Origin of the sequence: Citrobacter sp. H12-3-2 (assembly GCF_009649895.1) — a bacterium.
Taxonomy (GTDB): Bacteria; Pseudomonadota; Gammaproteobacteria; order Enterobacterales; family Enterobacteriaceae; genus Citrobacter; species Citrobacter portucalensis.
This window is the reverse complement of sequence record NZ_CP045837.1, coordinates 3,857,692-3,973,034: the sequence shown is the minus strand read 5'-3', so window position 1 is coordinate 3,973,034 and position 115,343 is coordinate 3,857,692. Positions and strand designations below refer to the sequence as shown.

Here is a 115,343-nt window from a genome sequence, read left to right as displayed (position 1 = left end):
ATCCTCCAGTATTGGCAGTTCGGATGCAGGAAATGTTTGGTGAAGCAAAAACCCCAACCATTGCCCAGGGGCGCGTGCCGCTGGTGCTGGAGCTGCTGTCTCCGGCCCAAAGACCGCTACAGGTGACGAGCGATCTGAGCGCGTTCTGGCAGGGATCGTACCGCGAGGTGCAAAAAGAGATGAAAGGGCGTTATCCCAAACATGTCTGGCCGGACGATCCGGCGAATACCGCGCCAACGCGGCGCACCAAAAAGTATTCGTAATGTAACTGTAGGCCGGATAAGGCGTTATGCCGCATCCGGCGAAAGAGCGGTAATAATTGAGAGATTTCTTCTTCTGTCACAGGACGGAAGAACAGAGAATCGGGCCCTTGCGCCTGAATGTTGCGGAGAAAAAGCATGGCGGGGAATGACCGCGAGCCAATTGGACGTAAAGGAAAACCCTCGCGTCCGGTGAAACAAAAGGTGAGCCGTCGTCAACTCAGAGATGATGAGTATGACGACGATTATGATGATGATGACTATGAGGATGAAGAACCGATGCCGCGTAAGGGTAAAGGCAAAGGGCGTAAGCCTCGTGGTAAGCGCGGCTGGTTCTGGCTGCTGGTAAAACTGTCGATTGTCTTTTTGGTACTGATCGCCATTTACGGCGTTTATCTGGACCAAAAAATTCGTAGCCGTATTGATGGCAAAGTCTGGCAGCTTCCTGCGGCAGTTTATGGCCGTATGGTTAACCTTGAGCCAGAAATGCCTATCGGCAAAAACGAGATGGTGAAGCTGCTGGAGGCCACGCAGTATCGTCAGGTGACGAAGATGACGCGTCCGGGCGAATTTACCGTGCAGGCGAAGAGCATCGAGATGATTCGTCGTCCGTTTGACTTCCCGGACAGTAAAGAAGGGCAGGTGCGTGCGCGTCTGACCTTTGACGGCGATCATCTGGACACTATCGAGAATATGGATAACAACCGCCAGTTCGGTTTCTTCCGTCTCGATCCGCGTCTGATCACCATGCTCTCTTCACCTAACGGTGAGCAGCGCCTGTTTGTTCCGCGTAGCGGCTTCCCGGATCTGCTGGTGGACACGCTGCTGGCGACCGAAGACCGTCACTTCTATGAGCATGACGGTATCAGCCTTTATTCCATTGGTCGTGCGGTGCTGGCGAACCTGACGGCGGGTCGTACGGTACAGGGGGCCAGTACGCTGACTCAGCAGCTGGTGAAAAACCTGTTCCTGTCCAGCGAACGTTCCTACTGGCGTAAGGCCAACGAAGCCTATATGGCGCTGATCATGGATGCGCGTTACAGCAAAGACCGCATTCTTGAGCTGTACATGAACGAAGTCTATCTCGGCCAAAGCGGCGATAACGAGATTCGCGGCTTCCCGCTGGCGAGCCTCTATTATTTCGGTCGTCCGGTAGAAGAGCTGAGCCTCGACCAGCAGGCGCTGCTGGTGGGGATGGTTAAAGGGGCGTCGATCTACAACCCGTGGCGTAACCCGAAACTGGCGCTGGAGCGTCGTAACCTGGTTCTGCGTTTGCTGCAACAGCAGCAGATTATCGACCAGGATCTGTATGACATGCTGAGTGCGCGTCCGTTAGGCGTACAGCCGCGTGGTGGGGTGATCTCCCCGCAGCCTGCCTTTATGCAGATGGTGCGTCAGGAGCTCCAGGCGAAGCTGGGCGATAAAGTTAAAGATCTCTCCGGCGTGAAGATTTTCACCACCTTTGATTCCGTGGCGCAGGATGCCGCAGAAAAAGCGGCGGTGGAAGGCATTCCGGTACTGAAGAAACAGCGTAAGCTGAGCGATCTGGAAACCGCGATTGTGGTCGTTGACCGCTTTAGTGGTGAAGTTCGCGCCATGGTCGGCGGAGCAGAACCGCAGTTTGCGGGCTATAACCGTGCGATGCAGGCGCGTCGTTCGATTGGTTCTCTGGCCAAGCCTGCGACCTATCTGACCGCGCTCAGCCAGCCGAAGTTGTACCGCCTGAATACCTGGATTGCCGACGCGCCGATTGCACTGCGTCAGCCGAACGGCCAGGTGTGGTCACCGCAGAACGATGACCGTCGCTATAGCGAAAGCGGTAAAGTGATGCTGGTGGATGCGTTAACGCGTTCAATGAACGTGCCAACGGTAAATCTGGGGATGGCGCTGGGCCTGCCTGCTGTAACCGATACCTGGTTGAAGCTGGGTGCGCCGAAAGATCAGCTTAACCCGGTTCCGGCCATGCTGCTGGGTGCGTTAAACCTGACGCCAATCGAAGTGGCGCAGGCGTTCCAGACTATCGCCAGCGGTGGGAACCGCGCGCCGCTGTCGGCGCTGCGTTCGGTGATTGCCGAAGATGGTACCGTGCTGTACCAGAGCTTCCCACAGGCCGAGCGTGCTGTTCCGGCGCAGGCGGCGTATATGACGCTGTGGACTATGCAGCAGGTGGTTCAGCGTGGTACGGGTCGCCAGCTTGGCGCGAAGTATCCGGGTCTGCATCTGGCAGGGAAAACCGGGACCACCAACAACAACGTGGATACCTGGTTTGCCGGGATCGACGGCAGCCAGGTGACCATCACCTGGGTGGGCCGCGATAACAACCAGCCAACCAAGCTGTACGGTGCCAGCGGCGCGATGTCGATTTATCAGCGTTATCTGGCCAACCAGACGCCAACACCGCTGGTGTTGACGCCGCCGGAGGATGTGGTGGATATGGGCGTAGACTACGACGGTAACTTCGTTTGTAGCGGCGGGATGCGCACGCTTCCTGTATGGACCACCGATCCGGATTCACTGTGTCAGCAAGGTGAGATGCTGCAGCAGTCGGGTAATCCGTTCGATCAATCTTCTCAGCAGCCGCAGCAACAGCAGCCTCAACAGCAGCAACCGCCGCAGCAAGAGAAGAAGGACGGCGATGGCGTAGCCGGTTGGATTAAAGAGATGTTTGGTAGTAATTAATTCAGTAATAAATTAGACCTAAACACCCGCTATTAGCGGGTGTTTTTATTTCTGGGTAAAATGATTTTTATTTTTTCATGATGTAATTGTATTGATTTAATTTTAATTAAGAACAAATTAAGTAAAATAAATGTTTGTAAAAGATATTGGAAATTAAATAGTTAACTTCTTTTATGGTGTGTGAAAAATCGCAGGCTATAGACAGTCTCTCCGGTGGTTTGATTTAATCCGCGAGTGAACACTATACAAGATTCATTATACGCGATTCATTGTATTGATTTGACGAATGGATTTCAGAAGATCATGTTTTTTTGCATATCTTTATTCTTTTCTCTCCGTGCTCACCCTCAATATTTCTCACCAGTAATTTATTATTGGTAATGGGACTTTGTCATTCAATCGTTCTGATTAAGGGATTCTAATGAATAAAAAGCTTCTTACTGTGCTGATGGCTGGAAGCCTGATTGCCGCTGTAAATACTTCTGCATTTGCAGAAGATACGGGTAAGGTAGAGTTTTCTGGCCGTATTGTTGCCGACACTTGCGTTATTGATGTCGATGGTGCAGGAGCAAATACCGTGGTGACTTTTGCTGATGCTTACCCGGAGAATTTTGGTTCTGATGGGGCAATTGGCCCGACAAAAGATTTCCAGATTTCCTTGGCTAAATGTGACCCTGCCATAGCAAGTTTAAACCTGAGGTTCAGTGGTGACACTACTGACGGCGAGAATTTACGCCTGAAGAACGACCTTAGTGATGCGAGTGCTGCAACAAATGTAGGTATTACCGTAACCAATAATAATGGTGGTAACACTGACGTTGTGTTTGATGACTCCGTTCCGGTATCAACCACTGATGTGGCGAATACTGGCGATGAAGCAACACCTTCTATTTTCAACTATACCGCGAAAGTGATTCAGATTGGTGATGAAAAACCGACTGCAGGTAAATATCACGCCTCCGCGAATTTTACCGTGTTCTATCGTTAAGTATGACAGGCAGCCCATCAGGGCTGCCTGACCAGGGAGTATTGCGGGTGAAATTATATGCGCGAATTTGTTTTGCCATTATTGGGCTTATTGCCATAAATGCACAGGCCAGCATTGTTCTGGGGGGAACTAGAATCATTTACCCGGAGAATAAAAAAGAAGTACAGATATCTATTAAGAATAAAGAAGATGCCAATAAATATCTGATACAAAGCTGGGTAACAAAGACAGATAACACAAAAGCGCCTTTTATTATCACTCCGCCGATTTATAAAATGGACGCTAATGGCCAGGCTCTGCTGCATATCGTCTTTATTGGCGATAAAGGATCTCTACCACAAGACCGTGAATCGATGTTTGTTGCCAACTTTAAATCTGTTTCGGCTATGCCTGATGAATTAAAAGATAAAAATACGCTGCAGTTTGCGATGAAAACACAGCTGAAACTTTTTTGGCGGCCAGTGAGTCTTAAAGAATCGGCCGCTGCCGGTGCGTGGGAAAAATTACGGTTTAGCCGTCAGGGTTCTCAATTAACCGCAAAGAATCCAACGCCATTTCATATTTCGTTATTAGAACTCTCTGTTGGTGGAAAGCGGGTAAAACCTCTCGCAGACAGTTCTGTACCTGAGTCATTGTCAATGACGATTCCTCCCTTTGGGGAACAAATATTTTCAATACCTGCAGCTGCAGTAGGTGATGTGTCATGGGCTGCAGTGAATGACTATGGTGCTGCAACGGTGAAAAAGCGCCAACAACTATAAACGCAATGACGCGTATGGGTAAAAATTAAAGGGACTTTATTATATGCAGCCTTATCCTTTGCGATCTTGCCGACTCTTTTTGCTCAACAGCATTACGCTGGCATTATGCTCATTTTTGCACCCAGCGAGTGCTGAAGATGAATTCAATTTGCATATTCTGGAACTCGGTACACCGTTAGAGAATACGTCAACACTGGAAACCTTTTTGCAAAATAATGGGTTACAGCCAGGGACTTATTTGACTGAAGTGATGTGGGATTATGATCGCATTGATAAGCGAAATATTACTTACGTACTATCACAGGATAAGACGCAATTACTCCCGCAGTTCAGCAAAGGGGATCTCAGAGAGCTGGGGGTGAAGGTCGATAGCCTTCCCGGCTTGAAATCATTGGCTGATACGGCTCCAGTTGGCGACATCGCCCAGTACATATCGGGAGCAAAGTTTGATTTTCAACTCGATAGCCAAACTCTTTTCATGCGGATCCCGCAAATTTATCGCGACCAGCAAGTCGCTGGCGCTATCCCTATTAAAGACTGGGATGATGGCATTCCTGCGGCATGGAGCAGCTATTACATTAGCGGCAACCGCCAGCAAGTAAATGGCGAGAACGATAACTCAAACTGGGCAAGCCTTAATTCCGGTCTAAATCTTGGCGCCTGGCGGCTTCGTAATTCAAGTACTTACAGCAATTCGGATGGCTGGGATGCGATCAGCACCACGCTGGAGCGGGATATTAAATTTCTGCAAAGCCAGCTTGAAATTGGCCAGACATATACCAACGGCGAACTGTTTGACAGCGTACAGATGACAGGGGTGAAGCTGGAAACCGATACCAGCATGTTACCCAATAGCTTACAAGGGTTTGCGCCTGTTGTGCGCGGAATTGCCAATAGCGATGCAAAAGTAACGATTAAGCAAAATGGCTACACGATATATCAGACTTATGTCTCCAGCGGCCCCTTTGAAATCAGAGATCTCAGTCAGGTAACAGCAGGGTCAGATTTACAAGTTACCGTTAAAGAGGCTGATGGAAGCGAGCATTCGTTTATTCAGGCAAGCGCTTCGGTACCCATCTTACAGCGTGAAGGTGCGCTGAAATATAGCCTTGCTGGTGGAAAATACCGCGATAGCGATAACGGCGAGGAACCTGGGTTTGGTCAGGCGACGGTAATCTACGGCATGCCTCATGGCATTACGCTGTATGGCGGAGCGCTCGACGCATCAATTTACCGTGCCGGTCTGGTCGGGGCGGGGGCCGATCTCGGTGAGCTTGGTTCTGTGTCTGTAGATGTTACTGCGGCCAGAACTCAGTTTGACGATGGGCGTGGTAATGCCAATGGTTTATCCTGGCGTGCACAATATTCCAAAGACTTTTCTGCAACAGATACCACGGTGACGCTGGCCAGTTACCGTTATTCCACTTCAGGTTTTTATACCTTCCAGGAAGCACTCGATCAGCGTGATAGAGGCGAAGATGATGGAATTTACAATTACCGTAAAACAAACAATCGTCGTAGCCGTTTACAGTTGAGTATGTCGCAATCATTGGGCTCTGTAGGGTCTGTGTATATCAATGGTTATCAACAAGATTACTGGGATATGAGTGGGCATGAGCGCAGTGCCAGTATGGGATTCAGCTCCAGTTGGCAGGACATCACCTGGTCTGTGAACTATAGCCTGACAAAAACACCAAACAGCGATAATGACCAGCAGGTTGCATTTTCCGTCAATATTCCCTTGTCACGTTGGCTGTCAAACAGTTGGGCGACCTATAACCTAAACAGCGCTAAAAATGGCAATACCGTGCATCAGGTTGGGATTGGCGGGACTGCGCTGGAAGATAACAACTTAAGTTATAACCTGCAGCAAAGCTATACCGATCACGATACTGGATATGGTGCGAGCATGTCGGGGCGTTATCGTGGCTCATACGGTGAAATTGGGGCGAACTATAGCTATGCCAAAGATAGCAAACAGTGGAACTACAGCGCGCAAGGATCCGTCGTCGCACATCCTTATGGTATTACGCTGGGGCAATCTGTCCAGGATGCTTTTGCTATTGTCCATATTGACGAGGGAGCAGATGTTAAAGTCCAGAATATGCAAGGTATTTATACTGACTACTGGGGAAATGCGGTCGTACCATATTTAACTAATTATCGTCGTAATACCGTCACGGTGAACAGCGGGGAACGCGACGATCTGGATATCGAAAAACCGGCCAAAGATGTCGTACCTACGAAAGGGGCAGTTGTCGCAGCTAATTTCTCTGCCCGCCAGGGTATTCGCGCCTTATTAACACTTCACCATGGATCGAGTTTTGTGCCTTTCGGCGCGGTACTGTCAATTGAGGGGGGCTCCTCAATAGTCGGAGATGGTGGCGAAGTTTATCTGACCGGTTTGAAAGGTAATGTACCGTTTAAAGTACAGTGGGGTAGTGCTCCAGAACAACGCTGCGAAGGAAATGCACAGATCCCCGAAGATATCGAGTCCTCTATTTACCAGGCTGCGGTTGAGTGTCGATAGTGTAAAGGGAAAACATAAAATGGACTGTGGGAATATGAATAATTATATGATTTTTAGATTGATTCTATGTTGCGGTCTATTGTTCGCACAGCAATCAGTTCAGGCATCCTGCAAAATTGAGAATGATGCGTCGCCGTCAACCTCTACGTTCAATATGCCGTCGTTTACGGTAAATGCGGACGCCGCTCCAGGTACGATCATTGCAACCCAGGAAGTGACTGGCGATCTTATTAAAGTCGTGGACTGTACAGATAATGGCGATATCTATACAGGCTATACCGTATTCACGAGTAGCGATGCCCGCACGGATAATCCCCTTAGCCGCGTTTATCAAACAAATGTTCCGGGAATAGGTTTTCGGGTCGCCTGGGTTAAAGATAACGCTTCCGCCCTAACAGAAGGATCGGTGGTTACCCCAATGCATCTAGGGACGTCAAAAACAACCCACTTAAGTGACTATAGTATTCAATCACGTGCGAGAGCTGAATTTGTCGTCACTGGCGTTGTGCAGTCAGGAGTTATTGACGTCAACATGCTCAATGCGGACTGGATTTATGATTCGCAGGTTATTGCTCAAATTCGCTTTGCGCCAATAGCGATTAACGTTACTGCTAACACCTGCAATTTAGTTGAAAAAAATATCACAGTGCCGCTTAAGAGAATCATGACTAGCGATATTGTGGACGGTTATTCCGATGTTGTATCTGATGATAGTTTCAAGATTCAGCTGGAACAGTGTGTCGCGGGTATCAAGCTTGATTATAAATTCACCACCGCCGGTTCAACTGGCGTGAGTGGCAATAGCGACATCCTGGAGATCGCCAGTGGTAATGACGCGGCCGAAGGGGTCGGATTACAAATTCTCGACAGCAACAATACTGTGCTGAAATTTGATCAAGATTACAACGCGGTAGCGCAAACAACCGATAGGCAGTCTGTCACTATCCCTTTGAAAGCGAGATATGTACAAACAGGCACTGTAAAAGCGGGAAAGGTTGACTCTGTTGCGACATTTAACGTTTTTTACCGCTAGCCAAAAATAGCCTGTGTATTTGCAGGCTTTTCTTTTCAACATTCCAGCCTAATTTATTAACCCTTTCTTTTCATCTGGTTATTTCTTAACCCCTCAGTTTTAGTAGGGGCGTGTACCGCTTGCGATCGCAACGGTGTTTCGAATATTATGCTCTCGTTATAATAATAATTCTCGTTTACGTTATCATTCACTTTCATCAGAGAAATACCAATGGCGCGTCTTAAAACTGCTCAGCCAAGTTCATCGCTGCGTAAAATCGCAGTAGTGGTAGCCACAGCGGTTAGCGGCATGTCTGTCTATGCACAGGCGGCGGTTGACCCGAAAGAAGAAACCATCACCGTAACTGCTGCACCTGCTCCGCAGGAAAGCGCATGGGGGCCTGCGGCAACCATCGCTGCACGACAGTCTGCTACGGCGACCAAAACCGACACTCCGATTCAAAAAGTTCCTCAGTCTATTTCAGTGGTCACCGCCGAAGAGATGGCGTTGCATCAACCAAAATCGGTCAAAGAGGCGCTCAGCTACACCCCGGGCGTTGCCGTGGGTACGCGTGGCGCGTCCAATACCTATGACTACCTGATTATTCGCGGATTTGCCGCAGACGGCCAAAGTCAGAATAACTATCTGAATGGCCTGAAGATGCAGGGCAACTTCTACAATGATGCGGTTATCGACCCTTATATGCTGGAGCGCGCCGAAGTGATGCGCGGTCCGGTTTCCGTTCTGTACGGAAAGAGCAACCCGGGTGGGTTGTTGAACATGGTCAGCAAGCGCCCGACAACGGAGCCGCTGAAAGAAGTTCAGTTCAAAATGGGCACTGACAGCCTGTTCCAGACCGGTTTTGACTTCAGCGATGCGCTGGATGACGATGGTGTGTACTCATACCGCCTGACCGGCCTGGCGCGTTCCGCGAATGCGCAGCAGCAGGGCGCAGAAGAACAGCGTTATGCTATCGCGCCATCTTTCACATGGCGTCCGGATGATAAGACGAATTTCACCTTCCTCTCCTACTTCCAGAACGAGCCGGAAACCGGTTATTACGGCTGGTTGCCGAAAGAGGGGACCGTGTCTAAGCTGCCAAATGGTTCACGTCTGCCGACCGATTTCAACGAAGGTGCGGACAACAATACCTACTCTCGTAACGAGAAGATGGTGGGCTACAGCTTCGACCACGAATTTAACGACACCTTTACCGTACGTCAGAACCTACGTTATGCCCAAAACAAAGTGTCGCAGAAAAGCGTGTACGGCTATGGCATGTGCTCCGATCCGCTGTATACCAAAGATCCGGCTAACAGCCCTTGCGCCAGCATCCCTCAGTCAGATTGGGATCACACGCTGACTCGTCAGTACGTTGACGATAATGAAAAATTGCAGAATTTCTCTGTTGATACCCAGTTGCAGAGCACATTCGCCACCGGTTCCCTGGATCACACATTGCTGACCGGCGTTGACTATATGCGTAACGATATCAACTCCTGGTTCGGTTGGGCTGGTTCGGTAGCGCCGTCTGATATCTATAATCTTGACCGTAGCGATTTTGACTTTGGCTCGCACCCTGGACCTGGCGCAGCTTATCGCGTTCTGAATAAACAGGAACAAACGGGCCTGTACGCTCAGGATCAGATGCAGTGGGATAAGGTACTGGTCACTCTGGGCGGTCGTTACGACTGGGCTAAGCAGGACTCTCTGAACCGAGTTTCTGGTGTGCTGGACTCCCGTGATGACCGACAGTTCACCTGGCGTGGCGGTGTTAACTATCTGTTCGATAACGGTGTAACCCCGTATTTCAGCTACAGCGAATCGTTTGAACCAAATTCTCAGGTTGGGGAAAGCGGTAATATCTTTGCGCCATCTAAAGGTAAGCAGTACGAAGCGGGCGTGAAGTACGTACCCAGCGATCGTCCGATCGTGTTGACCGGTGCCGTTTACCAGTTGACCAAAACCAACAACCTGATGGCCGACCCGAATGGATCGATCTGGTCAGTTGAAGGCGGCGAAATTCGCTCACGTGGTGTAGAAATTGAAGCGAAAGCGGCGCTGTCAGCCAGCGTTAACGTGGTTGGTTCTTATACCTATACCGATGCGGAATACACCACTGACACCAACTACAAAGGCAATACGCCTGCCCAGGTGCCAAAACATATGGCATCACTGTGGGGGGATTACACCCTCTATGATGGTGCGCTTTCCGGGCTGACGTTGGGTACGGGTGTTCGTTATACTAGTTCCAGTTATGGCGATCCGGCAAACTCCTTCAAAGTGGGAAGCTACACGCTGGTAGATGCGTTAGTGCGTTACGATCTGGCGCGTGTAGGTATGGCTGGCTCCAACGTGGCGCTGCATGTGAACAACCTGTTTGACCGTGAATACGTCGCCAGCTGCTTCAATACTTATGGCTGCTTCTGGGGCGCAGAACGTCAGGTCGTTGCAACTGCAACCTTCCGTTTCTAATTTCTCTTTGGGCACGCTTTGCGTGCCCGTTTTACAAGTTGGCTGCTATGCAGGAAAACAGATCCCATCCCGACACCACTTTTGCGTTGCGTAATGTCTCCTTTCGTGTGCCTGGCCGCACGCTTTTGCATCCTCTCTCATTAACTTTTCCTGTAGGGAAAGTGACTGGTCTTATCGGCCACAACGGTTCCGGTAAATCGACATTATTGAAAATGTTGGGACGTCATCAGCCGCCGTCAGAAGGTGAAATCCTGCTCGACGAACAGCCGCTGGAGAGCTGGAGTAGTAAAGCGTTTGCCCGCAAGGTCGCCTATCTGCCGCAACAGCTGCCGCAGGCAGAAGGGATGACCGTACGCGAACTGGTGGCGATTGGTCGTTATCCGTGGCACGGGGCGCTGGGGCGTTTTGGCGTTGCCGACAGAGAGAAAGTAGAAGAAGCAATTTCGCTGGTAGGTTTAAAGCCGCTGGCGCACCGCCTGGTCGATAGCCTGTCCGGTGGGGAACGCCAACGCGCGTGGATTGCCATGCTGGTGGCACAGGACAGCCGCTGTCTGCTGCTTGATGAACCGACTTCCGCGCTGGATATCGCCCATCAGGTTGACGTGCTGGCGCTGGTGCACCGCTTAAGCCAGCAGCGCGGGCTGACGGTGGTTGCGGTGCTGCATGATATCAATATGGCGGCCCGTTACTGCGATTACCTCGTTGCGCTGCGCTGTGGTGAGATGATTTCTCAAGGAACGCCTGCTGAACTGATGCGCAGTGAAACTCTGGAACAAATTTACGGTATCCCGATGGGCATTTTGCCGCATCCGGCAGGTGCCGCACCCGTGAGTTTTGTCTATTAATGATCGGATTACATCATATTACCCGTCGGCGGCTGCTTACGGCGATGGCGCTGTCGCCTCTGCTGTGGCGGATGAATACGGCGCACGCCGCGGCGGTTGATCCCCAGCGCATTGTAGCGCTGGAATGGCTGCCTGTAGAGCTGCTGCTGGCGCTGGGTATTACGCCGTATGGCATCGCAGATATCCCTAACTACAAGCTGTGGGTCAGTGAGCCTCCTCTGCCGGACTCGGTAATTGACGTCGGGCTACGTACGGAACCCAATCTCGAACTGCTGACCGAAATGAAGCCCTCGTTTCTGCTCTGGTCGGCAGGTTACGGTCCTTCTCCTGAAAAGCTGGCGCGGATTGCACCAGGCCGGGGATTTAACTTTAGCGATGGCAAAAAGCCGCTGGCCGTTGCGCGACAGTCGCTGCAGGAAATGGCGCAATTGTTCAATCTGCAAGCTTCTGCTGAACGCCATTTGACTGAGTACGATCATTTTATCGCCAGCCTGAAACCGCGCTTTATGCAACGCGGCGCGCGTCCCGTGCTCCTGACATCCCTGCTTGATTCGCGGCATATGCTGGTGTTTGGTTCAAACAGCCTGTTCCAGGACGTACTGGACGAATATGGGATCCCTAACGCCTGGCAGGGAGAAACAAACTTCTGGGGCAGCACTGCCGTGAGTATTGACCGTCTGGCTGCTTATAAGGATGTCGATGTGCTGTGCTTTGATCACGGCAATGATAAAGAGATGGCTGCGCTGATGTCTACGCCATTATGGCAGGCAATGCCGTTTGTCCGTGGCGGACGTTTTCAACGTGTGCCTGCCGTTTGGTTCTATGGCGCAACGCTATCGGCCATGCATTTTGCCCGTATTCTGGATAATGCGTTGGGAGGCAAAGCGTGAGCAGGAAACTTGAAATGCCGGATGGCGGTGCGAAAAACGCCTTATCCGACTTACGGTTTGGGCGCTTTGTAGGCCGGATAAGGCGAAGCCGCCATCCGGCGTTGCTGTTGTTGGTGCTGTTTGTTGCTGCCTGCTGGCTGACATGGGTTAACTTCTCCGTTGCACTACCGTGCAGTCAGTGGCAACAGGCTATCTGGTCACCGGATATCGACATCATTGAGCAGATGGTTTTTCACTATAGCCTGCTGCCGAGGCTGGCGATTTCGCTATTGGTCGGCGCTGGGCTGGGCCTGGTCGGCGTGTTGTTTCAGCAGGTGTTGCGTAACCCGCTGGCGGAGCCAACCACGCTGGGCGTTGCGACTGGTGCGCAGTTGGGCATTACGGTTACCACGCTGTGGGCTATTCCTGGTGCGCTGACCACGCAATTTGCGGCGCTGGCGGGAGCATGTGTCGTTGGGGCGCTGGTGTTTGGCGTTGCCTGGGGCAAGCGTCTTTCTCCGGTGACGTTAATCCTTGCCGGGCTGGTGGTCAGCCTGTACTGCGGGGCGATTAACCAGTTGATGGTTATCTTCCATCACGATCAGCTGCAAAGCATGTTTTTATGGAGCAGCGGCACGTTAACGCAAACCGACTGGAGCGGCGTACAGCGTCTGTGGCCGCAGCTGTTGGGCGGTGTGATGCTGACTCTGTTGTTATTACGCCCAATGACGCTGATGGGACTGGATGACGGCGTGGCGCGTAACCTCGGTCTGGCGCTGTCGCTGGCACGTCTGGCGGCGTTATCGCTGGCCATTGTCATCAGCGCCTTACTGGTTAACGCGGTTGGGATTATCGGCTTTATTGGCCTGTTTGCACCGCTGCTGGCGAAAATGCTCGGTGCGCGTCGTTTGCTGGCACGTCTGGTGCTTGCCCCGCTGATTGGTGCGTTGATCCTCTGGCTCTCCGACCAAATCATTTTGTGGCTGACCCGCGTATGGATGGAAGTCTCCACCGGTTCAGTGACCGCGTTGATTGGCGCACCGTTGCTACTGTGGTTGTTGCCGCGCTTGAGGAGTATGAGCGCCCCGGATATGAACGCCAGTAATCGCATCGCCGCTGAGCGTCAGAATGTGCTGATGTTTGCGCTGGCAGGTGGCGTTATCTTGCTGCTAACCCTCGTGGTGGCGCTGTCGTTTGGCCGCGACGCACATGGCTGGACATGGGCCAGCGGCGCGATGCTGGATGAGCTGATGCCCTGGCGCTGGCCTCGCATTCTGGCGGCCCTGATTGCCGGGGTGATGCTGGCGGTAGCGGGCTGTATTATTCAACGTCTGACGGGCAACCCGATGGCCAGCCCGGAAGTGCTGGGCATTAGCTCCGGTGCGGCATTTGGCGTGGTGCTCATGCTGTTTTTGGTCCCCGGAAATGCTTTTGGCTGGCTGCTGCCTGCCGGAAGCCTCGGGGCCGCGGCTACTCTGCTTATCATTATGATTGCCGCCGGGCGCGGTGGTTTTTCACCGCACCGTATGCTGTTGGCCGGTATGGCGCTCAGTACGGCCTTTACTATGCTGCTGATGATGCTGCAGGCCAGCGGCGATCCGCGCATGGCGGGCGTGTTGACCTGGATTTCCGGTTCAACCTATAACGCGAGCGGAGAGCAGGTACTGCGTACCGGGATTGTGATGGTGATTCTGCTGGCGATGACGCCGCTGTGCCGCCGTTGGCTAACAATTTTACCGCTAGGCGGCGATACGGCGCGGGCTGTCGGTATGGCTATCACGCCATCACGCGTGGGGTTACTGCTGCTGGCGGCAGGGCTGACGGCGACAGCCACCATGACTATTGGACCGTTGAGCTTTGTCGGGCTGATGGCTCCGCATATTGCCCGTATGATGGGTTTTCGTCGGGCGATGCCGCATATGCTGATTTCGGCGCTGGCGGGTGGCGTGTTGCTGGTCTTTGCTGACTGGTGCGGCAGGATGGTGCTGTTTCCGTATCAGATCCCGGCGGGATTATTGTCGACGTTTATTGGTGCGCCGTACTTTATCTATCTGCTGAGAAAGCAGAGCCGCTGAGGCTGACCCCTTTCATGTAGGCCGGATAAGACGCTTTGCGTCGACATCCGGCAATAAAAAAGCCGGGTGGCGGCTTCGCCTTACCCGGCCTACATTTCTGCACGTTCTCTTTTTTACAACTTCGCAAACACCCGGCGCGCGGCGTCGATGGTGTTATTGATATCGTCTTCACTGTGCGCCACGGACATAAAGCCCGCTTCGAACGCGGACGGCGCCAGATAAATTCCTTCATCCAGCATCATGTGGAAGAAGCGCTTGAAGCGTTCGACGTCGCATGCCATCACATCCTGATAGCAGGTTACCGTTTCTGCATCGGTGAAGAAAATCCCGAACATCCCGCCCACATGGTTAACCACCAGCGGAATATTCGCTTCTTCGGCAGCTTCCAACAGACCTTCCGCCAGACGCGTCGTCAGTTCGTTCAGCGTTTCATGAATACCCGGTTGGGCCACTTCGGTCAGACAGGCATAACCTGCCGCCATCGCGATCGGGTTACCGGAAAGCGTCCCCGCCTGGTAAACCGGACCGGTCGGCGCCAGTGCGTCCATCACATCACGACGGCCACCGAATGCGCCAACGGGCATTCCGCCACCGATAATTTTACCGAGGCAGGTCAGATCCGGAACAACGCCGTAATAATCCTGTGCTCCGGCCAGCGCTACGCGGAAACCGGTCATCACTTCATCGATGATCAACAGTGCGCCAAACTCATCGCACAGCGCACGCAGGCCCGGCAGGAATTCCGGCAGCGGTGGGATGCAGTTCATGTTGCCGGCAACCGGCTCAACGATGATGCACGCAATCTCCTGCGGATACTGTTCAAATGCCGCACGTACTGAAGCGAGATCGTTGTAGGTGCAGGTCAGAGTGTGTTTCGCGAAATCTGCCGGAACACCTGGGGAGTTCGGCTGGCCCAGCGTTAATGCGCCTGAACCAGCCTTAACCAGCAGGCAGTCGGCATGGCCGTGGTAGCAGCCTTCAAATTTGATGATTTTATCGCGACCGGTGAAACCGCGCGCCAGACGGATTGCGCTCATTGTCGCTTCCGTACCGGAGTTCACCATGCGCACCATGTCCATGGTCGGCACTAATTCGGTGACCAGCGCCGCCATTTTCACTTCCATCTCGGTCGGTGCACCGAAGCTTAAACCGCGCTCCGCAGCTTCAATCACCGCATTACGGATTGCCGGGTGGTTGTGACCCAGTACCATCGGTCCCCAGGAACCGACGTAATCGACATAGGCTTTACCATCGACATCGTACAGATACGCGCCGTCCGCTTTTTCGATAAACAGCGGAGTACCACCCACGCCAGTAAAGGCGCGAACGGGGGAGTTAACGCCGCCTGGGATAAGTTCGCGTGCTGCGCTGTAGAGATTTTCAGACTTACTCATGGATGGGGTCCTGGTTCGTAGAAAAAGTAAATGCCCGCTATTCTAGTTATTCAGAGAAGGTTATGAAAGTTTTACGCATTTGAAACAATGCGATTTGCAGGGGATTTTCGCGAAATGTGCGAGTAGAATGCCGATTCCGTATTTGTATTACCAATTAATGATCATCTGATGAAGACAGACACTCCCTCTTTTGAAGCACAGCAAATTGTGCGTTTACGCCGCAGGGATCAAATTCGTCGTCTCCTGGAACGAGACAAAACGCCGTTGGCGATCCTGTTGATGGCTGCAGTAGTGGGTACTGTGACAGGGCTTGTTGGCGTGGCATTTGAGAAAGCGGTGACTTGGGTGCAGAATCAGCGCATTGGCACGCTGGCTCAGGTTGCGGACCATGACATTCTGCTGTGGCCGCTGGCGTTTATTCTCTCGGCGTTGCTGGCGATGGTCGGCTATTTCCTGGTGCGTAAATTTGCGCCGGAAGCCGGTGGTTCGGGGATCCCAGAGATTGAAGGTGCGCTGGAAGAGCTGCGACCTGTGCGTTGGTGGCGTGTCCTGCCGGTGAAATTTATCGGCGGCATGGGCACGCTGGGTGCTGGCATGGTGCTCGGGCGAGAAGGGCCGACCGTGCAGATTGGCGGCAACATTGGACGCATGGTGCTAGATATTTTCCGTATGCGCAGCGCCGAAGCGCGGCATACCCTGCTGGCTACCGGTGCCGCAGCGGGCTTGTCGGCGGCGTTTAACGCTCCGCTGGCGGGGATCCTGTTCATTATTGAAGAGATGCGTCCACAGTTTCGCTATAACCTCGTGTCGATCAAAGCCGTGTTTACCGGCGTTATTATGTCGAGCATTGTGTTTCGTGTTTTCAACGGTGAAGCCCCGATAATTGAAGTCGGGAAACTGTCTAATGCGCCGGTGAATACGCTGTGGCTGTATCTCGTGCTCGGGCTTATTTTTGGCTGTGTCGGGCCATTGTTCAACACCATGGTGTTGCGCACCCAGGATATGTTCCAGCGCTTTCACGGCGGTGAAATTAAAAAATGGGTGCTGATGGGCGGCGCGATCGGCGGTCTGTGCGGGATCCTGGGATTAATTCAACCTGAAGCGGCAGGCGGTGGCTTTAACCTGATCCCGATTGCCGCAGCAGGCAATTTTAGCGTCGGTCTACTGCTGTTTATATTTATCACCCGGGTCGTCACCACGCTGCTGTGCTTCTCATCCGGTGCGCCCGGTGGGATCTTTGCCCCGATGCTGGCGTTGGGGACGTTGCTTGGTACGGCGTTCGGTATGGCTGCGGCAGCCTCTTTTCCGCAGTATCACCTGGAGGCCGGAACCTTTGCCATTGCCGGAATGGGGGCTTTGTTGGCTGCTTCGGTGCGTGCGCCGCTAACAGGTATTGTACTGGTGCTGGAGATGACCGATAACTATCAGCTCATTTTGCCAATGATTATTACCTGTCTTGGCGCAACACTATTAGCCCAATTTATGGGCGGAAAGCCGCTATACTCGACTATCCTCGCTCGTACGCTGGCAAAACAGGAAGCGGAGCAGGCGGCAAAAAGCCAGGGTACTGCCGCTGGCGAGAATACTTGAACGAAATACCAGGGTATTAGATAATGGCCCAAAATATTGGGTTGAAATTTACCCAATTGCCGATGTCGTTTGGAGCAAAATATGAGTGATGACGTAGCGCTGCCACTGCAATTTACTGAAGCAGCAGCCAATAAAGTTAAAAGCCTGATCGCTGACGAAGATAACCCGAATCTGAAATTACGCGTGTATATCACTGGCGGTGGTTGCAGCGGTTTCCAGTACGGTTTCACCTTTGATGATCAGATCAATGAAGGTGATATGACCATCGAGAAACAAGGTGTTGGTCTGGTCGTTGATCCGATGAGTCTGCAATATCTGGTGGGCGGCGCGGTTGACTATACCGAAGGTCTGGAAGGTTCCCGCTTCGTTGTGACTAACCCGAATGCGAAAAGCACCTGCGGGTGTGGTTCTTCTTTCAGCATCTGATTGCTGTCTGTAATACTGATGGTCTGATGTTGTAGGCCCGGTAAGCGTAGCGCCACCGGGCAATGTGCCGGATAGCGGCGTAAACGCCTTATCCGGCCTACATGTTCTGTATCGTCATATCAACGCCCGTTATCATCCAGCGCAAACGTCGGCAATTTCAGATGCCAGCGAATGGCGGCAAGCCGAATCAGCAGCGTGACAATCATCCCCATCATACTGGCGTTTTCCAGTGAAACATCAAAGGTATAAAACGCTGTCGCATGCACGATCCCGCCGATAATACAGGCTGTGGCGTAGATCTCGGTGCGCAAAATCATCGGGACTTCACGAGCTAACACATCACGAATGATCCCACCACCAACGCCGGTAATCACCCCCATACAAATCGCCACCAGAGGCCCTGTTCCTGCGAGAAATGCCTTGTTGACCCCAATACCCACGAACACAGCCAGACCAACGGCATCCAGCACCGGAAGGATCCATTTCGGTATGCGTCTTGGTTGACGTACCAACAGGATCGTCAGCATGCTGGTGATCATCGCCACCACCAGATCGGTCGGATCCTTAACCCAAAAAACCGGTCCATTATCCAGCGCCATATCGCGGATCGTTCCACCACCAACGGCGGTAACCACGCCGAGTACCAGGACGCCAAACGGATCCATACGTAATTTTCCGGCCAGTAATACGCCAGAGATTGCAAATACCGCGGTGCCGACAATATCAAGCCAATAGACGAGCATTTTTAAATCCTCACAACAGACCTGGTGGGGGCAGGCGCTAATTTATCTGTGAAAGCGCATTACAGAGTTGTTTTGCGGCGAGGATAATACGCGGGCTCGCGCGTTCGAACCAGTCACTATTAAGTGTAATAATGGGTATTTTTAGCTGGTTTCCCCAGTATTGCTCAATTTTCAGAGTTTCGCCCGGACCGCCTGTGGCAACAATAGCCTGGGGGGCTCGTGCCAGGACCTGCTCACGGCTAACCTGCGGCCAGGGAACCCGACTACCGGCAAAGATGTTTTCTCCGCCGCAGACCTCAAGAACTTCGTGCTGAATAGAACCTTTTCCACTGGTAAACAGAGGATTGGCACCAAACTGGAGAAACACGCGTTTTTTCGGTTTGTTGGCATACTGAGATTTAAGTAAAGCATAGTCATCAAGCATGGTTTGCGCCGCCTGTTTAGCTTGTTCAGGCCTGGGGCTCCATGCTGCTAATTGGCGTAGCGCATCGGCAACCTGCTCAATGGTAACGGCATCCACCCAGATGACCTTAATACCCAGAGAGGTCAGTTGATTCACCTGCCGCTCAGCATTTCCCCCGCGCCAGGCGACGACCAAATCAGGTTTCAGCGCCACAATACGTTCAAGATTCATCCCTTGCCAGGTTGAGACTTCCTCAATATTTTTGGCTTCTGGCGGGTAGTTAGAATAGCTGCTGACGCCAACGGGGGTAATGCCAGCGGCAAAAGCGAGTTCAGTATTGGCAGGAGAAAGCGTCACAACACGCGGCGCGGCGTAAAGGAACGCCGGGAGAGTGAAAAGCAGGGCGACCAGCGCCCTGGAGAGTAATTTAGCCATGCGCCAGTTTCTGTACCAGCGTTTCAACCATCAGGCTTGACTGCTTCGCGGCAACCACCAGGAATTCGTCAAAGCTGAGATGGGACTGCTGATCGGCAACGTCAGAGATGGCGCGAACCACGACGAACGGTACGTTAAAGTTATGGCAAACGTGCGCAATAGCGGTGGCTTCCATCTCAACGGCAATCGCCTGTGGGAAGTTGTGCTTAATTTTAGCCAGCCCTACGGATCCATTAATGAAGGCATCGCCGCTGACGATAAGCCCACGAACGGCATGCAGATTCAGTTCGGCGATGCAGGATTCTGCTGCGGCAACCAGCGCAGGATCGGCTTTAAAACCCGCCGGGCAGCCCGGTAGCTGACCAAATTCATAGCCAAAGGCAGTGACGTCGGCGTCGTGATAGCGCGCTTCGTCAGAAACTACGATATCCCCGACTTTCAGCGTAGAGGCCAGGCCACCCGCAGAACCGGTATTAATGATGGCGTCCGGCTTGCAGCGTTCAAGCAGCAGCGTAGCGCCCAGTGCCGCAGCCACTTTACCGATACCCGATTTCAGCAGCGCAACCTCTGTACCGTTCAGTTGGCCGGTGTAAATTTCACAACCGCCGAGCGCGATGGTCTGACGGTTTTCGATTTTGTCACGCAGCAGCGTAACTTCTTCTTCCATTGCACCAATGATGCCGATTTTCATAGATTTACTCGCGATAAGCCAGATTTGAGGGCATAGTCTATCATGCGCTTAAGGGGTAGCGCATTTCTCAGGCGGGAGAGGACATGGCACAGATCGATTTCCGAAAAAAAATAAACTGGCATCGTCGTTACCGTTCGCCGCAGGGCGTGAAGACTGAGCATGAGATCCTGCGTATTTTCGAAAGCGATCGCGGACGTATTATCAATTCACCGGCCATTCGCCGACTGCAACAAAAAACGCAGGTCTTTCCGCTGGAGCGTAATGCGGCAGTACGCACGCGCTTGACGCACTCGATGGAAGTTCAGCAGGTTGGGCGCTATATCGCGAAAGAGATCCTCAGCCGACTGAAAGAACTAAAGCTGCTTGAGCTGTATGGCCTGGATGAACTGACAGGGCCATTTGAGAGTATTGTCGAAATGTCCTGCCTGATGCATGACATTGGTAATCCGCCGTTTGGCCATTTTGGGGAGGCGGCAATTAATGACTGGTTTCGCCAGCGACTGTATCCCGCAGACGCAGAAAGTCAGCCCCTAAGTGATGACCGTTGCCAGGTGACGGCATTACGATTGCGTGAAGGCGAAGAGTCGCTGAATGATATTCGCCGCAAGGTGCGCCAGGACCTGTGCCATTTTGAAGGCAATGCGCAGGGTATTCGCCTTGTGCATACGTTGATGCGTATGAACCTTACCTGGGCGCAGGTTGGCGGTATTTTAAAATATACCCGTCCGGCGTGGTGGCGCGGCAGTGCACCCGAGACACACAACTATTTAATGAAGAAGCCGGGTTATTACCTTTCTGAAGAACCGTATATTGAGCGGTTGCGTAAAGAATTATCATTAGCGCCTTACAGTCGCTTTCCATTAACCTGGATTATGGAAGCTGCCGATGATATCTCTTATTGCGTGGCGGATCTGGAAGATGCCGTTGAGAAAAGAATCTTTAGCGTCGAGCAACTTTATCACCACCTGCATGAGGCGTGGGGGCAGCATGAAAAAGGTTCCCTGTTTAGCCAGGTTGTTGAAAACGCCTGGGAGAAGTCACGTTCAAATACATTAAGCCGGAGTACCGAAGATCAGTTCTTTATGTATTTACGCGTCAATACGCTGAATAAACTGGTGCCATATGCGGCCCAGCGGTTTATTGATAATTTGCCGCAGATTTATGAAGGCAGCTTTAATCATGCGCTGCTAGAAGATGCCAGTAGCTTCAGCCAGCTACTGGGTGTTTATAAAAATGTGGCGGTAAAACATGTGTTTAGCCATCCGGATGTTGAACAACTGGAACTACAGGGCTATCGGGTGATCAGCGGGTTGCTGGAGATCTATCAGCCGTTATTAAAAATGTCTCAGTCAGATTTTTCTGAACTGGTCGACAATGAAAGAGTAAAACGTTTTCCTATCGAGTCCCGTTTATTTCAGAAGTTGTCTACCCGCCATCGTCTTGCGTATGTTGAGGCGGTTAGTAAAATATCGACGGGGTGCGCCGAGTATTCGGTTCTGGAATATTATTATCGCTGCCGGCTGATTCAGGATTATATCAGCGGAATGACAGATTTGTATGCCTGGGATGAATATCGTCGCTTGATGGCCGTAGAACAATAAATACTCATTTGTAAAGACGGACAATAAAATTTTACTTTTTCCTTAAACTTAATTCTGGAACTTAGCGCTATAAAACGACTCTGACGTATACAGCAATTTTGCGTTACCTGTTAATCGAGAACGAAACACATGAAAAAAACCACATTAGCAATGAGTGCACTGGCTCTGAGTTTAGGTTTGGCGTTGTCCCCCCTGTCTGCTACAGCGGCTGAGACGTCGTCTTCAGCAATGACCGCCCAACAGATGCCAAGCCTGGCCCCGATGCTCGAAAAAGTGATGCCATCGGTGGTAAGTATTAACGTCGAGGGGAGCACGACGGTAAATACGCCGCGCATGCCGCGTAATTTCCAGCAGTTCTTCGGTGATAATTCACCGTTCTGCCAGGACGGTTCTCCGTTCCAGAGTTCTCCGTTCTGCCAGGGCGGCGCACCGGGCGCTGACAATGGCGGCGGCCAGCAGCAGAAATTTATGGCACTCGGTTCCGGCGTAATTATTGATGCCGCGAAAGGGTATGTCGTGACCAATAACCACGTGGTAGATAACGCCACGGTGATTAAAGTTCAGTTGAGCGATGGTCGTAAATTTGACGCGAAGATCGTGGGTAAAGATCCGCGCTCCGATATCGCGCTGATCCAAATTCAGGATCCGAAAAACCTGACGGCGATTAAGCTGGCAGATTCCGATGCGCTGCGCGTGGGTGATTACACCGTGGCAATTGGTAACCCGTTTGGCCTCGGTGAAACGGTGACTTCCGGTATCGTTTCTGCACTGGGCCGTAGCGGCCTGAATGCGGAAAACTACGAGAACTTCATCCAGACGGATGCTGCGATCAACCGGGGTAACTCCGGTGGTGCGCTGGTCAACCTGAACGGTGAGCTGATCGGTATTAACACCGCGATCCTCGCGCCGGACGGCGGTAACATCGGTATCGGTTTTGCGATCCCAAGCAACATGGTGAAAAACCTGACCTCGCAGATGGTTGAGTTTGGCCAGGTTAAACGCGGTGAGCTGGGCATTATGGGTACCGAGCTGAGCTCTGAGCTGGCGAAAGCGATGAAAGTTGACGCTCAGCGTGGCGCATTCGTCAGCCAGGTGATGCCGAACTCTTCCGCAGCGAAAGCGGGGATTAAAGCCGGGGATGTGATTACCTCCCTGAACGGCAAACCTATCAGCAGCTTTGCCGCCCTGCGTGCGCAGGTCGGTACGATGCCGGTTGGCAGCAAAATCACCCTGGGTCTGCTGCGTGACGGTAAGCCGGTCACCGTGAACCTGGAATTGCAGCAGAGCAGCCAGACTCAGGTTGACTCCAGCTCTATCTTTAAAGGCATCGAAGGTGCCGATATGAGCAACAAAGGCCAGGACAAAGGTGTCGTGGTAAGCGACGTGAAACCGAATTCTCCGGCTGCACAGATTGGCCTGAAGAAAGGGGATGTGATTATCGGCGCGAACCAGCAGCCGGTGAAAAACATCGCTGAACTGCGCAAAATCCTCGACAGCAAACCGGCTGTACTGGCGCTGAACATTCAGCGCGGTGACAGCTCCATCTATCTGTTGATGCAGTAATCTCCCTCAACCCCTTCCTGCACAGGAAGGGGTTTCTTTTTGTGATACTTCCCACAACTCCATACTTCTCCCTTTCGCTTTGTGCATTTGCACAATGTCGCCGCTTATTATCTTCCCTATGCTTGAGCTCTGCTCACAGGAGGGGTTTATGGCTGGTTGGCATCTTGATACCAAAATGGCGCAGGATATCGTGGCGCGTACCATGCGCATCATTGATACCAATATCAACGTAATGGATGCCCGTGGGCGGATAATCGGCAGCGGCGATCGCGAACGTATTGGTGAATTGCACGAAGGCGCGCTGCTGGTGCTTTCGCAGGGTCGGGTGGTCGATATCGACGATGCGGTGGCACGTCACTTGCACGGTGTACGACAGGGGATAAACCTGCCTCTACGTCTGGAAGGCGAAATCGTTGGCGTTATCGGCCTTACCGGCGAGCCGGAGCATCTGCGCAAATACGGCGAGTTAGTGTGTATGACCGCCGAAATGATGCTGGAACAGTCGCGCTTGATGCATCTGTTAGCGCAGGATAGCCGTCTGCGTGAAGAGCTGGTGATGAACCTGATTCAGGCGGAAGAGAATACGCCAGCGCTGATGGAATGGGCCCAGCGTTTAGGCATTGATTTGAACCAGCCACGCGTGGTGGCGGTGTTGGAGGTCGATAGTGGCCAGCTTGGCGTTGACAGTGCGATGGCGGAGTTACAGCAATTGCAGAATGCGTTGACCACGCCCGAACGTAATAATCTGATTGCGATTGTCTCTCTGACCGAGATGGTGGTGCTGAAACCGGCGCTCAATCAGTTTGGCCGCTGGGACGCTGAAGATCATCGTAAGCGCGTTGAGCAGCTTATTGCCCGTATGAAAGAGAACGGACAGCTGCGTTTTCGCGTATCGCTGGGCAACTATTTTACCGGGCCCGGTAGCATTGCCCGTTCGTATCGTACGGCGCGCACTACCATGATGGTCGGTAAACAGCGGATGCCGGAAAGCCGTAGCTATTTCTATCAGGATTTGATGCTGCCAGTACTGCTGGACAGCCTGCGCGGCGGCTGGCAGGCCAATGAGCTGGCGCGTCCGTTGGTGAGGCTGAAAGCGATGGATAACAATGGGTTGCTGCGTCGGACATTGGCGGCATGGTTTCGTCATAACGTCCAGCCGCTGGCCACCTCAAAGGCACTGTTTATTCACCGCAATACGCTGGAATATCGCCTGAATCGTATTTCAGAACTGACCGGGCTGGATCTGGGGAATTTTGACGACCGACTGCTGCTGTATGTGGCGTTACAATTGGATGAACAGCATTGATTAATTGCCTGATGGCACTACGCTTATCAGGCAAAATGCCGGGTGGCGGCTTCGCCTTACCCGGCCTACGAATACATTCACGTGCGGTTATTTACGCGTCAGTTTTTCCAGATCGGCTTCAATTTCGCTGATCTTGTTGGTCACGACGCTTTCGAGATGGCGTAAATCATCAAGGATCTTGCGTTTAAGATCGACTTCGCTGCGATCGCGCTGGCAGATCTGATCCAGTTCATCGATCACATAGCGCAGGTTGGGACTGATCTCCTGCACTTCTTTGTAACCCTGGCCGATGCCATCAGCTACCACCGTTTTGCGCTGACGGGGATATTTGAACTTCACGCTCTTGGCAAAAAACTCGCCTTTATCCTTTTGGAAATAGATTTTCAGGATATCGTTGTTGGCTTCTTGCCGCAGGCTGTAACGATCGATTTCTTCAGGATTAGTAATGCCCAGACTTTTCAGATTGTCATACATAGCGGTACCCTTAAGCTCACTATAACCATTGAATAATTAACGAAAAGCCTTGTTTATGCCACTCGCAGATGTAAAAAAAGCGGGCTAAGCCCGCTTTTTCAAATCGCTGTTAGTCGATAGTGCGCAACAGTTCGTTGATTCCCACTTTGCCACGCGTTTTGGCATCGACTTTCTTCACAATCACCGCGCAGTACAGGCTGTATTTACCATCTTTCGACGGCAGGTTGCCGGAGACGACCACGGAGCCTGCCGGAACGCGACCGTAATGCACTTCGCCAGTTTCGCGATCGTAAATACGGGTGCTCTGACCGATGTACACGCCCATGGAGATAACAGAACCTTCTTCGACGATCACGCCTTCAACCACTTCAGAGCGTGCGCCGATGAAGCAGTTGTCTTCGATGATGGTTGGGTTAGCCTGCAACGGCTCCAGTACGCCGCCGATGCCAACGCCGCCGGACAGGTGTACGTTTTTACCGATTTGCGCACAGGAACCGACTGTCGCCCAGGTATCAACCATCGTACCTTCATCAACATAAGCGCCGATGTTTACGTAAGATGGCATCAGCACGGTGTTACGGGCGATAAACGCACCCTGACGCACGGCCGCAGGCGGAACCACGCGGAAACCTTCCTTCTGGAAGCGCGCTTCGTCGTAGTTGGCGAATTTCATCGGTACTTTATCGAAGTAACGGCTTTCCGCACCTTCGATGACCTGATTATCGTTAATACGGAAAGAGAGCAGGACCGCCTTTTTCAGCCACTGATGTGTGACCCACTGACCCTCAATCTTCTCTGCGACGCGCAGTGCACCGGAATCCAGTAAAGAAATAACCTGATTCACCGCTTCGCGGGTTACGGTATCTACATTTGCCGGAGTAATGTCGGCACGGCGCTCGAAAGCGGACTCAATAACGTTCTGTAACTGCTGCATTGTTAAACTCTTTCCATAATAAATAAAAACATCACCCTTTATCGTTTGGATTGAGGGCCTCTGTCAACCGTTGATGCACTTCCTGCTGCAGCTCATTATTAAGGGCGCGCCGGTCGGCGGTGGCGATTATGAATAAATCTTCTACTCGCTCGCCAATGGTTGTAATTCGGGCGCCATGCAGCGAAATTCCCAGATCGGCAAAAATCTGCCCGACCCGTGCCAGCAGGCCGGGCTGGTCGAGAGCGATAAGCTCCAGGAATGATTTTCGGTCGGTATGGGTCGGCAAAAAGGTAACTTCAGTATCGACGGTAAAGTGGCGTAATTTTGCCGGTTGGCGACGCGGTTGCGGTGGCTGCCAACTGCGCTGCGTGATGGCCTGTTCCAGTCCAAAACGGATCGCTTCATGTCGGTCTGAAGACAGCGGGCTGCCGTCCGGTTCCAGTACGATGAACGTATCCATCGCCATCCCATCGCGGGTAGTGAAAATCTGCGCATCGTGGACGCTAAGATTACGCCTGTCCAGTTCAGCGCAGACGGCGGCAAACAGGTAAGGGCGGTCAGGGCTCCAGATGAAAATTTCTGTCCCGCCGCGCGTGGCCTGTGGGCTGAGCAGGATCAGCGGCTTGCTGAGATCGTGTTGCAACAGATGGCGCGCATGCCAGGCCAGCTGATTTGGGCTGTGACGCACGAAGTAGTTGGCGCGACAGCGTGACCAGATGTGGTGCAACGCTTCTTCATCAATGTTGTCCATTCGCAGTAGCGCCAGCGCCTGAAGTTGATGATGGCGTACACGCTCACGCATATCCGGCGTATTTTGCATGCCACGACGGAGTTGTTTTTCCGTCGCGAAGTACAGCTCGCGCAGCAGGCTTTGCTTCCAGCTATTCCACAGCGTTTCGTTGGTGGCGCAAATATCCGCGACGGTCAGACACACCAAAAAGCGCAGACGGTGTTCCGTTTGTACCTCTTCGGCGAATTGCTTGATCACTTCGGGATCCTGAATATCGCGGCGCTGAGCGGTCACCGACATCAGCAAATGCTGGCGCACCAGCCACACGATCAGCTGCGTTTCGCGGGAATTCAGGCCGTGCAGTTCGGCGAACTTGAGCACATCCTGAGCGCCGAGTACCGAGTGATCGCCGCCGCGACCTTTGGCGATATCGTGGAACAGCGCGGCAATCAGAATCAACTCCGGCTGTCGCAGACGCGGCCATAGATCCACACACAGCGGATGGCGCTGACGGGTCTCTTCGTTAGCAAAACTTTCCAGCTTGAGCATTACGCGGATGGTGTGTTCATCCACCGTATAGGCATGAAACAGGTCAAACTGCATTTGGCCGACAATATGCGACCATTGCGGCATATAGGCCCACAACACGCTGTGGCGATGCATCGGCAGCAGACCGCGGCTCACCGCGCCCGGATGGCGTAACATACTGAGAAACAGCGATCGCGCTTCCGGGATGTAGCACAGCGGCTGCGTTAAATGACGGCGGGCATGACGCAGATGGCGCAGCGTGGTGGAGTAAATTCCGCTGATCGCGCTGTTACGCACCATGATGTAAAACATCCGCAGTATCGCTTCGGGTTTGCGGATAAACAGGTCGTCGTTGCGCAGATCGATCAACGTGCCGCGCAGTTGAAAGTCGTCATCAATCGGGCGCGGTTTTTCGTCGGCGGGCATGGCGAGGATCGCCTCGTCGAACAGTTGCAACAGCATGTGATTCAGTTCGCTGACCCGTCGGGTGACGCGGAAATAGTCTTTCATCATCCGCTCGATAGGCTCGTTGCCTTCGCCGCCGTAGTTTAGCCTTTGCGCCACGCTGAGCTGGCGGTCAAACAGCAGGCGGTTGTCGTAACGACTAACGACCAGATGCAGGGCGAAGCGAATCCGCCACAGGATATGCAAACATTCATTTAGCTCGGCGCGTTCAGCCAGCGTCAAAAAGCCGAAGCCGACCATTTCGTCCAGTGAGGTGGCGCCAAAATGGCGACGCGCCACCCATTGCAGGGTATGGATATCGCGCAGGCCGCCGGGACTGCTTTTGATGTCCGGCTCCAGGTTGTAGCTGGTGCCGTGATAGCGCTGGTGGCGCTGATTCTGCTCTTCCACTTTAGCGGCGTAAAACTTGTCGGAAGGCCAGAAACCTTCGCTAAAAATATGCTTTTGCAGCTCCAGAAACAGCGCCACATCGCCGATCAGCAAGCGTGTTTCAATTAGGTTGGTGGCGACGGTTAAATCTGACAATCCTTCCAGCAGACACTCTTCCAGCGTACGCACGCTATGCCCAACCTCCAGCCTCACGTCCCATAGCAGCGTTAACAGCTCACCGACTTTCTCGGCCTGCGCATCAGGCAGCTTTTTACGACTCAGGATCAGCAGGTCAATATCGGAAAGCGGGTGCAATTCGCCTCGTCCGTAGCCACCAACGGCAACCAGCGCCAGATCGGCTATTTGCCCGAACCCAGCTTCTATCCACAAACGCTGTAGCAGTTGGTCAATAAATTCGGTGCGGGCCTCAATGAGCTGTTCTGCGGAAATTCCACTGTCAAACGCTTCGCCTAACCAGTTCTGGAAGGTGTCGATATGCGCTTTAATGCCGGAGCAGTTAAGATCTTGCTGTGGCCATGTCCCTGGGTTTTGCGGTTGGCCAGGCAGGGTGGGGAGGGCAGTATTTGCGTGCTGTTCAGGAAGAGTATTCATTATGCGCCACCCATTAAAAAGCCGGATGATGGCGTGAACGCCTTATCCGGCCTACTAAGTAGTACAATTTGTAGGCCTGATAAGATGCGAATGCATCGCCATCAGGCAAAACATTATTCGCCGTGTGTGATGATCGCCGGGATGGTGTCATCCTTGCGTAACGTCAGAATTTCACAGCCGTTTTCCGTCACTACAATAGTATGCTCGTACTGTGCAGACAAGCTCCGGTCTTTGGTTTTCACCGTCCAGCCGTCTTTCATGGTGCGGATGCGGTAATCACCGGCATTCAGCATCGGTTCTATGGTGAACGTCATGCCCGGCTGCAGTACCACACCACCGTCGTCTGCATCGTAGTGCAGAACCTGTGGCTCTTCATGGAAGCCGCGACCGATACCGTGACCGCAGTATTCACGAACAACAGAGAAACCTTCGCCTTCCGCGTATTTCTGAATTGCAGCGCCCAGCGTGCGCAGGCGAATGCCCGGTTTTACCATCCGCAGCGCCAGGTACAGGCTTTCCTGCGTGACGCGGCACAGACGCTCGCCCAGAATAGTAGGTTTGCCGACGATAAACATCTTGGAGGTATCGCCGTGGTACTCGTCTTTAATCACGGTGACGTCGATGTTGACGATGTCGCCGTCTTTCAGAAGTTTGGCGTCGTCCGGGATCCCGTGGCACACGACTTCATTAATAGAGATACATACGGATTTCGGATAGCCGTGATAGCCCAGGCAGGCGGAAATAGCCTGCTGCTCATTCACGATGTAGTCATTACAGAGGCGATCCAGCTCGCCGGTGCTGACGCCCGGTTTAACAAACGGCGCGATCATTTCCAGTACATCAGCGGCCAGGCGGCCAGCGACGCGCATTTTTTCGATTTCTTCAGGGGTCTTGATTGAGATAGCCATAAATTCTGTCCATCAGTGCCGATGATATCGGCAATAATTGTTTAAGTGCTGCCAATGGTATCAGTCTGGGGTGTACCCTGCCAAATTGAGAATCATTCTGAACTTCGCCTTTCGTGCCACAGATGCGTTGGCTACATTTTTTCACCCCAGTCACTTACTGGTTGTAAGCTCCCGGGGATTCAAAAATTTGCCGCCTTCCTGTAACACGAAATTCATCGTTCATTCAGCACAGACCGCCAACAATTATTGGTGTCGGTGGCGTATTTGTGGTATAAAGCGCGCCGGACTTCCGATCCATTCGAAGACTACACACGATGGACGGGAGCGACAAATCTCACTTTGTGTAACAACACACACGTATCGGCACATATTCCGGGGTGCCCTTTGGGGTCGGTAATATGGGATGCGTGGAGGCTTAACCCCAACTTTTATATATAGAGGTTTTAATCATGGCAACTGTTTCCATGCGCGACATGCTCAAGGCTGGTGTTCACTTCGGTCACCAGACCCGTTACTGGAACCCGAAAATGAAGCCGTTCATCTTCGGTGCGCGTAACAAAGTTCACATCATCAACCTTGAGAAAACTGTACCGATGTTCAACGAAGCTCTGGCTGAACTGAACAAGATCTCTGCTCGTAAAGGTAAAATCCTTTTCGTTGGTACTAAACGCGCTGCAAGCGAAGCGGTGAAAGAAGCTGCTAACAGCTGCGACCAGTTCTTCGTGAACCATCGCTGGCTGGGCGGTATGCTGACTAACTGGAAAACCGTTCGTCAGTCCATCAAACGTCTGAAAGATCTGGAAACTCAGTCTCAGGACGGTACTTTCGAAAAGCTGACCAAGAAAGAAGCGCTGATGCGTACTCGTGAGCTTGAGAAACTGGAAAACAGCCTGGGCGGTATCAAAGACATGGGCGGTCTGCCGGACGCTCTGTTCGTAATCGATGCTGACCACGAGCACATTGCTATCAAAGAAGCAAACAACCTGGGTATCCCAGTATTTGCTATCGTTGATACCAACTCTGATCCGGACGGTGTTGACTTCGTTATCCCGGGTAACGACGACGCAATCCGTGCTGTGACCCTGTACCTGGGCGCTGTAGCTACTACCGTTCGTGAAGGCCGTTCTCAGGATCTGGCTTCCCAGGCGGAAGAAAGCTTCGTAGAAGCTGAATAATAAGGCACGCTCGTTAGAGCCCTTATAGACCAGGTAGTATCACGTTTGGTTAGGGGGCCTGTATATGGCCCCCTTTTTCACTTTTAAATCTGTGCGGTTTCATGCCGGGCAGATCAAATCTTCCGAGGATTTTAGAATGGCTGAAATTACCGCATCCCTGGTAAAAGAGCTGCGTGAGCGTACTGGCGCAGGCATGATGGATTGCAAAAAAGCACTGACTGAAGCTAATGGCGACATCGAGCTGGCAATCGAAAACATGCGTAAGTCCGGTGCAATCAAAGCGGCGAAAAAAGCAGGCAACGTTGCTGCTGACGGCGTAATCAAAACCAAAATCGACGGCAACATCGCTTTCATTCTGGAAGTTAACTGCCAGACTGACTTCGTTGCTAAAGATGCTGGTTTCCAGGCATTTGCTGACAAAGTACTGGACGCTGCCGTTGCTGGCAAAATCACTGACGTTGAAGTTCTGAAAGCACAGTTCGAAGAAGAACGTGTTGCTCTGGTTGCTAAAATCGGTGAGAACATCAACATCCGTCGCGTTGCTTCCCTGGAAGGCGAAGTTCTGGGTAACTACCAGCACGGTGCTCGTATCGGTGTTCTGGTTGCTGCAACTGGCGCTGACGAAGAACTGGTTAAACAGCTGGCAATGCACGTTGCTGCAAGCAAACCAGAATTCGTTAAGCCGGAAGACGTTTCCGCTGAAGTGGTAGAAAAAGAATACCAGGTTCAGCTGGACATCGCTATGCAGTCTGGCAAGCCGAAAGAAATCGCAGAGAAAATGGTTGAAGGCCGCATGAAGAAATTCACCGGCGAAGTTTCTCTGACCGGTCAGCCTTTCGTCATGGAACCGAGCAAATCTGTTGGTCAGCTGCTGAAAGAGCATAACGCTGACGTAACTGGTTTCATCCGCTTTGAAGTGGGTGAAGGCATCGAGAAAGTTGAGACTGACTTTGCAGCAGAAGTTGCTGCGATGTCCAAGCAGTCTTAATTTTTAAAGGAGCCGCCTGAGGGCGGCTTCTTTTTGTGTCTGGCTTGTAAATTCAGCGAACCGCTATAGTGGTCATGCTGAAAAGCGACATACAATGTCGCCGGAATTAACTCATCTCATTCGTTGACAGTCTCAGGAAAGAAACATGGCTACCAATGCAAAACCCGTCTACAAACGTATTCTGCTTAAGTTAAGTGGCGAAGCTCTGCAAGGTTCAGAAGGCTTCGGTATTGATGCAAGCATCCTCGACCGCATGGCTCAGGAAATCAAAGAGCTGGTTGAGCTGGGTATTCAGGTTGGCGTAGTGATTGGTGGTGGTAACCTGTTCCGTGGCGCTGGTCTGGCGAAAGCGGGGATGAACCGCGTTGTGGGCGACCACATGGGCATGTTAGCCACCGTAATGAACGGTCTGGCGATGCGCGATGCGCTTCACCGCGCCTATGTGAACGCTCGCTTGATGTCCGCAATTCCTCTGAACGGCGTGTGTGATAACTACAGCTGGGCCGAAGCTATCAGCCTGCTGCGTAACAACCGCGTTGTTATTTTGTCTGCGGGTACCGGCAATCCGTTCTTCACCACCGATTCTGCAGCCTGCCTGCGCGGTATTGAAATTGAAGCGGATGTGGTTCTGAAAGCCACCAAAGTCGATGGCGTATTTACTGCCGACCCGGCTAAAGATCCAACGGCGACTATGTACGAACAGTTGACCTACACTGAAGTACTGGATAAAGAGCTGAAAGTAATGGATCTTGCCGCGTTCACGCTGGCTCGTGACCACAAATTACCGATTCGTGTCTTTAACATGAACAAACCAGGTGCACTGCGCCGTGTTGTTATGGGTGAAAAAGAAGGCACGTTAATCACGGAATAATTCCCGTTGCGGCTAAATGCAGGTAATATTCCGCTTTAATGTCGCGGGATACGTCCCTCAAAATTAATCAAGACTATACTTGTCACATCTTGCGTGGCGGGTATGGTCTGACTGAAACAAGCTTTCAAGGATTCGTAACGTGATCAACGATATCAGAAAAGATGCTGAAGTACGCATGGACAAATGCGTCGAAGCGTTCAAAAACCAAATCAGCAAAATTCGCACGGGTCGTGCTTCTCCTAGCCTGCTGGATGGTATTGTCGTGGAATATTACGGCACGCCGACTCCGCTGCGCCAGCTGGCAAGCGTAACGGTTGAAGATTCCCGTACCCTGAAAATCAACGTATTTGACCGTTCTATGGGTCCAGCCGTTGAGAAAGCAATCATGGCTTCCGACCTCGGTCTGAATCCAAGCTCTGCGGGCTCTGACATCCGCGTTCCGCTGCCGCCGCTGACCGAAGAACGTCGTAAAGATCTGACCAAGATCGTACGTGGTGAAGCTGAAGGCGCGCGTGTTGCGGTACGTAACGTACGCCGCGATGCAAACGACAAAGTGAAAGCGTTGTTGAAAGAAAAAGAGATCAGCGAAGATGACGATCGCCGTTCTCAGGACGACGTACAGAAACTGACTGACGCAGCAATCAAGAAAGTTGATGCGGCGCTGGCAGAGAAAGAAGCAGAACTGATGCAGTTCTGATTCGCCTGTACGCTAAAAACGCCGCTTAGAAGGCCTGAGAAGGCTGGATGGCGGCGTTTTGCTTTTTTCTGTCTACATACTCTAAATAATTCAAGTTGCAGGAAGGCGGTGACGCCAAAGGCCGAGTAAAGCCAACGTACATGCAACTTGAAGTATGACGAGTAAAATTCTTCTGGATGTCCGATGAAGCAATTAACCATCCTGGGATCAACCGGTTCCATTGGTTGCAGTACGCTGGATGTAGTACGCCATAACCCGGAAAAATTTCGTGTTGCTGCGTTGGTGGCGGGTAAAAATGTTGCCCGTATGGTAGAGCAATGCCTGGAGTTTGCGCCTCGCTATGCGGTAATGGATGATGAAAAAAGCGCGGCACAGGTAAAAGCTACTCTTTTGGCACAGGGTAGCCGTACCGAGGTGATGAGCGGGCAGCAGGCGGCCTGTGATATGGCTGCGCTGGATGATGTTGATCAGGTCATGGCGGCGATTGTCGGCGCAGCGGGTTTGCTGCCGACGCTGGCGGCAATTCGTGCGAGCAAAAGCATTTTACTGGCGAATAAAGAATCGCTGGTGACCTGCGGTCGTCTGTTTATGGACGACGTGAAACGCCACAAAGCGCAGCTTTTGCCGGTAGATAGCGAGCATAACGCGATTTTTCAGAGTTTACCGCAACCTATCCAACACAATCTGGGATACGCTGACCTTGAGCAAAACGGCGTCATGTCAGTTCTGCTTACCGGGTCTGGTGGCCCATTCCGTGAAACGCCATTGCGCGATCTGGTCTCTATGACCCCCGATCAGGCATGCCGTCATCCGAATTGGTCGATGGGACGAAAAATCTCTGTCGATTCCGCCACCATGATGAACAAAGGTCTGGAATACATTGAAGCGCGTTGGTTATTTAATGCCAGTGCAAGCCAGATGGAAGTGCTGATTCACCCGCAGTCGGTTATTCATTCGATGGTCCGTTATCAGGATGGTAGTGTTCTGGCGCAGTTGGGTGAACCTGATATGCGTACACCTATTGCCCATACGATGGCATGGCCAGAACGTGTGACGTCCGGTGTTAAGCCTGTCGACTTTTGCAAACTCAGTGCGTTGACGTTTTCCGCACCTGATTACCAGCGTTATCCGTGCCTGAAACTGGCGATGGACGCGTTTGAGCAAGGTCAGGCGGCGACGACCGCACTCAATGCCGCGAATGAAATTACCGTTGCCGCATTCCTGGCGCAGCAGATCCGATTTACCGATATTGCCGATCTCAATTTATCTGTACTGGATAAGATGGATTTGCAGGAACCGCAGAGCGTTGACGACGTGTTGAAGGTCGATGCCATCGCGCGGGAAGTCGCCAGAAAAGAAGTGATGCGACTCTCAAGCTGATGATAATCCCTCTACGGAGAATCGTGCTATTTGTTAGCGTTGGGCTTCAGTGATATAGTCTGCGCCACCCGATCGCGGGTATTTGCTTTTTTTCGGTCGGGTAAGCCGTGGTTTGACACGGCTTTTTTGTGGATAGGCTTCAGTATTCCTGAGTACCGTAAATCCTTTCAGGGACTAATAACGCGTTATGTTGTCTGCAACTAAACCATTAAGCGAAAATTTGCCAGCACATGGTTGTCGCCATGTCGCAATTATCATGGATGGCAATGGCCGCTGGGCGAAAAAGCAAGGGAAGATTCGCGCCTTTGGGCATAAGGCTGGAGCAAAATCCGTCCGCCGGGCTGTCTCTTTTGCTGCAAATAACGGTATTGATGCGTTAACGCTGTATGCCTTTAGCAGTGAGAACTGGAACCGACCTGCGCAGGAAGTGAGCGCGTTAATGGAACTGTTTGTGTGGGCACTTGATAGCGAAGTGAAAAACCTGCATCGCCATAACGTACGCCTGCGTATTATCGGGGATATCAGTCGATTTAACTCACGTTTGCAAGAACGGATTCGCAAATCAGAAGCGATTACCGCCCAGAATACCGGGTTGACGCTGAATATTGCAGCGAATTACGGTGGACGGTGGGATATTGTCCAGGGAGTCAGGCAACTGGCACAACAGGTGCAGGACGGTGTGCTGCATCCTGAGCAAATCGATGAAGAGATGCTTGGGCAGCAAATTTGTATGCATGAGCTGGCTCCTGTGGATTTAGTGATAAGGACTGGGGGAGAGCACCGAATTAGTAATTTTCTGTTGTGGCAAATTGCCTATGCCGAACTTTACTTTACCGATGTTCTCTGGCCCGATTTCGATGAACAAGACTTTGAAGGTGCGCTGCATGCCTTTGCTAATCGTGAGCGTCGTTTCGGCGGCACCGAACCCGGTGATGAAAAAGCCTGATGGGGGTCGCTTTTGCTGAAGTATCGCCTGATTTCTGCTTTTGTTTTAATACCCGTTGTCATCGCGGCGCTGTTTTTGCTGCCGCCGGTGGGGTTCGCCATTGTTACGTTGGTCGTCTGTATGTTGGCCGCCTGGGAATGGGGACAGTTAAGCGGTTTTACCACGCGTACGCAGCGAGTCTGGCTGGCGGTTTTGTGCGGGCTATTGCTGGCACTGATGCTATTTTTGCTGCCAGAGTACCATCGCGATATCCATCAACCGCTGGTTGAAGTATCGCTGTGGGCGTCGCTGGGCTGGTGGGTTGTAGCGCTGTTACTGGTATTGTTTTATCCAGGGTCTGCGTCGGTCTGGCGTAATTCCAAAACATTACGCATAATTTTCGGCGTGTTAACCATTGTCCCGTTCTTTTGGGGAATGCTGGCGCTACGTGCATGGCACTATGATGAGAATCATTATAGTGGCGCGCTATGGCTGCTGTATGTCATGATCCTCGTCTGGGGAGCGGACTCTGGTGCGTATATGTTTGGTAAGCTATTTGGCAAACATAAGCTGGCGCCGAAGGTTTCTCCTGGAAAAACCTGGCAGGGTTTTTTTGGCGGACTCGCCACTGCGGCCGTAATCTCATGGGGTTATGGCATGTGGGCGAATCTTGAAGTTGCGCCTGTCACCTTGCTCATTTGCTCCATCGTTGCAGCCCTGGCCTCCGTGCTGGGTGACCTGACCGAGAGTATGTTTAAGCGTGAAGCAGGTATTAAGGACAGTGGTCACTTAATTCCAGGACACGGCGGTATTCTGGATCGTATTGATAGCCTGACGGCTGCGGTACCGGTCTTTGCCTGCCTGTTGTTACTGGTGTTCAGGACGCTCTAACGGATGGTCTTATGCTGAGTATTCTCTGGAATTTGGCTGCATTCATCATTGCACTTGGTGTGCTTATCACCGTGCATGAATTTGGTCATTTCTGGGTTGCACGGCGCTGCGGAGTCCGCGTCGAACGCTTTTCCATTGGCTTTGGAAAAGCGCTTTGGCGGCGTACCGATAAATCAGGTACGGAATACGTCATCGCCATGATTCCCCTCGGCGGTTACGTCAAAATGCTGGATGAGCGCGCTGAACCGGTCGCACCGGAATTGCGCCATTACGCCTTCAACAATAAAACGGTTGGACAACGTGCTGCCATTATCGCCGCGGGTCCGATTGCAAACTTCCTTTTTGCTATTTTTGCTTATTGGCTGGTGTTTATCATTGGTGTCCCTGGCGTTCGTCCGGTTGTTGGTGAAATAACACCCAACTCGATTGCTGCACAGGCGCAAATTCAGCCGGGTACGGAACTAAAAGCGGTTGATGGCATCGAAACCCCTGATTGGGATGCCGTGCGATTGCAACTGGTATCCAAAATTGGCGATGAGCATACGACCCTCAGCGTGGCGCAATTTGGCAGTAACCAGCGACAGGACAAAACGCTGGATTTACGCCATTGGGCATTTGAGCCAGACAAAGAGGATCCTGTCTCTAGTTTGGGCATGCGTCCGCGTGGTCCGCAGATTGAACCGGTACTGTCAGAAGTGCAGGTTAATTCCGCTGCAAGTAAGGCAGGTTTGCAAGCTGGCGACAGGATCGTTAAAGTCAATGGTCAGTCGCTGACGCAATGGATGACGTTCGTGACGCTGGTGCGCGATAATCCGGATACGCCGTTAGCGCTAGATATTGAAAGACAAGGAAGTTCCTTGTCTTTAACGTTAACCCCAGATTCAAAACAGGTTAACGGTAAGGCAGAAGGGTTTGCGGGCGTGGTGCCTAAAGTTATTCCTCTGCCTGATGAGTATAAGACTGTACGCCAGTATGGGCCATTCAGCGCCATCCTCGAAGCCTCGGATAAAACGTGGCAGTTGATGAAGCTGACGGTCAGTATGCTGGGAAAATTGATTACCGGTGATGTAAAACTGAACAACCTCAGTGGGCCGATTTCTATCGCCCAGGGGGCTGGGATGTCAGCGGAGTTCGGGATTATTTATTACCTGATGTTCCTTGCGCTTATCAGCGTGAACTTAGGGATAATCAACCTGTTTCCGTTGCCCGTTCTTGACGGGGGGCATCTGCTGTTCCTGGCGATTGAAAAGCTGAAGGGCGGTCCGGTATCCGAGCGGGTTCAAGACTTTAGTTATCGCATTGGCTCTATCTTGCTGGTGTTGTTAATGGGGCTTGCACTTTTCAATGATTTCTCTCGGTTGTAAGAGAGTGTTAGGAAGAACGCATAATAACGATGGCGATGAAAAAGTTGCTCATAGCGTCGCTGCTGTTTAGCAGCGCCACCGTATACGGTGCTGAAGGGTTCGTAGTGAAGGACATTCATTTCGAAGGCCTACAGCGAGTCGCCGTTGGTGCGGCTCTCCTCAGTATGCCGGTGCGCACAGGCGACACGGTTAATGATGAAGACATCAGTAATACCATTCGTGCTCTGTTCGCCACCGGAAACTTTGAGGATGTCCGCGTCCTGCGCGATGGTGATACCCTTCTGGTTCAGGTAAAAGAACGTCCGACGATTGCCAGCATCACTTTCTCCGGTAACAAATCGGTGAAAGATGACATGCTGAAGCAAAACCTCGAGGCGTCTGGCGTGCGTGTTGGCGAGTCTCTGGATCGCACCACGCTTGCCGATATCGAAAAGGGCCTGGAAGATTTCTACTATAGCGTCGGTAAGTACAGCGCCAGTGTGAAAGCGGTGGTGACGCCGTTGCCGCGTAACCGCGTTGACCTCAAGCTGGTCTTCCAGGAAGGTGTTTCGGCGAAGATCCAACAGATCAATATCGTCGGCAACCATGCCTTCTCGACTGACGAACTTATCTCTCACTTCCAGTTGCGTGACGAAGTGCCGTGGTGGAACGTGGTGGGCGATCGTAAATACCAGAAACAGAAGCTGGCGGGCGACCTTGAAACCCTGCGTAGCTACTATCTGGATCGCGGTTATGCTCGCTTCAATATTGATTCCACTCAGGTCAGCCTGACGCCGGATAAAAAAGGCATCTACATCACCGTTAACATCACTGAAGGCGAGCAGTACAAGCTTTCTGGGGTTCAGGTGAGCGGTAACCTGGCCGGGCACTCCGCCGAAATTGAGACCCTGACGAAGATCGAGCCAGGTGAACTCTATAACGGCACCAAAGTGACCAAAATGGAAGATGACATCAAGAAGCTTCTGGGTCGCTATGGCTATGCCTATCCGCGCGTTCAGTCGCAGCCTGAAATCAACGACGCCGACAAAACCGTTAAATTACGTGTAAACGTGGATGCGGGTAACCGTTTCTATGTGCGTAAGATCCGTTTTGAAGGTAACGACACTTCTAAAGACTCCGTTCTGCGTCGCGAAATGCGTCAGATGGAAGGCGCATGGTTGGGCAGCGATCTGGTCGACCAGGGTAAAGAGCGTCTGAACCGTCTGGGTTACTTTGAAACCGTTGATACCGATACTCAGCGTGTTCCGGGCAGCCCGGATCAGGTTGATGTGGTCTACAAGGTCAAAGAGCGTAACACCGGTAGCTTTAACTTCGGCGTCGGTTACGGTACCGAGAGCGGCGTGAGCTTCCAGGCTGGCGTTCAGCAAGATAACTGGTTAGGTACCGGTTATTCTGTCGGGATTAACGGCACCAAAAACGACTACCAGACCTATACTGAGTTGTCTGTCACTAACCCGTACTTCACCGTTGATGGTGTGAGCCTTGGTGGCCGCGTCTTCTATAACGACTTTGAAGCGGATGATGCAGACCTGTCCGACTATACCAACAAAAGTTATGGTACAGACGTGACGCTGGGCTTCCCGGTCAACGAATACAACACGTTGCGCGCGGGCCTGGGTTATGTACATAACAAACTGTCCAATATGCAGCCGCAGGTTGCGATGGATCGTTATCTTGAGTCAATGGGTGAGACCAATACCAACAGCTTTGCTGCTGATGACTTCACCTTTAACTATGGTTGGACATATAACAAGCTTGACCGCGGCTACTTCCCAACGGAAGGTACGCGCGTCAACCTGAACGGCAAAGTCACCATTCCGGGTTCTGACAACGAATACTATAAAGCGACGTTGGATACCGCGACCTATGTACCGATCGATGACGATCATAAGTGGGTAGTGTTAGGACGTACGAAGGTAGGCTATGGCGACGGTATTGGCAGTAAAGAAATGCCGTTCTACGAGAACTTCTATGCCGGTGGCTCCAGCACCGTGCGTGGCTTCCAGTCGAATACCATCGGTCCAAAAGCAGTCTATAAATCAGGGGCTTACGCCGGCGATACTGACAGCTACGAAGAGTGTACCAATAAAGACGGTTCGTACTGTAAATCAGACGATGCGGTCGGTGGTAACGCCATGGCCGTAGCCAGCCTGGAATTTATTACCCCGACGCCGTTTATCAGCGATAAGTATGCTAACTCGGTCCGTACCTCCTTCTTCTGGGATATGGGTACCGTTTGGGATACTAACTGGCAGGATAGCGATCAAACTCGCGCTATTGGGGTTCCAGATTACGGTGATCCGAGCAATATCCGTATGTCTGCAGGTATCGCGTTACAATGGATGTCCCCATTGGGGCCGTTGGTTTTCTCCTACGCCCAGCCGTTCAAGAAGTACGATGGAGACAAAGCGGAACAGTTCCAGTTTAATATTGGTAAAACCTGGTAACTGTTCTTCGCAAAGGAATGTAGTGGTAGTGTAGCGATGACTTTAGGCGATCTTGCATGGGATCGCCTGGCCACGCAAAGAACTGCACCTTCGGGTGCAAATGGGATGGTAAGGAGTTAATTGTGAAAAAGTGGTTATTAGCTGCAGGTCTCGGTTTAGCGATGGCAACGTCCGCACAGGCTGCTGACAAAATTGCAATCGTCAATATGGGTAGCCTGTTCCAACAGGTTGCACAGAAGACGGGTGTTTCTGCTACGCTGGAAAACGAGTTCAAAGGCCGTGCCAGCGAACTGCAGCGTATGGAATCCGATCTGCAATCTAAAATGCAGCGTCTGCAATCAATGAAAGCAGGTAGCGATCGTACCAAGCTGGAAAAAGACGTCATGGCTCAGCGCCAGACTTTCTCTCAGAAAGCTCAGGCTTTCGAGCAGGATCGTGCACGTCGTTCCAACGAAGAACGTGGCAAACTGGTTACTCGTATCCAGACAGCTGTGAAATCTGTTGCCAGCAGCCAGAGCATTGATCTGGTCGTTGACGCAAACACCGTTGCATACAACAGCAGCGATGTAAAAGACATCACCGCTGACGTACTGAAACAGGTTAAATAAGTAATGCCTTCAATTCGACTGGCTGATTTAGCAGAGCAGTTGGATGCAGAATTACACGGTGATGGCGATATCGTCATCACCGGCGTAGCGTCCATGCAATCTGCGCAAACTGGCAATATCACGTTCATGGTGAATCCTAAATACCGTGAACATTTAGGCGTATGCCAGGCGTCTGCCGTTGTGATGACGCAGGACGATCTTCCTTTTGCTAAGAGTGCGGCGCTGGTAGTGAAGAATCCCTACCTGACCTATGCACGTATGGCGCAAATTTTAGATACCACGCCTCAGCCTGCACAGAACATTGCACCCAGTGCAGTGATCGATGCAACGGCGAAGCTGGGTAATAATGTCTCTGTGGGCGCAAATGCGGTCATTGAGTCTGGCGTAGAACTGGGCGATAACGTGGTTATCGGTGCAGGTTGCTTCGTCGGAAAAAATACCAAAATCGGTGCAGGTTCACGCTTGTGGGCGAATGTGACGATTTACCACGACATCCAGATCGGTGAAAATTGCCTGATCCAGTCCAGCACTGTCGTTGGATCTGATGGATTTGGTTACGCGAACGATCGTGGTAACTGGGTGAAGATCCCCCAGCTTGGTCGCGTGATTATCGGCGATCGCGTCGAGATCGGCGCTTGTACCACCATTGACCGTGGTGCTCTGGACGATACTGTGATCGGTAATGGTGTTATCATTGATAACCAGTGCCAGATTGCGCATAACGTTGTGATTGGCGACAATACGGCGGTAGCCGGTGGCGTCATTATGGCGGGTAGCCTGAAGATTGGCCGTTATTGCATGATTGGCGGTGCCAGCGTGATCAATGGGCATATGGAAATATGCGACAAAGTTACGGTAACTGGCATGGGTATGGTGATGCGTCCTATCACTGAACCTGGCGTCTACTCCTCAGGCATTCCGCTACAACCCAACAAGGTATGGCGTAAAACAGCTGCACTGGTGATGAATATTGATGATATGAGCAAGCGCCTCAAAGCGATTGAGCGCAAGGTTAATCAACAAGACTAAAGCACCGTTTTTGCATGTCTGACTTTTCGGCCTGTCCCATTCATACGATTGCGACAGGCCGTGTTATTATTGCCTTTTAGTATATTTTGACAGGAAGAGTATTTTGACTACTAACACTCATACTCTGCATATTGAAGAGATTTTAGAACTTCTGCCGCACCGTTTTCCGTTTCTGCTGGTTGACCGCGTGCTGGATTTTGAAGAAGGTCGTTTTCTGCGCGCAGTGAAAAATGTATCCGTTAACGAGCCTTTCTTTCAGGGCCACTTCCCGGGTAAACCTATTTTCCCTGGCGTATTGATTCTGGAAGCGATGGCACAGGCTACCGGTATCCTCGCGTTCAAAAGCGTAGGAAAACTGGAACCAGGCGAGCTGTATTATTTCGCGGGTATTGATGAAGCACGCTTTAAGCGTCCTGTCGTGCCTGGCGATCAGATGATCATGGAAGTGACTTTCGAGAAAACGCGCCGTGGCCTGACCCGTTTTAAAGGGGTTGCGCTGGTCGACGGTAAAGTTGTGTGCGAAGCAACGATGATGTGTGCCCGTAGCCGGGAGGCCTGATACGTGATTGATAAATCCGCCTTTATTCACCCGACCGCCATTGTAGAAGAGGGCGCCAGCATTGGTGCCAATGCTCACATTGGCCCATTTTGTATTGTTGGACCCCATGTTGAAATTGGTGAGGGTACCGTACTGAAGTCTCACGTTGTCGTGAATGGCCATACAAAAATTGGTCGCGATAACGAGATCTATCAGTTTGCCTCCATCGGTGAAGTTAACCAGGATCTTAAATATGCTGGCGAACCGACCCGTGTGGAAATTGGCGATCGCAACCGCATCCGCGAAAGCGTCACCATTCATCGTGGCACAGTGCAGGGCGGTGGAGTGACGAAGGTGGGCAGCGATAACTTACTGATGATTAATGCGCACGTCGCGCATGATTGTACGGTAGGCAACCGCTGTATTCTGGCGAATAACGCCACGCTTGCCGGACATGTTTCGCTTGATGATTTTGTTATCATCGGCGGCATGACTGCGGTGCATCAGTTCTGCATCATCGGTGCGCATGTGATGGTTGGCGGCTGTTCTGGTGTAGCCCAGGACGTGCCTCCGTACGTTATCGCCCAGGGCAACCACGCGACGCCGTTTGGCGTCAATATCGAAGGTCTGAAGCGTCGTGGATTCACCCGCGAAGCGATTACCGCGATTCGTAACGCCTACAAAGCGTTGTACCGTAGCGGTAAAACGCTGGAAGAAGTGAAACCAGAAATCGCGGAACTGGCGAAACAGTACCCCGAAGTTCAGGCTTTCAGCGACTTCTTTGAGCGCTCAACGCGTGGCCTGATTCGTTAATGACTGAACAGCGTCCTTTAACGATTGCCCTCGTCGCCGGAGAAACCTCCGGCGATATTCTTGGTGCAGGGTTAATCCGTGCACTCAAGGCTCGCGTTCCCAATGCGCGTTTTGTTGGCGTGGCGGGTCCGCTGATGCAGGCCGAAGGCTGTGAAGCCTGGTACGAAATGGAAGAGCTGGCGGTCATGGGCATTGTTGAAGTGCTCGGACGCCTGCGCCGTTTACTGCATATTCGTGCCGACCTCACTCGCCGATTCACCGACTTAAAGCCGGATGTTTTCGTCGGCATTGATGCGCCTGATTTCAATATTACCCTCGAAGGGAACTTGAAAAAACAGGGCATTAAAACCATTCATTATGTCAGTCCGTCCGTCTGGGCGTGGCGACAGAAACGCGTTTTCAAAATAGGCAGATCCACCAACATGGTGCTGGCCTTTCTGCCTTTCGAAAAAGCGTTTTATGACAAATTTAACGTCCCGTGCCGCTTTATCGGTCATACCATGGCGGATGCCATGCCGTTGGACCCGGATAAAAATGCGGCGCGTGATGTTCTGGGCATTCCTCATGACGCTCACTGCCTGGCGCTATTGCCAGGAAGCCGTGGTGCTGAAGTGGAGATGCTCAGCGCAGATTTTCTGAAAACGGCGCAGCTATTACGCCAGCATTATCCGGATCTCGAAGTGGTGGTGCCGTTGGTGAATGCCAAACGTCGCGAGCAGTTTGAACGCATTAAAGCGGAAGTTGCACCGGAGCTTTCTGTACATCTGCTCAATGGGATGGGACGTGAAGCAATGGTGGCCAGCGATGCCGCACTGCTGGCTTCAGGTACCGCCGCGCTGGAATGTATGCTGGCAAAATGCCCGATGGTGGTTGGCTACCGTATGAAACCCTTCACCTTTTGGCTGGCGAAGCGCCTAGTGAAAACGGATTACGTTTCGCTACCTAACCTGCTGGCGGGAAGAGAACTGGTTAAAGAGCTGTTGCAGGAAGAGTGTGAACCGCAGGCGTTGTCGCAAGCGCTGTTGCCGTTGCTGGCAAATGGTAAAACCAGCCATGCGATGCACGACACATTCCGTGAACTGCACCAGCAGATCCGTTGCAATGCTGATGAGCAGGCGGCGGATGCGGTCCTGGAGTTAGCGCAATGATTGAATTTGTGTATCCGCATATGCATTTAGTGGCGGGTGTGGATGAAGTCGGGCGCGGCCCTTTGGTTGGCGCAGTCGTCACTGCTGCCGTCATTCTGGATCCGGCTCGCCCTATTATCGGTCTTAACGACTCAAAAAAACTGTCAGAAAAACGTCGCCTGGCGCTGTTTGATGAAATTAAAGAAAAAGCGTTAAGCTGGAGCCTGGGGCGGGCGGAACCGCATGAAATCGACGAGCTGAACATTTTGCATGCCACCATGCTTGCCATGCAGCGTGCGGTTGCGGGTTTGCATATTGCGCCCGAATACGTGCTGATTGACGGCAATCGTTGCCCTGCATTACCGGTACCGTCGATGGCGGTGGTCAAAGGTGATAGCCGCGTGGCGGAGATTAGCGCCGCATCGATTCTGGCAAAAGTGACCCGTGACGCTGAAATGGCGGCGCTGGATACGGTTTTTCCACAGTATGGTTTTGCACAGCACAAAGGCTATCCAACCGCATTTCATCTGGAAAAATTGGCACTGCATGGTGCGACTGAGCATCATCGCCGCAGCTTTGGCCCCGTCAAACGCGCACTGGGACTCTCGTCCTGATTCTTGTGTCGAAGGAATCTGAAGATGTCTGAACCACGTTTCGTCCACCTACGGGTGCACAGCGACTACTCCATGATCGATGGGCTGGCGAAAACCGGGCCGCTGGTGAAAAAGGCGGCCGCGTTAGGCATGCCTGCGCTGGCGATCACCGATTTTACCAACCTGTGTGGTCTGGTGAAGTTTTACGGAGCGGGCCACGGCGCGGGTATCAAGCCGATAGTTGGCGCAGATTTTCATGTCCGCAGTGAGCTGTTGGGCGATGAACTCACGCAGCTCACCGTGCTGGCCGCAAATAATACCGGCTATCAGAACCTGACGTTGTTGATTTCGAAAGCCTATCAGCGAGGCTATGGCGCAGAAGGACCGGTTATCGACCGGGACTGGTTGGTCGAGCTAAAAGAAGGTTTGATTTTGCTCTCCGGCGGTCGCATGGGCGATGTCGGACGCAGCCTGCTGCGCGGCAATAGCGCACTGGTTGACGAGTGCGTGGCGTTTTACGAAGAACATTTTCCCAATTGCTATTTCCTCGAACTGATTCGCACCGGCAGGCAAGATGAAGAAAATTATCTGCATGCAGCCGTAGCACTGGCCGAAACACGTGGTCTACCGGTGGTGGCGACTAACGATGTCCGCTTCCTGGAAACCGGAGATTTCGACGCGCATGAAATCCGCGTAGCAATCCACGACGGGTTCACCCTTGATGACCCGAAACGCCCGCGTAACTATTCGCCGCAGCAGTACATGCGCAGCGAAGATGAGATGTGCGAGCTGTTCTCCGATATTCCGGAAGCACTGCAAAACACCGTCGAGATAGCCAAACGCTGCAACGTGACGGTGCGTCTGGGCGAATACTTCCTGCCGCAGTTCCCGACCGGCGATATGACCACCGAGGATTTCCTCGTGGCGAAATCACGCGAAGGGCTGGAAGAACGTCTCGAATTTTTGTTCCCTGACCCTGAAGTTCGTGCGCAGAAGCGCCCGCCTTACGATGAACGTCTGGAAGTTGAACTTAAAGTTATCAACCAGATGGGATTCCCAGGCTACTTCCTGATCGTTATGGAATTTATCCAGTGGTCGAAAGATAACGGCGTACCGGTAGGCCCGGGACGTGGTTCCGGCGCTGGCTCACTTGTCGCCTATGCGCTGAAAATTACCGATCTCGATCCGCTGGAATTTGACCTGCTGTTCGAACGTTTCCTTAACCCGGAACGTGTCTCAATGCCCGACTTCGACGTTGACTTCTGTATGGAGAAACGCGACCAGGTTATCGAGCACGTGGCGGAAATGTACGGTCGTGATGCGGTTTCGCAGATTATTACCTTTGGTACGATGGCTGCAAAAGCGGTTATCCGCGACGTGGGCCGCGTGCTGGGGCATCCGTACGGTTTCGTTGACCGTATTTCGAAACTGGTGCCGCCCGACCCGGGCATGACGCTGGCAAAAGCCTTTGAAGCCGAACCCCAACTGCCGGAAATCTATGAGGCAGATGAAGAGGTTAAAGCGCTGATCGATATGGCGCGTAAGCTGGAAGGCGTCACGCGTAACGCTGGTAAGCACGCCGGTGGTGTGGTTATCGCACCGACAAAAATTACTGATTTTGCGCCTTTGTACTGCGATGAGCAGGGGCTGCACCCGGTTACTCAGTTTGATAAGAACGACGTGGAATATGCCGGTCTTGTGAAGTTCGACTTCCTCGGCCTGCGTACGCTCACCATCATCAACTGGGCGCTGGAAATGATCAACGCGCGCCGTGAAAAGAACGGTGAGCCACCGCTGGATATTGCGGCTATCCCGCTGGATGACAAGAAAAGCTTCGATATGCTGCAACGCTCGGAGACCACGGCGGTCTTCCAGCTTGAATCCCGCGGTATGAAAGACCTGATCAAACGTCTGCAGCCTGACTGCTTCGAAGACATGATCGCACTGGTGGCTCTGTTCCGCCCAGGTCCGCTACAGTCGGGGATGGTAGATAACTTTATCGACCGTAAGCATGGTCGCGAAGAGATTTCCTACCCGGACGTACAATGGCAGCATGAGTGTCTGAAACCGGTACTGGAGCCGACCTACGGCATTATCCTGTATCAGGAACAGGTTATGCAGATTGCCCAGGAGTTGTCCGGGTACACCCTTGGCGGCGCGGATATGCTGCGTCGTGCGATGGGTAAGAAAAAGCCGGAAGAGATGGCTAAGCAGCGCGGCACCTTTGAAGAAGGGGCGAAAAAGCGCGGCGTAGACGGCGAACTGGCGATGAAAATCTTTGACCTGGTGGAGAAATTCGCCGGTTACGGATTTAACAAATCGCACTCCGCAGCCTATGCGCTCGTCTCTTACCAGACACTGTGGCTGAAGGCGCATTATCCTGCTGAGTTTATGGCGGCGGTAATGACCGCCGATATGGATAACACTGAGAAAGTGGTCGGGCTGGTAGATGAATGCTGGCGTATGGGGCTCAAAATCCTGCCGCCGGATATCAACTCCGGGCTTTACCATTTTCACGTGAATGATGATGGCGAGATTGTTTATGGCATCGGCGCGATAAAAGGCGTGGGTGAAGGACCAATTGAAGCTATTATTGAGGCGCGTAACGAAGGCGGTTACTTCCGTGAGCTGTTTGATCTCTGTGCGCGCACGGATATCAAAAAACTTAACCGCCGGGTGCTGGAAAAGCTAATCATGTCCGGGGCGTTTGATCGCCTTGGCCCGCATCGCGCGGCGTTGATGAATTCGCTCAACGATGCGCTAAAAGCCGCCGATCAGCATGCAAAAGCCGAAGCCATCGGTCAGGCCGATATGTTTGGCGTGCTGGCGGAAGAACCGGAGCAAATTGAACAATCCTATGCCAGTTGCCAACCGTGGCCGGAGCAGGTGGTATTAGATGGTGAGCGTGAAACGTTGGGGCTTTACCTGACGGGACACCCCATCAACCAGTATTTAAAAGAAATTGAGCGCTATGTCGGAGGCTACAGGCTGAAAGACATGCATCCGACAGAACGTGGTAAAGTCACCACGGCTGCGGGGCTCGTCATTGCTGCGCGGGTAATGGTCACCAAGCGCGGCAATCGTATCGGCATCTGTACACTGGATGACCGTTCCGGACGTCTGGAAGTTATGTTGTTTACCGATGCTCTGGATAAATACCAGCAATTGCTGGAAAAAGACCGCATACTTATCGTCAGCGGACAGGTCAGCTTTGATGACTTCAGCGGCGGGCTTAAAATGATGGCCCGTGAAGTCATGGATATTGACGAAGCCCGGGAAAAATATGCTCGCGGGCTTGCTATCTCGCTGACGGACAGGCAAATTGATGACCAGCTTTTAAACCGACTCCGTCAGTCTCTGGAACCCCACCGCTCGGGGACAATTCCAGTACATCTCTACTATCAGAGGGCGGATGCACGTGCGCGGTTGCGTTTTGGCGCGACGTGGCGTGTCTCTCCGAGCGATCGTTTGCTAAACGATCTCCGTGGCCTTATTGGTTCGGAGCAGGTGGAACTGGAGTTTGACTAATACAGGAATACTATGAGTCTGAATTTCCTTGATTTTGAACAGCCGATTGCAGAGCTGGAAGCAAAAATCGATTCTTTGACTGCGGTTAGCCGTCAGGATGAGAAACTGGATATTAACATCGATGAAGAAGTGCATCGCCTGCGTGAAAAAAGCGTAGAACTGACGCGTAAAATCTTCGCCGATCTTGGCGCATGGCAGGTAGCCCAACTGGCGCGCCATCCACAGCGTCCGTACACCCTGGATTATGTCCGCCTGGCGTTTGATGAATTTGATGAGCTGGCGGGCGATCGTGCCTATGCGGATGATAAAGCTATTGTCGGCGGTATCGCGCGTCTGGATGGCCGTCCGGTGATGATCATTGGTCATCAGAAAGGCCGTGAGACCAAAGAAAAGATTCGCCGTAATTTCGGCATGCCAGCGCCGGAAGGCTATCGCAAAGCGCTGCGTCTGATGGAAATGGCCGAGCGTTTCAACATGCCGATCATTACCTTCATCGACACCCCAGGGGCTTACCCGGGTGTGGGCGCGGAAGAGCGTGGTCAGTCAGAAGCGATCGCGCGTAACCTGCGTGAAATGTCGCGTCTGAGCGTACCGGTAATCTGCACCGTTATCGGTGAAGGTGGTTCCGGTGGCGCGCTGGCGATCGGTGTAGGCGATAAAGTGAATATGCTGCAATACAGCACCTATTCCGTTATCTCCCCGGAAGGTTGTGCTTCAATTCTGTGGAAAAGCGCCGACAAAGCACCGCTGGCCGCAGAAGCGATGGGAATTGTTGCCCCGCGTCTGAAAGAGCTGAAGCTTATCGACTCTATCATTCCGGAACCGTTAGGCGGCGCACACCGCAATCCGGAAGTGATGGCTGCGTCCCTGAAAGCACAACTGCTGGCCGATCTCGCCGATCTAGACGTGTTAAGCAAAGACGATCTGAAAAACCGTCGTTACCAGCGTCTGATGAGCTACGGTTACGCGTAAACTGCATTAATTCCGAAAAGGGCCACAACGTTGTGGCCCTTTTTTTTACCTGTGGTTTGGCCAGGCTATGATTAACTAAGGTTTTTCCAGGAGGAACGCATGAATATCATTGCCATCATGGGACCGCATGGCGTCTTTTATAAAGATGAGCCCATCAAGGAACTTGAACGTGCGCTGCAACAGCAGGGATTTCAGATTATCTGGCCGCAGAATAGCGTTGACCTGCTGAAGTTTATCGAACACAACCCGCGAATTTGCGGCGTCATTTTTGACTGGGATGAATATAGCCTGGAGCTGTGCAGTGACATCAACCAGCTCAACGAGTATCTCCCGCTGTACGCCTTTATTAATACCCATTCGACGATGGATGTCAGTGCGCACGACCTGCGCATGGCGCTGTGGTTTTTTGAGTATGCGCTGGGTCAGTCTGAAGACATTGCCACCCGCATTCGCCAGTACACCAGCGAATACCTCGATAACATCACGCCTCCGTTCACCAAGGCGCTGTTTACCTATGTGAAGGAAGGAAAGTATACCTTCTGTACGCCCGGGCACATGGCGGGGACGGCGTACCAGAAAAGCCCGGTCGGCTGCCTGTTCTATGATTTCTTTGGCGGCAATACGCTGAAAGCCGACGTGTCCATTTCCGTAACCGAACTGGGTTCATTGCTTGATCATACCGGTCCGCACCTCGAAGCGGAGGAGTATATCGCGCGTACTTTTGGTGCCGAACAGAGCTATATGGTGACCAACGGCACCTCGACGTCGAACAAAATTGTCGGCATGTATGCTGCGCCTGCAGGCAGTACGCTACTGATTGACCGCAACTGCCATAAGTCGCTGGCGCATTTGCTGATGATGAGCGATGTGGTGCCAATCTGGTTGAAGCCTACGCGTAACGCGTTGGGGATCCTCGGCGGTATACCCCGTCGGGAATTTACCCACGCAAGTATTGAACACAAGGTAGAAGAGACGACTCAGGCGCAATGGCCGGTACACGCGGTGATCACCAACTCCACCTATGACGGGCTGCTTTATAACACCAACTGGATCAAGCAAACCCTGGATGTGCCCTCCATCCATTTTGATTCAGCCTGGGTGCCATATACCCATTTTCATCCGATCTATCAGGGGAAAAGCGGGATGAGCGGCGAACGGGTACCGGGAAAGGTGATTTTTGAAACACAGTCCACCCACAAGATGCTGGCGGCGTTGTCACAGGCTTCGCTGATCCACATTAAGGGTGACTATGATGAAGACACGTTCAACGAAGCCTTTATGATGCACACCTCCACGTCTCCGAGCTATCCGATTGTGGCGTCGATAGAAACGGCGGCGGCAATGCTGCGTGGCAATTCCGGCAAGCGGTTAATCAATCGTTCGGTGGAACGGGCGTTGCATTTCCGTAAAGAAGTGCAGCGTCTGCGCGAAGAGTCGGATGGCTGGTTCTTTGATATCTGGCAGCCTGAAAAGGTCGATGAAGCAGAATGTTGGCCGGTAGCGCCAGGTGAAGACTGGCACGGATTTGTTGATGCTGATGCCGACCACATGTTCCTCGACCCTGTGAAGGTCACGATTCTGACGCCGGGAATGGATGAACAGGGAAATATGAGCGAAGAGGGGATCCCCGCGGCGCTGGTGGCGAAATTCCTTGATGAACGCGGCGTCGTCGTCGAAAAAACGGGACCGTATAACCTGTTATTCCTGTTCAGTATTGGCATAGATAAAACCCGGGCGATGGGGCTGCTACGTGGCCTGACGGAATTTAAGCGCTCGTACGATCTGAATTTACGCGTGAAAAATATGCTGCCGGATCTGTATGCTGAAGATCCCGATTTCTATCGCAATATGCGTATTCAGGATCTGGCACAGGGGATCCATAAGCTGATCCGCCAGCACGATCTCTCCGGACTGATGCTGCGGGCATTTGATACCTTGCCGGAAATGAAAATGACACCGCACCAGGCCTGGCAGAGGCAGATCAAAGGTGAGGTGGAAACCGTGGCGCTTGATCAACTGGTAGGACGCGTGTCCGCCAATATGATCCTACCTTATCCTCCAGGCGTGCCGCTCTTGATGCCCGGGGAAATGATCACTGCCAAAAGCCGGGCTGTCCTCGATTTTCTTCTGATGCTGTGTTCAGTGGGGCAGCGCTACCCGGGATTTGAAACCGATATCCATGGCGCTAAGCTGGGCGAGGATGGCGTGTATCGCGTGAGAGTCTTAAAAATGGCATAACGACTTGCCTGACCCTAAGACATACGAGTAACGTGCTGACAGAAAAATGAAAGAGGCGATGACGCTATGCTGGGATTAAAACAGGTTCACCATATTGCCATTATTGCGACGGACTACGCGGCGAGTAAGGCATTTTACTGCGATGTGCTTGGCTTTACACTGATGAGCGAAGCCTATCGGGAAGAGAGAGACTCGTGGAAAGGCGATCTGGCATTGAACGGCCAGTATGTGATTGAGCTTTTTTCTTTCCCGTTTCCACCTTGCCGTCCGAGCCGACCGGAAGCCTGCGGTTTGCGTCATCTGGCGTTCAGCGTGGAGGATGTGGAAAAGTCGATCGCGCATCTGGAAGCACACCACGTGAAGTGTGAATCCATACGTATCGATCCATTTACCGGTAAACGCTTTACGTTTTTCAACGATCCGGACGGATTGCCCCTCGAACTGTACGAGATGTAAGGCTTGTCATTGTGGCGTTAGCCCGGTAACGTGCCGGGCAATGCCATTGTAAGTAACCATCATGACGACACTCACGCTGAACACTTCACTGCTGAATTCTCAATCGATTTTGGTCGCCTTTAGCGGCGGGCTGGACTCAACCGTACTCCTGCATCAGCTGGTGCAGTGGCGAGCGCAGCATCCTGAGGTCGCTTTACGCGCAATCCATATTCATCACGGATTAAGCCCACATGCAGACAGTTGGGTGCAGCACTGTGAGTCAGTATGTATGCAGTGGCAGGTTCCGCTGGTGGTTGAGCGGGTACACCTTGAGGATGATGGTCTGGGCATCGAAGCTCAGGCACGACGCGCGCGCTATCAGGCATTTGCGCAGACCTTACTACCGGGCGAGGTGCTAATGACTGCCCAGCATCTCGATGACCAGTGTGAAACCTTTCTGCTGGCGCTTAAGCGCGGCAGTGGCCCTGCCGGACTTTCCGCCATGGGCGAAAACTCACCGTTCGCCGGAACCCAGCTGATTCGACCGCTGCTGGCGCAAACGCGAGAGGCGCTTGAAACATGGGCGCGGCAGTATGAATTATGCTGGATTGAAGATGAAAGCAATCAGGATGATACCTACGATCGCAATTTCCTCAGATTGCGCGTTACCCCATTGCTGCAACAGCGCTGGCCGCACTTCGCGCAAGCCGTAGCCCGCAGCGCCGCGCTGTGTGCTGAGCAGGAGAGTTTACTGGATGAACTTCTGGCCAGCGATTTAGCAGATTGCATCACAGCCCACGGCACACTGTTACTGGCACCGTTAATGATGATGAGCGACGTGCGTCGTGCCGCGCTGCTTCGTCGCTGGCTGGCGGGGTTAAATGCGCCGATGCCTTCTCGTGATGGACTGGAACGTATCTGGCAGGAAGTGGCGCTGGCGCGGGAAGATGCCTCACCCTGTTTTCGCCTCGGGGAGTACGAGGTCCGTCGTTATCAGTCACAGCTGTGGTGGGTGAAGTCAGTCGATGGGCAAAGCGAAACCGTTATCCCATGGTTAGAGTGGAAAACACCGTTGGCGCTGCCTGCCGGATTGGGTTCGGTTCAGTTAATTTCTGCGGGTGAATTGCGCATGCCGCAAGCGGATGAAGCCGTCAGCATTCGTTTCAAAGCACCAGGGTTATTGCATATTGTCGGGCGTAACGGTGGACGGAAATTAAAGAAAATCTGGCAGGAGCAGGGGATCCCACCCTGGCGACGAGATACCACACCGATGCTGTTTTACGGCGAAACGTTGATTGCGGCTGCGGGTGTTTTCGTGACGCGTGAGGGAGCGGCGGAAGATGAAGAAGGCGTGAGTCTGGTTTGGCGTGGAAAGTAGGCCGGATAAGGTGCTTTGCACCGTCATCCGGCACCAAAATAATCAGGATTCGCTGACCACCACGGTACCGATCTGCGGGTGGCTGAAGCTGGCAATTTTGTCGAGGCGAAGCTCCCGGGTTTCACCTGCGACATCTGCGACCAGATACTCCACGTTTTTGCGTGAAACCAGGTCGTTCGCTTTCGCCTGCAAAACTTCGCCATCTTTTAACGCCAGCGTCAGTAACAAATGGTGCTGGCAGGCGAGTTCAAGATTGTCGTAATCATCGCAATTGATGGGTTGATACGTTTCATTCATTGACATAATCGCTCACCAGTAAGTTCGCGGCAGCATAGGCCGCTTTTTCCCTGACCGACTCTGGAAGGGCGCTGTCTGCCGCCACTTCATTAAGCACCTTCAATACGCAACCCAGCGCATCCGGGATATACCCTAAGTCTCCGCTGGCGATTTCCGCGTACCGCTTGCGTATTAACTCACAATATTTTTCCACATGCCCTCCTGTCAGCACTCTGACTTAACCGTGGATGCAAGTCTAAGCCTACGAAGATAAACTCTGTTTAGCAAGGTGACTATACCATACTCATTCAAGCAATATCAGCGCCTTGATAGATGAGCAGTTAGCAGCCTTTTGCCGCAGTTTTCGCTACAATGTGCGCCTGATTCGAAAGGAGTTCTCCCATGGCGCTTAAAGCGACAATTTATAAAGCCGTCGTCAACGTAGCGGATCTTGACCGCAACCAGTTTCTTGACGCGGCCTTGACGCTGGCGCGTCACCCCTCTGAAACCCAGGAGCGCATGATGCTGCGCCTGCTGGCCTGGATTAAATATGCCGATGAACGGCTGCAGTTCACGCGTGGCCTGAGCGCGGAAGACGAGCCTGAAGCATGGCTGCGTAACGACCATCTGGGCATCGATCTTTGGATTGAGCTGGGTCTGCCGGATGAGCGCCGTATCAAGAAAGCCTGTACCCAGTCTGGTGAGGTTGCTCTGTTTGCCTACAACAGCCGTGCGGCTCAGATCTGGTGGCAGCAAAACCAGAACAAATGTGCGCAGTTTAAAAATCTCACCGTGTGGTATCTGGATGATGAACTGCTGGCGCAACTGAGTGATTTTGCTGGTCGTACAATGGCACTGCAGGCGACTATTCAGGACGGCGCTATTTGGCTGTCCGACTCTCAGAACAATCTGGAAATTCATCTGACCGCGTGGCAGCCGCGTTCATGATTGTTCTCTCCCGAAACGTCTCTATCCCTGATAATGAGCTGGAAATCACGGCGATTCGGGCACAAGGCGCGGGTGGTCAGCACGTTAACAAGACCTCGACGGCTATCCATTTGCGCTTTGACATTCGGGCCTCGAGCCTGCCAGAGTATTACAAGGAACGCCTGCTGGCCGCCAGCCATCATCTGATTAGCGGCGATGGCATTATTATCATTAAGGCGCAGGAATACCGTAGCCAGGAGCTCAATCGGGAAGCGGCAATCTCCCGACTGGTGGCGGTGATAAAAGAATTAACCGCGGTGCAAAAAAGCCGACAGGCAACTCGCCCTACGCGCGCCTCGAAAGAGCGCAGGTTGTCATCGAAGGCGCAAAAATCCACAGTGAAAGCACTGCGCGGGAGAGTTCGTCGAACGCAAGACTGACGAGCGGGAATAAAAATTAATAAGGAATTGATAGTGAAAACAGCAATATTGTCCGTGGTCGCTGCATGCACGCTTTTTTCCTTGATCGGCTGTAATAACCGTACTGAAGTTGAAGTACTACAGCCGACGCGGGCGGCAGAATTAAAACCGATGCAGCAAAGCTGGCGTGGCATCTTACCTTGCGCGGACTGCGAAGGGATTGAAACCTCTCTGTTTCTGGAAAAAGACGGTACATGGGTGATGAACGAACGCTATCAGGGCGTGCGGGATGAACCGTCTTCATTTGCCTCTTATGGCACATGGGCGCGTACAGCCGACAAACTGGTGCTGACCGACAGCAAAGGTGAAAAATCGTACTACCGGGCTAAAGGCGAGGCGCTGGAAATGCTCGATCGTGAAGGTAACCCGATTGAGTCACAGTTTAACTACACGCTCCAGCCGGTTTCCGCCAGCTTACCGGTGACGCCAATGCCGATGCGAGGCATGTATTTCTATATGGCTGACGCGGCAATCTTTACCGACTGCGCAACGGGTAAACGGATGCCGGTGGCGAATAACGCTCAGCTTGAACGCGACTATTTAGCCGCTCGTGCGGAAAACGGACAGTCCGTACTGTTGACGCTTGAGGCGCATTTCACGCTGGAGTCAAACCCGGATACGGGTGAGAAAGTGAAAACGTTGATGGCGGATAAAGACGCGAAATTTATCCCTGGTAAAGCGTGTAATTAATCGATAGAAAAAAGGCCCTGATAATCAGGGCCTTTTTGTTGGTATTAGCCTTTAATGGCTTTGACCAGGAAGTCGACGATGTCGCCGGTTTTAATCAGCTCTTTCTCGCCGTTACGACGGTATTTGTATTCGATATCGTCGTTGTCGAGGTTACGGTCGCCCAGCACGATGGTGTGTGGGATACCGATCAGTTCCATATCGGCAAACATCACGCCCGGACGCTCTTTACGATCGTCCATCAGCACTTCGATACCCTGTGCGCGCAACTCAGCGTACAGCTTTTCAGCCAGCTCCTGCACACGGTAGGATTTGTGCATGTTCATCGGCAGAATGGCGACCTGGAACGGGGCAATGGCATCTGGCCATACGATGCCACGATCGTCAAAGTTTTGTTCAATAGCAGCAGCGACTACGCGAGTGACCCCGATACCGTAGCAGCCCATAGTCAGCGTCTGGTTACGGCCATCTTCGCCCTGAACAGCGGCTTTCATCGCTTCAGAGTACTTGGTACCCAACTGGAAGATGTGGCCGACTTCGATACCGCGTTTGATCATCAGCGTACCTTTGCCGTCCGGGCTAGGGTCGCCGGCGACTACGTTACGGATGTCAGCAACTTCCGGGGTGGCCACATCGCGATCCCAGTTGATACCGAAATAGTGTTTACCGTCGATGTTGGCACCGGCAGCGAAATCGCTCATTACTGCAACGGTACGGTCGATAACCACCGGAATTGGCATATTCACCGGACCGAGCGAGCCAGGACCTGCTTTTACCAGCGCACGAATTTCTTCTTCGGTGGCAAAGGTCAGCGGGCTGGCAACCTGCGGCAGTTTTTCCGCTTTGACTTCGTTCAGCTCGTGATCGCCACGAACCAGCAGGGCGACCAGCGGGTAGCTGCTGCCTTCAACCGCTTTCACCAGCAGGGTTTTCACGGTTTTTTCGATAGGCAGGTTGAACTGCTCAACCAGTTCGGCGATGGTTTTAGCGTTCGGCGTATCTACCAGCGTCATTTCCTGGGTTGCTGCCGCGCGCGGCTCTTTCGGCGCAACGGCTTCGGCAAATTCGATGTTCGCCGCATAGTCAGAGGAGTCGGAGAAGATCACATCGTCTTCGCCGCTCTGCGCCAGCACCTGGAATTCGTGAGAGGCGCTGCCGCCGATAGAACCGGTATCCGCTTGTACTGCACGGAAATCCAGCCCCATACGGCTGAAGATTTTGCTATACGCAGCGTACATCGCGTCGTAGGTTTCCTGCAGGGATTCCTGAGAGGTGTGGAAAGAGTATGCATCTTTCATCAGGAATTCGCGGGAGCGCATCACGCCGAAGCGCGGACGGACTTCGTCACGGAATTTGGTCTGAATCTGATAGAAGTTCAGCGGCAGCTGTTTGTAAGAGCTCAGCTCGTTACGAATCAGGTCGGTGATCACTTCTTCATGCGTTGGGCCGAGGACGAACGAACGATCGCCACGGTCAGCAATACGCAGCAGTTCCGGGCCGTATTGTTCCCAACGGCCGCTCTCTTCCCACAGTTCAGAAGGCTGAACGACCGGCATCAACACCTCGATCGCACCGGCGTTGTTCATCTCTTCACGCACGATGTTTTCGACTTTTTTCAGGACGCGCACGCCGGTCGGCAGCCAGGTATATAACCCGGAGGCCAGCTTGCGGATCATCCCGGCGCGCAGCATCAGCTGGTGGCTGATGACTTCGGCGTCGGCAGGTGTCTCCTTCAGAGTGGAGAGCAGATATTGGCTAGTACGCATGTTGTTACGGTTCCAGTTGAACGATCGAACAGGCTCAAAACGAGCCTGGCACAAAACAAAAGTGGTTTAGTTTACCAGCGAGAAAGGGATGTCAAAAGAGTACGCGACGCAAATTAGCGGGCTTCCAGAGCAAAGACCTCAAATCCTGACGGCGTGACGCGCCAGCGGACGTTAAAGTCCAGCAGCCAGACGGCGTAGGTTTTGCCTTCTTCCTCGTTTTTACGATAGGCAGGACGCGGATCCTGCGCCAGCACTTCGGCAATAAACTGACGAAGATGCGGGTAACGTTGTTCGAGCTTCGGTAGCTGCTCCGCGAGATCTTCACTGAACGTCACGTCTATGCTGGCCTTGGGGGCATCCTGAGCATAGCTGGCGCGAGCATCGGGTAACGATTCGGCAAACGGCAGATACGGTTTTATATCTACGACTGGCGTGCCATCAACAAGATCCAGCCCACCGAGTTCGAGGATCACGTGCTCTTTATGGCAGCGGATGCCCCGTAGCTCAACCAACGACATGCCAACAGGGTTAGGACGAAACGTTGAACGCGTGGCAAAGACACCCATTCTGGCGTTGCCGCCAAGGCGGGGAGGGCGCACGGTCGGACGCCATCCACCTTCCATTGTCTGGTGAAAAACAAAAATCACCCACAAATGACTGAAGGCTTCCAGGCCGCGAACGGCATCGGCCTGGTTATAAGGTGCGAGCAAATGCAGTTCACCGCTGGCGCTTTTCACCAGACCGGGCTGGCGTGGAACGGCGAACTTTTCTTTATAAGGTGAGCGGATAACGCCTATTTGCTCGAACTGAAAATGGCTCATTTCGCCGAAATGTTCAGTGCAGAACCGATGCAAACCGCCTGACGATAGCAACCCGGCGTTCCGCTGGTCACTTCGCAACTGTGCAGCAATACCGCATTAGCTTTCATTTTTGATGCGTTAATCTGCATGCGTTTGCGTGCGGTTGGAATGCTCGGAGGGGAATCCTGGTTTGAAGCCTGGCAGGATTCACCGCTAACTTCGCCAAGATCGCGGAACGGTTTGCCTACTAAATCTTCAGCGTTAGTAATGATTCTTACCGGCGTAGCGCGCGGTGCTTTCGGTTTTTCCGGCTCCGCTTTCGGCGGGGTTGCGGTGCTTTGAACGGGTTCAACAGGGGATCTGCTTAACATAGAACAGCCGCTCAGCAAGAGTGCTACTAAACAGATCGGTAAAGCACGCATAATATTTCCTCAATGAATGATCTAAACGTCAGATATTGAATCAGGTGCTTGCATAAATGACAAGACGGGCAAGCGCCCGTCCTGATGATATTACAGATTCTGTAAACAGCCTAAAATTACCAGCCCTTAACAGCACCGCCGTTGAAGACTTTGTTTGCTGCTTCGTACACTTCGTCAGACTGGTATGCTTCAACGAATTTCTTCACGTTCTCAGCATCTTTATTGTCTTCACGAGTTACAATCAGGTTTACGTACGGGGAATCTTTATCTTCAACAAAGATACCGTCTTTTGCCGGAGTCAGGCCGATCTGGCTGGCGTAGGTGGTGTTGATGACCGCCAGTGCGATTTGTGCATCGTCCAGGGAACGCGGCAGCTGCGGTGCTTCCAGTTCAACCAGCTTCAGGTTTTTCGGGTTTTCAATCACGTCCAGCGCGGTTGGCAGCAGGCCAACACCGTCTTTCAGTTTGATTAAGCCCACTTTTTGCAGCAGCAGCAAGGAACGGCCAAGGTTAGTCGGGTCGTTTGGAATCGCAACCTGGGAACCGTCCTGCAGCTCATCCAGTGATTTGATTTTTTTGGAGTAGCCCGCAATCGGGTAAACAAAAGTATTGCCTACAGCAACCAGCTTGTAACCACGATCTTTGATCTGCTGGTCCAGGTATGGTTTGTGCTGGAAGGCGTTAGCATCGATATCGCCTTTGCTCAGCGCTTCGTTAGGCAGAACGTAATCGTTAAACGTGACCAGCTCAACGTCCAGACCGTATTTTTCTTTTGCCACTTTCTGCGCGACTTCTGCAACCTGCTGCTCTGCGCCAACAATAACGCCCACTTTGATGTGATTAGGATCTTTTTCATCCTGACCGCAACCCACAAGTGCCAGAGAACCGATCAGGGCTCCAACTGCCGCAAAGGTTTTGAATTTGAACGCCATGCTTATTTCCTTTTCTTAATGAGTTTTTAGTGTTGTGTGCAACGTTATTTGTGCGTGACAGCCCGGACGATGCGATCGCCGGATAACTGAATTAAATAAACCAGAACGACGAGCAATACCAGTACTGTATTCATTACGGTAGCGTTGTAACCAATATAGCCGTACTGATAGCCAATCTGTCCAAGACCACCGGCACCGACGGCACCGCCCATCGCGGAGTAACCAACCAGCGTGATAAGGGTGATGGTGGCCGCATTGACCAGTCCTGGCAGCGCTTCTGGCAGTAATACCTTACGTACAATTTGCAGCGGCGTGGCGCCCATCGCACGAGAGGCTTCTATCAGCCCGGTCGGGATTTCGAGCAGCGCGTTTTCCACCATACGGGCGATAAACGGCGCGGCACCGACGGTCAGCGGAACGATAGCTGCCTGCAGTCCGATAGAGGTGCCTACGATCATGCGGGTGAACGGAATCATCCACACCAGTAAGATGATGAACGGGATGGAACGGAAAATGTTCACCAGCGCAGAGAGCGTACGGTAGAGCTTCGCGTTCTCAATAATTTGCCCCGGACGCGTTACGTACAGCAACACGCCGACCGGCAGACCAATCACAAAGCCAAAAAAACCGGACACAAAGGTCATTGCCAGCGTTTCCCATACGCCGCGAACCAGCAGCCACATCATCGGCTCAGACATAACCCAGTACCTCTACTTTTACATGGTGTTCCTGCAACCAGCTAATGGCTGCTTGTGTATCTTCCTGTGTGCCGTGCATTTCAGTCAGCATGATGCCGAACTTCACGCCGCCGGCGTAATCCATCTGCGCGCTAATAATGTTGTTATTCACATTAAAGCGACGGGCCGTCTCAGAAAGTAGCGGTGCATCGACCGAATGACCGGTGAATTCCATACGCAGCATCGGCACGCTGTCGGCTTCCGGCTCCGCTTTTAAACGTTCCAGATAATCTTCCGGAATATCCAGGTGCAGCGTGGACTGGATAAATTTCTGTGCCAGCGGCGTTTTCGGGTGTGAGAACACTTCACTAACGGTGTCTTGCTCAATCAGTTCACCATTACTGATGACCGCCACGCAGTCACAAATACGTTTTACAACGTCCATCTCGTGAGTAATCAGCAGAATGGTGAGTCCCAGACGACGATTAATATCTTTCAATAATTCCAGAATCGAGCGTGTCGTTGCCGGATCGAGTGCGCTGGTGGCTTCATCGCACAGCAACACTTTGGGATTACTTGCCAGCGCACGGGCGATCGCCACACGCTGTTTTTGTCCACCGGAAAGGTTGGCCGGGTAGCTATCGTGCTTGTCTCCAAGACCAACCAAATCCAACAGTTCTGTTACGCGGCGTTTGATCTCTTCTTTTGGCGTGTTATCCAGTTCCAGCGGTAGTGCGACGTTACCGAACACCGTACGGGAAGAGAGCAGGTTAAAGTGCTGAAAAATCATGCCGATTTGACGGCGAGCTTTAGTCAACTCCGACTCAGAAAGCGTGGTCAGCTCCTGACCGCCAACCTGAACGCTGCCTTCGGTAGGGCGTTCGAGTAGGTTAACGCAGCGGATGAGCGTACTTTTACCGGCGCCGGAGGCGCCAATAACGCCATAAATCTGCCCGGCAGGAACATGCAGGCTGACATTATTTAGCGCCTGAATGGTGCGAGTCCCCTGCTGGAACACTTTGGTGATATTCGAAAGTTTAATCATTGGTTATTTATTATCGTAATTAAGTTAGCCGTGGCGTTTTCGTCTGTCAGGTACGGTCGAAGCCGTCAACAAGATGGATGTTAAGGCATCCAGACGTCTAAATCAATCGGGCTTTGCACGATGAGCACTTTCTTGCCCGCTGAAACATGCGATACTAGAGTCACATGCCTTATTCAGGAGCTATAAAAGGTGGCAAAGTCTGTACCCGCAATTTTTCTCGACCGTGACGGTACCATTAATGTGGACCACGGTTATGTACATGAGATCGACGAGTTTGAGTTTATCGACGGCGTTATTGATGCCATGCGTGAACTTAAAAAGATGGGTTACGCGCTTATTATCGTGACGAACCAGTCTGGTATCGCGCGTGGTAAATTTACTGAGGCGCAGTTTGAAACGTTGACCGAATGGATGGACTGGTCGCTGGCCGATCGCGACGTTGAGCTGGATGGTATCTACTACTGCCCGCATCACCCGCAGGGTACTGTAGAAGAGTATCGTCAGGTCTGCGACTGCCGTAAACCGCATCCTGGCATGTTTATCTCCGCCCGAGACTTCTTGCACATCGATATGGCCGCTTCTTATATGGTTGGCGACAAAATTGAAGATATGCAGGCGGCGACAGCTGCGAATGTTGGCACGAAGGTATTGGTGCGCACAGGCAAACCCGTCACGCCGGAAGCAGAAAATGCGGCAGATTTGGTCATAAATAGTCTGGCAGACCTGCCAATGGCGATCAAAAAGCAGCAAAAGTAAGCGTTGTGGATAAAAGGTGAGCGGTTGAAACAAAAATGCATTTTTCCGCTTGTCTTCCTGAGTCGACTCCCTATAATGCGCCTCCATCGACACGGCGGATGTGAATCACTTCACACAAACAGCCGGTTCGGTTGAAGAGAAAAACCTGAAAATGAGGGTTGACTCTGAAAGAGGAAAGCGTAATATACGCCACCTCGCGACAGAGCGCTAAAGCGCGTCGCAACTGCTCTTTAACAATTTATCAGACAATCTGTGTGGGCACTCGAAGATACGGATTCTTAACGTCGCAAGACGAAAAATGAATACCAAGTCTCAACGAGTGAACACGTAATTCATTACGAAGTTTAATTCATTGAGCATCAAACTTTTAAATTGAAGAGTTTGATCATGGCTCAGATTGAACGCTGGCGGCAGGCCTAACACATGCAAGTCGAACGGTAGCACAGAGGAGCTTGCTCCTTGGGTGACGAGTGGCGGACGGGTGAGTAATGTCTGGGAAACTGCCCGATGGAGGGGGATAACTACTGGAAACGGTAGCTAATACCGCATAACGTCGCAAGACCAAAGAGGGGGACCTTCGGGCCTCTTGCCATCGGATGTGCCCAGATGGGATTAGCTAGTAGGTGGGGTAACGGCTCACCTAGGCGACGATCCCTAGCTGGTCTGAGAGGATGACCAGCCACACTGGAACTGAGACACGGTCCAGACTCCTACGGGAGGCAGCAGTGGGGAATATTGCACAATGGGCGCAAGCCTGATGCAGCCATGCCGCGTGTATGAAGAAGGCCTTCGGGTTGTAAAGTACTTTCAGCGAGGAGGAAGGTGTTGTGGTTAATAACCGCAGCAATTGACGTTACTCGCAGAAGAAGCACCGGCTAACTCCGTGCCAGCAGCCGCGGTAATACGGAGGGTGCAAGCGTTAATCGGAATTACTGGGCGTAAAGCGCACGCAGGCGGTCTGTCAAGTCGGATGTGAAATCCCCGGGCTCAACCTGGGAACTGCATCCGAAACTGGCAGGCTAGAGTCTTGTAGAGGGGGGTAGAATTCCAGGTGTAGCGGTGAAATGCGTAGAGATCTGGAGGAATACCGGTGGCGAAGGCGGCCCCCTGGACAAAGACTGACGCTCAGGTGCGAAAGCGTGGGGAGCAAACAGGATTAGATACCCTGGTAGTCCACGCCGTAAACGATGTCGACTTGGAGGTTGTGCCCTTGAGGCGTGGCTTCCGGAGCTAACGCGTTAAGTCGACCGCCTGGGGAGTACGGCCGCAAGGTTAAAACTCAAATGAATTGACGGGGGCCCGCACAAGCGGTGGAGCATGTGGTTTAATTCGATGCAACGCGAAGAACCTTACCTACTCTTGACATCCAGAGAACTTAGCAGAGATGCTTTGGTGCCTTCGGGAACTCTGAGACAGGTGCTGCATGGCTGTCGTCAGCTCGTGTTGTGAAATGTTGGGTTAAGTCCCGCAACGAGCGCAACCCTTATCCTTTGTTGCCAGCGGTTCGGCCGGGAACTCAAAGGAGACTGCCAGTGATAAACTGGAGGAAGGTGGGGATGACGTCAAGTCATCATGGCCCTTACGAGTAGGGCTACACACGTGCTACAATGGCATATACAAAGAGAAGCGACCTCGCGAGAGCAAGCGGACCTCATAAAGTATGTCGTAGTCCGGATTGGAGTCTGCAACTCGACTCCATGAAGTCGGAATCGCTAGTAATCGTGGATCAGAATGCCACGGTGAATACGTTCCCGGGCCTTGTACACACCGCCCGTCACACCATGGGAGTGGGTTGCAAAAGAAGTAGGTAGCTTAACCTTCGGGAGGGCGCTTACCACTTTGTGATTCATGACTGGGGTGAAGTCGTAACAAGGTAACCGTAGGGGAACCTGCGGTTGGATCACCTCCTTACCTTAAAGAAACGTTCTTTGTAGTGCTCACACAGATTGTCTGATGAAAAGTAAATAGCAAGGCGTCTTGCGATTGAGACTTCAGTGTCCCCTTCGTCTAGAGGCCCAGGACACCGCCCTTTCACGGCGGTAACAGGGGTTCGAATCCCCTAGGGGACGCCACTTGCTGGTATGTGTGAGTGAAAGTCGCCGACCGAAGTATCTCAAAACTGACTTACAAGTCACGTTTGAGATATTTGCTCTTTAAAAATCTGGATCAAGCTGAAAATTGAAACGACACACTGTTTCATTTCTCCGTAATAAGAAATGAAAAGCGGTGTGTTCGAGTCTCTCAAATTTTTGCAAGTCGATGATGAATCGAAAGAAACATCTTCGGGTTGTGAGGTTAAGCGACTAAGCGTACACGGTGGATGCCCTGGCAGTCAGAGGCGATGAAGGACGTGCTAATCTGCGATAAGCGTCGGTAAGGTGATATGAACCGTTATAACCGGCGATTTCCGAATGGGGAAACCCAGTGTGATTCGTCACACTATCATTACGTGAATACATAGCGTAATGAAGCGAACCGGGGGAACTGAAACATCTAAGTACCCCGAGGAAAAGAAATCAACCGAGATTCCCCCAGTAGCGGCGAGCGAACGGGGAGCAGCCCAGAGTCTGAATCAGCATGTGTGTTAGTGGAAGCGTCTGGAAAGTCGCACGATACAGGGTGAAAGTCCCGTACACAAAAGTGCATGTGTTGTGAACTCGAAGAGTAGGGCGGGACACGTGGTATCCTGTCTGAATATGGGGGGACCATCCTCCAAGGCTAAATACTCCTGACTGACCGATAGTGAACCAGTACCGTGAGGGAAAGGCGAAAAGAACCCCGGCGAGGGGAGTGAAAAAGAACCTGAAACCGTGTACGTACAAGCAGTGGGAGCACCCTTTGGGGTGTGACTGCGTACCTTTTGTATAATGGGTCAGCGACTTATATTCTGTAGCAAGGTTAACCGAATAGGGGAGCCGAAGGGAAACCGAGTCTTAACTGGGCGTTAAGTTGCAGGGTATAGACCCGAAACCCGGTGATCTAGCCATGGGCAGGTTGAAGGTTGGGTAACACTAACTGGAGGACCGAACCGACTAATGTTGAAAAATTAGCGGATGACTTGTGGCTGGGGGTGAAAGGCCAATCAAACCGGGAGATAGCTGGTTCTCCCCGAAAGCTATTTAGGTAGCGCCTCGTGAACTCATCTTCGGGGGTAGAGCACTGTTTCGGCTAGGGGGTCATCCCGACTTACCAACCCGATGCAAACTGCGAATACCGAAGAATGTTATCACGGGAGACACACGGCGGGTGCTAACGTCCGTCGTGAAGAGGGAAACAACCCAGACCGCCAGCTAAGGTCCCAAAGTCATGGTTAAGTGGGAAACGATGTGGGAAGGCACAGACAGCCAGGATGTTGGCTTAGAAGCAGCCATCATTTAAAGAAAGCGTAATAGCTCACTGGTCGAGTCGGCCTGCGCGGAAGATGTAACGGGGCTAAACCATGCACCGAAGCTGCGGCAGCGACACTATGTGTTGTTGGGTAGGGGAGCGTTCTGTAAGCCGTTGAAGGTGTATCGTGAGGTATGCTGGAGGTATCAGAAGTGCGAATGCTGACATAAGTAACGATAATGCGGGTGAAAAACCCGCACGCCGGAAGACCAAGGGTTCCTGTCCAACGTTAATCGGGGCAGGGTGAGTCGACCCCTAAGGCGAGGCCGAAAGGCGTAGTCGATGGGAAACAGGTTAATATTCCTGTACTTGGTGTTACTGCGAAGGGGGGACGGAGAAGGCTATGTTAGCCGGGCGACGGTTGTCCCGGTTTAAGCATGTAGGCGGAGGTTCCAGGTAAATCCGGTACCTTATTAACGCTGAGGTGTGATGACGAGGCACTACGGTGCTGAAGTAACAAATGCCCTGCTTCCAGGAAAAGCCTCTAAGCATCAGGTAACACGAAATCGTACCCCAAACCGACACAGGTGGTCAGGTAGAGAATACCAAGGCGCTTGAGAGAACTCGGGTGAAGGAACTAGGCAAAATGGTGCCGTAACTTCGGGAGAAGGCACGCTGATATGTAGGTGAAGTGGTTTACCCATGGAGCTGAAATCAGTCGAAGATACCAGCTGGCTGCAACTGTTTATTAAAAACACAGCACTGTGCAAACACGAAAGTGGACGTATACGGTGTGACGCCTGCCCGGTGCCGGAAGGTTAATTGATGGGGTTATCCGTAAGGAGAAGCTCTTGATCGAAGCCCCGGTAAACGGCGGCCGTAACTATAACGGTCCTAAGGTAGCGAAATTCCTTGTCGGGTAAGTTCCGACCTGCACGAATGGCGTAATGATGGCCAGGCTGTCTCCACCCGAGACTCAGTGAAATTGAACTCGCTGTGAAGATGCAGTGTACCCGCGGCAAGACGGAAAGACCCCGTGAACCTTTACTATAGCTTGACACTGAACACTGGTCCTTGATGTGTAGGATAGGTGGGAGGCTTTGAAGTGTGGACGCCAGTCTGCATGGAGCCATCCTTGAAATACCACCCTTTAATGGCTGGTGTTCTAACGTAGACCCGTAATCCGGGTTGCGGACAGTGTCTGGTGGGTAGTTTGACTGGGGCGGTCTCCTCCTAAAGAGTAACGGAGGAGCACGAAGGTTAGCTAATCCTGGTCGGACATCAGGAGGTTAGTGCAAAGGCATAAGCTAGCTTGACTGCGAGAGTGACGGCTCGAGCAGGTGCGAAAGCAGGTCTTAGTGATCCGGTGGTTCTGAATGGAAGGGCCATCGCTCAACGGATAAAAGGTACTCCGGGGATAACAGGCTGATACCGCCCAAGAGTTCATATCGACGGCGGTGTTTGGCACCTCGATGTCGGCTCATCACATCCTGGGGCTGAAGTAGGTCCCAAGGGTATGGCTGTTCGCCATTTAAAGTGGTACGCGAGCTGGGTTTAGAACGTCGTGAGACAGTTCGGTCCCTATCTGCCGTGGGCGCTGGAGAATTGAGGGGGGCTGCTCCTAGTACGAGAGGACCGGAGTGGACGCATCACTGGTGTTCGGGTTGTCATGCCAATGGCATTGCCCGGTAGCTAAATGCGGAAGAGATAAGTGCTGAAAGCATCTAAGCACGAAACTTGCCCCGAGATGAGTTCTCCCTGACTCCCTGAGAGTCCTGAAGGAACGTTGAAGACGACGACGTTGATAGGTCGGGTGTGTAAGTGTAGCGATACATTGAGCTAACCGATACTAATGAACCGTGAGGCTTAACCTTACAACGCCGAAGATGTTTTGGCGAAGAGACAGACACAAGATTCAGCTTGATTACAGATTAGATTGACATGCAAAAGCGTGTTGATAAACAGAATTTGCCTGGCGGCTGTAGCGCGGTGGTCCCACCTGACCCCATGCCGAACTCAGAAGTGAAACGCCGTAGCGCCGATGGTAGTGTGGGGTCTCCCCATGCGAGAGTAGGGAACTGCCAGGCATCAAATTAGAAGTATGGCACTGATTTTCGAGGCAGTTCACTACTCGATAGAGAGTAGGACAAAAGCGAAAGCTTTTGAACGTTGCGAAGCAACGGCCCGAAGGGTGAATCACAAAGTGATTCATAAACTGCCAGGCATCAAATTGCAGTAAACCGGGATGAAGAATCCGGGTGGTGACAAAGAAATTCGGTGGAGCGGTAGTTCAGTTGGTTAGAATACCTGCCTGTCACGCAGGGGGTCGCGGGTTCGAGTCCCGTCCGTTCCGCCACTTATTAAGAGCCCTGAGCTAACGCTCAGGGCTTTTTCTTTGTCTGCAATTTAATTATTGCTGAATCCGCAAATATCCTCTGCATTTTTCACTCTTTTTCTATAAAGAGCTAAAGCTCATAATCCTCTCAGTTAACGAACATAGTGATTATAAAGAGGAATTCTATGACTATCCCTGCATTCGGTTTAGGTACTTTCCGCCTGAAAGACGACGTGGTTATCGCTTCTGTTAAAACGGCGCTTGAGCTAGGCTACCGTGCTGTCGACACTGCACAAATCTATGATAATGAAGCGGCTGTTGGTCAGGCGATTGCCGAAAGTGGCGTACCGCGTAACGAGCTGTATATCACCACCAAGATCTGGATTGAAAATCTCAGCAAAGAAAAACTGATCCCAAGCCTGAAAGAAAGCCTGAAGAAGTTGCGTACAGATTATGTCGATCTGACGCTGATCCACTGGCCATCTCCAGGTGATGCGGTATCTGTTGAGGAATTCATGCAGGCGCTGCTCGAAGCAAAACAGCAGGGACTGACTCGTGAAATTGGTATCTCAAACTTCACCATTCCGCTGATGGAAAAAGCCATTGCCGCAGTAGGTGCAGAGAATATCGCGACTAACCAGATTGAGCTTTCTCCGTATCTGCAGAGCCGTAAGGTGGTTGACTGGGCGAAAGCACACGGTATCCACATCACCTCTTACATGACGCTGGCTTACGGTAAAGCGCTGAAAGATGAAGTGATTGCGCACATTGCCGCTAAACATAACGCGACCCCGGCGCAGGTTATTCTGGCATGGGCAATGGGGGAAGGTTACTCCGTAATTCCTTCTTCTACCAAACGTGAAAACCTGGCAAGCAACCTGCTGGCGCTGGAACTGCATCTGGATGCCGAAGATAAAAAAGCGATCGCGGCACTGGACTGCAACGATCGTCTGGTCAGCCCGGAAGGTCTGGCCCCTGATTGGGATTAATTGCCTGACCCTCTGTACCCATTAACCCTCTTTCACAGCTCCTTCGGGAGCTGTTCTTATATACTCACTTAAAAAGTCGATAAATGCCCGGATGCGCGTACTGACGGCACGATCGCTGTAATAAACTGCGCTAAAAGGCATCTCTACCGGCAGACGTTTATCTGCCAATAACTCCACCAGTTCACCCCGCGCGATCTCTTTATCTATCATATAATCTGAAAGACATGCGATGCCGTTGCCATTCAGGCAAAGCTGTTTTAGCGTTTCTCCACTGTTGGAAGAAATTCCGCACTCAACCTCATGCAGCTGTCCGTCGCTACAGGCAATCGGCCAGGTATTGAGTGAAACCGGTTCGGAAAACCCCAGACACAGATGCTGATTTAACTCCTCGACGCTCTCTGGCTTGCCAAAACGGGCAATGTAGTCCGGTGAGGCAATAATCTTACGATAGCTGGTAAATAGCGGACGCGCACGTAGACTCGAGTCAGTCAGTGTACCCGCTCGTATAGCAACATCCACTTTTCGTTCAATAAGATTGATGAACGTTTCTGAGGAGACGAGAGACAACGTCATCTCGGGATACCGTTCCCGGAACGGCTTGATTAGCGGCATCAGGAAATGCAACATCACCGGTGTTGCTGCGTCGATGCGCAGCAGGCCGCGCGGAGTATTACGCGACTCCATGATTTCAGTTTCTGCTGCAGCCATCTCTTGCAGTATCTGCTGCACCCGCCTGAAGTAGCGCTCTCCTTCTTCGGTCAGGCTTAGCTGTCGGGTCGTGCGATTAAGCAAACTGACGCCCAATTTCATCTCCAGCTTTTTTACTGCCCGGCTGACCGCAGAATTGGCTTGTCCAAGCTGTTCTGCCGCCCGGCTAAAGCTGCCGCTTTCCACTACCGCCACAAAAATTGCAAGTTCTTCGGAGGTTGCTTTCATTTTTGCACCTGACGCAAAATTATATTGAGATTTTGAATGTTTTTGTCATTAAAACATCCAGGCATACTGCGTGTCATCTGATTACTGATGTTACGGAGTTATTTATGCCTCTCGCTTTATTTGCACTAACAATAAGTGCCTTCGCTATAGGCACTACTGAGTTTGTGATTGTTGGTCTGGTGCCGACCATCGCTCAACAGCTGGCGATCTCGTTACCTTCAGCCGGGATGCTGGTTTCAATCTATGCGCTGGGTGTGGCAATTGGCGCGCCGGTACTGACCGCTCTGACCGGACGCCTGCCACGTAAACAGTTACTGGTTGCGCTGATGGTTCTGTTTACGGCGGGGAATTTGCTGGCATGGCAGGCACCCGGGTATATGACACTCATTATTGCTCGTCTGCTGACTGGACTGGCACACGGCGTATTCTTCTCGATTGGTTCTACCATCGCGACTAGTCTGGTGCCAAAAGAGAAAGCGGCTTCCGCCATTGCCATTATGTTTGGTGGCTTAACGGTGGCGCTGGTCACCGGCGTGCCGCTGGGAACATTTATCGGTCAACACTTTGGCTGGCGTGAGACTTTCCTCGCGGTATCAATGTTAGGCGTGATTGCACTGATCAGCAGCCAGTTACTGATCCCTGCCAACATTCCCGGTCGTGCAGCCGCCAGCATTCGCGACCAGGTGAAGGTACTGACTCATCCCCGTCTGTTGCTGATTTACGCCGTTACGGCACTGGGCTACGGCGGTGTATTCACGGCATTCACCTTCCTTGCACCGATGATGCAGGATCTGGCGGGATTCTCCCCGGCAGCAGTAAGCTGGATCTTACTGGGTTACGGTGTTTCAGTGGCTATCGGTAATATCTGGGGCGGTAAGCTGGCGGATAAACATGGTGCGGTTCCGGCGCTGAAATTCATTTTCGCCGCGCTGTTTGTTCTGCTGATGGTCTTCCAACTGACGGCCTCCACGCAATACGCCGCGCTGGCTACCATTCTGGTGATGGGGATCTTTGCCTTTGGTAACGTACCGGGATTGCAGGTCTACGTGGTACAGAAAGCTGAGCAATTTACGCCTAATGCTGTAGATGTGGCGTCAGGGTTAAACATTGCGGCGTTTAACATTGGGATTGCGCTGGGGTCAGTGATTGGCGGGCAAACGGTCGAGCATTATGGTTTAGCGCAGACGCCGTGGATTGGCGCCCTCATTGTTCTGGTAGCTTTCCTGCTGATGGGTGTCAGCGGTCGTCTTGATAAACCTGTGCGTGTTGCTCTGGGGTAAATCATTGATGTAAGCGCCCACTTACAAAACAAACTGCAATTGTTCGTTGAAAGTGAGTGCTAAAATCCCTATAACAGAAGAACCAGTCCGGCTGCGGACTGGTTGACGTTACAGAGGTTTGAAAGTCTAAAGTGCGAAAAAACACCTATGCCATGCGTTATGTTGCCGGACAACCCGCCGAGCGGATTTTACCGCCGGGGTCGTTTGCGCATATTGGCCAGGCATTATCCGCAGGCGTTCCGTTAAGCAGTGAAGACCGCATTCGCGTGCTGGTATGGAATATTTTTAAACAGCAGCGCGCAGAATGGCAGTCGGTGCTGAAGAATTTTGGCAAAGATGCGCATCTGGTATTATTACAGGAAGCGCAAACCACGCCAGAACTGGTGCAGTTTGCGACCGCTAACTACCTTGCTGCCGATCAGGTTCCTGCCTTTGTGCTGCCTCAGCATCCCTCTGGCGTCATGACGCTCTCTGCTGCTCATCCTGTTTACTGTTGTCCATTGCGCGAGCGTGAGCCTATTTTACGGCTGGCGAAATCGGCTCTGGTAACGGTGTATCCGCTGCCTGACTCTCGATTATTAATGGTGGTGAATATCCACGCGGTTAACTTTAGCCTCGGCGTCGATGTTTATAGTAAGCAGTTACTTCCCATTGGCGATCAGATTGCTCATCACAGCGGTCCGGTTATTATGGCCGGCGATTTCAATGCCTGGAGCCGTCGACGGATGAATGCGCTGTACCGCTTTGCGCGAGAAATGTCGCTGCGCCAGGTACGTTTTACTGACGATCAGCGCCGACGCGCGTTTGGTCGCCCTCTCGATTTTGTGTTCTATCGTGGTCTGAACGTGAGTGAAGCCTCTGTGCTGGTCACCCGTGCATCCGATCACAACCCGCTACTCGTTGAATTCAGTCCCGGCAAACCTGAACAATAACGGTGTGTCAGGTCTGCCGTAGGGCAGGCCTGTGATGGTTGCCCTTCCTATTTCACAACAACCGAAGGACAACACAATGACAACACGCTCTCACCATGACAACGTCGAAAAACAGTTTGGCTCTCAGGCTAATGCCTATTTAACCAGTGCGGTGCACGCCTCTGGCCGTGACTTGCTGCGTCTGGGGGAAAGGTTGTCGGCATTTCCGCAGGCCCGTGTGTTGGATATGGGATGTGGAGCGGGGCATGCCAGCTTTGTAGCCGCGCAACACGTAAAGCAGGTTGTGGCTTATGATTTATCGTCGCAGATGCTTGAGGTGGTCGCTGAGGCGGCAAAAGACAGAGGCCTGGAGAATGTCGCCACACGCCAGGGTTATGCCGAAAGTCTGCCATTTGAAGATAGCGAATTTGACGTGGTAATTAGCCGCTATTCTGCGCATCACTGGCATGATGTCGGACGCGCGCTGCGGGAAGTGAACCGCGTTCTGAAGCCCGGTGGTGTATTGATTGTGATGGATGTGATGTCGCCAGGCCACCCAGTACGTGATATCTGGTTGCAAACCGTGGAGGCGTTACGCGATACCTCGCACGTTCGTAACTATTCCAGTGGAGAGTGGCTGTCGTTAATCAACGATGCCAATTTGATTGCCGATACTTTGTTAACCGATCGCCTGCCACTGGAGTTCAGTTCGTGGGTCGCGAGGATGCGCACGCCTGTGGCGTTGAGCGACGCGATTCGTGCATACCAACAAAGTGCTTCTGCAGACGTGAAAGCCTACTTTGCGTTACAGGAAGATGGCTCGTTTACCAGCGACACGATAATGGTTGAGGCACATAAAGCGGGATAAATAAAAAAGGCACTGGGGGGAATCCAGTGCCTTCATTTCTACAATGCTATCAGGAGTCCGGCATACCGTTGTTTTTCACAAACAACGTGAGCTGATCGCCTGGCTGTAGATTGTCCGTATCGCTGTTCCAGCGCATGACATCTTTGATGTTAACCCCGTGACGTTTGGCAATGCTCGACAGCGAGTCGCCTTTACGCACACGATAGGTGATGCTATCGCTGTTATTCGCCAGACGCTGTGCGCTGGTACCCGCACCCACCGTCAGGTTTTGACCCACTTTCAGGGATGACCCGCGCAGATTATTCCACTGCTTAAGGTCATTGGTGCTCACGCCAAGGCGTGACGCGACGCCAGAAAGCGTATCGCCAGAGCGAACTTTGTAGCTACGACTGCTCAGCGGCGTGTTATCCGCGACCAGCGTTGACTGCACGGCTGCAATTTCGCCTGAAGCCAGAGACTCACGCAGCTTCTCTGCATGCTTCTTTGGCACCATCACATATTGCGGGCCGCTGGCACCCAACGTGGAGCCTTTCACGCCAGCATTGAAGGTCTTCAGCTTGCTGACGGAAATACCCGCCATATCGGCAACCTGAGCCATCTCAACCGGGCTACTCAGGCGAACACGTGCCAACGCGCGGCTTTCGTCTGTTGTTGGCAGACGTACGCCATAGCGTTTGCTGTTTTTGAGTATATCGCTCAATGCCAGCATTTTAGGCACGTATAGCTTCGTTTCCTGAGGCAATGGCAACGACCAGAAGTCAGTGGGTTTACCACGTGCTTTGTTCGTTTTGATTGCCTTCATGACACGACCTTCACCGCTATTATAAGCAGCAACGGTCAGCAGCCAGTCGCCATCAAACATCTTGTTCAGACGCTGCATCATGTCCAGCGCGGCGGTGGTGGAAGCCACAACGTCGCGACGTGCATCATAACTGCGGGTCTGTTTTAAACCATAATTGCGCCCCGTGCTCGGAATGATCTGCCAAATACCTGCGGCATTGGCGCCAGACGTTGCGTGAGGATCAAAAGCGCTCTCCACTATGGGTAGTAGTACCAGTTCCATAGGCATGTTACGTTTCTTAACCTGCCCGGCTATCCAGTACATATACGGCTCTGCCCGTAAAGTTACATCGTGGAGATAGCTCTTATTGCGTAAATACTTCTGTTTCTGTTCGCGAATCCGGCTGTTTTCCGGAATTCCCATCTTTAGCTCGTCACCAATGAAAGCCCACAAATCTTGATCAGCAGCGATAGATGTTCCGTCGTCCATCCATCGCGCCTGACTTGTAAACTTTCCTGCTTCCCCTTGACCAGCTGCAGAAAGGCTCTGTGCGTGTTGTTGGACGTTACCAGTATTCTGGCACCCAACAAGCAGGACAGAGGCGAGTAATATCGCTTTTGCCTTCATGTGTGTGTCAATAGTTGCTTAAAAGACGACCGATCATAACGGCGAAGTTTTCAAAAGGCAACCCGGAATTGTCAGAACGTATCTTTCTTTGACCTTAACCAGGCAAAACGCTCTTCAGGTTGTTGCAATATTGTTTCTTTGTTGATTTCATTAATTAAATCAATATCTTCCGTTCTCAAAAAAAGATTATTTCGCCGCTCATTTTTCAGAATTACGGGTAGTGTCATTTGTTTTTTTACGCGTAACTCATTAACTTTACGATAATATTCATTTATGAACGAATCGTGCGGGAGAATGCTTAAGGCAAACTTCATGTTTGCTAATGTGTACTCATGTGCGCAACAAATTAATGTATCGTCAGGAAGTTCGTTTATTTTTTTAAGTGATTGATACATTTGAGTTGCTGTACCTTCGAAAAGTCGACCGCAACCGCCAGAAAAGAGCGTGTCACCACAAAATAAGTAAGGATGGCTAAAGTAACAGATATGTCCTAAAGTGTGACCCGGAGTAGCAATTACCCTAAATTCATGCCCCAAAACGAGTGCAATATCGCCATCTTCGACTACGTGTGTAGTTCCCTTATCTTGCGTTTCAGCCGGTCCGTATACCACTATTTGTGGGAAATGTTGCAGGAGTTCTTTCACACCGCCCACGTGATCCTGATGATGGTGGGTTAGCAGAATGGCTTCCGGCACCCAGTTATGCTCTGCAATGGCTTTCAAAACAGGAGCCGCTTCACCCGGGTCCACAATCAGACAATGCTGGTCATTATTTGACAGGACCCAGATGTAATTGTCCTGAAATGCAGGAATACTGTTAAGATTCATATATTACCTCTCAATGCGTAACGGAAGGTTGTGATGAAACCGGCAAGGATCCCTCAAACTGTCGTAGCGCCCGTTAGCTGGGATGATTTGCCCTGGGGCGAACACTATCGTGAGGCGCTGGAGCATCAGCTTAACCCGTGGTTTGCAAAAATGTACGGTTTTCATCTGCTTAAGGTTGGTAATTTAAGCGCAGAAATCGATTCTGAAGCGTGCGCGGTTTCTCATCAGGTAAATGTTTCTTTGCAGGGATCTCCCATGCAGGTGACGGCCGATCCTTTGCATCTTCCCTTTGCCGATAAGTCCGTGGATGTCTGTTTATTGGCCCATACGTTGCCGTGGTGCTCTGATCCGCATCGCCTACTGCGTGAAGCCGATCGCGTGTTGATTGATGATGGCTGGTTGATTCTGAGCGGCTTTAACCCGGTAAGCTTGATGGGATTGCGTAAACTGGTGCCCGTATTGCGCAAGACATCGCCCTATAACAGTCGGATGTTTACCCTCATGCGTCAACTGGACTGGCTATCATTACTGAATTTTGAAGTGCTGCACTATAGTCGTTTTCATGTTCTGCCCTGGAACAAGAAGGGCGGGAAAATGTTAAGCGCCCATATTCCCGCGCTGGGCTGTTTACAGCTGGTGGTTGCGCGCAAGCGAACCATTCCGCTTACGCTCAACCCGATGAAACAAAATAAAAGCAAAACGCCTATCCGTCATGCCGTTGGCGCGACCCGGCAATACCGTAAACCGGACGCTTAAGCCTCAGTCTGATACCCAATATCATCCTGAGTCGGGCTCATGGCCGCGGTGCGTGCAAGCTCATCGCAGCGTTCGTTTTCCGGATGGCCCGCATGGCCTTTAACCCATTCCCATTTGATTTGATGCGGCCCCAGCGCGGCATCGAGACGTTTCCACAGATCGACGTTCTTCACCGGTTTTTTATCTGCTGTTTTCCAGCCGCGCTTCTTCCAGTTGTGGATCCACTGCGTAATGCCCTGGCGCACATACTGGCTGTCCGTGCTGAGTATCACTTCACACTGTTCTTTCAGGGCTTCCAGCGCAACGATTGCCGCCATCAGCTCCATGCGATTATTAGTGGTGAGGTTGTAGCCCTCGCTAAAGGTTTTTTCGCGCCCGCGATAGCGTAAAATCGCCCCATAACCACCAGGCCCTGGATTTCCCAGGCAAGAACCATCGGTGAAAATTTCTACCTGTTTAAGCATCTCTGGTAGACTTCCTGTTTTAGCAAATCGAAATCAAACGATAAGTCTGACATAAATGACCGTTATGAGCACTGGAATTACACGACAGATCGTCCTCGATACCGAAACCACCGGTATGAACCAGATTGGCGCCCACTATGAAGGCCACAAGATCATTGAGATCGGTGCGGTTGAAGTGGTGAACCGCCGCCTGACCGGCAATAACTTCCACGTTTACCTGAAGCCGGATCGGCTGGTGGACCCGGAAGCGTTCGGCGTACACGGAATCGCAGACGAATTCCTGCTCGATAAACCTACGTTTGCCGATGTAGCCGACGAGTTTCTCGACTACATTCGCGGCGCGGAGCTGGTCATTCATAACGCATCGTTCGATATCGGCTTTATGGATTACGAATTCGCGAAGCTCAAGCGTGATATTCCGAAGACGAATGAATTTTGCAAAATAACCGATAGCCTGGCGCTGGCGAGGAAAATGTTTCCTGGCAAGCGAAACAGCCTTGATGCGTTATGCTCGCGCTATGAGATAGACAACAGTAAACGAACCCTGCACGGCGCATTGCTCGATGCCCAGATTCTGGCCGACGTTTATCTGATGATGACCGGCGGGCAGACCACCATGGCGTTCTCAATGGAAGGCGACAGCCAGCAGCAGAATGACACGGGGATCCAGCGTATTGTGCGACAGTCCAGCAAACTACGCGTTGTTTTCGCCACTGATGAAGAGTTAGCGGCGCATGAGTCACGCCTTGACCTGGTGCAGAAGAAAGGCGGAAGTTGCCTCTGGCGGGCATAGTTTGTACGTTTACCGTATGAAAATGGCCATTCGGGTGATTTTTGCAGCAAACGATTAAAAACGTGAGAAAAAGCGTTGACGAGGCGCGAGGCAATCCGTAATATTCGCTTCGTTCCCAAGCGGAACACAACGCGGAGTGGTAGTTCAGTTGGTTAGAATACCTGCCTGTCACGCAGGGGGTCGCGGGTTCGAGTCCCGTCCATTCCGCCACTATTCAGAAAGCCTGAATCAGAAATGATTCAGGCTTTCGTCGTTTTAGCCCGCCAAAAATAATAATCTCATTACCATACTTTATCGACCGCGCCCGAGCTTTCGGGTGGGTAACACATCAGGTCATCCTTAACCCGACGCATATCCAGAAGGCGATTAACTCGCGAAGTGGTTCATCACGCAGGCGAAGCGGGGTGAGAAGTTATCGCCAATAAGAACCGTTTCCTCATTCAGGTGCTTTAGCATATACAGCTTGTCGGCACGTTCGTAAGCGTCGAAGAAGAGATAGTCGACAGCGTCCGTTGCGTCATCATCGGGGGATTTTTCCCGACCATCGGGAGTGAGCATAAAAACGCCTGCGGTATGGCCGAGTGGACGGGCATAGCGAAAGAACAGTTTTCGGTTAACAGCGAACTCGCCGTCGTCACTTTTGAGTTTCCCCTGGACTGACAATGAAAGGTGTCCGGAGTTGTAGCTGGTTATCAGCATTATTCCGTGGAGTTCCTTTTTTGTATTCTGGATGTCGAGTATCGACGTGAATTCCGAGGAGCAGGAAAAACTGATTTCTTGTTTTTTCGCATTCCCGGCGATAATAAAAAAAGCGATAGCCGCTAGCCCAAAAATGGCAATCACGACTGACCATAGTAAAGGAGAGTGATCGCTTTCCTGCTTCATATCATTCCTCATGATGGCGATACTGGCTGATGCAATGGTAATAGCCGAGGTTTAGCCCGCATTCAGCGGCAAACGACCACTCAACCAGATTATGGTTGCTCGCCCAGGTATTGAGATACAGATCTTTTGGGTACGAACAGTTGGGGTTAATACCCACGGACTTGAAAATATCCAGCGCTTTTTTTTCGGTTATGGTGTCGGTGAGGGCGTTTCCTAATATATGCACACGGCATTGCTCGTAGTCGATAGTCCGCAGGATCGCCGCGTCCGTCATCGCGATTTCATTGGGTATCCATGTTAACCACGCTGTCGCCAGCACGGCGATGCTGGTAATTAACGTTGTTATCGTGACAGGCCACAGGTTTCGTTTCTTTTTCCTGGGCGTCAATGCAACATTGACTATTCTGGTGGGCGCTTGCGATTCCTCCAGTTGCTGAATATTGATACTGGCGTCGCTCATCCGAAATCCTATTCGCGGAATGGTGACGATCAGTTCTGCAGGATGGCCCGTAGACGTTATTGCTTTGCGCAGAAATGAAATGTGCTGATTGAGATTAGCATCCGTCGCTCTGGCGCCATTATGCTGGAAAACATTCCGCAGAATTTCATCGCGCGAGGATATCTCTTTACCATTTTGCAACAGATAGAGCAGTAATTGTGTTGCCACATTATTCAATGTGGCCATTTCACCAGATGCCAGGTCTTTTAGGGTATTTTTATGTGGTCTGAAAACTAAGCCTTCACCAATAATTACGGATTTAATTTTGTTTATTGGTATATGAGAAATCACTGATGTCTCCTTTAAAGCAGGATATCTCGCATTCGAGTGGGGGAAGCAATAGCATAACATAATTCATTTATAAAAAATGATTGTGCCATAGATCGCTTTATTAATATTTATATAACAATCTCTTAATATATCTAATAGAATCCTCCAATCTCCTTCATCTCTTTCACTATCTTATTGTCATTACTCGCTTTTGATGCCCAATTTCATTTTTACAAAACATTCATAAATACATTTTGCCTGTTCTTCTGGCTAAATAAAAAAATAGTTGATAGATAAAAACTCTATAAAAATTATAAATAATAGATATTAACACTGGTGTTGGCGTGTTTTTTGGATATTTTTTAGGTAAACGATCGTTCTACAGACAGTGTTACAACACGATTCCCTGAGTTTGATTAATACCGGATTTTTGCATTGTGTCATTTTTTCGTCGACTTAATATAAGCCCCGAAACAGCGTAAACAACTGTGGGCGGTATTTCGGATGGAATACCAATGAAGTTCAAAATACAGGGTGGCTTGAGATGGATTGTTTGCAAGGAAATGCACTTCCGCCACCTGCAGATCAGGGTTTCCCTTGCATAAATTGTCTGTGGAAATAGATCGTCGGAATAACCAAAAAACAGATATAAGGTTAAGTAGTAATATGAAAATGAAAAACGTGGCTGTGGCTTGTGCGCTGATGGCGGGAATGACTTTTACTGCATCTTCTGCTTTCGCTGCAAAAAATGTTGAACCGACTAACGGTAAAATTCACTTCACTGGTTCTCTGGTTAATTCCGCATGCGGTCTGGCCCCAGAATCCAGCCCGGTGCAGGTTAATTTTGGTGAGATCCCAACTTCTCAGTTAAAAGACAACCAACGTGCTGGTGTTAAGCATGCCAAAATCGTTCTGCAGGGCTGCGATACAACTGTTGCGAAAACCGCCACAGTAACCTACACCCCGGCAACGATTGATACCGACAACAATGCGCTGGCTGCATTTACCTCGGGTACAGCAAAGGGCGCGGGCATCGGTATGATTGACAGTGGTAACCAGGACGTGAAATGGGGCGAAGCCGCATCTCAGGTCAACATTACCGATGGCGAAACCGACATTGATTTCGTTGCTTACCTGCAGGCCAACAACGCATCCGCAGCCGTAACCCCGGGTGACTTCGAATCTACCGTTAATTTCCAGATCGATTATCAGTAACGATCTGCTGCGGGCGCAATTATGCGCCTGCTTAACCCTTCCTGCGAATAACTGAAAGGAAATGCGGTGATGCCTGGATGGCGTATTTTACTGCTTTTTATCTTCATATCGCCTGCATGGGTTTTGGCTGACACCCATCGTCTTGTCAGTACGCCCGGCAAAATGCGCATACGGGGAAATATTATTGAGGCTGCCTGTTATGTCGATCCACGCGACCGGTCGCTGCTGGTTGAATTTGATGACCTCTCAGCCAGAGATATTTCCGGAAAACCTGAAAAAGTATCTGCGCATGATTTCAGCATTCATTTGCTGGGATGTTCATTAGGGGATTCTCAACACCCCGGGAATCTGTTCCAACGCGCCAATATTACCTTTTCCGGCGCACCGGATAGTGACAATCCTGATTATCTGAGCGTGCAATCGGAAACTGAAAATTTAGCGATAGAAATATATGACGGCAAAGGCAAGCAAATTCATTTGGGTGAGCCATCACCGGATTATGCGCTTAACCCAGGGAAAAACACGCTCAATTTTACGGCTTATTTGATCTCCCGCGACGGAAGAATGACGTCTGGTGAATTTACTGCAGTCACGCATTTTGTTGTGAATTATCTCTGAGCTGCACAGCAATTCGGGTATCTGAAGGTTTGCGAACGAAAATGATCACGCTGAAAACAGATAAAAAACGTCTGGCGCTTTTAATTGCTCTGGTCTGTGCCTCTTCATGGGCTGAAGCGGATGAGTCTATTGAATTTAATACTGACGTCCTGGATGCCAGTGACAGACAAAATGTCGATTTACAGCGTTTTTCCGAAGGCAACTTTGTGACTCCCGGAGAATATCTGCTGGATGTTCGTATTAACAGCCAGGAGATTCCTCAGCAGTCGATCCGTTATATCGTTGATCCTGCCAACTCGCATAAATCCATGGCGTGCCTGACGCCGCAACAGCTCGAATTACTGGCGCTCAAAGAAGAGGCGCTGACCTATATTCATCCGATTAGCGCGACCTGCTATGACATTTCCCGCCTGCCGGGTGTGGTGCTGAATAATAGCGCAGGCGTACTGGACATTACCGTGCCTCAGGCATGGATGAAATATACCGATCCAGACTGGACGCCGCCGGAGCGCTGGGATAACGGCGTCGCGGGACTGATTTTCGACTACAGCGTTTCGGGCCAGGCCACACATTACGAACAAGGTGGCGATCATTACCGCTCACTGTCTGGTTATGGACAGACGGGCTTTAACCTCGGCGCGTGGCGCTTTCGTGGTCAGTATCAGGCCAATTATGCTTCGGATGAAAATCGTGGGCGTATCGACTGGGATCAGATCTATGCCTATCGCCCGTTACCGATGCAGGCTGCAAAACTGACGGTCGGTGAAATATATCTGAATTCCCAGGTGTTTGATTCAGTGCGATTTACGGGGGCTAACCTTGCCAGCGACGAGCGCATGCTACCACCGAATTTGCAGGGCTACGCGCCCGAAGTGCACGGCATCGCCCGCAGTAATGCGAAGGTCACCGTCAGTCAGCAGGGGCGTGTTATCTATCAAACCACTGTTCCAGCAGGGCCATTTAATATTCAGGATCTACACGGCTCGGTACGCGGCACGCTGGATGTTCGCGTCGAAGAGCAGGATGGCAGCGTACAAACCTTTCAGGTCAATACGGCCGATATCCCTTACCTGACGCGCCCGGGCTATGTTCGTTATAACGCCGCCGTCGGTAAGCCATCGCGTTATAACCACGACGTCCAGGGACCTGCATTTTATAGCGGTGATTTTTCATGGGGGGTCAGCAATGCGTGGTCACTGTACGGTGGCGCGTTACTCACTGGCGATCGCTATAACGCCTGGTCGATGGGGATTGGGCGGGATTTGAGCTGGCTGGGCGCGCTGTCGGCTGATGCGACGCAATCCGTGAGCCGGGTGAAGCATCAGGCTGAACAAAAAGGGATGTCCTTTAAGCTCAGTTATGCCAAAACCTTTGATGAATACAACAGCGCCATCACCTTTGCCGGTTACCGTTTTTCACAGCGTAACTTCCGCACCTTCTCGCAGTTCCTCGACGAGCAGTATGAAAATAACAACAGCGCCGGCAACGAAAAAGAGATGTACACCATCACCGGTAACAAGACCTTTTTTGCTGACGACCCGCAATTAGCGACCACGCTGTACCTGACCTATACCCACCAGAATTACTGGGATCGTGGCTCTCAGGATCGTTACGGGGTGTCGATGGGGCACAGCTTTTCGTTCGCAGGCATTCAGGGGATCAGCGCCAACCTTGCCGCTTACCGCTCTGAGTACCAGGGCAAACGGGACGACAGCCTTTCGCTGTCCATTTCGGTGCCATGGAGCGATGGCCGCTCAATGGATTATGAAGTGCAAAACAGCGGTAGCCAGACCAGTCAGATGGTTTCGTATTCCGATAACCGCGACCGTAACAATCCATGGCGACTGCGCGCAGGGGTTTCCGGTGAAGGGCACACCGCGTTTGATGGTTACTACAAGCATCGCAGCATGATGGCGGAACTGGAATCTAACGTCAGCTGGCAGCAATCACGTTATTTCTCCGTTGGCGGCACGATGCGCGGCGGCTTTACCGCAACGCGTCATGGTGCGGCACTACACAACAGCCAGGCGTCGATGAATACCGCCAGGGTGATGGTTGATACCGACGGTGTGGCGAATGTACCGCTGAACGGCGAACAGGCGCACTCAAACCGCTTCGGTATTGCCGTCGTACCGGACGTCGTCAGCTATCACAGCTTTGATACCCGTATCGATGTGGACGCAATGGACGAGGACATTTCCGCGACCAAAGCCATCGTCACCAACACCCTGACGGAAGGCGCGATTGGTTATCAGCGCTTCGCTGTGGCGCAGGGGCAAAAAATGATGGCGCTGCTGCGCCTGAAAGATGGTTCGGTACCGCCGTTTGGTGCCGAAGTGTTTAACGCCAACGGTGTCAGCGTCGCCATGGTGATGGAAAACGGCATGGCCTGGATTGCGGGTGTGAATCCAGCCGAGCGTCTTTCTGTTGCCTGGGGCGGTCGCGCGCAGTGTCACTTACAGGTGCCGCAACAAATCAACCCGGAAGGTAACGTGCTGTTGCCTTGTGAATAATATCAATAACCTGAATGAATTTTGTCATGAAAAATCAAGCATTTTACTCCGTGCAGCGTTGGCTCAAACCCGTGGTCTGCGGTCTGCTTTTTATTGCAGAGATCAACGCCTCATGGGCGGGCATTGCACTTGACCGTACCCGTCTGATTATCACCGGTGATGCGCGATCTGTCAGTGCGAACTTAACCAACACCAGTCCGAGCATTCCGTTTCTGGCTCAGTCGTGGGTGGAAGACGCCAATGGAACAAAAATTACCTCGCCGTTGATGGTTTTACCGCCGCTACAACGGATTAACGGCGGGCAAAAGGGCATTGCGCGTGTGACAAAAACCAGCGGTATTAACGCTTTGCCGCAGGATCGCGAAAGTCTGTTCTACCTGAACGTGCGTGAAATTCCGCCCAAGCCGGATAAGCCGAACGTGCTGCAACTGGCGATGCAGTCGCGCATCAAACTGTTCTACCGTCCGACCGCCATCGTGCCGGAAACACCGGGCGCCGTGTGGCAAAACCAACTGGTCTTTCATAAGCAGGGGCAGCGCTGGAGTGTGGATAACCCAACGCCGTACTTCGTTACCTTAATCGGCTTAAGCCGCAAGCCTGAAGCGCAGGGCGGCGACAGGCTGACTGACTTCCCTGGGATTATGGTTTCACCAAAGTCCTCTCTCGATTTCAGCGTGGCCGACGGCAGCGTTAGCCAGTTCAGCATGATGTATGTGAACGATTTTGGCGGTCATCCCGAATTGAAATTCAGCTGCACAGGCAATGTGTGTAAAGCATTGCCGATGGAGCAACAGCCCCGGTAACAGGATTCGTAAATGAAAAAGATGCTTTGCGCTCTGCTGATGGCGGGCATGGCCTGCTCGGTTCAGGCCACAAGCGGTCGCCAGGATATGAGCAATGTGTCCGGCGAGTATGGCAACGTCCGCTTTCATGGTCGGGTGTTCGTTTCGCCGTGCGTGCTGGATATGGCCTCCCGCGATCAGACTATCGATCTTGGTGATATTTCCGCCGGCCGATTTCGCCAGGGCGGCGATCGCAGCGATCCGGTATTGGTCACGCTGTATCTGAATGGCTGTTTAAAGGGCTCCGGTCATACCTTAAGGGATTTCCCCGGGCAGACCAGTGAGATGCCTGAGCTGGCGCACAGCACGGTGGAGCGTGGTGTTTCGATGACGCTAATGGCTGAAGGCGCACCGGAAAACAGCGATTTGGGGCGCATTCGTGGTGATGTTCGCGGCGCGGGCATCCGGCTACTGACTGAACGTAATCAGTTAATCCACCTGAACCAACCGCAACGCATGTGGATCCTCAAACCGGGCGATAACGCCATTCATTTTCTTGCCGCGCTGGAATCTTTTGGGCGAGAGGTGACCGCCGGAGAATTTAACGGTCTGGTCAGACTTAAGCTGGAGTATCTATGAGCGTATTTCGTAACACGCTGTTGTGGTTGGTGCTGGCAGGTTGTCCGTTGGCCGGGCAGGCATTTACACAGGGAGAAGGTGAGCCGGAAGGTGGGTCGCCGCATCAGTACGATATTGAACTGAGCTCGCTGGATGTCAGTAAAAACCACGTGGGTGGCAGAACGGAGCCGTTCCCATGGAATCTGGGCGGCTGGTATGTGGTGAATTTCTATTGCGAACAGGCTGACATCTCCCGAGCACCAATTTACTACACCACCACAACCACGATGCCGCCTTCAAATCAGGGGGCGAACCGTTTTCGGCTAAACGAGTATCTGGATGTGGAAGTTCAGGTGTGGGTTGCCGGGGGCTATAAAAAATATGTGCAGGCGCCTTTTACCAACGTTTCAAACCGCAACAGCAACAACAGCTGTAAAAAGCGTAAGGGCTACACGCGAGCGACTAACGTTGAAAGTGGTTCAAAAGGGAAAGTGACGTTTATTGTCACTAAACCCATTATCAATGGCATCAATATCACTTCCCAGTCGCTGGTGGAGGTGGCCGGGCGCATGGGAAGCGCGGGACCTACGCCAACCACGGCGATTTCTCGCGTGGTGATTAAATCCGGGCTAATTACCGTCCCGGACAAATGCACCTTCAACCGGGGAGACAAAATCAGCATTGAGTTTGGCGATCTGCCTGGATCCGCTGCCCGGCTCAACGGCACTAACTACAGCAAGTCAGTCCCTATACATGTGGTCTGTGAAGGTGGGAGCTTCGATCAGGGCGCGCTGAACATTAATCTTGGTATACAAACGACCACGGCGTCAGGCACGGCGGGGTTTAACGGTAATCTCCTTGGCACGCTGAGCGGCGGACAAAAGCGCGACGATCTCGGCATTATGCTTAAAGACGAAAGCGGTGGCACCGTCGTGCCCAATCAATTCTACAACGTGAAGGGATTTTACCAGAATCAGGGCGACTGGAATCTCACCGCCGCGCCGGTGGCAAAGCCGGGCGTGGGAAGCGTGAAAGAAGGTGAATTTGAAGCCTCTGCCACCGTTGTCGCGCAGTTTCAGTAGGGGGATGTCATGAGATTCTCGGCGTTATTCGCGACCAGTATGTTACTGCTAGGTGGCATGGCGCAGGCCGACACCAAACTGGTCGGCGGCGATATGTATTTTCACGGCACCATCAGAGCCCTGGCCTGCAGCCTTGCACCGGGAGGCGACAAAATCGAGGTCGATTTCAAGCAAATCGCGACACAGGATCTCTATCTCTCGGGGCGCAGTAAGCCGGAAAAATTCAGCATCCAGTTACGCGACTGCAACCCGGAGGTTTTCCGTGGGATCTCGGTTACCTTCAGCGGTCGTGAGGATGCGGAGCTGACCGATCATCTGGCGCTGGATAGCAGTGAACAAGGCGGTGCGTCAGGGATCGGGATTGGGATGAGCGAAGAGGACGGCACGGCAATCCGCCTTGATGAGAGCACGTCAGTCAAAGAGATAACAGAAGGCTCGATGACGCTGAATTTCTTGGCGTGGGTCGCAGCGGAGCCATCGGCGATAAAAAATCAGTCTCTCGAATACGGTCCGTTCAGCGCCAGCGGGACCTGGACGTTGAACTACCAGTAGCATGATGAACGTACTGAATCGCATTGCGCCGCTGCCTGCGCAGAAATTATTGCTCGGTATTAGTCTGTTTTTCTGGTGTGGGGCCATGCATCTCTACTGGCCGAACAACGGCGGCAGCGGTCTGTCGTTGCCGCTTAATATTACGAGCTGGATCTACGCTGTTGTACTGGCTGCAAGCGTATTGATGCTGGTGCCTCGTCAACGCTGGCGCATCACTGTGCCCGCTGCGGGTTTTACAGTCGGGGCGTTCATCCTGACGTTGCTTTGCCTGCTAACGCCTGATGTCTGGCAGGCCGAGGCACTGCTGGTGGCGGGGGCGTTACTGGGCGGTGTGAGCGTCTATCTGGTCACATTACAAATTCCGCTCACGGCAAACACCTTAACGGCACTGCTGGCTCTGCTATGGGGAGCGTGCGTCATTGAATGTCTGGCGTTTGTCTATCAGTACTGGCATTTGCCGGGCGTTGAATACTGGGAGTTTGCCTGGCGGCGCGGTACGCGACCCTACGGGATATTTCAGCAGGTCAACCTGATAGCCAGCTTCACGGCATGCGGTGTGCTGCTGTCAGCGCCGCTCTTTTTACGTCTGCACCGCGGGTATCGAATTGCCATTGGGATAGGCCTGGTAATGATGGGATTTGTGCTGCATGAATCTCAGTCGCAAACCGGCTACCTGTCTCTGGTAGTCGGTGAAGTGCTGCTGCTGGCGGTTTTCCCGGCGCAATGGCGCACGCTACTGCTGCTTCTACTGCCGCTGGCGTTAGGCGTGGCGATAGGGGCCACGGCCCGCCATTTTTTGTCTGTGGTCACGGTCGATCATCTGACGACTTCTCAAGTGCGCTGGACGGTGTTGAAAACGTCGCTGGCATTATTTGCCGAACGCCCGTGGATGGGGTGGGGCGTGGGCAGTTTTGCTGCCGTGTTTCTCGAACGCGCGGGGCCATTGGGGCTGGGCAGCATTTCGCATCCGCACAACGAACTGGTGCTGTGGTTGGTGGAGGGTGGTCTGGTTGGGCTGGCGGGGGCACTCTGTTTTATAGCGGGTGGTTTATGGCTCTGGCTGCACGGTAATTGCTGGCGTCGCACCAGCCTGGTGGCGGCACTGCCGGTGGTTATTCATATGTTGACGGAATACCCCGTCCGGCAGTCAACGCCACACTGGCTGCTGTTGATCCTACTGCTTCGATGTGCAGACAGCGCGCGAACGGGAATACGCCTGGCGCTTACGTCAACGTCGCTGATTCGCGCGGCAGGGTTTATCTCGTTACTGACCGTCGCGCCATTGCTGCTTCTCACGCTGCACACGCAACAGCAATTGACGCTGGCGGAGAGGCAGTCAACGCAGTGGCATCTTGCCGAACAGTTCCCTGTAGGAGGCTGGCTTCTTACCAGTCGCTATCGGTTTGATGTCCAGATGGGGTATCTGCAACGGTATCAGCGTACCCGGGACGTACGTTGGCTGGAGGCAGTTCGCCACTGGGCGCCTGACTATGTGCGCGTTCACCCAGACCCTAATGTCTCCTTCACGCAAATCTTACTGGCGTTGCAACAGCGCGACCTGGTCGAGGCGCATCGTCTGGCGACGCACTTTTGCCTGATATACCCAAACGATCGCCGTATCCCGTGGCTGCAGGATGCACGACGTCCTTTTAATAAAATAATGGAATGATATGAACAGTTTCAGCGAACAGGCCCGTTATGTGCCAGAACTTCCCCGCAACGCCGAGCTGCTGCGGATCACCGGGATCCGTTTGCAGCGCATTCATTTTTTTGATGACGCATCGCTGGATGTCTGTGAGGTGTTAAGTCAGGTACGCACACCGCTCCCACTGGATTTGTTTTTCAAGCACCTTTCCATCACGGCAAAACAGCAGCTTTTTCTATGGCAAATGCAGCGGGTGCTGGCCCTCTCTGGAAGCTATTCGCTGAATTTATCCGTCAGGATGCTGACCAGTCTGTCATGGATCACACGTCTCACAAAGCAGGTGCATCAGGGGAGGATTGTTATTGAAATTCAGGATCCGGGCTCCATGATGCGCCTGGATAAGGCAGAGCAGCAGGCCGTATGCATTGCCGTAAAAACGCTGGTGCGTCACGGGTTTCGCGTGTGGCTGGATGATGTTTCGCCTGAGCTATTTTTTGTCTGGCGGCTGTCGGGCATCCGTTTCGATGCCATCAAAATTGAAAGTGGAATGTTTCATCAGTTCAGAACATCGGAGTGGCAGTTGAGGGTTCTGGTCAATCAATTTCGTGGGCTGGGTGAGCGGGTTGTCATTGAGGGAGTAGAAACGCCACAGGATTATGCCATTTGCCGTATGAGCGGCGCAGATGCTGTACAGGGCTTTCTGTTTGAGCAGGAAATTTTACCGAAAAGCCTGAATCATTGCTGACTCAGGCTCTGACAATTACTCGCTCAGCGTCTGTGCGATATCTTTTTGCACCTGCTGGCGCTGTTCTGGGGTCAGCACTTTGTTCAGGTCAAAATAGTATTTTACGCGATAATAACGCGCCTGCTGTTCGATGTTGCTGAACGCAGAAAGCTGTTTCTGAACGGCAGCTTCATCCCATTTCCCGGACTTGATGACGTCAATCAACGCGCCGTCTTTAACATCTTTCACCGAAATCTGGCTTACGTTGGTTTCAAGCTGCTGGTGCAGTTTTTTAATCTGCGCCACCTGGTCGTTGGTCAGCTTAAGATGCTGAACGACCGGGTCCTGAGCTGGAGCAGGAACATTGGATACGTTTGCTGCAAGCGTACTAAAAGAAGCGCCCGCTAAGGTAGCCGCCAGCAAAGTCATGCGTAAGAAGTTCTTCATTATTGAAATCCTGATAAGGAAATTATCGACATTGTCTGCCACTCGCTGGTTACGAGTGATTATCCTTTGCAGAATACGATGCTCACCGCATGTCGCCACGCGAATTTGTTTTGCGGTTGGTTACGGAGTGAAACAATCCCGCCACAAGAAACGTAGTGCAGCGGGAGTGAAGGCGATAGTTATAGCGTGAACGGGTCGGCGTCCTGCCAGGCGGGAAACTTCTCGCGATACTCGCGCAGCGCTGAGAGTGACAGCTCGGCGTCAATGCGTGTGGCCTGATGCGGCTCGGCGGTGGCAATAATCTCACCCTGCGGATTAATCACCCGGCTGTCACCGCGATAATGATGCCCGTTACCGTCTGTGCCCACGCGGTTACATCCTGCTACATAAGCCTGGTTCTCAATCGCCCGTGCGGCAAGCAGAAGCTGCCAGTGCAGCGAACGCGGCGCAGGCCAATTGGCAACATACAACGCCAGGTCGTAATCGTTGCGATTACGCGACCATACCGGAAAACGCAGGTCATAACAGACCAACGGCAGAATGCGCCAGCCGCGCCATTCAACAATAACGCGCGCGTCACCTGCATGGTAATGCTGATGCTCGTCCGCCATGCGGAACAGATGGCGCTTGTCGTAGAAATGCACATTACCTTCGGGCTCAACCAGAAAAAAGCGGTTTACCGGGCCGCGTTCAGACTGGATAGCAGCGCTGCCCGCGATCAGGGCGTTGGTCTGTTGCGCCTTGGCGCGCATCCAGCTTACGACTTCTTCTTGCGGCAACGATTTATTTGCCGCTTCCATGGCAAATCCGCTGGTAAACATCTCGGGCAACACGATGACATCACGTCCGGCGACGGTTTCCAGTTGTCGGTCAAAATGGCGCAGGTTGGCCGGGCCATCCATCCAGATCAAGGGTTGTTGCAGCAGAGTAATTTTCAAACCAGGCACGATCGAGGCTCCTCGTTGAACAACATTTTGACACTGTAGCATGAGCATTAATGAAAATGTGGCAATAAAAAGCCCCGCATTAAGCGGGGCTAAACGTTGTGCGTATATCGTTATGCGGCTTCGACTTTACGCACTTTCTCTGGCAGCTTTACCGGCTGAGTCGCCAGCTCCTCGGGTTCAAAGTCATCCACGTTGATACTGCGCAGGCGGCTCGCTTCGGCTTTCACCAGAATCGCGGCTTCATCTTTATCAATCAGCCCTTTCGCCAGCGCATTGTGCGCCAGTTCGTCGAGGCGGGTAAATGGCAGGTTTTTACCCAACTCTTTACAGATCCGCTGGTGGATAGGGTCGGCTGCAATGACATCCAGCAGAGCCTCTTCCAGCAAACCAACCGGGTTATGCTCGCTTGGCGTCAGATATTGACCGCGACCAATACGAGAACGAGTAGCACTCGGAACCTGCAAAATCTTCGCGACTTTATGGTCCAGCTTGTCAGACGGTGCGTCGTAGTGGCGACCGGTCGGGAAGATAACCACGTTCAGCAAGCCCGCGACCAGACGGTTCGGGAAGTTTTTCAGCAGATCGTCCATCGCCTGTTCCGCTTTGTACAGCGCATCCTGAACGCCCCAGTGAACCAACGGCAGGTCCGCTTCATTACGGCCTTCATCGTCATAACGTTTCAGTACCGCAGAGGCCAGATACAGCTGGCTTAACACATCGCCCAGACGCGCGGAGATACGTTCGCGGCGCTTCAGGCTACCGCCCAGTACGGCCATGGACACATCTGAAAGCAGGGCCAGGTTGGCGCTCAAGCGGTTCAGGTGCTGATAGTAACGTTTGGTCGCATCACCGGTTGGCGTGCTGCTGGTTAAGCCACGCGTCAGACCAAGCCAGAAGCTGCGCACTTTGTTACTGCCGACGTGACCGATGTGTTTGAACAGCAGCTTATCGAACGCATTCACATCGTTACTCTGTGCCGCAGCCATCTCTTCCAGTACATACGGATGGCAGCGAATAGCACCCTGACCGAAGATCATCATGCTACGGGTCAGGATGTTAGCGCCTTCAACGGTAATGGCGATAGGCGCGCCCTGATAAGCACGGGCGAGGAAGTTGCTTTCGCCAAGCATAATGCCTTTACCGCCAGTGATATCCATGGCATCGATGATTGACTGCTGCCCACGGTGGGTACAGTGATACTTCACGATAGCCGACAGCACCGCCGGTTTTTCACCCAGCATAATACCGTAGGTAATCAGCGACGCCGCAGCATCCATCACGTAGGCGTTACCCGCAATACGCGCCAACGGCTCTTCAATACCTTCCATCTTGCCGATAGAGATTTTGAACTGGCGACGAATGTGCGCATACGCGCCGGTTGCCATCGCGACGGATTTCACGCCGCCCGTCGAGTTAGACGGCAGGGTAATACCGCGTCCCACGGACAGACATTCCACCAGCATGCGCCAGCCCTGACCGGCCATTTTCGGACCACCGATGATGTAATCAATCGGTACGAACACATCTTTACCGAGGGTCGGACCGTTCTGGAACGGTACGTTCAGCGGGAAGTGGCGACGCCCAATTTGTACGCCCGGCGTTGAGGTTGGGATCAGCGCACAGGTAATACCGAGATCTTCTTCACCACCCAGCAGTTTTTCCGGGTCGGAAAGTTTAAATGCCAGACCCAGTACGGTAGCGATAGGGGCCAGCGTAATATAACGTTTGTTCCAGGTCAGGCGCATACCCAGCACCTGCTGGCCCTGCCAGTCGCCCATACAAACTACGCCGGTATCAGGGATCGCGCCTGCGTCGGAGCCTGCTTCCGGGCTGGTCAGAGCAAAGCATGGGATCTCCTGACCACGAGCCAGACGCGGAAGGTAATGATTCTTCTGCTCTTCGGTGCCGTAATGCTGCAGCAGTTCGCCTGGGCCTAACGAGTTAGGTACGCCAACGGTGATCGCCAGGATCCCGGATACGCCGGAGAGTTTCTGCAGAACGCGAGCCTGAGCATAGGCGGAGAATTCCAGCCCGCCGTATTCTTTCTTAATGATCATCGCGAAGAAGCGGTGTTCTTTCAGATACGCCCACAGTTCCGGGGGCAGATCCGCGAGTTCGTGAGTGATCTGGAAGTCGTTCGCCATGCGGCACGCTTCTTCCACCGGGCCGTCAATAAACGCTTGCTCTTCAGCAGTCAGATGCGGCTGAGGATAGTTATGCAGTTTTTTCCAGTCTGGCTTGCCCTGGAACAGGTCGCCTTCCCACCAGGTCGTACCGGCATCAATCGCTTCTTTCTCGGTGCGCGACATCGGCGGCATGACTTTACGGAAACCGCGGAACACCGGCGCAGAGATCATGGATTTGCGCATCGGCGTAAAGTTAAACGGTACGAGGATAATGGCCAGAGGAACCAGCAGCCAGACTGACCACAGGCCAGCCACGCCAAGCGCAGCCGTCCAGGCGAGCAAAATTAAGCTGCTGAGGAATAAGCTCACGCGGTGATAAAACAGAACGCTGAGCAGAACAACCGTAGCGATAATACTCAAAATCATCATAACGAAAAGCTCCCTTGCTTGTAGGAGGTCTGACCACTTGTGATGATATGGTTGTAGTGGATGTAAATTCTTTTAGCAATGTGTTTACAAAATAATTACAACAAAGCTCACATTGTTGCTGTTTTAACCGGCACAAAAAATCAAAAGCCGTAGCCATTCCTGTCTGGATAATTTTCTGTAGTAGGAAATATCAACATGCGTTGTTAAGGTAATGAACGTGTTAATTCTGAGAAATTGTTCCGTTCACTTTGCGTTTATCGCCACTCTGCAGCACCAATATTTGTGAACGTGTTAAGGGTGCTATCGCTGCACCCTTAACAATCCCGGCTCCTTGCGGGAAAATTGTTGCTGCGCAATACCCTCCGCTTATTCCTTCAGGCTACCGGGCCGGGCGCGAGGTAGCGTCCCTGCAAAACGCGCCCTGAGCCAGCATCCATGCTGGCTCTCCCGGCCTTACGGAAACACGTCGGCAATTTTCGGCCGGACCAGCCCACACCTGATCATCTCCGCCGTCTTTTCAAACAGCGAAACAGAAACACCTGAAATTAAGAGAGTTGAAGTGATACCCTCGGTCCGGCTGAAAATTGATGAGGCGATGACGGCTGACCGGGGTCGTCCGCAGGGATGCGGGCGGAGGGGATGGCCTGCAGGGATGCAGGCTCGGCCCCGACCCGAAAGGCAGACGGAATAAGACGAATGAATCGCATAGCGACGATTTTCCCGCCGGGAGCCCGGGTTGCAAGGGTGGTGGCGGTGAGCCACCCTTGCACGTTCACGTAAATAGCGATATCAGAGTAGCGATGAACATAAGGTGAACGTAACCCTGTTCAAAGATAAAATATTCTCCTTGCATGATTCACTTGCAGTCATTATGACCATTCCTGTGGCTTGGACTTCTCGCTGGTAGCGCTATCCGGTACACTGCGTCTTGTCATTTACATTCATGCTGAAGGATATCCTCATGTACCAGGATCTTATTCGTAACGAACTGAGCGAAGCGGCGGAAACGCTGGCTAATTTTCTTAAAGATGACGCCAATATTCACGCCATTCAGCGCGCGGCGGTCCTGTTGGCAGACAGCTTTAAAGCGGGCGGTAAGGTGCTTTCTTGCGGTAACGGCGGTTCCCATTGCGACGCGATGCACTTTGCCGAAGAGCTGACCGGACGCTATCGTGAAAACCGTCCTGGTTACCCTGCTATCGCTATCTCTGACGTTAGCCATATCTCCTGCGTCAGCAACGATTTTGGTTACGATTATGTGTTCTCTCGCTACGTAGAAGCCGTGGGTCGTGAAGGTGATGTCCTGCTAGGCATCTCGACTTCGGGTAATTCCGGTAACGTAATTAAAGCGATTGCCGCAGCGCGTGAGAAAGGGATGAAAGTGATCACCCTGACCGGTAAAGATGGCGGAAAAATGGCGGGCAGCGCGGATATCGAAATTCGCGTGCCGCACTTTGGCTACGCTGACCGTATTCAGGAAATTCATATCAAAGTGATCCATATCCTGATCCAGCTGATCGAAAAAGAGATGGTTAAACCATAAGAAGACGATTGCCGGATGGTGGCTGAAGCCTTATCCGGCCTACATGAGCGCCACGTAGGCCTGTTAAGCGCAGCGCCATCAGGCAGTTCAAGGTTTTAAGGTAGGTGATGTATGTGCGAACTGCTCGGGATGAGCGCCAATGTGCCAACCGATATCTGCTTTAGCTTCACCGGGCTGGTTCAGCGCGGCGGAGGGACCGGGCCGCACAAAGACGGCTGGGGTATTACGTTTTATGAAGGTAAGGGCTGCCGTACGTTTAAAGATCCGCAACCCAGCTTTAATTCGCCTATTGCCAAACTGGTACAAGACTACCCCATCAAATCCTGTTCCGTGATTGCCCATATTCGTCAGGCGAATCGTGGCGAAGTGGCGTTGGAAAATACCCATCCCTTTACCCGCGAATTGTGGGGACGCAACTGGACCTATGCTCATAATGGACAGCTCAGTGGCTATAAATCGCTGGAAACCGGAAATTTCCGTCCGGTCGGGGAAACCGACAGCGAAAAAGCTTTCTGCTGGCTGCTCCATAAGCTGACGGAGCGTTATCCGCGCACGCCTGGCAATATGACGGCAGTGTTTAAATACATCGCAATGCTGGCAGGAGAGCTGCGGGAGAAAGGCGTCTTCAACATGCTGTTGTCTGACGGACGCTATGTGATGGCCTTCTGTTCGACCAACCTGTTTTGGATCACGCGTCGTGCGCCGTTTGGCGTGGCGACATTGCTGGATCAGGACGTGGAAATCGATTTTAGCTCAGAGACCACACCCAATGATGTGGTCACCGTGATTGCCACTCAACCGTTAACCGGCAATGAAACCTGGCAAAAGATTATGCCAGGCGAGTGGGCATTATTTTGTCTCGGGGAGCGTGTAGTTTGATGCCAGTTGCGGCTGAACCACTTCGTGACTCAACGGCTTGCTGACGACGTAACGACCATCGACGACGGAAACGGTCGGTGGTTTACGTGTTTGTTCAAAGTAATCGTATCCCGGCTTTAACTGGGCCCAGAAATCTTTGTAATACGAGAACTTATGGCGTTGCATGTTGGCATCGGTCATGCGGAACGGGTAAATGCTAACCTGTACGCTGGACTGCCCGAACACCAGAGCACCGGTCACAAACTGGAAAATCTCATCAATGCCGTTGTCGGTCATTGCGTAGCAGCCGACGGAAACACAGGCACCGTGGATCATCAGGTACTTACCTTCATAACCGTGTGCGCGGTCATAGGCATTAGGGAAACCAATGTTAATCGCTTTATAGAAGCGACTATCTGGTTTCAGCTGTCCACGTTGTACGCTGTAAAACCCTTCCGGACTTTTGAAATCACCCTGACGCTGCTTCGGACCTAAGCCACCGGAATAATTACAGATCTTATAACTGTCGAGCAATTGATACTGTTCGCCCATCTTGACGTACAGATCTAAGGTTCGCTCTTCTTTGAAGATCTGGATATAAACGGGGGAGCCCATTAATTGCTGCTTATATTCTTTGCTGACAGGCGTAGTCGGGCTGCTGCTGCTCAGCAAACCGGCAAATGAAACGCACGGCAATAAAAGCATCGCAAGAAAAAATGCGATTTTACGCATACTGCTTATTCCTTGATAAAACGATCACACACGCCAGGACGGCAAAAAGAATCCCCAAATCGGATAAATCTGGATCTGGAGCGCTCACATTAGCACCAAGAGAGTTTTTCGCAAGTCTCTCGTGCGGCGTTTACACTTTAGTTTTTCTTTATACGGAAAATTGCGCTTAAAGGCAGTCAGACACTGGCGTATTTTGCTGGTTACTGCGCTTCATTGGATCTTAATCGTGCTGGATGGATAATGGGTCTGGAACGGCCCAGCATTAGGTACAACCAGACTTCTCACAACATAAAAATACTGTATACTTAAACAGTGATGTGGGAGACAAACGATGCGTAAAATCATACATGTCGATATGGACTGCTTTTTCGCGGCAGTGGAAATGCGCGACAACCCCGCCCTGCGCGACATTCCCATTGCTATTGGCGGCAGTCGTGAACGTCGGGGGGTCATCAGCACGGCCAATTACCCGGCGCGCAAATTTGGCGTGCGTAGCGCAATGCCAACGGGAATGGCATTAAAGCTGTGTCCGCATCTCACTTTATTACCTGGTCGTTACGAGGCCTATAAAGAGGCCTCCCGCCAGATTCAGGCTATTTTCTCTCGCTATACCTCGCTGATAGAACCCCTTTCGCTGGATGAAGCCTATCTGGATGTGACCGACAGCACCCACTGCCACGGCTCAGCTACGCTGATCGCTCAGGAAATCCGCCAGACAATTTTTAACGAGTTACAGTTAACCGCCTCTGCCGGAATTGCGCCGGTAAAATTTCTGGCAAAAATAGCTTCCGATCTCAACAAACCCAATGGGCAATATGTGATTACCCCTGCCGATGTTCCTGAATTTCTCAGAACATTACCGTTAGGCAAAATTCCCGGCGTTGGCAAAGTCTCCGCCGCTAAGCTGGAATCAATGGGATTACGTACCTGCGAAGATGTTCAAAAATACGACCTGGCAATGCTGCTCAAACGCTTCGGCAAGTTTGGTCGCGTGCTGTGGGAGCGCAGTCAGGGGATTGACGAGCGGGACGTCAACAACGACAGGCTGCGTAAATCCGTCGGCGTGGAGCGTACGCTGGCGGAAGATATTCACGAGTGGTCGGAGTGTGAGGCGATAATTGAACGGCTCTATCCTGAACTGGAACGGCGTCTGGCAAAGGTAAAGCCGGATCTGCTGATCGCTCGCCAGGGGATAAAACTCAAGTTTAATGATTTTCAGCAGACTACGCAGGAGCACGTCTGGCCGCGCTTAAATAAAGATGACTTAATTACGACAGCGCGCAAGACCTGGGACGAGCGTAGGGGAGGGCGAGGTGTCAGGCTGGTGGGATTACACGTCACGCTGCTGGATCCACAAATGGAAAGACAGCTACTGTTGGGGCTGTGATTCAGAACAATTGCCGGATGTCGGCGTAAACGCCTTATCCGGCCTACAAACCAGCGAGCATGCCTGATGGCAGCGTAAAAACTTTATCCAGCCTACAAACCAGCGTGTAGGCCGGATAAGCGCAGCGCCATCCGGCAATTAGCGCAGAATCTTACTTCGCCGGAATAGACTTCAGCAGTTCAGTCAGCAGCGTCCAGTAATGGCCGACGCTTTCGATATGAACCTGCTCATCCGGGGAGTGCGGACCGGTGATAGTTGGCCCGATGGAAACCATGTCCATATCTGGATACGGTTTCTTGAACAGACCACATTCCAGACCAGCGTGGATGATCTGGATATTCGGCGTTTTGTTGAACAGACGCTGATAGGTTTCACGAACCAGGTGCATAACCGGAGAGTTAGCATCCGGCTGCCAGCCTGGGTATCCGCCTTTTGCCTGGGTTTTCGCGCCAGCCAGTTTACCCAGTGAATCCAGCATGCTCACCACGTAGTCTTTACCGCTGTCGATCAGGGAACGGATCAGGCAGTGAATTTCAACGTTGTCGTCAGTCATGGTGACAACTCCGACGTTCAGAGAGGTCTCTACCACGCCTTTGGCGACGTCAGAGTTGCGGATTACGCCGTTCGGGGTGGCGTTCAGCAGACGCACAAAGCTGTCGCGAGACTGAGCGGTCAGCGCGGCTTTGTCTTGAGTTACGGCATCCAGCAGCAGAGCCAGGTTCTTCTCTTTGGCTTCCAGTTCGTTTTTCAGGATTTCCTGATAGGTGTTGACCAGCGCTTTTAACGCATCAACTTTATCTGCAGCCACGGCGAGGGTGGCAAAGGCTTCACGCGGAATCGCGTTACGCAGCGTACCGCCGTTGAAATCAACCAGACGCAGATCCAGCTCTTCAGCGTGGCCCGCCAGGAAGCGTACCAGCAGTTTGTTCGCGTTACCGAGACCCACGTGGATTTCGCCGCCGGAGTGACCGCCTTTCAGGCCTTTTAACGTCAGCTTAAAGCTCTGGAATCCAGCCGGGATTGCTTCACGGGACAGCGGCAGGTTAGAGGTAAAGTCGATACCGCCTGCGCAACCCATGTAGATCTCACCTTCTTCTTCTGAGTCGGTGTTGATCAGGATATCTGCCTGCAGCCAGTTAGCCTGCAGACCAAACGCGCCATCCATACCCGCTTCTTCGGTCATGGTCAGCAGCACTTCCAGCGGACCGTGTACTACGCTGTCATCAGCCAGAACGGCCAGCGCAGACGCCATACCGATGCCGTTATCCGCACCCAGCGTGGTGCCACGGGCTTTCACCCATTCGCCGTCAATATAAGGCTGGATAGGATCTTTAGTGAAGTCATGCACGGTGTCGTTGTTTTTCTGCGGGACCATATCCAGGTGCGCCTGCAGAACGACCGGCTTGCGGTTTTCCATACCTGCGGTTGCGGGTTTGCGAATCAGGATATTACCGACTTGATCGCGCTCGACGTGGAAACCTTTCTCTTGGGCCCAGCTCAGAATGTGTTCAGCGAGCTGCTCTTCATGATAGGACGGATGAGGAATAGAACAGATTTTGGCAAAAATATCCCATAGCGGTTGCGGGGATAATTGAGACAGTTCAGACACGTTGAGTCTCCTTGGCGATGTCCTACAAAACTTGCTTGCAGGCCACGGGGTTAGCAGAATTAAAAACACCACAAGCCAGGCTTGCGCGATGCGATTGAGAATACCACTTTCTCCGCTGACGGCTAGCATAAAGCATGCAAAAAGAGGCGCGGATTCCGCGAAACACTGGTTTTTAGTGCGTCAGATCTCTATAATCTCGCGCAACCTATTTCCCCCTCGAACACTTTTTAAGCCGTAGATAAACAGGCTGGGACACTTCACATGAGCGAAAAATACGTCGTCACCTGGGACATGTTGCAGATCCATGCACGTAAACTGGCAAGCCGCCTGATGCCTTCTGAACAATGGAAAGGCATTATTGCCGTTAGCCGTGGTGGTCTGGTGCCGGGCGCATTGCTGGCGCGTGAATTGGGTATTCGTCATGTCGATACCGTATGCATCTCCAGCTACGATCACGACAACCAGCGCGAACTGAAAGTGCTGAAGCGTGCCGAAGGCGACGGTGAAGGTTTCATCGTAATCGATGACCTGGTTGACACCGGTGGTACCGCCGTTGCGATCCGCGAAATGTATCCTAAAGCGCATTTCGTCACTATCTTCGCTAAGCCGGCTGGTCGCCCGCTGGTGAATGATTATGTTGTTGATATCCCTCAGGATACCTGGATTGAGCAGCCGTGGGATATGGGCGTAGTATTCGTCCCGCCGATCTCTGGTCGCTAATCTAAAAAGTTTTCAACGCCTGGCAACTGCCGGGCGTTGTTCTTTTTGTGCTGTGTCAGGTTACACTATGCCTTAGTGAGTACTCATGGAGGCTGCAATCATGTCACAGGCTAACCTCAGCGAAGTCCTGTTTAAACCCCGCTTCAAACACCCTGAAACGTCAACACTGGTTCGTCGTTTTAATCACGGCGCGCAGCCGTCCGTACAATCTGCCCTGGATGGCAAAACCATTCCGCACTGGTATCGCATGGTGAATCGCCTGATGTGGATCTGGCGCGGCGTCGACCCGCGTGAAATCCTTGAGGTGCAGGCACGTATCGTGATGAGCGAAGCCGAGCGTACAGATAAAGAACTCTACGATACGGTTATCGGCTATCGCGGTGGGAACTGGATCTATGAATGGGCGAAGCAGGCGATGGACTGGCAACAGAAAGCGTCTATGGAAGAGGATCCGCAGGTGAGCGGACGCCACTGGCTGCATGCGTCTACGTTGTACAACATAGCTGCTTACCCACACCTGAAAGGCGATGAGCTGGCAGAACAGGCACAGGCTTTGGCGAATCGCGCCTATGAAGAGGCCGCACAGCGATTGCCGGGCACGCTGCGTGAGATGGAGTTTCCCGTCGCTGGCGGTGCGCCGATCACCGGCTTCTTACATATGCCAAAAGGTGACGGTCCGTTCCCGACGGTGCTGATGTGTGGTGGCCTCGATTCCATGCAAACGGATTACTACACCCTGTATGAGCGCTATTTTGCCCCACGGGGTATAGCCATGCTGACGCTGGATATGCCGTCGGTTGGTTTCTCGTCAAAATGGAAACTGACTCAGGATTCCAGCCTGCTGCATCAGCATGTATTAAAAGCGCTGCCTAATGTTCCCTGGGTGGATCACACTCGCGTGGCGGCCTTCGGTTTCCGCTTTGGCGCTAACGTGGCGGTACGCCTGGCGTATCTGGAATCATCACGGCTGAAGGCGGTGGCCTGTCTGGGGCCAGTGGTTCATGCGCTGCTTAGCGACCCGCAGCGTCAGGCGAGCGTCCCGGAAATGTACCTTGACGTTCTGGCCAGCCGCCTGGGGATGCACGACGCCTCCGATGAAGCGCTGCGCGTTGAGCTTAATCGCTATTCATTAAAAGTGCAGGGCCTGCTGGGTCGACGCTGCCCGACGCCAATGCTCTCAGGATTCTGGAAGAACGACCCGTTTAGCCCGGAAGAAGAGTCACGTTTAATCACATCTTCATCTTCAGACGGTAAGCTACTGGAGATCCCCTTCAACCCGGTGTATCGCAATTTTGACAAAGGGCTGCAGGAAATAACCGGTTGGATCAATCAGAGATTGTGTTAAAAGTTTGCTAAATTTTAGCGATTTGGTAAAACAGGTGCTTCACCTAAGGAGATCGTAATGACGTTACCGAGTGGGCATCCGAAAAGTAGATTGATCAAGAAATTCACCGCGCTTGGCCCGTATATCCGGGAAGGGCAGTGCGAAGATAATCGATTTTTTTTCGATTGTCTGGCTGTTTGCGTCAACGTGAAACCCGCCCCTGAGAAACGCGAGTTCTGGGGCTGGTGGATGGAACTGGAGGCGCAGGAAAAACGCTTCACGTACAGCTATCAGTTTGGTTTGTTTGATAAAGACGGTAACTGGACGGCGGTGCCGGTGAAAGAGACTGAAGTGGTAGAGCGACTGGAATACACCTTACGTGAATTCCATGAAAAATTACGTGGCTTGTTAACGACGCTGAATCTGGCGCTGGAACCTGCTGACGACTTTAAGGATGAACCGGTTAAGTTAACGGCATAATGAACAGTAAAATGCCGGATGGCGGCGCAACCCCATCCGGCATTTTTTTATGCTATACCCTAAATAATTCGAGTTGCAGGAAGGCGGCGACGCAGCGAATCCCCAGGAGCGTACATAAGTACGTGACTGGGGTGAGCGAGGAAAGCCAACGCACATGCAGCTTGAAATATGACGGGTATAATTAGAACTGGTAGACCATACCGACAGCAACGATGTCATCATCGTTGATGCCCAGTTTATTATCGCTATCCAACTGGTTGATTTTATAATCAACAAACGCGGACATATTTTTGTTGAAATAATACGTTGCGCCCACGTCGATATAATTCACCAGGTCTTCATTGCCGACGCCTTCAATATCTTTCCCTTTAGAAAGCACATAACCCAGTGACGGACGCAGACCAAAGTCAAACTGGTACTGAACAACCGCTTCGAAGTTCTGTGTTTTATTGGCGAAGCCGCCGGAAATTGGCGTCATATTGCGTGTTTCAGAATAGAACGTCGCAATATAAATATCGTTAGCATCATATTTTAAGCCGGTTGCCCAGGCTTCAGCTTTATCACCCGTACCGCGAGTTTGCAGATTCTGCTGGTTGGTACGATCGGAGTTGGTATAAGCGCCGCTCACCGCGAAATCGCTGCCGCCAAAGTCATAAGTAACAGAAGTACCAAAACCATCGCCGTTCTGTTTTTTCACATCGCGATCCTGGTTTTTACCCTGGTATTGCAGGGTCAGATCCAGGCCATCCACGACGCCGAAGAAGTCGGTGTTGCGGTAAGTTGCCAGACCGCTGGCGCGTTTGGTCATAAAGTTATCGGTCTGTGCGGAGGAGTCGCCACCAAATTCCGGGAACATATCGGTCCAGGCTTCCACGTCATACAGCGCGCCCAGGTTACGACCATAATCAAACGAGCCAAAATCTTTTAATTTCACACCGGCGAAGGCCAGACGTGTTTTTTGTTGGTTAGAGTCGCTTTCAGCTTTATTGCCGGCAAACTCTGCTTCCCAACGACCATAACCGGTTAGTTGATCGTTAATTTGCGTTTCGCCTTTAAAACCTAAACGGATATAGCTTTGGTCACCATCTTTGCTGTCATAATCCGTCATGTAATGCATAGCTTTTACTTTGCCGTACAAGTCCAGCTTATTACCATTCTTGTTATACACTTCCGCTGCCTGTACGGATGCTGATGCAACAATTCCCATCACCACTAATGCCAGAGTGCTCTTTTTCATTTTCATTCCTGATTAAAAGTACGCGCTAATATTCACTGGGTGTGATCCCCGTTAAAAGACAGGAGGGTTTTTAACGTCTGGCAATGAACGTTTTATGACAAAGTAAGAATATTTTTAAAAAAGGATGTTTTTTTGTTTCTGTAATAAATGCGTCAAAATCTGCCGCTACGCTTGCTGATCCTGCGCAATAAAATTTCATGCTTTGTGCGCTGGCTGTTGGCAACCGGGGCCAGTCCTGCTAAAACGTTCGTTTGATATCATTTTCCCCAATTTTGAATGGCAGAGAATCATGAGTGACAGCCAGACGCTGGTGGTAAAACTTGGCACCAGTGTGTTAACGGGCGGATCCCGCCGCCTGAACCGCGCCCACATCGTAGAACTGGTTCGCCAGTGCGCGCAGCTCCATGCCGCAGGGCATCGTATTGTTATCGTTACCTCTGGTGCGATTGCCGCCGGACGTGAGCATCTTGGTTACCCGGAGCTCCCGGCAACGATAGCTTCGAAACAGCTGTTGGCGGCGGTCGGGCAGAGCCGACTGATTCAACTGTGGGAACAGCTGTTCTCGATTTACGGTATTCATATCGGGCAGATGCTGCTGACGCGTGCAGATATGGAAGACAGAGAGCGTTTCCTCAATGCCCGCGATACGCTCCGCGCGCTGCTGGATAACAACATTGTTCCTGTCATTAATGAGAATGACGCCGTAGCGACCGCTGAGATTAAAGTCGGCGATAACGACAACCTCTCCGCGCTGGCGGCAATTCTGGCCGGTGCCGATAAACTGCTGTTGTTGACCGATCAGCAGGGGCTGTTCACCGCCGATCCACGCACTAACCCGCAGGCTGAGCTGATTAAAGACGTGCACGGTATTGATGATGCGCTGCGCGCCATTGCCGGGGATAGTGTCTCGGGTCTGGGAACCGGCGGCATGGGAACAAAACTGCAGGCAGCCGATGTCGCGTGCCGCGCCGGGATCGACACCATTATTGCCGCAGGCAGCAAGCCGGGCGTGATTGGCGACGTGATGGAAGGCGTTTCCGTTGGGACGCGTTTTCATGCTCAAGCCTCTCCGCTGGAGAACCGTAAACGCTGGATCTTTGGCGCGCCGCCTGCCGGGGAGATTACCGTCGATGAGGGCGCGACCGCAGCAATTCTGGAACGCGGCAGCTCATTACTGCCAAAAGGGATTAAAAGCGTGACAGGTAACTTTTCTCGTGGTGAAGTGATCCGCATCTGCAATCTCGAAGGGCGCGATATTGCCCACGGCGTCACCCGCTATAACAGCGACGCGCTGCGCCGTATTGCCGGACATCACTCACAACAGATCGACACTATCCTGGGCTACGAATACGGTCCGGTTGCTGTCCATCGCGACGACATGATCACCCGTTAAGGAACAAGCATATGCTGGAACAAATGGGCATTGCTGCCAAAGCCGCGTCATACAAGCTGGCGCTGCTCTCCAGTCGCGAAAAAAATCGCGTACTGGAAACCATTGCTGATGAGCTGGAAGCGCAAACGGAAAGCATCCTCAGCGCGAACATACAAGATGTTGAGCAGGCGCGAGCCAACGGCCTGAGCGAAGCGATGCTCGACCGCCTGGCGCTGACGCCGGCGCGTCTGAAAGCGATTGCTGACGATGTGCGCCAGGTCTGTAATCTTGCCGACCCGGTAGGGCAGGTGATTGACGGCGGCCTGCTGGATAGCGGTCTGCGTCTGGAGCGTCGTCGCGTCCCGCTGGGCGTGATTGGCGTGATTTATGAAGCGCGTCCAAACGTCACCGTTGATGTTGCCTCACTGTGCCTGAAAACCGGCAATGCGGTGATTCTGCGCGGTGGGAAAGAGACCTACCGGACGAACGCCGCCACCGTGGCGGTTATCCAAAAGGCGCTGGAAGCCTGCGGTTTACCCGCGGCTGCCGTACAGTCAATTGATAACCCGGACCGCGCGCTGGTCGCCGAAATGCTGCGAATGGATAAGTACATCGATATGCTGATCCCTCGCGGTGGCGCGGGTCTGCATAAGCTGTGCCGTGAACAGTCGACCATCCCGGTCATCACCGGCGGTATTGGCGTATGCCATATTTATGTTGATGATACCGCGGAGATCGCCCCGGCCCTGAAGATTATCGTTAACGCTAAAACCCAGCGTCCAAGCACCTGTAACACTGTAGAAACTCTGCTGGTGCATCAGGATATTGCTGAGCGTTTCCTGCCTGCGTTAAGCCAAAAGATGGCGGATAGCGGTGTTACGCTGCACGGTGATGAAATCGTGATGCAGGTTCTGCATGGCCCTGCCAAACTGGTGCCACTAAAACCGGAAGAGCTGGATAACGAGTTTCTGTCTCTGGATCTGAACGTTGTGGTGGTCGAAAATATGGATGGTGCTATCGCCCATATTCGCGAACACGGTACCCAGCACTCGGACGCCATACTGACGCGCACGCTCAGCAACGCCAACCGTTTCGTGAATGAAGTGGACTCTTCTGCCGTGTATGTAAACGCCTCTACTCGTTTTACCGATGGCGGCCAGTTCGGACTGGGTGCGGAAGTGGCGGTGAGCACGCAAAAACTGCATGCACGTGGCCCAATGGGACTGGAAGCACTGACCACATATAAGTGGATTGGCTTCGGTGACGACACGGTTCGTGCGTAATTGAAACTGGGTGATGCAATAATAGCTATCTGATTTAAACAGCTATTAAGGCATCTCCCGCTTAATTCTAACCTTCACTTCGCTGCCGCATTTATTTTTCTATCCTGCGTTTTAACATCATCCGCATCAGTCTGTTTTTGACCTATGCTCTCACCAGCGCCCGAAAGGCGACGTATCACAGAATTTTCCCTGCCTGCATGAATTTTCCTGGTCTTCGTTTTACGTATTGTTCCCATGGCCCGATCTATTAGAATCAGTCTCATTTTTTATGAGGAGTTGTTGCGTGAAATCGGATATTCACAAACATCGCATTCCTGTTGTGCCGCTCGGCAACCCGTTTCCCCCCCGCCATTGTTCGCTGTGCCCAAAGGGAGCGGCGATTGACCGTGATAATCAATACAAATTAATAGACAAAAGAAGGCGGTTTAAAGCTGGGGAGATACTCGCTCGGCAGGATGAAACCGCGGATATGCTTTTTGTTATCCATGAGGGGTACTGCAAGTCCAGCGTGGAATGTGGCGATAACGTTTTTATCAGCCGCTTTTATGTTCCGGGAGATATCATGGCGCTGGATGCTGTCGAAGGGGGGAAGTACCTGACAACTATCCAGGCCGCAACGGCTGCAGAGGTTTGCCACATTGATATTGCGCGGTTGTTCAAGGTAGCAGAGAAGGAGCCTTCGGTAGCTGCCGCAGTCATCAAGTTTCTCTGCAGGGACAATGGATTCATTGTTGAAAAACTGCGGCGCTATGCGAATAAACATGCTGAGGCCAGGATCGCGGCTTTCCTGGTGGAATTTTACGAGATGCATTTACGCATCGGCAGGCCAGAAACGACGCTTCGCTTGCCATTTTCTCGCGAGGAAATTGCCAGTTATCTCGATCTTAAAATTGAAACCGTTAGCCGCTCATTAAAGTCACTTGAACAGCAGAATTTGATTACCTTACATAGGGTACGTACCGTAACTATTAATAGTTATCTTGGTTTAAAAAGTTTTATCTAATTTTCTATTTAACGATAATCATTATCTCTCCTGATAAGCCAGGAATATTCATTTTATATGGAAAATTCCTGGTTTTAATTTTGTCAAATAATTATCAATTAGAATGTAGTTTCTGTAGGTGAATGTTTTTTTTATAAGAATATTCCCTCGCAAATGGATATATCATGAGAATTTTCTTGCGGCGTTAAAAATTTAGCATAATTGCAACAAATAATAAGCATTATAGAGAAACTATGGAGGTGTTAATTATCTTTATGTTTTGTAAGGGTTTTGCTCTCGTGGTATTTGTATGATCTTTTTGATATTTATCAAAAACATAAAAAAGATGAATTGTTTGATTTGTCTTATTTATTTGGGTGATAGTTCTGGTTCATGGTGTTATTTAAGTAAATTAAACTTAGGAAACTTCTTAGATTATCGTTTTAGTGGGAAAATTCTTAGTCTTTTTGTAATTTTTGCGTTTCAGGGTTTGTTGAGATGTTACTTAATTCAAATGATAATTTTTGGGCGCGGCAATTCTGGCTCGCAATTAATGGAACCGCTGGAGTGACTTAATAATAAGACTCGGTGGTGAGTTTGTTCTTAGGAGAAGATAAAAATGAAAAAATTATTATTAGTGACCTCTCTGGCGTCTGTATTTGTTGCGGCAAATGCAATGGCAGATGTCACTGCTTCTGCAACGGCCTCGTGGGACGCGACGGCAACAAAAGATACCACCAGCATGTTGGTCGTCACTCCGCTGAACTCTTTGACTTTCCAGTATGCGGAAGGTCTGAATGGCTTCAACTCCCAGGATGGCGCGTTTGATGTGACTATTCAGGGCCAGGAAACGGCAACTGATTTTGAACTGACCGCTCAGATTATTAGCAATACTCTGACCAACGCCAGTGGCGATGCGTCTACCCTGAACGTAGGGGTGGCATGGAATGGCACCGCGTTGACTAATTCATCAGATACTGTCCTGGTAAATTCCAGCTCGACTTCTGGTCTTGAAAGCCTGATGGCTGATGGTGCTTACAACGGTGCTGACCGCGTCAGCGATCAATCCAACTTCAAATTCACCATTGCGTCTGCGACTTCTGATGGTAGCACGCCGGTAACGGATTACTCTGCACTGCCAGACGGCTATTGGACTGGGGATGTAAAAGTACAGTTCAATGCAACCTGGACGACTCCGTCCGCCTAAGAAATAAAAGTTCGGGAGGAGAATTTCTCCCGAATTTATCAGGAATGGTGTCATGAATAAATATTTACCGGCAGCAATGTTGGTAGGGTTGGTAATATCTTTTTCCAGCTGGGCAATTAACGTCGGTGATATCACGTCGATAATGACTTCTGCTGAGAGTTCATTATCGAAAGAAATTACTAATACGACAGATTCGGCTCGTTATGTCAGCGTATCGGTAAAAAAACTGTCATCACCTTTAGCGGGCGGAGTCGAAATAAAACCCGTTAATTCCGGGGAATTACTCTCTACGCCTGCCAATCTAATTCTGCCTGGTCAGGCAAAGGATGTTTTTCGCTTCTTTTATAAAGGGCCAATTGATGATATCGAGCGTTATTATCGTCTGCAATGGATAGATGAGCCGGTCACCGAGAGCGCGGAAACCAGGGCCAATAAATTGGCTGTTGCGACAGCGTCAGCAGAAATTGGCACGATTTTGGTCGTTGCGCCGCGAAAAGAGCGTTTTGAATATAACCGTAATGGTGATGTTATTAGCAATACTGGCAATGTTTCATTTCGAGTAATCGCCTATGGAGCTTGCAAAGATAATGCTCGCGATCAGGGGCGGGGCTGTCGTGAACGTTATTACATTATGCCAGGTACAAAAATAAAACTGCAGTTCACCGACATTAGTAATAGCCGCTCACGCATCGGTATCTGGCACGGTAAGCAGTTTATTACAGTGAAGTGATGGTCAATAGCAGCCATCTGTACGGGATAAATAAAAATACCGGATTGTAAGGATGCATATGACAACAACATATATTGTTGGCGGTAGCATTTGTCTTTTTCTTGCGCTGACACCAGGAACTTCACATGCAGCCCCAGTAAAAGTGGGTAATTACGTTATTCCCAGCGCTTTCGCCCGTTCACTGGAGCAGGGAATGACGGTGCCGGTATATATACGTTACAACGAGACTGATGAGAAAAGTCAGCAAAAAATTGCCGATGCGGTGATTTCGCTTGTTGATGGCAATATTACAGTTAAAGCACTGACTCTTGCTGAATTGCCCAATAATGCTGTGTTATCCGAGAAAACCCGCGCGTTAGTGGAAAAAATCCGTGATGTAAAGTTTCACGATAATACGAATATTGAACTGTCAGATGATGCTCGACTGCAACTTAATGTCTCATCATTTCACCTGGAGATGATTGTCAGCAAAGATGCGTTAACTGAAGCGATTGTCGCGCGCAGTAGCTTGCTTGGACCTTCCAGCGTTGAAACTCTGTCTAACGTCTTGAACTACAACTTTGGTACCTACTATAACGATTACCGAAATGGCAGCAGTACCCGCAGCTATCTGACGATGGACAATACAACATCGCTGCGGGAGCACCACATTAATGTTAACGGTTCGTTTTACGGCATCGGTGACAGCAATGGTACCAGTAAACTTTATCGTGCGATGTATGAGCGCGATTATGAAGGGTATCGACTGGCGCTGGGGATGCTTGATACATGGAATGTCCAGTCCATTGCCAGCCTGAATGCGCTGAATGGTGGGAAAATTTACGGTGTGAGCTACGGGAACAAAGGAAGTACGGTTGTTGAGAATACCGCGCTTTCACTCACGCCGATTACCGTATTTTTGCCAGCCGCTGGTGAGGTTCATGTCTTCCGCGATGGACGTTTGCTCAGCGTGCAGAACTTTAATATGGGCAGCTATGAAATTGATACCAGTCGCTTTCCGTATGGTGTTTACGACGTCACGGTAGATATCGTGGTCAATGGGCGGACAATTAATAGTCGTGTCAGCCGGGTTAATAAGATCTTTGCTCGCCAACAAGCTGCCGGAGTTCATCAGCTCTCATGGCAGTTTTTTGGTGGTTCGCTGGATTATGATCGGGTGAGCTATAAGCGTAACCACTATCAGGATTTGGGTAATGAGCAGACCTGGATTGCCGGGGGGGCCGCATCGGTGACGCTGGCGATATTGTCGGGACTGGGCCTGAAATCAACGATCTACGGTTTTGACAACAATGCGGTTAATGAAACGGATGTCACGCTGAATGTGAATGAATACGTCAGTATTGGCAATCAGATGTTGGTAGCGAACGATTCATCATGGCGAAACATCAGTAACATTAATCTCAATGTCCCTGAGGGATATGGTTCCCTTTGGGCATCTCGTGAAGACAGTAAAATTGGCGATCGCTTGCCTATGCAGGAGCGTGATAACTATTCCATTGGCGGAACTCTTAACCTCGGAAAGTTTATTCCTCATGGTGGTTCACTCACTGTTAGTCAGACGGAGAATCGTTACTCAGGCAATAAATACCGTAATCTGGATTACAATACGACTCTTTATTCTGGAAGGTATGCCACGATTGGGTTACGTGCAGGAATTCAGCGTTATTACTACAACAACCGAAATGACGATGGGCGACAGGAACGTTATGTCAGCCTGGACTTATCGTTGCCGTTGGCGACCTGGTTGAGCATGGGCGTCTCCCGAGATCGCTATGGCAGCACCCAGGGTAATCTCAGTGCACGAAAACAGTATGCTGAAGGGCCGATTAAATCGGTCGGATTATCGGCATCAACGCGTCTGAGTGGTGAACAGTATTACGACAATAATTATTCGGTAAACGGCAATCTAAGTTATGACACGAAATATAACGCTGGCACCGTATCGGTAACGCGTTCTGCTGACAACTCCACCAATATGAACTTCTCTTCCCAGGGTTCTCTGGCATGGGCAGGTAAAGACTTTGGTCTGAGTAAAGAGAGACAGCGTTCTGGCGTTATCGTAAAAACAGATTTGACCGGCGAGGGAAAACTGGCTGCGAAGATTAATAACCGCAATTATCGTCTCAGCGGTAAATCAAATTTCATTGCACTGCCGCCCTATGCTCAGTACAAGCTGGAAATCCTCAATGATAAAAATTCTGAGGACAGCTTCGATATTGTTTCAGGACGCAAACAGGAGCTGACGCTATATCCGGGTAACGTGGGTGTTATCAACCCTGAAGTGAAAAGCATGGTCACCGTATTCGGTCGCATTCGTTATCCCGATGGACAGTTGGCTGCAAATACCGATATTCATAACCACATCGGTAAAACACGTACGGATGCAAAAGGTGAGTTTGCTATCGATATTGATAAAAAGTATCCGGTTATTACGTTAATTTCTGCCAATGGCAGGATATGTGAAGCCGATCTGGATCTGGAAAAAGCACGCGGCGCTGCGTGGGTTGGCGATGTGAAATGTGCAACGCAAACCACGATGGCACAACGATAAGGTATTAATAATGAATAAATCTCTTTCCCTTATTCTCGGCTGTGTCTTTGCCGCGTTATCTCCATCCGCCTGGGCGCTCTCGGCTTCCACTCAGGCGGCGGTCAACAACAACTATTTGTTTATAGAAAACAATGTTGATAACGAATACTTTATTACCCCGTCCTCTCTCGATCCTCGCATTAGTGGGTCGAACACCTGGGTAAAATATGGAAACGACCAGGATAGCCTGGGATATATGGGTATCGTTGGTTGGGTAGCCAATACCTCATATTATAAAGATATGTGGATTGATAATTCGCCAATCAGTGAACCATTCCGGGGTATTCGTTGCACCACTGGTGCTAATTGCCCTGCATCTGGCTATATTGCTGCCGAGCTAACCGATCAATTTGGTTTTTATCACACCAAAGCAACCGGATCCGGAATCGCCGGTGGATACTATGGTTTTGCATCGCTGACAGACTCGGCGTATGAATACTTCCGCAATATGTCGGTCGGAAGCGCAGAGACATATAACCTTAATTTTTGTCGAACCACGATTGACTATGATTATGCGGCTGGGCAACGTTGTAAAGACCAGAGCAGCGGTAATTGGTATATCAGACCTTATACATTAAATAAAATAGGTCATTTATCTTTGGTTTCTACCAATGCATTTCAGGAGTTATGGGTTGCCAGTGATGGCACCCCGAGCATCACTAAAGACAGTGGTTATTGTGAGCTGGGTGTGGTCAGTCGTGAAGATGGCGTTATCTGTAAGATGATTTCATATAATTTAAATCAAACCAGCAATCTGACGGCTTCACTACGTATTCGTATGTACGCAGATAGCGGTTTGCTCGGTTTTACGCCTGCGGCTGCCACAATAAAATATTCTGGTGATGGTCAAACCTGGACTAACTTTAGCTCGACGTCGGTTTATTATAATGTTTTTAGTAATAGTGGTGAGTATGTCTATGTTTTTCTGTCGAAAACATTCCTGAAAAATATGGTGGATCGTGGCGTCAGTATCACCAACAGCCAACCATTTACATTTGCTTTTACAAATAGCGTGACGCCAGAGTCGGGGTATTACCAGTTTACTCCTTCGCTACAGCTCAATATTGTTCCAAAGGAATATGGGATCAGTATTATCTCATCGGATAACAGCACCTCGGCAAGCGGCAGCGGCACAATTGGCGAGACCGCTCCGATTGAGATGGATTACACCGTGACGGTCTCGGGGCCTCGTCAGGCTGATAGCATTACCGCACAAGTTATTGGGGAAAGTACGACGATAAACAATGTGCCTTATTGCCTGTTCACCTCTACGCAAGGTGGGTTATCTGTCCCCATTCCCGCCTTCCTTCAGTACAACAGTCAGTCGGGTGGCGTGGTACAGAAACGAAATAGTTGTAGTGAAGCGGCAATCAGCATGAGAGATGCGCAATGGCAACAGACGCCCTGGGACGCAAATAATACAGATGATGGAAGCTACTTTGCGACTGATTTAAAATTGCTTTTCCCAATGAATGATTCGCGTTCGATGTTGACCGTTTCCGGTGCGGATTGGGAAGGTGTTGTCAGTGCCAGCGGAGAGATAAAAGTGACGGCGAACTGGGTGGGAGTGACGCCATGAGCCACTGTCGTTTGGCGCTAAGATGGATATTGGCCTTGCTTTCCGGGCTGGCGGTGTTCTCCGCACAGGCCGTCTACCTGGAGTCGACTATTTATGAGATGCCATCGGATAAATCATTTATCAGTAAACGAATCTATAACGATAGCCAGAAACAGAACGTGTACAGTATTAGCGCAGTTAAAATAGATAAACCGGGACCGGGAGGTGAAAACAGAAGTGCTATTGCCGAAGGCGAACTTTTGTTTACTCCGCTCCGTTTTTCACTGGCACCGCAGGCAAGTGAGTTTTTTAAGATTTTCTATCGTGGCCCGCAGGATGATAAAGAACGCTATTACCGAATACTGTTTCGTGAAATGCCGATAACGCTGTTTACCGAGCGTAATCAAGGGAAAGGCGGACAGGCTCTCCCGGTGATCGCTATGGATACCATATTGGTCGTTCGTCCGAGGAAAATGAACCTGGCCTACACCATTGATGAGATAAACGGGACGTTGAAAAACACAGGGAATACTTTTTTCAAAATTATCGTACACCAGGGGTGTCACTCAACTGATGATGAAGCCACCATGCGTTATGTGTTACCGGGGGAGACCTGGCATAGTAGTGAGTTGAAAACAAAAAACCGGAAATTTATCGTAGCGTTGCAGAAATACCTACCCGTTGGTCAGGGTTGCTTAAAACTTAATCATTAGGGGGGGGGCTGAACCAATATGCCCTGATTATATATTGAACCTATACTGTCACTCGCTATAGAAAATGTAGCAATAAATTTAGAGTCGATGAAACAATATGTCGTGCAAATTGCCGGAAATGTTTATGAATACAAGAACTACGACATCCTCTCTTAGTTTGTCGGTCAGCATAAACTACGGTAATATGTTATTCTGTTGGTCATTGTAGTTATATGTTTTGTAAATTTTGTATTTATAGCTTTTTGTTTTGTAATGAAGTGAAAGTGAGTAAAGGGATTTGTACTGATTAAGAAATGGAGTTTTTTCTTTTTCAATTTTTAAATGGAATTTACGGTGTGATGAGAATACTCATATGGATAACTGTGATTATAAATTCTGAATTTACGTGATATGGCTTATGGATAAAGTTATATCACGAATCGCCTTATGATTATTGGAGGTCGAAGGTGTTGTATATTCTCTCGTGAATAGAGCGAGGGACCTGCTATGCCATAAATTTAAGTTGGTGATAACTATGAATACGAAAAAAATTTTTCTGCTCAGTTATGATACTTTCCTTTTTTCAGGAATAAAAGCATGGTTACCAAATCTGGTATTGATCGATGCACGGACATTTATTTCTGGCACGCAGTCAGTTATGTCGCAATATCCGTCCTGCTTGCTGGTGATCGATAACCGGTTGCCATTATTATTGGTCAAAAAATGGCTTCAGAGAAACAGTACACAGTTCATCAACATACACTGTATTGTTCTGCGGATGTGCGAAACCCTGCCTGTTAATCGGGGATATGAAGAATATTCCTTTATCAATGGGGGGGAATTGTCGGAGCAGTTGATCGCTCAATTAAAAGAGAGTCTATTGGCACCTAACAAAGTTGTGGAAGTCAATAAAGATTCACCGATGTTTACTTTTAACTTGACTGAATTTGAAGAAGAAATGCTGTATTCATCATTCACAAAAGAAAAACTGCATGATTTCTGTATTGCTAATTCGCTAACAATTAAGTCAGTGTATCGATATCGGGATAAAATTACTGCTCGCCTCGGCTTTTCCAATTTTAATGAAACTGTTATCTTTTTAACCCGAAATAATTTATTAAATGAAAGCTCTATAATCAATAATAATGTGAATGGGGATGCAGTTTACACTGACGCATATGATGTTTCGGATACTAGTAGACTGAGTATGGCAATAAGGAATGAGGAGATCATTCCTTATTTTCAGCCCATCGTGAATATCAGGGGCGACGTTTGTGGTGTTGAGGTATTGGCTCGTTGGCCACAGGGACATAACTATGCTATTTCTCAGCGAGAGTTTATTCCATTGGCTGAAAAAAGTGGCTTAATCAATGAGTTAACTAGCTATTTAATGACCGCTGTTGCGCGCAATCTGGTCTCTGGAGGCGCAAGCATTAATAAAACTCTGTTCGTTTCTTTTAATGTCAGTCCGTCAGGTTTAAATAATCCCGTATTCTATTGGGAATGCCTTAATTTTATGGAGATAACGCAAGGTCTTCCGATAAAATTGATGATAGAGATAACAGAGAACCAGACGTTCACGATCACGCCTGCAATCAAAGAGCTGATACGATCGTTGCGAAACCGAGGGGTTCTGTTTGCTTTAGATGATTTTGGGACGGGATACGCTAACCTCTGCTATCTCAATGAGTTAGACCTGGATGTAATCAAAATTGATAAAAGCTTCATTAAGGAAATTAAAGAGGTTGATCAATATATCCCTATGCTCGAATCAATTACTCACCTTTCAGGACTCCTGGGGTTACGTACGGTGGCCGAGGGCGTTGAAAATAACTATCAGCAACAATGGCTGGGAAAAAATAATGTTGATTATCTGCAGGGGTATCAGTTTCTACCGCCAGTGACATTTAATGATTTTATCCGGTATTACCAGCAGTCTGTAGATTTGTTTGAATCAGCGTCGGATTCACCTTTATCTACGTAATTCATTTTTGACACGGTTTTTACATATGAAGGGTAAAACCTTTAAACGAGTATGTGCTCTGAGCTGACATGGCCTGCAGCATGATTTTTTCCTGAACACCAGGGGCAGACGCCTCTGGTATTGGCGTCTTTGCATCGCTGCCTGTCTGTCTGGTTAAGTAAAAAGTCCTACAGTGAAGTATGCACCGTTTGTTTATGTATCTTAAACGGGGTATTTATAGTGATATCAGCGTTAATCAAACAGGTACTGAGGTTAGCCCGTAGCCATGCGTCCTTTCCTGACAAAATTAAGAGTCTGGCTTCCACCACCACTCATCCTATTATTATTCCTCATCGCGGATGCGTTGACGGCGATCCCGCGTTTCACATTTGGCGCGGTG

98 protein-coding genes, 3 tRNA genes, 3 rRNA genes and 1 pseudogene (2 of these 105 only partly in view) are annotated in these 115,343 nt (G+C 51.4%); 77 read left to right on the top strand and 28 right to left on the bottom strand.

Going from position 1 to position 115,343, the window contains the following annotated elements; all coding sequences use genetic code 11:
* The 10 genes from hrpB to fhuB all read left to right on the top strand — a co-directional run.
* Positions 1-263, top strand: partial view of an ATP-dependent helicase HrpB gene (gene hrpB / locus GHC22_RS18970; protein WP_194841950.1) — the final stretch only. Its footprint begins 2,167 nt before the window's first position; 263 of the gene's 2,430 nt are visible here — the last part of the coding sequence; its start codon lies beyond the left edge, outside the window; it ends in the stop codon at positions 261-263.
* A gap of 135 nt (positions 264-398) precedes the next feature.
* The gene (gene mrcB / locus GHC22_RS18965) at positions 399-2,939 is read left to right on the top strand and encodes a bifunctional glycosyl transferase/transpeptidase (protein ID WP_008786249.1); all 2,541 of its coding nucleotides are present in this window, start codon (positions 399-401) and stop codon (positions 2,937-2,939) included.
* A gap of 421 nt (positions 2,940-3,360) precedes the next feature.
* On the top strand, positions 3,361-3,927 hold the full coding sequence (locus tag GHC22_RS18960) for a fimbrial protein (protein ID WP_153753719.1): 567 nt from the start codon (positions 3,361-3,363) through the stop codon (positions 3,925-3,927).
* 47 nt (positions 3,928-3,974) lie between these two features.
* Complete coding sequence (locus GHC22_RS18955) at positions 3,975-4,688, top strand: molecular chaperone (protein ID WP_153753718.1); 714 nt, start codon at positions 3,975-3,977, stop codon at positions 4,686-4,688.
* A 43-nt stretch (positions 4,689-4,731) separates the two neighbouring features.
* Positions 4,732-7,218, top strand: a complete 2,487-nt coding sequence (locus tag GHC22_RS18950; protein WP_153753717.1) for a fimbria/pilus outer membrane usher protein — start codon at positions 4,732-4,734, stop codon at positions 7,216-7,218.
* Between the two features lie 34 nt (positions 7,219-7,252).
* A complete protein-coding gene (locus tag GHC22_RS18945; protein ID WP_228553203.1) occupies positions 7,253-8,251 on the top strand; it encodes a fimbrial protein in 999 nt (332 codons plus the stop codon).
* A 210-nt stretch (positions 8,252-8,461) separates the two neighbouring features.
* Positions 8,462-10,705, top strand: a complete 2,244-nt coding sequence (gene fhuA / locus GHC22_RS18940; RefSeq protein WP_153753716.1) for a ferrichrome porin FhuA — start codon at positions 8,462-8,464, stop codon at positions 10,703-10,705.
* A 47-nt stretch (positions 10,706-10,752) separates the two neighbouring features.
* Positions 10,753-11,550, top strand: a complete 798-nt coding sequence (gene fhuC, locus GHC22_RS18935; protein WP_153753715.1) for a Fe3+-hydroxamate ABC transporter ATP-binding protein FhuC — start codon at positions 10,753-10,755, stop codon at positions 11,548-11,550.
* Positions 11,550-12,440 carry a Fe(3+)-hydroxamate ABC transporter substrate-binding protein FhuD gene (gene fhuD / locus GHC22_RS18930; RefSeq protein ID WP_008786256.1) on the top strand — a complete coding sequence of 297 codons (891 nt, stop codon included), beginning with the start codon at positions 11,550-11,552 and terminating at the stop codon, positions 12,438-12,440. Before fhuC ends, fhuD begins: the two co-directional genes overlap by 1 nt.
* A 14-nt stretch (positions 12,441-12,454) precedes the next feature.
* Complete coding sequence (gene fhuB, locus GHC22_RS18925; RefSeq protein WP_153754000.1) at positions 12,455-14,494, top strand: Fe(3+)-hydroxamate ABC transporter permease FhuB; 2,040 nt, start codon at positions 12,455-12,457, stop codon at positions 14,492-14,494.
* Between the two features lie 113 nt (positions 14,495-14,607).
* Here fhuB and hemL read toward each other — a convergent pair whose 3' ends face one another.
* A complete protein-coding gene (gene hemL / locus GHC22_RS18920; protein WP_008786258.1) occupies positions 14,608-15,888 on the bottom strand; it encodes a glutamate-1-semialdehyde 2,1-aminomutase in 1,281 nt (426 codons plus the stop codon).
* A gap of 168 nt (positions 15,889-16,056) precedes the next feature.
* Between hemL and clcA the strand changes: the two genes are divergently transcribed.
* From clcA to erpA, 3 genes are read left to right on the top strand one after another with little or no spacing between them, the layout of a single operon-like run.
* Positions 16,057-17,478 carry a H(+)/Cl(-) exchange transporter ClcA gene (gene clcA / locus GHC22_RS18915; RefSeq protein WP_153753714.1) on the top strand — a complete coding sequence of 474 codons (1,422 nt, stop codon included), beginning with the start codon at positions 16,057-16,059 and terminating at the stop codon, positions 17,476-17,478.
* Positions 17,479-17,501: 23 nt separating this feature from the next.
* Positions 17,502-17,567: a small protein YadW gene (yadW, locus tag GHC22_RS18910; protein WP_122973801.1), complete on the top strand. Its 66-nt coding sequence runs from the start codon at positions 17,502-17,504 to the stop codon at positions 17,565-17,567.
* A complete protein-coding gene (gene erpA, locus GHC22_RS18905; RefSeq protein ID WP_032942401.1) occupies positions 17,560-17,904 on the top strand; it encodes an iron-sulfur cluster insertion protein ErpA in 345 nt (114 codons plus the stop codon). Before yadW ends, erpA begins: the two co-directional genes overlap by 8 nt.
* Positions 17,905-18,023: 119 nt before the next feature.
* On the opposite strand, the gene GHC22_RS18900 is transcribed toward erpA, so the two are convergent.
* Genes GHC22_RS18900 through mtnN form a run of 3 tightly spaced genes read right to left on the bottom strand, consistent with a single transcriptional unit; the run spans position 18,024 to position 20,176 of the window.
* The gene (locus tag GHC22_RS18900; protein WP_003829199.1) at positions 18,024-18,647 is read right to left on the bottom strand and encodes a TRIC cation channel family protein; all 624 of its coding nucleotides are present in this window, start codon (positions 18,645-18,647) and stop codon (positions 18,024-18,026) included.
* Positions 18,648-18,684: 37 nt separating this feature from the next.
* The gene (gene btuF, locus GHC22_RS18895; RefSeq protein ID WP_153753713.1) at positions 18,685-19,485 is read right to left on the bottom strand and encodes a vitamin B12 ABC transporter substrate-binding protein BtuF; all 801 of its coding nucleotides are present in this window, start codon (positions 19,483-19,485) and stop codon (positions 18,685-18,687) included.
* Positions 19,478-20,176: a 5'-methylthioadenosine/S-adenosylhomocysteine nucleosidase gene (mtnN, locus tag GHC22_RS18890; RefSeq protein ID WP_060682724.1), complete on the bottom strand. Its 699-nt coding sequence runs from the start codon at positions 20,174-20,176 to the stop codon at positions 19,478-19,480. Before mtnN ends, btuF begins: the two co-directional genes overlap by 8 nt.
* A gap of 83 nt (positions 20,177-20,259) precedes the next feature.
* On the opposite strand from mtnN, the gene dgt reads away from it, so the two are divergent.
* The 3 genes from dgt to cdaR all read left to right on the top strand — a co-directional run bounded on the left by dgt (position 20,260) and on the right by cdaR (position 24,646).
* Positions 20,260-21,777: a dGTPase gene (gene dgt, locus GHC22_RS18885; RefSeq protein ID WP_079934973.1), complete on the top strand. Its 1,518-nt coding sequence runs from the start codon at positions 20,260-20,262 to the stop codon at positions 21,775-21,777.
* Between the two features lie 129 nt (positions 21,778-21,906).
* Entirely contained in the window at positions 21,907-23,340 is a 1,434-nt protein-coding gene (gene degP, locus GHC22_RS18880) for a serine endoprotease DegP (RefSeq protein WP_003829191.1), read from the top strand.
* 148 nt (positions 23,341-23,488) lie between these two features.
* On the top strand, positions 23,489-24,646 hold the full coding sequence (gene cdaR / locus GHC22_RS18875) for a DNA-binding transcriptional regulator CdaR (RefSeq protein WP_003829189.1): 1,158 nt from the start codon (positions 23,489-23,491) through the stop codon (positions 24,644-24,646).
* 87 nt (positions 24,647-24,733) lie between these two features.
* Here the strand turns inward: cdaR and GHC22_RS18870 are convergent, their stop codons facing one another.
* The 4 genes from GHC22_RS18870 to map all read right to left on the bottom strand — a co-directional run bounded on the left by GHC22_RS18870 (position 24,734) and on the right by map (position 29,666).
* Positions 24,734-25,120 (bottom strand): DUF3461 family protein, encoded by a 387-nt coding sequence (locus GHC22_RS18870; RefSeq protein WP_005132126.1) that lies wholly within the window; start codon positions 25,118-25,120, stop codon positions 24,734-24,736.
* A 109-nt stretch (positions 25,121-25,229) separates the two neighbouring features.
* Complete coding sequence (gene dapD / locus GHC22_RS18865) at positions 25,230-26,054, bottom strand: 2,3,4,5-tetrahydropyridine-2,6-dicarboxylate N-succinyltransferase (protein ID WP_003829186.1); 825 nt, start codon at positions 26,052-26,054, stop codon at positions 25,230-25,232.
* A 31-nt stretch (positions 26,055-26,085) separates the two neighbouring features.
* Positions 26,086-28,758 (bottom strand): bifunctional uridylyltransferase/uridylyl-removing protein GlnD, encoded by a 2,673-nt coding sequence (glnD, locus tag GHC22_RS18860; protein WP_003829184.1) that lies wholly within the window; start codon positions 28,756-28,758, stop codon positions 26,086-26,088.
* Between the two features lie 113 nt (positions 28,759-28,871).
* Positions 28,872-29,666, bottom strand: coding sequence for a type I methionyl aminopeptidase (gene map, locus GHC22_RS18855; RefSeq protein ID WP_003829182.1), 795 nt, complete (start codon positions 29,664-29,666; stop codon positions 28,872-28,874).
* Between the two features lie 449 nt (positions 29,667-30,115).
* Here map and rpsB point away from each other — a divergent pair, with 449 nt between their 5' ends.
* The 20 genes from rpsB (at position 30,116) to tilS (ending at position 53,663) form a co-directional block, all read left to right on the top strand.
* The gene (gene rpsB, locus GHC22_RS18850; RefSeq protein ID WP_003018553.1) at positions 30,116-30,841 is read left to right on the top strand and encodes a 30S ribosomal protein S2; all 726 of its coding nucleotides are present in this window, start codon (positions 30,116-30,118) and stop codon (positions 30,839-30,841) included.
* A 136-nt stretch (positions 30,842-30,977) separates the two neighbouring features.
* Positions 30,978-31,829, top strand: coding sequence for a translation elongation factor Ts (gene tsf, locus GHC22_RS18845; protein WP_003018551.1), 852 nt, complete (start codon positions 30,978-30,980; stop codon positions 31,827-31,829).
* Between the two features lie 145 nt (positions 31,830-31,974).
* Entirely contained in the window at positions 31,975-32,700 is a 726-nt protein-coding gene (gene pyrH / locus GHC22_RS18840) for a UMP kinase (protein ID WP_003018549.1), read from the top strand.
* A gap of 139 nt (positions 32,701-32,839) precedes the next feature.
* A complete protein-coding gene (frr, locus tag GHC22_RS18835) occupies positions 32,840-33,397 on the top strand; it encodes a ribosome recycling factor (protein WP_003018547.1) in 558 nt (185 codons plus the stop codon).
* Between the two features lie 183 nt (positions 33,398-33,580).
* Positions 33,581-34,777, top strand: coding sequence for a 1-deoxy-D-xylulose-5-phosphate reductoisomerase (gene ispC, locus GHC22_RS18830; protein ID WP_048227063.1), 1,197 nt, complete (start codon positions 33,581-33,583; stop codon positions 34,775-34,777).
* Between the two features lie 187 nt (positions 34,778-34,964).
* Positions 34,965-35,723 carry a (2E,6E)-farnesyl-diphosphate-specific ditrans,polycis-undecaprenyl-diphosphate synthase gene (gene ispU, locus GHC22_RS18825; protein ID WP_008786266.1) on the top strand — a complete coding sequence of 253 codons (759 nt, stop codon included), beginning with the start codon at positions 34,965-34,967 and terminating at the stop codon, positions 35,721-35,723.
* Positions 35,724-35,735: 12 nt separating this feature from the next.
* On the top strand, positions 35,736-36,593 hold the full coding sequence (cdsA, locus tag GHC22_RS18820) for a phosphatidate cytidylyltransferase (RefSeq protein ID WP_008786267.1): 858 nt from the start codon (positions 35,736-35,738) through the stop codon (positions 36,591-36,593).
* Between the two features lie 11 nt (positions 36,594-36,604).
* Positions 36,605-37,957: a sigma E protease regulator RseP gene (gene rseP / locus GHC22_RS18815; RefSeq protein WP_003829173.1), complete on the top strand. Its 1,353-nt coding sequence runs from the start codon at positions 36,605-36,607 to the stop codon at positions 37,955-37,957.
* A gap of 29 nt (positions 37,958-37,986) precedes the next feature.
* Positions 37,987-40,404, top strand: a complete 2,418-nt coding sequence (bamA, locus tag GHC22_RS18810) for an outer membrane protein assembly factor BamA (protein WP_153753712.1) — start codon at positions 37,987-37,989, stop codon at positions 40,402-40,404.
* A 122-nt stretch (positions 40,405-40,526) separates the two neighbouring features.
* Positions 40,527-41,012 carry a molecular chaperone Skp gene (skp, locus tag GHC22_RS18805; RefSeq protein ID WP_003018533.1) on the top strand — a complete coding sequence of 162 codons (486 nt, stop codon included), beginning with the start codon at positions 40,527-40,529 and terminating at the stop codon, positions 41,010-41,012.
* A 3-nt stretch (positions 41,013-41,015) separates the two neighbouring features.
* Positions 41,016-42,041: a UDP-3-O-(3-hydroxymyristoyl)glucosamine N-acyltransferase gene (lpxD, locus tag GHC22_RS18800; protein WP_003018531.1), complete on the top strand. Its 1,026-nt coding sequence runs from the start codon at positions 41,016-41,018 to the stop codon at positions 42,039-42,041.
* A 103-nt stretch (positions 42,042-42,144) separates the two neighbouring features.
* Complete coding sequence (gene fabZ, locus GHC22_RS18795) at positions 42,145-42,600, top strand: 3-hydroxyacyl-ACP dehydratase FabZ (RefSeq protein ID WP_003018528.1); 456 nt, start codon at positions 42,145-42,147, stop codon at positions 42,598-42,600.
* 3 nt (positions 42,601-42,603) lie between these two features.
* Positions 42,604-43,392 (top strand): acyl-ACP--UDP-N-acetylglucosamine O-acyltransferase, encoded by a 789-nt coding sequence (gene lpxA / locus GHC22_RS18790; protein WP_003018525.1) that lies wholly within the window; start codon positions 42,604-42,606, stop codon positions 43,390-43,392.
* A complete protein-coding gene (gene lpxB / locus GHC22_RS18785; RefSeq protein ID WP_003829168.1) occupies positions 43,392-44,540 on the top strand; it encodes a lipid-A-disaccharide synthase in 1,149 nt (382 codons plus the stop codon). Before lpxA ends, lpxB begins: the two co-directional genes overlap by 1 nt.
* Positions 44,537-45,133, top strand: coding sequence for a ribonuclease HII (rnhB, locus tag GHC22_RS18780; protein ID WP_153753711.1), 597 nt, complete (start codon positions 44,537-44,539; stop codon positions 45,131-45,133). The genes lpxB and rnhB overlap by 4 nt, the downstream gene beginning before the upstream one ends.
* Before the next feature lie 24 nt (positions 45,134-45,157).
* Positions 45,158-48,640, top strand: coding sequence for a DNA polymerase III subunit alpha (gene dnaE / locus GHC22_RS18775; RefSeq protein ID WP_008786271.1), 3,483 nt, complete (start codon positions 45,158-45,160; stop codon positions 48,638-48,640).
* Between the two features lie 12 nt (positions 48,641-48,652).
* Positions 48,653-49,612, top strand: a complete 960-nt coding sequence (accA, locus tag GHC22_RS18770) for an acetyl-CoA carboxylase carboxyl transferase subunit alpha (protein ID WP_003829164.1) — start codon at positions 48,653-48,655, stop codon at positions 49,610-49,612.
* Positions 49,613-49,711: 99 nt separating this feature from the next.
* Complete coding sequence (ldcC, locus tag GHC22_RS18765; RefSeq protein WP_153753710.1) at positions 49,712-51,850, top strand: lysine decarboxylase LdcC; 2,139 nt, start codon at positions 49,712-49,714, stop codon at positions 51,848-51,850.
* A 66-nt stretch (positions 51,851-51,916) separates the two neighbouring features.
* Entirely contained in the window at positions 51,917-52,306 is a 390-nt protein-coding gene (locus GHC22_RS18760) for a VOC family protein (protein ID WP_008786273.1), read from the top strand.
* A 61-nt stretch (positions 52,307-52,367) separates the two neighbouring features.
* Positions 52,368-53,663, top strand: a complete 1,296-nt coding sequence (tilS, locus tag GHC22_RS18755; protein WP_153753709.1) for a tRNA lysidine(34) synthetase TilS — start codon at positions 52,368-52,370, stop codon at positions 53,661-53,663.
* A 42-nt stretch (positions 53,664-53,705) separates the two neighbouring features.
* Here the strand turns inward: tilS and rof are convergent, their stop codons facing one another.
* Together rof and GHC22_RS18745 are read right to left on the bottom strand one after the other, a co-directional pair.
* The gene (rof, locus tag GHC22_RS18750) at positions 53,706-53,966 is read right to left on the bottom strand and encodes a Rho-binding antiterminator (protein WP_003018503.1); all 261 of its coding nucleotides are present in this window, start codon (positions 53,964-53,966) and stop codon (positions 53,706-53,708) included.
* On the bottom strand, positions 53,953-54,153 hold the full coding sequence (locus GHC22_RS18745; protein ID WP_003018499.1) for a YaeP family protein: 201 nt from the start codon (positions 54,151-54,153) through the stop codon (positions 53,953-53,955). Before GHC22_RS18745 ends, rof begins: the two co-directional genes overlap by 14 nt.
* A 188-nt stretch (positions 54,154-54,341) precedes the next feature.
* Between GHC22_RS18745 and GHC22_RS18740 the strand changes: the two genes are divergently transcribed.
* The 3 genes from GHC22_RS18740 to nlpE are packed head-to-tail and all read left to right on the top strand — an operon-like array spanning position 54,342 to position 56,035.
* Positions 54,342-54,887, top strand: a complete 546-nt coding sequence (locus GHC22_RS18740; RefSeq protein ID WP_153753708.1) for a YaeQ family protein — start codon at positions 54,342-54,344, stop codon at positions 54,885-54,887.
* On the top strand, positions 54,884-55,306 hold the full coding sequence (gene arfB, locus GHC22_RS18735) for an alternative ribosome rescue aminoacyl-tRNA hydrolase ArfB (RefSeq protein WP_032942412.1): 423 nt from the start codon (positions 54,884-54,886) through the stop codon (positions 55,304-55,306). The genes GHC22_RS18740 and arfB overlap by 4 nt, the downstream gene beginning before the upstream one ends.
* A gap of 30 nt (positions 55,307-55,336) precedes the next feature.
* Entirely contained in the window at positions 55,337-56,035 is a 699-nt protein-coding gene (gene nlpE / locus GHC22_RS18730; protein WP_085951559.1) for an envelope stress response activation lipoprotein NlpE, read from the top strand.
* 44 nt (positions 56,036-56,079) lie between these two features.
* Here the strand turns inward: nlpE and proS are convergent, their stop codons facing one another.
* From proS to metN, 6 genes are all read right to left on the bottom strand, one after another.
* A complete protein-coding gene (proS, locus tag GHC22_RS18725) occupies positions 56,080-57,798 on the bottom strand; it encodes a proline--tRNA ligase (RefSeq protein WP_003829149.1) in 1,719 nt (572 codons plus the stop codon).
* A 113-nt stretch (positions 57,799-57,911) separates the two neighbouring features.
* Positions 57,912-58,619, bottom strand: coding sequence for a tRNA (N6-threonylcarbamoyladenosine(37)-N6)-methyltransferase TrmO (gene tsaA / locus GHC22_RS18720; protein WP_008786279.1), 708 nt, complete (start codon positions 58,617-58,619; stop codon positions 57,912-57,914).
* Positions 58,616-59,020, bottom strand: a complete 405-nt coding sequence (gene rcsF, locus GHC22_RS18715) for an Rcs stress response system protein RcsF (protein WP_003018477.1) — start codon at positions 59,018-59,020, stop codon at positions 58,616-58,618. Before rcsF ends, tsaA begins: the two co-directional genes overlap by 4 nt.
* Before the next feature lie 116 nt (positions 59,021-59,136).
* Positions 59,137-59,952: a methionine ABC transporter substrate-binding lipoprotein MetQ gene (gene metQ, locus GHC22_RS18710; RefSeq protein WP_003829145.1), complete on the bottom strand. Its 816-nt coding sequence runs from the start codon at positions 59,950-59,952 to the stop codon at positions 59,137-59,139.
* Positions 59,953-59,996: 44 nt separating this feature from the next.
* Positions 59,997-60,650 (bottom strand): methionine ABC transporter permease MetI, encoded by a 654-nt coding sequence (locus tag GHC22_RS18705; protein ID WP_003018471.1) that lies wholly within the window; start codon positions 60,648-60,650, stop codon positions 59,997-59,999.
* Positions 60,643-61,674 carry a methionine ABC transporter ATP-binding protein MetN gene (metN, locus tag GHC22_RS18700; protein ID WP_003829140.1) on the bottom strand — a complete coding sequence of 344 codons (1,032 nt, stop codon included), beginning with the start codon at positions 61,672-61,674 and terminating at the stop codon, positions 60,643-60,645. The genes GHC22_RS18705 and metN overlap by 8 nt, the downstream gene beginning before the upstream one ends.
* Before the next feature lie 189 nt (positions 61,675-61,863).
* On the opposite strand from metN, the gene gmhB reads away from it, so the two are divergent.
* From gmhB to dkgB, 7 genes are all read left to right on the top strand, one after another.
* A complete protein-coding gene (gene gmhB / locus GHC22_RS18695) occupies positions 61,864-62,430 on the top strand; it encodes a D-glycero-beta-D-manno-heptose 1,7-bisphosphate 7-phosphatase (RefSeq protein ID WP_008786280.1) in 567 nt (188 codons plus the stop codon).
* Positions 62,431-62,799: 369 nt separating this feature from the next.
* Positions 62,800-64,341: ribosomal RNA gene (locus tag GHC22_RS18690) — 16S ribosomal RNA — on the top strand.
* An 85-nt stretch (positions 64,342-64,426) separates the two neighbouring features.
* Positions 64,427-64,502 (top strand) — tRNA-Glu (locus GHC22_RS18685).
* A 221-nt stretch (positions 64,503-64,723) separates the two neighbouring features.
* Positions 64,724-67,631, top strand: a 23S ribosomal RNA gene (locus tag GHC22_RS18680).
* 97 nt (positions 67,632-67,728) lie between these two features.
* Positions 67,729-67,844, top strand: a 5S ribosomal RNA gene (gene rrf, locus GHC22_RS18675).
* Together the 16S, 23S and 5S rRNA genes with 2 tRNA genes alongside form the textbook arrangement of a ribosomal RNA operon.
* Positions 67,845-68,036: 192 nt before the next feature.
* A tRNA-Asp gene (locus GHC22_RS18670) sits at positions 68,037-68,113 on the top strand.
* A gap of 164 nt (positions 68,114-68,277) precedes the next feature.
* Positions 68,278-69,081 carry a 2,5-didehydrogluconate reductase DkgB gene (gene dkgB / locus GHC22_RS18665; protein WP_003830794.1) on the top strand — a complete coding sequence of 268 codons (804 nt, stop codon included), beginning with the start codon at positions 68,278-68,280 and terminating at the stop codon, positions 69,079-69,081.
* A gap of 21 nt (positions 69,082-69,102) precedes the next feature.
* Here dkgB and yafC read toward each other — a convergent pair whose 3' ends face one another.
* The gene (yafC, locus tag GHC22_RS18660) at positions 69,103-70,017 is read right to left on the bottom strand and encodes a DNA-binding transcriptional regulator YafC (protein ID WP_008783768.1); all 915 of its coding nucleotides are present in this window, start codon (positions 70,015-70,017) and stop codon (positions 69,103-69,105) included.
* Between the two features lie 104 nt (positions 70,018-70,121).
* Here yafC and GHC22_RS18655 point away from each other — a divergent pair, with 104 nt between their 5' ends.
* The 3 genes from GHC22_RS18655 (at position 70,122) to GHC22_RS18645 (ending at position 73,076) form a co-directional block, all read left to right on the top strand.
* Positions 70,122-71,297: an MFS transporter gene (locus tag GHC22_RS18655; protein WP_153687921.1), complete on the top strand. Its 1,176-nt coding sequence runs from the start codon at positions 70,122-70,124 to the stop codon at positions 71,295-71,297.
* Between the two features lie 131 nt (positions 71,298-71,428).
* Complete coding sequence (locus GHC22_RS18650; protein WP_153753707.1) at positions 71,429-72,229, top strand: endonuclease/exonuclease/phosphatase family protein; 801 nt, start codon at positions 71,429-71,431, stop codon at positions 72,227-72,229.
* A gap of 76 nt (positions 72,230-72,305) precedes the next feature.
* Complete coding sequence (locus GHC22_RS18645; RefSeq protein WP_153753706.1) at positions 72,306-73,076, top strand: class I SAM-dependent methyltransferase; 771 nt, start codon at positions 72,306-72,308, stop codon at positions 73,074-73,076.
* A 49-nt stretch (positions 73,077-73,125) separates the two neighbouring features.
* Here the strand turns inward: GHC22_RS18645 and mltD are convergent, their stop codons facing one another.
* Together mltD and gloB are read right to left on the bottom strand one after the other, a co-directional pair.
* The gene (mltD, locus tag GHC22_RS18640; protein WP_153753705.1) at positions 73,126-74,484 is read right to left on the bottom strand and encodes a murein transglycosylase D; all 1,359 of its coding nucleotides are present in this window, start codon (positions 74,482-74,484) and stop codon (positions 73,126-73,128) included.
* Positions 74,485-74,555: 71 nt separating this feature from the next.
* Positions 74,556-75,311, bottom strand: a complete 756-nt coding sequence (gene gloB / locus GHC22_RS18635; protein WP_008783773.1) for a hydroxyacylglutathione hydrolase — start codon at positions 75,309-75,311, stop codon at positions 74,556-74,558.
* Positions 75,312-75,344: 33 nt separating this feature from the next.
* Here gloB and GHC22_RS18630 point away from each other — a divergent pair, with 33 nt between their 5' ends.
* Complete coding sequence (locus tag GHC22_RS18630) at positions 75,345-76,067, top strand: class I SAM-dependent methyltransferase (protein ID WP_048214878.1); 723 nt, start codon at positions 75,345-75,347, stop codon at positions 76,065-76,067.
* On the opposite strand, the pseudogene rnhA reads toward GHC22_RS18630, so the two are convergent.
* Positions 76,064-76,642 (bottom strand): annotated as a pseudogene (rnhA, locus tag GHC22_RS18625) (ribonuclease HI). The gene GHC22_RS18630 and the pseudogene rnhA sit on opposite strands and share 4 nt — an antisense overlap.
* Between rnhA and dnaQ the strand changes: the two are divergent.
* Positions 76,596-77,324, top strand: coding sequence for a DNA polymerase III subunit epsilon (gene dnaQ / locus GHC22_RS18620; RefSeq protein WP_095533177.1), 729 nt, complete (start codon positions 76,596-76,598; stop codon positions 77,322-77,324). The pseudogene rnhA and the gene dnaQ overlap by 47 nt on opposite strands.
* Positions 77,325-77,457: 133 nt before the next feature.
* Positions 77,458-77,534 (top strand) — tRNA-Asp (locus tag GHC22_RS18615).
* Positions 77,535-77,690: 156 nt separating this feature from the next.
* On the opposite strand, the gene GHC22_RS18610 is transcribed toward GHC22_RS18615, so the two are convergent.
* Together GHC22_RS18610 and GHC22_RS18605 are read right to left on the bottom strand one after the other, a co-directional pair.
* Positions 77,691-78,209 (bottom strand): hypothetical protein, encoded by a 519-nt coding sequence (locus tag GHC22_RS18610; protein ID WP_003830806.1) that lies wholly within the window; start codon positions 78,207-78,209, stop codon positions 77,691-77,693.
* Position 78,210: 1 nt separating this feature from the next.
* Positions 78,211-78,894 (bottom strand): winged helix-turn-helix domain-containing protein, encoded by a 684-nt coding sequence (locus GHC22_RS18605; RefSeq protein ID WP_228553202.1) that lies wholly within the window; start codon positions 78,892-78,894, stop codon positions 78,211-78,213.
* A 750-nt stretch (positions 78,895-79,644) separates the two neighbouring features.
* On the opposite strand from GHC22_RS18605, the gene GHC22_RS18600 reads away from it, so the two are divergent.
* The 9 genes from GHC22_RS18600 (at position 79,645) to GHC22_RS18560 (ending at position 88,748) form a co-directional block, all read left to right on the top strand.
* Complete coding sequence (locus tag GHC22_RS18600) at positions 79,645-80,193, top strand: fimbrial protein (protein ID WP_003830808.1); 549 nt, start codon at positions 79,645-79,647, stop codon at positions 80,191-80,193.
* 69 nt (positions 80,194-80,262) lie between these two features.
* Entirely contained in the window at positions 80,263-80,811 is a 549-nt protein-coding gene (locus GHC22_RS18595) for a fimbrial protein (RefSeq protein WP_153753704.1), read from the top strand.
* Positions 80,812-80,852: 41 nt separating this feature from the next.
* Complete coding sequence (locus GHC22_RS18590) at positions 80,853-83,324, top strand: fimbria/pilus outer membrane usher protein (RefSeq protein ID WP_079935333.1); 2,472 nt, start codon at positions 80,853-80,855, stop codon at positions 83,322-83,324.
* Positions 83,325-83,350: 26 nt separating this feature from the next.
* Positions 83,351-84,127: a molecular chaperone gene (locus GHC22_RS18585; RefSeq protein ID WP_100247262.1), complete on the top strand. Its 777-nt coding sequence runs from the start codon at positions 83,351-83,353 to the stop codon at positions 84,125-84,127.
* Between the two features lie 12 nt (positions 84,128-84,139).
* On the top strand, positions 84,140-84,745 hold the full coding sequence (locus GHC22_RS18580) for a fimbrial protein (RefSeq protein ID WP_032942421.1): 606 nt from the start codon (positions 84,140-84,142) through the stop codon (positions 84,743-84,745).
* A complete protein-coding gene (locus tag GHC22_RS18575) occupies positions 84,742-85,806 on the top strand; it encodes a fimbrial protein (RefSeq protein WP_153753703.1) in 1,065 nt (354 codons plus the stop codon). The genes GHC22_RS18580 and GHC22_RS18575 overlap by 4 nt, the downstream gene beginning before the upstream one ends.
* A gap of 9 nt (positions 85,807-85,815) precedes the next feature.
* The gene (locus GHC22_RS18570; RefSeq protein WP_003830815.1) at positions 85,816-86,358 is read left to right on the top strand and encodes a fimbrial protein; all 543 of its coding nucleotides are present in this window, start codon (positions 85,816-85,818) and stop codon (positions 86,356-86,358) included.
* Between the two features lies 1 nt (position 86,359).
* Positions 86,360-88,027, top strand: coding sequence for an O-antigen ligase (locus GHC22_RS18565; RefSeq protein ID WP_153753702.1), 1,668 nt, complete (start codon positions 86,360-86,362; stop codon positions 88,025-88,027).
* Position 88,028: 1 nt separating this feature from the next.
* Positions 88,029-88,748 carry an EAL domain-containing protein gene (locus GHC22_RS18560; RefSeq protein WP_048236084.1) on the top strand — a complete coding sequence of 240 codons (720 nt, stop codon included), beginning with the start codon at positions 88,029-88,031 and terminating at the stop codon, positions 88,746-88,748.
* A 15-nt stretch (positions 88,749-88,763) separates the two neighbouring features.
* Here the strand turns inward: GHC22_RS18560 and GHC22_RS18555 are convergent, their stop codons facing one another.
* From GHC22_RS18555 to fadE, 3 genes are all read right to left on the bottom strand, one after another.
* Entirely contained in the window at positions 88,764-89,174 is a 411-nt protein-coding gene (locus GHC22_RS18555) for a Spy/CpxP family protein refolding chaperone (RefSeq protein WP_003830819.1), read from the bottom strand.
* 179 nt (positions 89,175-89,353) lie between these two features.
* Positions 89,354-90,121: an amidohydrolase gene (locus GHC22_RS18550; protein WP_048236083.1), complete on the bottom strand. Its 768-nt coding sequence runs from the start codon at positions 90,119-90,121 to the stop codon at positions 89,354-89,356.
* A gap of 110 nt (positions 90,122-90,231) precedes the next feature.
* Positions 90,232-92,676: an acyl-CoA dehydrogenase FadE gene (fadE, locus tag GHC22_RS18545; protein ID WP_003830821.1), complete on the bottom strand. Its 2,445-nt coding sequence runs from the start codon at positions 92,674-92,676 to the stop codon at positions 90,232-90,234.
* Between the two features lie 961 nt (positions 92,677-93,637).
* Between fadE and lpcA the strand changes: the two genes are divergently transcribed.
* Positions 93,638-94,219: a D-sedoheptulose 7-phosphate isomerase gene (gene lpcA, locus GHC22_RS18540; protein WP_003031390.1), complete on the top strand. Its 582-nt coding sequence runs from the start codon at positions 93,638-93,640 to the stop codon at positions 94,217-94,219.
* Between the two features lie 111 nt (positions 94,220-94,330).
* Positions 94,331-95,098 (top strand): class II glutamine amidotransferase, encoded by a 768-nt coding sequence (locus GHC22_RS18535; RefSeq protein WP_003031388.1) that lies wholly within the window; start codon positions 94,331-94,333, stop codon positions 95,096-95,098.
* On the opposite strand, the gene dpaA is transcribed toward GHC22_RS18535, so the two are convergent.
* Complete coding sequence (dpaA, locus tag GHC22_RS18530; protein WP_003830823.1) at positions 95,069-95,809, bottom strand: peptidoglycan meso-diaminopimelic acid protein amidase; 741 nt, start codon at positions 95,807-95,809, stop codon at positions 95,069-95,071. The two genes, GHC22_RS18535 and dpaA, sit on opposite strands and share 30 nt — an antisense overlap.
* A gap of 331 nt (positions 95,810-96,140) precedes the next feature.
* On the opposite strand from dpaA, the gene dinB reads away from it, so the two are divergent.
* Complete coding sequence (gene dinB, locus GHC22_RS18525) at positions 96,141-97,196, top strand: DNA polymerase IV (RefSeq protein WP_003830824.1); 1,056 nt, start codon at positions 96,141-96,143, stop codon at positions 97,194-97,196.
* Between the two features lie 151 nt (positions 97,197-97,347).
* On the opposite strand, the gene pepD is transcribed toward dinB, so the two are convergent.
* Positions 97,348-98,805 (bottom strand): cytosol nonspecific dipeptidase, encoded by a 1,458-nt coding sequence (gene pepD, locus GHC22_RS18520; protein WP_008783788.1) that lies wholly within the window; start codon positions 98,803-98,805, stop codon positions 97,348-97,350.
* 261 nt (positions 98,806-99,066) lie between these two features.
* On the opposite strand from pepD, the gene gpt reads away from it, so the two are divergent.
* From gpt to crl, 3 genes are all read left to right on the top strand, one after another.
* Positions 99,067-99,525 (top strand): xanthine phosphoribosyltransferase, encoded by a 459-nt coding sequence (gpt, locus tag GHC22_RS18515; RefSeq protein WP_003031380.1) that lies wholly within the window; start codon positions 99,067-99,069, stop codon positions 99,523-99,525.
* A 100-nt stretch (positions 99,526-99,625) separates the two neighbouring features.
* A complete protein-coding gene (gene frsA / locus GHC22_RS18510) occupies positions 99,626-100,870 on the top strand; it encodes an esterase FrsA (RefSeq protein WP_048214870.1) in 1,245 nt (414 codons plus the stop codon).
* A 57-nt stretch (positions 100,871-100,927) separates the two neighbouring features.
* Positions 100,928-101,329, top strand: coding sequence for a sigma factor-binding protein Crl (crl, locus tag GHC22_RS18505; protein ID WP_008783790.1), 402 nt, complete (start codon positions 100,928-100,930; stop codon positions 101,327-101,329).
* A gap of 181 nt (positions 101,330-101,510) precedes the next feature.
* Here the strand turns inward: crl and phoE are convergent, their stop codons facing one another.
* The gene (phoE, locus tag GHC22_RS18500; RefSeq protein ID WP_003830831.1) at positions 101,511-102,566 is read right to left on the bottom strand and encodes a phosphoporin PhoE; all 1,056 of its coding nucleotides are present in this window, start codon (positions 102,564-102,566) and stop codon (positions 101,511-101,513) included.
* Between the two features lie 289 nt (positions 102,567-102,855).
* Here phoE and proB point away from each other — a divergent pair, with 289 nt between their 5' ends.
* From proB to GHC22_RS18450, 10 genes are all read left to right on the top strand, one after another.
* Entirely contained in the window at positions 102,856-103,959 is a 1,104-nt protein-coding gene (proB, locus tag GHC22_RS18495) for a glutamate 5-kinase (RefSeq protein ID WP_003031373.1), read from the top strand.
* A gap of 11 nt (positions 103,960-103,970) precedes the next feature.
* Positions 103,971-105,221: a glutamate-5-semialdehyde dehydrogenase gene (gene proA / locus GHC22_RS18490; RefSeq protein ID WP_003830833.1), complete on the top strand. Its 1,251-nt coding sequence runs from the start codon at positions 103,971-103,973 to the stop codon at positions 105,219-105,221.
* Positions 105,222-105,504: 283 nt separating this feature from the next.
* On the top strand, positions 105,505-106,224 hold the full coding sequence (locus GHC22_RS18485) for a Crp/Fnr family transcriptional regulator (protein WP_153753701.1): 720 nt from the start codon (positions 105,505-105,507) through the stop codon (positions 106,222-106,224).
* 598 nt (positions 106,225-106,822) lie between these two features.
* Positions 106,823-107,410: a common pilus major fimbrillin subunit EcpA gene (locus GHC22_RS18480; protein WP_003830835.1), complete on the top strand. Its 588-nt coding sequence runs from the start codon at positions 106,823-106,825 to the stop codon at positions 107,408-107,410.
* A gap of 52 nt (positions 107,411-107,462) precedes the next feature.
* Positions 107,463-108,140, top strand: a complete 678-nt coding sequence (locus tag GHC22_RS18475) for a hypothetical protein (RefSeq protein ID WP_048214867.1) — start codon at positions 107,463-107,465, stop codon at positions 108,138-108,140.
* 58 nt (positions 108,141-108,198) lie between these two features.
* Positions 108,199-110,691, top strand: coding sequence for a CS1-pili formation C-terminal domain-containing protein (locus GHC22_RS18470; RefSeq protein ID WP_128612369.1), 2,493 nt, complete (start codon positions 108,199-108,201; stop codon positions 110,689-110,691).
* 10 nt (positions 110,692-110,701) lie between these two features.
* On the top strand, positions 110,702-112,309 hold the full coding sequence (locus tag GHC22_RS18465) for a fimbrial protein (protein ID WP_103285729.1): 1,608 nt from the start codon (positions 110,702-110,704) through the stop codon (positions 112,307-112,309).
* Positions 112,306-113,001, top strand: a complete 696-nt coding sequence (locus GHC22_RS18460) for a fimbria/pilus periplasmic chaperone (RefSeq protein ID WP_048226424.1) — start codon at positions 112,306-112,308, stop codon at positions 112,999-113,001. Before GHC22_RS18465 ends, GHC22_RS18460 begins: the two co-directional genes overlap by 4 nt.
* 514 nt (positions 113,002-113,515) lie before the next feature.
* Positions 113,516-114,964: an EAL domain-containing protein gene (locus GHC22_RS18455; RefSeq protein WP_153753700.1), complete on the top strand. Its 1,449-nt coding sequence runs from the start codon at positions 113,516-113,518 to the stop codon at positions 114,962-114,964.
* A 265-nt stretch (positions 114,965-115,229) separates the two neighbouring features.
* Positions 115,230-115,343, top strand: partial view of an isoprenylcysteine carboxylmethyltransferase family protein gene (locus GHC22_RS18450; RefSeq protein WP_153753699.1) — the start only. The gene runs 351 nt beyond the window's last position; the window shows 114 of its 465 coding nt (coding positions 1-114); the start codon lies at positions 115,230-115,232; its stop codon lies off the right edge, out of view.

Bases quoted from the DNA above. Each gene is read 5' to 3' on its own strand.
- lpxD (WP_003018531.1), top strand. From the start codon at position 41,016: ATGCCTTCAATTCGACTGGCTGATTTAGCAGAGCAGTTGGATGCAGAA.
- GHC22_RS18475 (WP_048214867.1), top strand. From the start codon at position 107,463: ATGAATAAATATTTACCGGCAGCAATGTTGGTAGGGTTGGTAATATCT.
- GHC22_RS18560 (WP_048236084.1), top strand. From the start codon at position 88,029: ATGAACAGTTTCAGCGAACAGGCCCGTTATGTGCCAGAACTTCCCCGC.
- GHC22_RS18465 (WP_103285729.1), top strand. From the start codon at position 110,702: ATGAATAAATCTCTTTCCCTTATTCTCGGCTGTGTCTTTGCCGCGTTA.
- GHC22_RS18455 (WP_153753700.1), top strand. From the start codon at position 113,516: ATGAATACGAAAAAAATTTTTCTGCTCAGTTATGATACTTTCCTTTTT.
- GHC22_RS18555 (WP_003830819.1), bottom strand. From the start codon at position 89,174: ATGAAGAACTTCTTACGCATGACTTTGCTGGCGGCTACCTTAGCGGGC.
- rseP (WP_003829173.1), top strand. From the start codon at position 36,605: ATGCTGAGTATTCTCTGGAATTTGGCTGCATTCATCATTGCACTTGGT.
- dinB (WP_003830824.1), top strand. From the start codon at position 96,141: ATGCGTAAAATCATACATGTCGATATGGACTGCTTTTTCGCGGCAGTG.
- GHC22_RS18460 (WP_048226424.1), top strand. From the start codon at position 112,306: ATGAGCCACTGTCGTTTGGCGCTAAGATGGATATTGGCCTTGCTTTCC.
- GHC22_RS18705 (WP_003018471.1), bottom strand. From the start codon at position 60,650: ATGTCTGAGCCGATGATGTGGCTGCTGGTTCGCGGCGTATGGGAAACG.
- mrcB (WP_008786249.1), top strand. From the start codon at position 399: ATGGCGGGGAATGACCGCGAGCCAATTGGACGTAAAGGAAAACCCTCG.
- GHC22_RS18900 (WP_003829199.1), bottom strand. From the start codon at position 18,647: ATGCTCGTCTATTGGCTTGATATTGTCGGCACCGCGGTATTTGCAATC.
- mtnN (WP_060682724.1), bottom strand. From the start codon at position 20,176: ATGAAAATCGGCATCATTGGTGCAATGGAAGAAGAAGTTACGCTGCTG.
- erpA (WP_032942401.1), top strand. From the start codon at position 17,560: ATGAGTGATGACGTAGCGCTGCCACTGCAATTTACTGAAGCAGCAGCC.
- rpsB (WP_003018553.1), top strand. From the start codon at position 30,116: ATGGCAACTGTTTCCATGCGCGACATGCTCAAGGCTGGTGTTCACTTC.
- lpxB (WP_003829168.1), top strand. From the start codon at position 43,392: ATGACTGAACAGCGTCCTTTAACGATTGCCCTCGTCGCCGGAGAAACC.
- fhuC (WP_153753715.1), top strand. From the start codon at position 10,753: ATGCAGGAAAACAGATCCCATCCCGACACCACTTTTGCGTTGCGTAAT.
- metQ (WP_003829145.1), bottom strand. From the start codon at position 59,952: ATGGCGTTCAAATTCAAAACCTTTGCGGCAGTTGGAGCCCTGATCGGT.
- ispC (WP_048227063.1), top strand. From the start codon at position 33,581: ATGAAGCAATTAACCATCCTGGGATCAACCGGTTCCATTGGTTGCAGT.
- frsA (WP_048214870.1), top strand. From the start codon at position 99,626: ATGTCACAGGCTAACCTCAGCGAAGTCCTGTTTAAACCCCGCTTCAAA.
- pyrH (WP_003018549.1), top strand. From the start codon at position 31,975: ATGGCTACCAATGCAAAACCCGTCTACAAACGTATTCTGCTTAAGTTA.
- GHC22_RS18480 (WP_003830835.1), top strand. From the start codon at position 106,823: ATGAAAAAATTATTATTAGTGACCTCTCTGGCGTCTGTATTTGTTGCG.
- rof (WP_003018503.1), bottom strand. From the start codon at position 53,966: ATGTCAATGAATGAAACGTATCAACCCATCAATTGCGATGATTACGAC.
- dpaA (WP_003830823.1), bottom strand. From the start codon at position 95,809: ATGCGTAAAATCGCATTTTTTCTTGCGATGCTTTTATTGCCGTGCGTT.
- gpt (WP_003031380.1), top strand. From the start codon at position 99,067: ATGAGCGAAAAATACGTCGTCACCTGGGACATGTTGCAGATCCATGCA.
- proS (WP_003829149.1), bottom strand. From the start codon at position 57,798: ATGCGTACTAGCCAATATCTGCTCTCCACTCTGAAGGAGACACCTGCC.
- gloB (WP_008783773.1), bottom strand. From the start codon at position 75,311: ATGAATCTTAACAGTATTCCTGCATTTCAGGACAATTACATCTGGGTC.
- fhuD (WP_008786256.1), top strand. From the start codon at position 11,550: ATGATCGGATTACATCATATTACCCGTCGGCGGCTGCTTACGGCGATG.
- arfB (WP_032942412.1), top strand. From the start codon at position 54,884: ATGATTGTTCTCTCCCGAAACGTCTCTATCCCTGATAATGAGCTGGAA.
- fadE (WP_003830821.1), bottom strand. From the start codon at position 92,676: ATGATGATTTTGAGTATTATCGCTACGGTTGTTCTGCTCAGCGTTCTG.
- btuF (WP_153753713.1), bottom strand. From the start codon at position 19,485: ATGGCTAAATTACTCTCCAGGGCGCTGGTCGCCCTGCTTTTCACTCTC.
- glnD (WP_003829184.1), bottom strand. From the start codon at position 28,758: ATGAATACTCTTCCTGAACAGCACGCAAATACTGCCCTCCCCACCCTG.
- crl (WP_008783790.1), top strand. From the start codon at position 100,928: ATGACGTTACCGAGTGGGCATCCGAAAAGTAGATTGATCAAGAAATTC.
- GHC22_RS18655 (WP_153687921.1), top strand. From the start codon at position 70,122: ATGCCTCTCGCTTTATTTGCACTAACAATAAGTGCCTTCGCTATAGGC.
- GHC22_RS18950 (WP_153753717.1), top strand. From the start codon at position 4,732: ATGCAGCCTTATCCTTTGCGATCTTGCCGACTCTTTTTGCTCAACAGC.
- phoE (WP_003830831.1), bottom strand. From the start codon at position 102,566: ATGAAAAAGAGCACTCTGGCATTAGTGGTGATGGGAATTGTTGCATCA.
- GHC22_RS18630 (WP_048214878.1), top strand. From the start codon at position 75,345: ATGAAACCGGCAAGGATCCCTCAAACTGTCGTAGCGCCCGTTAGCTGG.
- ldcC (WP_153753710.1), top strand. From the start codon at position 49,712: ATGAATATCATTGCCATCATGGGACCGCATGGCGTCTTTTATAAAGAT.
- degP (WP_003829191.1), top strand. From the start codon at position 21,907: ATGAAAAAAACCACATTAGCAATGAGTGCACTGGCTCTGAGTTTAGGT.
- tsf (WP_003018551.1), top strand. From the start codon at position 30,978: ATGGCTGAAATTACCGCATCCCTGGTAAAAGAGCTGCGTGAGCGTACT.
- dnaE (WP_008786271.1), top strand. From the start codon at position 45,158: ATGTCTGAACCACGTTTCGTCCACCTACGGGTGCACAGCGACTACTCC.
- GHC22_RS18945 (WP_228553203.1), top strand. From the start codon at position 7,253: ATGAATAATTATATGATTTTTAGATTGATTCTATGTTGCGGTCTATTG.
- fhuB (WP_153754000.1), top strand. From the start codon at position 12,455: ATGCCGGATGGCGGTGCGAAAAACGCCTTATCCGACTTACGGTTTGGG.
- dkgB (WP_003830794.1), top strand. From the start codon at position 68,278: ATGACTATCCCTGCATTCGGTTTAGGTACTTTCCGCCTGAAAGACGAC.
- GHC22_RS18760 (WP_008786273.1), top strand. From the start codon at position 51,917: ATGCTGGGATTAAAACAGGTTCACCATATTGCCATTATTGCGACGGAC.
- tilS (WP_153753709.1), top strand. From the start codon at position 52,368: ATGACGACACTCACGCTGAACACTTCACTGCTGAATTCTCAATCGATT.
- lpcA (WP_003031390.1), top strand. From the start codon at position 93,638: ATGTACCAGGATCTTATTCGTAACGAACTGAGCGAAGCGGCGGAAACG.
- GHC22_RS18870 (WP_005132126.1), bottom strand. From the start codon at position 25,120: ATGTATGACAATCTGAAAAGTCTGGGCATTACTAATCCTGAAGAAATC.
- clcA (WP_153753714.1), top strand. From the start codon at position 16,057: ATGAAGACAGACACTCCCTCTTTTGAAGCACAGCAAATTGTGCGTTTA.
- fhuA (WP_153753716.1), top strand. From the start codon at position 8,462: ATGGCGCGTCTTAAAACTGCTCAGCCAAGTTCATCGCTGCGTAAAATC.
- GHC22_RS18580 (WP_032942421.1), top strand. From the start codon at position 84,140: ATGAAAAAGATGCTTTGCGCTCTGCTGATGGCGGGCATGGCCTGCTCG.
- tsaA (WP_008786279.1), bottom strand. From the start codon at position 58,619: ATGAGCCATTTTCAGTTCGAGCAAATAGGCGTTATCCGCTCACCTTAT.
- GHC22_RS18645 (WP_153753706.1), top strand. From the start codon at position 72,306: ATGACAACACGCTCTCACCATGACAACGTCGAAAAACAGTTTGGCTCT.
- rcsF (WP_003018477.1), bottom strand. From the start codon at position 59,020: ATGCGTGCTTTACCGATCTGTTTAGTAGCACTCTTGCTGAGCGGCTGT.
- dgt (WP_079934973.1), top strand. From the start codon at position 20,260: ATGGCACAGATCGATTTCCGAAAAAAAATAAACTGGCATCGTCGTTAC.
- ispU (WP_008786266.1), top strand. From the start codon at position 34,965: ATGTTGTCTGCAACTAAACCATTAAGCGAAAATTTGCCAGCACATGGT.
- proA (WP_003830833.1), top strand. From the start codon at position 103,971: ATGCTGGAACAAATGGGCATTGCTGCCAAAGCCGCGTCATACAAGCTG.
- GHC22_RS18585 (WP_100247262.1), top strand. From the start codon at position 83,351: ATGAAAAATCAAGCATTTTACTCCGTGCAGCGTTGGCTCAAACCCGTG.
- metN (WP_003829140.1), bottom strand. From the start codon at position 61,674: ATGATTAAACTTTCGAATATCACCAAAGTGTTCCAGCAGGGGACTCGC.
- GHC22_RS18575 (WP_153753703.1), top strand. From the start codon at position 84,742: ATGAGCGTATTTCGTAACACGCTGTTGTGGTTGGTGCTGGCAGGTTGT.
- GHC22_RS18570 (WP_003830815.1), top strand. From the start codon at position 85,816: ATGAGATTCTCGGCGTTATTCGCGACCAGTATGTTACTGCTAGGTGGC.
- dapD (WP_003829186.1), bottom strand. From the start codon at position 26,054: ATGCAGCAGTTACAGAACGTTATTGAGTCCGCTTTCGAGCGCCGTGCC.
- map (WP_003829182.1), bottom strand. From the start codon at position 29,666: ATGGCTATCTCAATCAAGACCCCTGAAGAAATCGAAAAAATGCGCGTC.
- bamA (WP_153753712.1), top strand. From the start codon at position 37,987: ATGGCGATGAAAAAGTTGCTCATAGCGTCGCTGCTGTTTAGCAGCGCC.
- hemL (WP_008786258.1), bottom strand. From the start codon at position 15,888: ATGAGTAAGTCTGAAAATCTCTACAGCGCAGCACGCGAACTTATCCCA.
- cdaR (WP_003829189.1), top strand. From the start codon at position 23,489: ATGGCTGGTTGGCATCTTGATACCAAAATGGCGCAGGATATCGTGGCG.
- GHC22_RS18605 (WP_228553202.1), bottom strand. From the start codon at position 78,894: ATGGCCACATTGAATAATGTGGCAACACAATTACTGCTCTATCTGTTG.
- mltD (WP_153753705.1), bottom strand. From the start codon at position 74,484: ATGAAGGCAAAAGCGATATTACTCGCCTCTGTCCTGCTTGTTGGGTGC.
- accA (WP_003829164.1), top strand. From the start codon at position 48,653: ATGAGTCTGAATTTCCTTGATTTTGAACAGCCGATTGCAGAGCTGGAA.
- GHC22_RS18535 (WP_003031388.1), top strand. From the start codon at position 94,331: ATGTGCGAACTGCTCGGGATGAGCGCCAATGTGCCAACCGATATCTGC.
- GHC22_RS18610 (WP_003830806.1), bottom strand. From the start codon at position 78,209: ATGAAGCAGGAAAGCGATCACTCTCCTTTACTATGGTCAGTCGTGATT.
- yafC (WP_008783768.1), bottom strand. From the start codon at position 70,017: ATGAAAGCAACCTCCGAAGAACTTGCAATTTTTGTGGCGGTAGTGGAA.
- GHC22_RS18740 (WP_153753708.1), top strand. From the start codon at position 54,342: ATGGCGCTTAAAGCGACAATTTATAAAGCCGTCGTCAACGTAGCGGAT.
- dnaQ (WP_095533177.1), top strand. From the start codon at position 76,596: ATGAGCACTGGAATTACACGACAGATCGTCCTCGATACCGAAACCACC.
- GHC22_RS18600 (WP_003830808.1), top strand. From the start codon at position 79,645: ATGAAAATGAAAAACGTGGCTGTGGCTTGTGCGCTGATGGCGGGAATG.
- GHC22_RS18470 (WP_128612369.1), top strand. From the start codon at position 108,199: ATGACAACAACATATATTGTTGGCGGTAGCATTTGTCTTTTTCTTGCG.
- GHC22_RS18590 (WP_079935333.1), top strand. From the start codon at position 80,853: ATGATCACGCTGAAAACAGATAAAAAACGTCTGGCGCTTTTAATTGCT.
- rnhB (WP_153753711.1), top strand. From the start codon at position 44,537: ATGATTGAATTTGTGTATCCGCATATGCATTTAGTGGCGGGTGTGGAT.
- GHC22_RS18565 (WP_153753702.1), top strand. From the start codon at position 86,360: ATGATGAACGTACTGAATCGCATTGCGCCGCTGCCTGCGCAGAAATTA.
- GHC22_RS18595 (WP_153753704.1), top strand. From the start codon at position 80,263: ATGCCTGGATGGCGTATTTTACTGCTTTTTATCTTCATATCGCCTGCA.
- proB (WP_003031373.1), top strand. From the start codon at position 102,856: ATGAGTGACAGCCAGACGCTGGTGGTAAAACTTGGCACCAGTGTGTTA.
- GHC22_RS18960 (WP_153753719.1), top strand. From the start codon at position 3,361: ATGAATAAAAAGCTTCTTACTGTGCTGATGGCTGGAAGCCTGATTGCC.